The organism is Microbulbifer mixtoriginis (SeqCode) (assembly GCF_052466765.1).
Window position 1 is genome coordinate 4,058,015 of sequence record NZ_CP174289.1, and the last position, 115,343, is coordinate 4,173,357.

Annotated in this window: 95 protein-coding genes, 4 tRNA genes and 2 pseudogenes; 58 read left to right on the forward strand and 43 right to left on the reverse strand. The window is 49.0% G+C overall.

Annotated elements, in window-relative coordinates; translation table 11 throughout:
* Nucleotides 1-819 precede the first annotated feature (819 nt).
* Nucleotides 820-1,578 (forward strand): thiaminase II/PqqC family protein, encoded by a 759-nt coding sequence (locus tag ACJJIV_RS17700; RefSeq protein WP_444889785.1) that lies wholly within the window; start codon nt 820-822, stop codon nt 1,576-1,578.
* Between the two features lie 421 nt (nt 1,579-1,999).
* Nucleotides 2,000-2,965 (forward strand): DUF2279 domain-containing protein, encoded by a 966-nt coding sequence (locus tag ACJJIV_RS17705; RefSeq protein WP_444889786.1) that lies wholly within the window; start codon nt 2,000-2,002, stop codon nt 2,963-2,965.
* Between the two features lie 91 nt (nt 2,966-3,056).
* On the opposite strand, the gene ACJJIV_RS17710 is transcribed toward ACJJIV_RS17705, so the two are convergent.
* From ACJJIV_RS17710 to ACJJIV_RS17720, 3 genes are read right to left on the reverse strand one after another with little or no spacing between them, the layout of a single operon-like run.
* The gene (locus ACJJIV_RS17710; protein ID WP_444889787.1) at nt 3,057-3,992 is read right to left on the reverse strand and encodes a TauD/TfdA family dioxygenase; all 936 of its coding nucleotides are present in this window, start codon (nt 3,990-3,992) and stop codon (nt 3,057-3,059) included.
* Nucleotides 3,985-4,755, reverse strand: coding sequence for a class I SAM-dependent methyltransferase (locus ACJJIV_RS17715; protein ID WP_252082512.1), 771 nt, complete (start codon nt 4,753-4,755; stop codon nt 3,985-3,987). The genes ACJJIV_RS17710 and ACJJIV_RS17715 overlap by 8 nt, the downstream gene beginning before the upstream one ends.
* Nucleotides 4,733-5,431: an iron-containing redox enzyme family protein gene (locus tag ACJJIV_RS17720; RefSeq protein WP_444889788.1), complete on the reverse strand. Its 699-nt coding sequence runs from the start codon at nt 5,429-5,431 to the stop codon at nt 4,733-4,735. The genes ACJJIV_RS17715 and ACJJIV_RS17720 overlap by 23 nt, the downstream gene beginning before the upstream one ends.
* A gap of 1,067 nt (nt 5,432-6,498) precedes the next feature.
* Here ACJJIV_RS17720 and ACJJIV_RS17725 point away from each other — a divergent pair.
* From ACJJIV_RS17725 to ACJJIV_RS17735, 3 genes are all read left to right on the forward strand, one after another.
* A complete protein-coding gene (locus ACJJIV_RS17725; RefSeq protein WP_444889789.1) occupies nt 6,499-6,741 on the forward strand; it encodes a hypothetical protein in 243 nt (80 codons plus the stop codon).
* 235 nt (nt 6,742-6,976) lie between these two features.
* The gene (gene pcaB, locus ACJJIV_RS17730) at nt 6,977-8,326 is read left to right on the forward strand and encodes a 3-carboxy-cis,cis-muconate cycloisomerase (RefSeq protein ID WP_444889790.1); all 1,350 of its coding nucleotides are present in this window, start codon (nt 6,977-6,979) and stop codon (nt 8,324-8,326) included.
* Nucleotides 8,323-8,739, forward strand: a complete 417-nt coding sequence (locus tag ACJJIV_RS17735) for a nuclear transport factor 2 family protein (RefSeq protein ID WP_444889791.1) — start codon at nt 8,323-8,325, stop codon at nt 8,737-8,739. The genes pcaB and ACJJIV_RS17735 overlap by 4 nt, the downstream gene beginning before the upstream one ends.
* A gap of 63 nt (nt 8,740-8,802) precedes the next feature.
* Here the strand turns inward: ACJJIV_RS17735 and ACJJIV_RS17740 are convergent, their stop codons facing one another.
* Together ACJJIV_RS17740 and ACJJIV_RS17745 are read right to left on the reverse strand one after the other, a co-directional pair.
* The gene (locus ACJJIV_RS17740; RefSeq protein WP_444889792.1) at nt 8,803-11,919 is read right to left on the reverse strand and encodes a cellulose binding domain-containing protein; all 3,117 of its coding nucleotides are present in this window, start codon (nt 11,917-11,919) and stop codon (nt 8,803-8,805) included.
* Nucleotides 11,909-12,085, reverse strand: a complete 177-nt coding sequence (locus tag ACJJIV_RS17745; protein ID WP_444889793.1) for a hypothetical protein — start codon at nt 12,083-12,085, stop codon at nt 11,909-11,911. Before ACJJIV_RS17745 ends, ACJJIV_RS17740 begins: the two co-directional genes overlap by 11 nt.
* Nucleotides 12,086-12,683: 598 nt before the next feature.
* Here ACJJIV_RS17745 and ACJJIV_RS17750 point away from each other — a divergent pair.
* The gene (locus tag ACJJIV_RS17750; protein WP_444889794.1) at nt 12,684-14,768 is read left to right on the forward strand and encodes a neutral/alkaline ceramidase; all 2,085 of its coding nucleotides are present in this window, start codon (nt 12,684-12,686) and stop codon (nt 14,766-14,768) included.
* A gap of 89 nt (nt 14,769-14,857) precedes the next feature.
* Here the strand turns inward: ACJJIV_RS17750 and ACJJIV_RS17755 are convergent, their stop codons facing one another.
* A complete protein-coding gene (locus tag ACJJIV_RS17755) occupies nt 14,858-15,775 on the reverse strand; it encodes a haloalkane dehalogenase (RefSeq protein WP_444889795.1) in 918 nt (305 codons plus the stop codon).
* A 493-nt stretch (nt 15,776-16,268) separates the two neighbouring features.
* Here ACJJIV_RS17755 and ACJJIV_RS17760 point away from each other — a divergent pair, with 493 nt between their 5' ends.
* Both ACJJIV_RS17760 and ACJJIV_RS17765 read left to right on the forward strand, forming a co-directional pair.
* Entirely contained in the window at nt 16,269-16,754 is a 486-nt protein-coding gene (locus ACJJIV_RS17760; protein WP_444889796.1) for a hotdog fold domain-containing protein, read from the forward strand.
* 242 nt (nt 16,755-16,996) lie between these two features.
* Nucleotides 16,997-17,479: a hypothetical protein gene (locus ACJJIV_RS17765; RefSeq protein ID WP_444889797.1), complete on the forward strand. Its 483-nt coding sequence runs from the start codon at nt 16,997-16,999 to the stop codon at nt 17,477-17,479.
* A 123-nt stretch (nt 17,480-17,602) separates the two neighbouring features.
* Here the strand turns inward: ACJJIV_RS17765 and ACJJIV_RS17770 are convergent, their stop codons facing one another.
* The 6 genes from ACJJIV_RS17770 to ACJJIV_RS17795 all read right to left on the reverse strand — a co-directional run bounded on the left by ACJJIV_RS17770 (nt 17,603) and on the right by ACJJIV_RS17795 (nt 22,908).
* Nucleotides 17,603-18,112, reverse strand: a complete 510-nt coding sequence (locus ACJJIV_RS17770; RefSeq protein WP_444889798.1) for a 6-carboxytetrahydropterin synthase — start codon at nt 18,110-18,112, stop codon at nt 17,603-17,605.
* Nucleotides 18,113-18,387: 275 nt separating this feature from the next.
* Entirely contained in the window at nt 18,388-18,837 is a 450-nt protein-coding gene (locus ACJJIV_RS17775; RefSeq protein ID WP_444889799.1) for an endonuclease dU, read from the reverse strand.
* A 140-nt stretch (nt 18,838-18,977) separates the two neighbouring features.
* Nucleotides 18,978-19,535: a DUF1415 domain-containing protein gene (locus ACJJIV_RS17780; RefSeq protein WP_444889800.1), complete on the reverse strand. Its 558-nt coding sequence runs from the start codon at nt 19,533-19,535 to the stop codon at nt 18,978-18,980.
* 8 nt (nt 19,536-19,543) lie between these two features.
* Nucleotides 19,544-20,077: a DUF2058 domain-containing protein gene (locus ACJJIV_RS17785; RefSeq protein ID WP_444889801.1), complete on the reverse strand. Its 534-nt coding sequence runs from the start codon at nt 20,075-20,077 to the stop codon at nt 19,544-19,546.
* A 144-nt stretch (nt 20,078-20,221) separates the two neighbouring features.
* On the reverse strand, nt 20,222-21,316 hold the full coding sequence (locus ACJJIV_RS17790) for a PaaI family thioesterase (protein WP_252082487.1): 1,095 nt from the start codon (nt 21,314-21,316) through the stop codon (nt 20,222-20,224).
* A 119-nt stretch (nt 21,317-21,435) separates the two neighbouring features.
* A complete protein-coding gene (locus tag ACJJIV_RS17795; RefSeq protein WP_444889802.1) occupies nt 21,436-22,908 on the reverse strand; it encodes an alpha/beta hydrolase in 1,473 nt (490 codons plus the stop codon).
* A gap of 787 nt (nt 22,909-23,695) precedes the next feature.
* Between ACJJIV_RS17795 and ACJJIV_RS17800 the strand changes: the two genes are divergently transcribed.
* Both ACJJIV_RS17800 and ACJJIV_RS17805 read left to right on the forward strand, forming a co-directional pair.
* Entirely contained in the window at nt 23,696-24,211 is a 516-nt protein-coding gene (locus tag ACJJIV_RS17800) for an RNA polymerase sigma factor (RefSeq protein WP_444886774.1), read from the forward strand.
* A gap of 609 nt (nt 24,212-24,820) precedes the next feature.
* Nucleotides 24,821-27,832 carry a TonB-dependent receptor gene (locus ACJJIV_RS17805; RefSeq protein ID WP_444889803.1) on the forward strand — a complete coding sequence of 1,004 codons (3,012 nt, stop codon included), beginning with the start codon at nt 24,821-24,823 and terminating at the stop codon, nt 27,830-27,832.
* Nucleotides 27,833-28,149: 317 nt separating this feature from the next.
* On the opposite strand, the gene ACJJIV_RS17810 is transcribed toward ACJJIV_RS17805, so the two are convergent.
* On the reverse strand, nt 28,150-28,632 hold the full coding sequence (locus ACJJIV_RS17810) for a PraA/PraB family alkane oxidation protein activator (RefSeq protein WP_252082480.1): 483 nt from the start codon (nt 28,630-28,632) through the stop codon (nt 28,150-28,152).
* A 1,138-nt stretch (nt 28,633-29,770) separates the two neighbouring features.
* Between ACJJIV_RS17810 and gnd the strand changes: the two genes are divergently transcribed.
* Complete coding sequence (gnd, locus tag ACJJIV_RS17815) at nt 29,771-31,291, forward strand: NADP-dependent phosphogluconate dehydrogenase (RefSeq protein ID WP_444889804.1); 1,521 nt, start codon at nt 29,771-29,773, stop codon at nt 31,289-31,291.
* A gap of 104 nt (nt 31,292-31,395) precedes the next feature.
* On the opposite strand, the gene rdgC is transcribed toward gnd, so the two are convergent.
* The 5 genes from rdgC to ACJJIV_RS17840 all read right to left on the reverse strand — a co-directional run bounded on the left by rdgC (nt 31,396) and on the right by ACJJIV_RS17840 (nt 35,949).
* The gene (rdgC, locus tag ACJJIV_RS17820; RefSeq protein WP_252082475.1) at nt 31,396-32,388 is read right to left on the reverse strand and encodes a recombination-associated protein RdgC; all 993 of its coding nucleotides are present in this window, start codon (nt 32,386-32,388) and stop codon (nt 31,396-31,398) included.
* A gap of 695 nt (nt 32,389-33,083) precedes the next feature.
* Nucleotides 33,084-33,422, reverse strand: coding sequence for a hypothetical protein (locus tag ACJJIV_RS17825; protein ID WP_252082473.1), 339 nt, complete (start codon nt 33,420-33,422; stop codon nt 33,084-33,086).
* A 10-nt stretch (nt 33,423-33,432) separates the two neighbouring features.
* Nucleotides 33,433-33,936, reverse strand: a complete 504-nt coding sequence (locus ACJJIV_RS17830) for a hypothetical protein (RefSeq protein WP_444889805.1) — start codon at nt 33,934-33,936, stop codon at nt 33,433-33,435.
* A gap of 90 nt (nt 33,937-34,026) precedes the next feature.
* Nucleotides 34,027-35,127 carry an alpha/beta hydrolase family protein gene (locus ACJJIV_RS17835; RefSeq protein ID WP_444889806.1) on the reverse strand — a complete coding sequence of 367 codons (1,101 nt, stop codon included), beginning with the start codon at nt 35,125-35,127 and terminating at the stop codon, nt 34,027-34,029.
* A gap of 423 nt (nt 35,128-35,550) precedes the next feature.
* The gene (locus tag ACJJIV_RS17840) at nt 35,551-35,949 is read right to left on the reverse strand and encodes a VOC family protein (protein ID WP_444889807.1); all 399 of its coding nucleotides are present in this window, start codon (nt 35,947-35,949) and stop codon (nt 35,551-35,553) included.
* 443 nt (nt 35,950-36,392) lie between these two features.
* Here ACJJIV_RS17840 and ACJJIV_RS17845 point away from each other — a divergent pair, with 443 nt between their 5' ends.
* The 3 genes from ACJJIV_RS17845 (at nt 36,393) to ACJJIV_RS17855 (ending at nt 39,327) form a co-directional block, all read left to right on the forward strand.
* Entirely contained in the window at nt 36,393-37,475 is a 1,083-nt protein-coding gene (locus ACJJIV_RS17845; protein WP_444889808.1) for a bile salt hydrolase, read from the forward strand.
* Nucleotides 37,476-37,549: 74 nt separating this feature from the next.
* Nucleotides 37,550-38,422 carry a GNAT family N-acetyltransferase gene (locus ACJJIV_RS17850; RefSeq protein WP_444889809.1) on the forward strand — a complete coding sequence of 291 codons (873 nt, stop codon included), beginning with the start codon at nt 37,550-37,552 and terminating at the stop codon, nt 38,420-38,422.
* A 5-nt stretch (nt 38,423-38,427) separates the two neighbouring features.
* Entirely contained in the window at nt 38,428-39,327 is a 900-nt protein-coding gene (locus tag ACJJIV_RS17855; protein WP_444889810.1) for a polysaccharide deacetylase family protein, read from the forward strand.
* Between the two features lie 151 nt (nt 39,328-39,478).
* Here the strand turns inward: ACJJIV_RS17855 and ACJJIV_RS17860 are convergent, their stop codons facing one another.
* From ACJJIV_RS17860 to ACJJIV_RS17875, 4 genes are all read right to left on the reverse strand, one after another.
* Nucleotides 39,479-39,805 (reverse strand): YceK/YidQ family lipoprotein, encoded by a 327-nt coding sequence (locus ACJJIV_RS17860; protein ID WP_444884263.1) that lies wholly within the window; start codon nt 39,803-39,805, stop codon nt 39,479-39,481.
* A 22-nt stretch (nt 39,806-39,827) separates the two neighbouring features.
* On the reverse strand, nt 39,828-40,130 hold the full coding sequence (locus tag ACJJIV_RS17865; RefSeq protein ID WP_444889811.1) for a hypothetical protein: 303 nt from the start codon (nt 40,128-40,130) through the stop codon (nt 39,828-39,830).
* 505 nt (nt 40,131-40,635) lie between these two features.
* Entirely contained in the window at nt 40,636-42,108 is a 1,473-nt protein-coding gene (locus tag ACJJIV_RS17870; RefSeq protein ID WP_444889812.1) for an aminoacyl-histidine dipeptidase, read from the reverse strand.
* 116 nt (nt 42,109-42,224) lie between these two features.
* A complete protein-coding gene (locus ACJJIV_RS17875; RefSeq protein WP_444889813.1) occupies nt 42,225-44,192 on the reverse strand; it encodes a VacB/RNase II family 3'-5' exoribonuclease in 1,968 nt (655 codons plus the stop codon).
* Nucleotides 44,193-44,542: 350 nt separating this feature from the next.
* Here ACJJIV_RS17875 and ACJJIV_RS17880 point away from each other — a divergent pair, with 350 nt between their 5' ends.
* The gene (locus ACJJIV_RS17880) at nt 44,543-45,631 is read left to right on the forward strand and encodes a Glu/Leu/Phe/Val dehydrogenase dimerization domain-containing protein (RefSeq protein ID WP_252082454.1); all 1,089 of its coding nucleotides are present in this window, start codon (nt 44,543-44,545) and stop codon (nt 45,629-45,631) included.
* A gap of 250 nt (nt 45,632-45,881) precedes the next feature.
* Nucleotides 45,882-48,701: a M16 family metallopeptidase gene (locus ACJJIV_RS17885; RefSeq protein ID WP_444889814.1), complete on the forward strand. Its 2,820-nt coding sequence runs from the start codon at nt 45,882-45,884 to the stop codon at nt 48,699-48,701.
* A 137-nt stretch (nt 48,702-48,838) separates the two neighbouring features.
* Here the strand turns inward: ACJJIV_RS17885 and ACJJIV_RS17890 are convergent, their stop codons facing one another.
* The gene (locus tag ACJJIV_RS17890; RefSeq protein ID WP_444889815.1) at nt 48,839-49,450 is read right to left on the reverse strand and encodes a glutathione S-transferase family protein; all 612 of its coding nucleotides are present in this window, start codon (nt 49,448-49,450) and stop codon (nt 48,839-48,841) included.
* 90 nt (nt 49,451-49,540) lie between these two features.
* Here ACJJIV_RS17890 and ACJJIV_RS17895 point away from each other — a divergent pair, with 90 nt between their 5' ends.
* Nucleotides 49,541-50,902, forward strand: coding sequence for a metal-dependent hydrolase family protein (locus ACJJIV_RS17895; RefSeq protein WP_444889816.1), 1,362 nt, complete (start codon nt 49,541-49,543; stop codon nt 50,900-50,902).
* Nucleotides 50,903-50,962: 60 nt separating this feature from the next.
* Here the strand turns inward: ACJJIV_RS17895 and ACJJIV_RS17900 are convergent, their stop codons facing one another.
* The gene (locus tag ACJJIV_RS17900; protein WP_444884270.1) at nt 50,963-51,673 is read right to left on the reverse strand and encodes an SIMPL domain-containing protein; all 711 of its coding nucleotides are present in this window, start codon (nt 51,671-51,673) and stop codon (nt 50,963-50,965) included.
* Here ACJJIV_RS17900 and ACJJIV_RS17905 point away from each other — a divergent pair.
* Nucleotides 51,645-51,941 (forward strand): hypothetical protein, encoded by a 297-nt coding sequence (locus ACJJIV_RS17905; protein WP_444889817.1) that lies wholly within the window; start codon nt 51,645-51,647, stop codon nt 51,939-51,941. The two genes, ACJJIV_RS17900 and ACJJIV_RS17905, sit on opposite strands and share 29 nt — an antisense overlap.
* A 132-nt stretch (nt 51,942-52,073) precedes the next feature.
* Here ACJJIV_RS17905 and ACJJIV_RS17910 read toward each other — a convergent pair whose 3' ends face one another.
* A complete protein-coding gene (locus ACJJIV_RS17910; protein WP_444889818.1) occupies nt 52,074-52,820 on the reverse strand; it encodes an aspartate/glutamate racemase family protein in 747 nt (248 codons plus the stop codon).
* Nucleotides 52,821-52,920: 100 nt separating this feature from the next.
* Complete coding sequence (locus ACJJIV_RS17915; RefSeq protein WP_444889819.1) at nt 52,921-54,117, reverse strand: hypothetical protein; 1,197 nt, start codon at nt 54,115-54,117, stop codon at nt 52,921-52,923.
* Nucleotides 54,118-54,192: 75 nt separating this feature from the next.
* Between ACJJIV_RS17915 and gloA the strand changes: the two genes are divergently transcribed.
* The 8 genes from gloA (at nt 54,193) to ACJJIV_RS17955 (ending at nt 63,524) form a co-directional block, all read left to right on the forward strand.
* A complete protein-coding gene (gloA, locus tag ACJJIV_RS17920) occupies nt 54,193-54,633 on the forward strand; it encodes a lactoylglutathione lyase (RefSeq protein WP_252082423.1) in 441 nt (146 codons plus the stop codon).
* Between the two features lie 60 nt (nt 54,634-54,693).
* On the forward strand, nt 54,694-55,800 hold the full coding sequence (locus ACJJIV_RS17925; RefSeq protein WP_444889820.1) for a hypothetical protein: 1,107 nt from the start codon (nt 54,694-54,696) through the stop codon (nt 55,798-55,800).
* Nucleotides 55,797-56,468, forward strand: coding sequence for a GntR family transcriptional regulator (locus ACJJIV_RS17930; protein WP_444889821.1), 672 nt, complete (start codon nt 55,797-55,799; stop codon nt 56,466-56,468). Before ACJJIV_RS17925 ends, ACJJIV_RS17930 begins: the two co-directional genes overlap by 4 nt.
* Before the next feature lie 335 nt (nt 56,469-56,803).
* Nucleotides 56,804-58,210: an aspartate aminotransferase family protein gene (locus ACJJIV_RS17935; RefSeq protein ID WP_444889822.1), complete on the forward strand. Its 1,407-nt coding sequence runs from the start codon at nt 56,804-56,806 to the stop codon at nt 58,208-58,210.
* A 123-nt stretch (nt 58,211-58,333) separates the two neighbouring features.
* Nucleotides 58,334-59,719, forward strand: a complete 1,386-nt coding sequence (locus ACJJIV_RS17940) for a glutamine synthetase family protein (RefSeq protein WP_444889823.1) — start codon at nt 58,334-58,336, stop codon at nt 59,717-59,719.
* 603 nt (nt 59,720-60,322) lie between these two features.
* On the forward strand, nt 60,323-61,666 hold the full coding sequence (locus ACJJIV_RS17945; protein WP_444889824.1) for a glycosyltransferase family 4 protein: 1,344 nt from the start codon (nt 60,323-60,325) through the stop codon (nt 61,664-61,666).
* Nucleotides 61,666-62,418, forward strand: a complete 753-nt coding sequence (locus ACJJIV_RS17950) for a class I SAM-dependent methyltransferase (RefSeq protein WP_444889825.1) — start codon at nt 61,666-61,668, stop codon at nt 62,416-62,418. The genes ACJJIV_RS17945 and ACJJIV_RS17950 overlap by 1 nt, the downstream gene beginning before the upstream one ends.
* Entirely contained in the window at nt 62,415-63,524 is a 1,110-nt protein-coding gene (locus tag ACJJIV_RS17955; protein WP_252082410.1) for a prenyltransferase/squalene oxidase repeat-containing protein, read from the forward strand. Before ACJJIV_RS17950 ends, ACJJIV_RS17955 begins: the two co-directional genes overlap by 4 nt.
* Here ACJJIV_RS17955 and ACJJIV_RS17960 read toward each other — a convergent pair.
* Nucleotides 63,459-64,076, reverse strand: coding sequence for a class I SAM-dependent methyltransferase (locus tag ACJJIV_RS17960; protein ID WP_252082408.1), 618 nt, complete (start codon nt 64,074-64,076; stop codon nt 63,459-63,461). The two genes, ACJJIV_RS17955 and ACJJIV_RS17960, sit on opposite strands and share 66 nt — an antisense overlap.
* A gap of 107 nt (nt 64,077-64,183) precedes the next feature.
* Between ACJJIV_RS17960 and ACJJIV_RS17965 the strand changes: the two genes are divergently transcribed.
* Together ACJJIV_RS17965 and ACJJIV_RS17970 are read left to right on the forward strand one after the other, a co-directional pair.
* The gene (locus tag ACJJIV_RS17965) at nt 64,184-64,906 is read left to right on the forward strand and encodes an acyltransferase (RefSeq protein ID WP_444889826.1); all 723 of its coding nucleotides are present in this window, start codon (nt 64,184-64,186) and stop codon (nt 64,904-64,906) included.
* A 44-nt stretch (nt 64,907-64,950) separates the two neighbouring features.
* Nucleotides 64,951-65,463, forward strand: coding sequence for a shikimate kinase (locus ACJJIV_RS17970; RefSeq protein ID WP_444889827.1), 513 nt, complete (start codon nt 64,951-64,953; stop codon nt 65,461-65,463).
* A 72-nt stretch (nt 65,464-65,535) separates the two neighbouring features.
* On the opposite strand, the gene ACJJIV_RS17975 is transcribed toward ACJJIV_RS17970, so the two are convergent.
* Nucleotides 65,536-66,006, reverse strand: coding sequence for an Lrp/AsnC family transcriptional regulator (locus ACJJIV_RS17975; RefSeq protein ID WP_152452743.1), 471 nt, complete (start codon nt 66,004-66,006; stop codon nt 65,536-65,538).
* Between the two features lie 277 nt (nt 66,007-66,283).
* Between ACJJIV_RS17975 and ACJJIV_RS17980 the strand changes: the two genes are divergently transcribed.
* Complete coding sequence (locus tag ACJJIV_RS17980) at nt 66,284-69,841, forward strand: indolepyruvate ferredoxin oxidoreductase family protein (protein WP_444889828.1); 3,558 nt, start codon at nt 66,284-66,286, stop codon at nt 69,839-69,841.
* Between the two features lie 50 nt (nt 69,842-69,891).
* Here ACJJIV_RS17980 and ACJJIV_RS17985 read toward each other — a convergent pair whose 3' ends face one another.
* Together ACJJIV_RS17985 and ACJJIV_RS17990 are read right to left on the reverse strand one after the other, a co-directional pair.
* Nucleotides 69,892-71,202 carry an OprO/OprP family phosphate-selective porin gene (locus ACJJIV_RS17985; RefSeq protein WP_444889829.1) on the reverse strand — a complete coding sequence of 437 codons (1,311 nt, stop codon included), beginning with the start codon at nt 71,200-71,202 and terminating at the stop codon, nt 69,892-69,894.
* A gap of 250 nt (nt 71,203-71,452) precedes the next feature.
* Complete coding sequence (locus tag ACJJIV_RS17990) at nt 71,453-72,343, reverse strand: TraB/GumN family protein (protein WP_444889830.1); 891 nt, start codon at nt 72,341-72,343, stop codon at nt 71,453-71,455.
* Nucleotides 72,344-72,529: 186 nt separating this feature from the next.
* On the opposite strand from ACJJIV_RS17990, the gene ACJJIV_RS17995 reads away from it, so the two are divergent.
* Nucleotides 72,530-73,636, forward strand: a complete 1,107-nt coding sequence (locus tag ACJJIV_RS17995) for a glycosyltransferase family 4 protein (RefSeq protein WP_444889831.1) — start codon at nt 72,530-72,532, stop codon at nt 73,634-73,636.
* Between the two features lie 11 nt (nt 73,637-73,647).
* On the opposite strand, the gene ACJJIV_RS18000 is transcribed toward ACJJIV_RS17995, so the two are convergent.
* The 3 genes from ACJJIV_RS18000 to ACJJIV_RS18010 form a co-directional block, all read right to left on the reverse strand.
* Nucleotides 73,648-74,232 carry an acyloxyacyl hydrolase gene (locus ACJJIV_RS18000; protein WP_444889832.1) on the reverse strand — a complete coding sequence of 195 codons (585 nt, stop codon included), beginning with the start codon at nt 74,230-74,232 and terminating at the stop codon, nt 73,648-73,650.
* Nucleotides 74,233-74,379: 147 nt separating this feature from the next.
* Entirely contained in the window at nt 74,380-75,528 is a 1,149-nt protein-coding gene (locus ACJJIV_RS18005) for a sigma-70 family RNA polymerase sigma factor (RefSeq protein WP_444889833.1), read from the reverse strand.
* A 181-nt stretch (nt 75,529-75,709) separates the two neighbouring features.
* A complete protein-coding gene (locus ACJJIV_RS18010) occupies nt 75,710-76,129 on the reverse strand; it encodes a hypothetical protein (protein WP_444889834.1) in 420 nt (139 codons plus the stop codon).
* A 259-nt stretch (nt 76,130-76,388) separates the two neighbouring features.
* Between ACJJIV_RS18010 and ACJJIV_RS18015 the strand changes: the two genes are divergently transcribed.
* Nucleotides 76,389-76,694, forward strand: a complete 306-nt coding sequence (locus ACJJIV_RS18015; RefSeq protein ID WP_444889835.1) for a hypothetical protein — start codon at nt 76,389-76,391, stop codon at nt 76,692-76,694.
* A gap of 63 nt (nt 76,695-76,757) precedes the next feature.
* On the opposite strand, the gene ACJJIV_RS18020 is transcribed toward ACJJIV_RS18015, so the two are convergent.
* From ACJJIV_RS18020 to ACJJIV_RS18035, 4 genes are all read right to left on the reverse strand, one after another.
* Nucleotides 76,758-77,516 (reverse strand): YciK family oxidoreductase, encoded by a 759-nt coding sequence (locus ACJJIV_RS18020; RefSeq protein ID WP_444889836.1) that lies wholly within the window; start codon nt 77,514-77,516, stop codon nt 76,758-76,760.
* Nucleotides 77,517-77,567: 51 nt separating this feature from the next.
* Nucleotides 77,568-78,227, reverse strand: coding sequence for an HAD family hydrolase (locus tag ACJJIV_RS18025; RefSeq protein ID WP_444889837.1), 660 nt, complete (start codon nt 78,225-78,227; stop codon nt 77,568-77,570).
* 12 nt (nt 78,228-78,239) lie between these two features.
* Nucleotides 78,240-78,941, reverse strand: coding sequence for a bifunctional 2-polyprenyl-6-hydroxyphenol methylase/3-demethylubiquinol 3-O-methyltransferase UbiG (gene ubiG, locus ACJJIV_RS18030; protein ID WP_444889838.1), 702 nt, complete (start codon nt 78,939-78,941; stop codon nt 78,240-78,242).
* A gap of 240 nt (nt 78,942-79,181) precedes the next feature.
* Complete coding sequence (locus ACJJIV_RS18035) at nt 79,182-80,507, reverse strand: TRZ/ATZ family hydrolase (protein ID WP_444891725.1); 1,326 nt, start codon at nt 80,505-80,507, stop codon at nt 79,182-79,184.
* A gap of 187 nt (nt 80,508-80,694) precedes the next feature.
* On the opposite strand from ACJJIV_RS18035, the gene gyrA reads away from it, so the two are divergent.
* The 13 genes from gyrA to ACJJIV_RS18100 all read left to right on the forward strand — a co-directional run bounded on the left by gyrA (nt 80,695) and on the right by ACJJIV_RS18100 (nt 96,852).
* Nucleotides 80,695-83,256 carry a DNA gyrase subunit A gene (gene gyrA, locus ACJJIV_RS18040; RefSeq protein ID WP_252082387.1) on the forward strand — a complete coding sequence of 854 codons (2,562 nt, stop codon included), beginning with the start codon at nt 80,695-80,697 and terminating at the stop codon, nt 83,254-83,256.
* Between the two features lie 166 nt (nt 83,257-83,422).
* Nucleotides 83,423-84,502 (forward strand): 3-phosphoserine/phosphohydroxythreonine transaminase, encoded by a 1,080-nt coding sequence (gene serC / locus ACJJIV_RS18045; RefSeq protein ID WP_252082385.1) that lies wholly within the window; start codon nt 83,423-83,425, stop codon nt 84,500-84,502.
* Between the two features lie 41 nt (nt 84,503-84,543).
* On the forward strand, nt 84,544-85,647 hold the full coding sequence (pheA, locus tag ACJJIV_RS18050; protein WP_252082383.1) for a prephenate dehydratase: 1,104 nt from the start codon (nt 84,544-84,546) through the stop codon (nt 85,645-85,647).
* Entirely contained in the window at nt 85,647-87,878 is a 2,232-nt protein-coding gene (locus tag ACJJIV_RS18055) for a bifunctional prephenate dehydrogenase/3-phosphoshikimate 1-carboxyvinyltransferase (protein ID WP_444889839.1), read from the forward strand. The genes pheA and ACJJIV_RS18055 overlap by 1 nt, the downstream gene beginning before the upstream one ends.
* Before the next feature lie 66 nt (nt 87,879-87,944).
* Nucleotides 87,945-88,634 carry a (d)CMP kinase gene (cmk, locus tag ACJJIV_RS18060; protein WP_444884295.1) on the forward strand — a complete coding sequence of 230 codons (690 nt, stop codon included), beginning with the start codon at nt 87,945-87,947 and terminating at the stop codon, nt 88,632-88,634.
* 173 nt (nt 88,635-88,807) lie between these two features.
* Complete coding sequence (gene rpsA / locus ACJJIV_RS18065) at nt 88,808-90,487, forward strand: 30S ribosomal protein S1 (RefSeq protein ID WP_252082377.1); 1,680 nt, start codon at nt 88,808-88,810, stop codon at nt 90,485-90,487.
* Nucleotides 90,488-90,627: 140 nt separating this feature from the next.
* Complete coding sequence (gene ihfB / locus ACJJIV_RS18070; protein WP_444889840.1) at nt 90,628-90,936, forward strand: integration host factor subunit beta; 309 nt, start codon at nt 90,628-90,630, stop codon at nt 90,934-90,936.
* 115 nt (nt 90,937-91,051) lie between these two features.
* The gene (locus tag ACJJIV_RS18075) at nt 91,052-91,360 is read left to right on the forward strand and encodes a lipopolysaccharide assembly protein LapA domain-containing protein (protein WP_252082373.1); all 309 of its coding nucleotides are present in this window, start codon (nt 91,052-91,054) and stop codon (nt 91,358-91,360) included.
* Between the two features lies 1 nt (nt 91,361).
* Nucleotides 91,362-92,552: a lipopolysaccharide assembly protein LapB gene (lapB, locus tag ACJJIV_RS18080; protein WP_444889841.1), complete on the forward strand. Its 1,191-nt coding sequence runs from the start codon at nt 91,362-91,364 to the stop codon at nt 92,550-92,552.
* 47 nt (nt 92,553-92,599) lie between these two features.
* Nucleotides 92,600-93,310, forward strand: coding sequence for an orotidine-5'-phosphate decarboxylase (pyrF, locus tag ACJJIV_RS18085; RefSeq protein ID WP_252082369.1), 711 nt, complete (start codon nt 92,600-92,602; stop codon nt 93,308-93,310).
* A 141-nt stretch (nt 93,311-93,451) separates the two neighbouring features.
* On the forward strand, nt 93,452-93,754 hold the full coding sequence (locus tag ACJJIV_RS18090) for a ComEA family DNA-binding protein (RefSeq protein WP_252082368.1): 303 nt from the start codon (nt 93,452-93,454) through the stop codon (nt 93,752-93,754).
* 204 nt (nt 93,755-93,958) lie between these two features.
* A complete protein-coding gene (locus ACJJIV_RS18095; RefSeq protein WP_444891726.1) occupies nt 93,959-94,837 on the forward strand; it encodes an MraY family glycosyltransferase in 879 nt (292 codons plus the stop codon).
* Nucleotides 94,838-94,902: 65 nt separating this feature from the next.
* Complete coding sequence (locus ACJJIV_RS18100) at nt 94,903-96,852, forward strand: polysaccharide biosynthesis protein (protein ID WP_444889842.1); 1,950 nt, start codon at nt 94,903-94,905, stop codon at nt 96,850-96,852.
* Between the two features lie 167 nt (nt 96,853-97,019).
* Here ACJJIV_RS18100 and ACJJIV_RS18105 read toward each other — a convergent pair.
* Together ACJJIV_RS18105 and ACJJIV_RS18110 are read right to left on the reverse strand one after the other, a co-directional pair.
* Nucleotides 97,020-97,095 (reverse strand) — tRNA-Asn (locus ACJJIV_RS18105).
* A gap of 46 nt (nt 97,096-97,141) precedes the next feature.
* A tRNA-Asn gene (locus tag ACJJIV_RS18110) sits at nt 97,142-97,217 on the reverse strand.
* Nucleotides 97,218-97,458: 241 nt separating this feature from the next.
* Here ACJJIV_RS18110 and uvrB point away from each other — a divergent pair.
* From uvrB to ACJJIV_RS18175, 13 genes and pseudogenes are all read left to right on the forward strand, one after another.
* Entirely contained in the window at nt 97,459-99,465 is a 2,007-nt protein-coding gene (gene uvrB / locus ACJJIV_RS18115) for an excinuclease ABC subunit UvrB (RefSeq protein ID WP_444889843.1), read from the forward strand.
* 150 nt (nt 99,466-99,615) lie between these two features.
* Nucleotides 99,616-99,692 (forward strand) — tRNA-Val (locus ACJJIV_RS18120).
* A gap of 107 nt (nt 99,693-99,799) precedes the next feature.
* Nucleotides 99,800-101,728 carry a threonine--tRNA ligase gene (gene thrS / locus ACJJIV_RS18125; protein WP_444886740.1) on the forward strand — a complete coding sequence of 643 codons (1,929 nt, stop codon included), beginning with the start codon at nt 99,800-99,802 and terminating at the stop codon, nt 101,726-101,728.
* Between the two features lie 27 nt (nt 101,729-101,755).
* Nucleotides 101,756-102,295 carry a translation initiation factor IF-3 gene (infC, locus tag ACJJIV_RS18130; RefSeq protein WP_252086004.1) on the forward strand — a complete coding sequence of 180 codons (540 nt, stop codon included), beginning with the start codon at nt 101,756-101,758 and terminating at the stop codon, nt 102,293-102,295.
* 146 nt (nt 102,296-102,441) lie between these two features.
* Nucleotides 102,442-102,636 (forward strand): 50S ribosomal protein L35, encoded by a 195-nt coding sequence (gene rpmI / locus ACJJIV_RS18135; RefSeq protein WP_020413351.1) that lies wholly within the window; start codon nt 102,442-102,444, stop codon nt 102,634-102,636.
* Nucleotides 102,637-102,672: 36 nt separating this feature from the next.
* A complete protein-coding gene (gene rplT, locus ACJJIV_RS18140) occupies nt 102,673-103,032 on the forward strand; it encodes a 50S ribosomal protein L20 (protein ID WP_252082363.1) in 360 nt (119 codons plus the stop codon).
* A gap of 204 nt (nt 103,033-103,236) precedes the next feature.
* Entirely contained in the window at nt 103,237-104,250 is a 1,014-nt protein-coding gene (pheS, locus tag ACJJIV_RS18145; protein ID WP_252082361.1) for a phenylalanine--tRNA ligase subunit alpha, read from the forward strand.
* A 131-nt stretch (nt 104,251-104,381) separates the two neighbouring features.
* On the forward strand, nt 104,382-106,757 hold the full coding sequence (pheT, locus tag ACJJIV_RS18150) for a phenylalanine--tRNA ligase subunit beta (RefSeq protein WP_444889844.1): 2,376 nt from the start codon (nt 104,382-104,384) through the stop codon (nt 106,755-106,757).
* A 130-nt stretch (nt 106,758-106,887) separates the two neighbouring features.
* The gene (gene ihfA / locus ACJJIV_RS18155) at nt 106,888-107,193 is read left to right on the forward strand and encodes an integration host factor subunit alpha (protein ID WP_108733837.1); all 306 of its coding nucleotides are present in this window, start codon (nt 106,888-106,890) and stop codon (nt 107,191-107,193) included.
* Nucleotides 107,174-107,542, forward strand: a complete 369-nt coding sequence (locus ACJJIV_RS18160; RefSeq protein WP_152452791.1) for a MerR family transcriptional regulator — start codon at nt 107,174-107,176, stop codon at nt 107,540-107,542. The genes ihfA and ACJJIV_RS18160 overlap by 20 nt, the downstream gene beginning before the upstream one ends.
* 114 nt (nt 107,543-107,656) lie before the next feature.
* A tRNA-Pro gene (locus ACJJIV_RS18165) sits at nt 107,657-107,733 on the forward strand.
* A 492-nt stretch (nt 107,734-108,225) separates the two neighbouring features.
* Nucleotides 108,226-108,624: a hypothetical protein gene (locus ACJJIV_RS18170; RefSeq protein WP_444889845.1), complete on the forward strand. Its 399-nt coding sequence runs from the start codon at nt 108,226-108,228 to the stop codon at nt 108,622-108,624.
* 854 nt (nt 108,625-109,478) lie between these two features.
* Nucleotides 109,479-109,634, forward strand: a pseudogene (locus ACJJIV_RS18175) (hypothetical protein); the annotation flags it as partial.
* A 57-nt stretch (nt 109,635-109,691) separates the two neighbouring features.
* Here the strand turns inward: ACJJIV_RS18175 and ACJJIV_RS18180 are convergent.
* The 4 genes and pseudogenes from ACJJIV_RS18180 to ACJJIV_RS18195 form a co-directional block, all read right to left on the reverse strand.
* Nucleotides 109,692-109,863 (reverse strand): annotated as a pseudogene (locus tag ACJJIV_RS18180) (YtoQ family protein); the annotation flags it as partial.
* 368 nt (nt 109,864-110,231) lie between these two features.
* A complete protein-coding gene (locus ACJJIV_RS18185; RefSeq protein WP_444889846.1) occupies nt 110,232-110,687 on the reverse strand; it encodes a nuclear transport factor 2 family protein in 456 nt (151 codons plus the stop codon).
* A gap of 197 nt (nt 110,688-110,884) precedes the next feature.
* The gene (locus tag ACJJIV_RS18190; RefSeq protein ID WP_444889847.1) at nt 110,885-111,121 is read right to left on the reverse strand and encodes a phosphotransferase family protein; all 237 of its coding nucleotides are present in this window, start codon (nt 111,119-111,121) and stop codon (nt 110,885-110,887) included.
* A gap of 985 nt (nt 111,122-112,106) precedes the next feature.
* A complete protein-coding gene (locus ACJJIV_RS18195; RefSeq protein ID WP_252082349.1) occupies nt 112,107-112,694 on the reverse strand; it encodes a hypothetical protein in 588 nt (195 codons plus the stop codon).
* Nucleotides 112,695-113,909: 1,215 nt separating this feature from the next.
* Here ACJJIV_RS18195 and ACJJIV_RS18200 point away from each other — a divergent pair.
* Nucleotides 113,910-114,959 carry a manganese-dependent inorganic pyrophosphatase gene (locus ACJJIV_RS18200; protein ID WP_444889848.1) on the forward strand — a complete coding sequence of 350 codons (1,050 nt, stop codon included), beginning with the start codon at nt 113,910-113,912 and terminating at the stop codon, nt 114,957-114,959.
* The last annotated feature ends 384 nt before the right edge of the window (nt 114,960-115,343 follow it).

Here is a 115,343-nt window from a genome sequence, read left to right on the forward strand (position 1 = left end):
TAGCTTCTGTTATATTATCATAGTGAAATATTTTTATATACCATTTCAAATGGCTTTCTTTTTTGTTTCACAAGTTTTTATTGTATGAGTGACGAGGCTTGAGATAAATATTTTGAGGGTGAGGGAGGGTTAAGTAGCTTTTAACTGATAGTCCAGTGATAGAGTGTGGTTATTAAACTGTGTCCAAATAGAAAGGCTCAGATGCCGTTAGGGCTGGTGATTAAATTTACTTAATGATTATGATAACGGTTAGAGAAATTTTTGTAATTGATTAATTTTTTCTGTATTACAACTTACTTCATTAAGAGTTTGGTGTTGGATAAGAGAAAGTGAGGCAATGTTAACTTTTCTTTATGAATGTGGGAAATCATCTGTGGGTTCTGACCCTTCCGTACAAGTTTTTATTCTGGTGAAGCTAGTTTCCAATTAAACTCCAATGGTAATTTTCGCGGCTTGACCTAGTTGAGGTTGAGATCACCGATCCCTTTATCCTGTGATCGGTAAATTAAAGTTAAATTCAAGGTTCAGTAGAGGGTTTTCTTGCGCACTTAATATAAACTGTGTTGTTTATTGAGGTGAATATGTGGGGCCGGCTAAATGTCAGTTTTGAAAGTTTTTATGCAAGGAAAATTTATTCATTTTTAATGAAAGCAGTTTCGTCTTGCTGGTAGCGATTTATGTCTATTGTTAATTTTAAATGAATGATATCTCCTCTGGTGGTAATTTATCTACATTATCTTTTGAGGTTTCTTGAGGCGGCTTAATTAAACCTCCTAAAGGGTGCTACACTTAATGTTTTAATTGCGGGGATGCCATAAGGTGACTTTAGGATTTTTTGCCAGGATGGTGGTTATTGTGACTTTCTTTGTAATGGCTATGGCGGATTCTGTAGCTGAGGCTGTTAAGGAAGAGCGAAATAAGGCCGAGGAGTTAATTCAGCGGCTTGAAAAGAAATATCTTAGTAATGAAGTTCCTGTCATTCTCCAGAAGCTAGAGAAGAATGAGTTGTCAATGTCAGTTATAAACGCTTTTGCACTGGAACAGCGTTTGATTATTCAATCTGACCTTCGCAATAACGCACTCTCATTGCATCGATTCGGTGATTCTTCAAGTAAAGTGACTAACAAATTCTTTTATCGTTTAGTGGTTAATGAAATGTCAGCCAGTGAGCAATTACCGGCTCTCATTCAGGCGCTTAATATCTCGGAAAGTAAAATTACTAAGTATCGTCCACTAGCTGGAGCGCAAGCGTATCCAGCTTATACAACATGGCTGGCAAATTATGCGCAACCTGCAGAGATTGCGGCAGCTCTTTTAATCAACTTTCAAAGTTTTGGTAAAAATGTCGGCCGTATGGCAAAAGCACTTAAACAATATAAGGGATTGTCTGACAGTCAGTTGGAGTTCTTAATCAATTTTAGCATTTTACCTTCTGGTTTTAGAGAGCAGGCTATAGCAATAGTGGCACAAGGCTTAGCTTCCGGAGTAAGTGAGTCGGATATTGAAACTCGCGTAAGGCTTATTCAAGCCTATGAGAGAAATTTTTGGAGTGCACTTTCAAGTATTGATAGGCAGTAAATTTATATGATGCAATGTTGTTGCACGCTGATCTTTACTAATCTTTAATTTGTAGCGTCAATGCTTGGCGGCTAGTCGATTATTCATATTAAATAAATTACATTACCTTTATAGAGGCTTTACCGATCATGGGGCGGTGTTTGTATTTTGATGTATTGTCTTGAAGTGAGTTGTTCCAGTATTAATATAAGTTGATTCAATATGCCCGCCCCCACTTTTTTGGCGTAATAATTTCCTTTAGGTCTGTTTCTGGACCTTGTCTATATTTATTCCTATGCTTAATGATTGGTATATGTAGAGCTAATAAGTAAGGTTGAGCTATCAAATTTGGCTTCACTGCTAAGATAGCTTGCTTTGTCATACAACACTTACCCTTGAATGTGATAACAGTTGAAGTCGGATTTTCCTATTAAAGGAATAAATGGAAATGATGAATCGTGTAATAGCTCAGATAATTTCTTTGGTCATGCTTTTTGCTATGTGGAGCTTTGAGGGGTTAGCTAAAGAGGTGGCCAGCCCTGTAGGCCGTAATTCAGTGTACTTCGAAGAATCACCAAGATTTGGTTGTGTACAGCAGTATCCGGTGGCTGATTCTAGATGGCATGGCTTTAAACTGCCTAAATTCAAGCAGCATCTTTCTACCATTCCATTTGAGGCTGCAGGAGTAGCTGTTTCCACTTTAGCGATTGGTTTAGTGGATTGGGACTGGGGATCTAGTAGTTTTGGTACAACTAGTGAGGGTTTCTTTGAGGATGATACTGCCAATGGTGGTATGGATAAGCTCGGTCATGTCTATGGGAGCTATCTTCTCAGTGAATTCTTTACAGATGCCATTCACTGCAAGGCTGATAATGCTGTGGGGGCGGAGGCTAGTGCAGTTACTCTAGCTTGGTTGAGTATGTTATTTGTGGAGTTAGGCGATGGTTACTCTAAGGAGCATGGCTTTGCCTGGGAGGACGTTGTTGCCAATACTGCAGGGGTAGGAATCTCTTACCTAAGACGGAATATCCCCGGGCTTAGGGAAAAGCTGGATTTTCGTCTAGAATATCTTCCGTCGGGTAATCGCTCTGGCTTTAAGCCACACTCAGATTACTCGGGGCAAAAATATCTACTGGCTATGAAGTTAAGTGGCTTTGGGTTATCACGGAGAAATCCTCTTAATTATTTGGAGTTTCATGGGGGGTACTTTGCTCGGGGTTTCACTTTGAAAGAAAAAGAACGAGACGACCCTTTGCGTAGAGAGTTCTATGTTGGGGTTGGAGTGAATATAGGGGAGCTGCTTTTTGGCAGGCCTGGAGTTAGAGAGAGTACTGGAGGCCGATTTGGACGGAAGTTTTTTGAATATATTCAGCTTCCTCATACTTATGTTGCTAGTGAGAATGATTAAATTGGATCCGACTTTATAATTACTTACCCAGTAGACTAATGCACCTAATTGCCAGGCCCCCGGAGAAGATTCTCCTGGAGCCTGTAAGCACTTAATCTATCCACACCCTTGTATATATTCGTTTTTGCTCGGGTGTGTCTATAAATTCATCGCGATCGTGCAAGACTCTAGTATTGTCAATAAAAATCATATCACCAGAATTCATATAAAAGCTAACAACATTTTCTTTGTTGTTTAGTTCTCCATCAAGAAGATCCAGTGCTTGAAGTACCTCTGCCGTTAAGGGATTATTGACTCGTTGATGGCCTTTCTCTATCCAGTAGCGCATATAGCGGATAGAAATTTTGCCATTGGCATAGCTGAAAATCGGGAAATGATTGTTCAGAATATTCTGAATATCTTTATCGCTCCCTGGTGTGACAAGATCTCGAATGTAATTCTTGTAGAGCAGCTCTAGTTTTTTAGGTGCCTGTTTCTTGAGATTTTGATGTACCTGGGCTGCAGAAACTACTTTAGATTTACCACCTTGAATCGCGGGGGTAATACAGCAGAGACCTAAAATATTTGGTTGTATGGCTCGTTGTGAGCTATCTGTATGTACACCAGTTGCTGCGTTAGTTTGTGAAACAGGAATGGCTTCGTCTTTATAGCTTTTGCCCGTATCTAAAATTCCGTAGAGTCTACCGTAGGTATCAATAGTCTGCCCCATTGCCAGGCTGATTTTGAGAAACAGAAGATTTAGTGTTGCTTGATCAAAGCCTTTTACTCCTCGAATCCATGTAACACCATTGCCATCATGGATTTCACTTTTGATTTTTTGGGCGAGCTGATCAAACTGAGGGGTGGCAACAGAATCTGCTTGCAAAGCCTGAATAGGGTTGTCCTGCGCTTTAGACCATTCTTGTAGGGCTTTGATTTCATTTGGCCAGTCACTAGGCCAATTAAATTTCCAGTTGGGTTTAGCTTCCAACTCTGCGGCTGTCCATGCCTGTGCACGGATAGTCTCGTCAGGCGCTATATCAATCATTTACCTTCACCTTAAATAACACATGCAGTGGATAGCCTTTTAGTGGACCAAAAAATTCAGGGTCAAATGCCAGATGTTCATCCGTTACAGCTAATTCTTTGACTTCGGGTAGGCTGTTAAAGCCGGCTTTAGCAAGGGCTTCGAAGTAGTGTGCAAAGGTTTTATGTACACAGCGAACAGAGACCGGGACACCATCTCTACGCCAGATTTTCCCCTCAAAGGTCTTATTTATACCGTCGAGATAAGATTTTTCACCATGTTCAAAGTAAAACGGTGGGCTTTCTTCCCTCATAAATGGGAGGCAGGGATGGGGTACGGTAAAGACAAAAGTACCACCTGCTACCAGCAAAGAGCGTACTTTACTCATTACCTGAGTCATTTCTTCGATAGTCAGGTAATTGAAAAGGAATACGGCAATGGCCTTGTCGAATCTGGTTTGTGGAAATTGATTAAATGAAACTGCATTGCCCACGGTATAAGTTGCATTAGATAGCTTGAGTTCCTTAGCCATCGATTGTGCTTGAGCTATCATTTCAGCAGAAGAGTCAACTCCAAAAATTGACTTGACACCAGCCTCTATCAGCATGCGTGATACATAGCCCTCTCCACAGCCAAAGTCTAGGATATCTTGGTCTTTGATTTTGCCCAGAGCCTCTAAAACACGAGGTCTTGCCGTGAAGTCGCTCAACAGTATTTTTTCTGATCTAAGCCAATTCGTGGCTTGTGCATTATAAATTGATTCAGTTGATATAGGTTGGTTCATCCTGAGCCACTCCTGATACTTGTGTGGTTGTCGAGTTATAATTTTTGTCGATGATTTTTGTATTGTTGTATGCTCGTGCAAGCATGCCATCCCAAAAAGCAGCTCTTAAATTCAGAGCCTTAGTTGCACCCTGGCGAAGACGCCTCCTTCCTTCCTCTGTCTCGGCAAAAGTTAATGCGATCTGGTTGAGGCTTTCAGCATGATCATCGTCGATTAGAGTGTGAACGGAAAAGAAGCAGTAGTCCTTGGGCTGAATTTCAGGTAAATGCTTCAACCCCTTTTCTATATATGGATAAATTGTACTTACTACATGCTCTGTTCCTATCCCTAAAGCTCCTATTGCTTCCTCGGTAGAGCCATAAAGTAATACCATTGAAAGCATGTCATACCAGATGATTGCATCATCTGAAAGAGGTGTTTCTTGTTTACCCTGTGTGACCTTTTCTTTAAAGCGGGTAAAAAGATCAGCATGGGGGATATTTTTTATCCACCTTGGATCTATTCCATGGTGATTTAGTATTCGGAGTTCATCTTCCTCATAATTACCAGATTCTTCGTTCAGGTTTTCCAAGAGTATATTTCGGTGCTCCGGAATGGTCAGCTTGGAGATGGCTGCACTTAATAAGTTAATAAATCGGGATGTGTATAGGCTGTATTGTTGTGCAAAATCAGCCACAACGTAAGGAAAATTTGGCAGGGATGCCTCGCTAAATTGTATTAAATAGCTATGATTTACAGCCCTATGGTTAAGTGCTTCCTCGGATAGATCTTCCAGCCAAACTCGGCTTGTGTTGCTCGTTTTAATGTTAAAATTCCTTTTCTAGATGTTGATGGTATAGCTTGTTTGCTTTTCAGGTTGTCAATGCACATCCTGTGCCCACTAGCTTTAAGTTTATTGTTTTTTGATAGAATTTCAGTATACGAAGTTGGATTTTTATTGGCAATTGTTAAATTGTAATTGATTTCCCGTGGGCGCTTCTTATTTTATGGTTTTTTGTTAGCTGTGATTCTTGGTGATTAGATTTCTATACCTATTTGGGGGTATTTGCTTTCTTTAAGAGAGAGTTGATGCAGGTTTAATATTTGTTTTGTTTTCTTTTGAATGGTGAATGATTTTTTGTGTGCTCAAAAATTTTTTAAAAAGCATGCTTTATATTTTGTGCTTTATAGTTTTTGATTGATGTAGCTGTAGGCTTTCTGGTTGTTAATGACTTCATTCTTGATATTTTTATGTTTTTTGATTTCCTGTCTTGAGGTGCGGGTGATTGATCTAAATCAATGATTTCAATATCTAACTGGGTTAAAGGGGGTTGCTCTTGTGTTGGTCGGTGTGTGAGAAGGGTATAGTTGTCGCACTTGTAAGTCTCACTGGTAATATTTTTGTGTGATCTAGGTGCTTTAAGGTTGCTGTCTTTAGGGTTTCCAAAGATGGCTTTTCCTGGTTAGTATGGGTTGATACTGATTTATTTTCGCCTGCTCGAGTTGACTTCTTTGTAGTTGCAAAAAAGGATTAAGTGGTGGCTTATTCTTGGTGGTTATAGAGTATATATTTTATTTTTTCAGTCAGTAACATTAACGATTGTTTAAGAATTTGTGGGTATTTGTAGTCAGGTTCTTGAGGGGATGTTCTTATAGAGCCAATTACACTAATAGGAATGGTTCGACATAACTATAGTAGGTTTCATGAATTTTCATGTTTTATATGCCAAAATTATAGTTCATTAAGCGGTAATTGGACCAATGATGAAATTGGAAGAAGATGTAGTTGATGCAATTGAAAGTGGCCAAATGATTCAAGCTATGAAGCTTCTGCGTGAATACAAGAATATTAATCTTAAAGAAGCAAGATTAATTGTTAACACCTATGTACGTGAAAAAAATATACAGTCATCACCTGCAGAATTACCTGGTCGGGCGGGATTAATTGGGCTTCTGCTCCTGTTGGCTATTACCGGATACTTAGCATTTGGCCTAGGTGCTGGTTAGCGCCGAATATCTCAACTTTGCTTCAATTTGATTACATAGTTTCTTAATTTGACCCGGTTAAGTTTACCAGCTATGGATCATACCAATGTCTCTGAAAGTTGGGACTATTGTCTACTCTTTAAAGAAAATGTGGCATATGTACTCTGATGCTTGTATTTGCCTCATTTTATGCTCTTCTTGATTATTACACTTTGCTTTAAAGCGTTGCTGTTACCTGTTATTTGGGAGGTTAACAATGGCTGCAACTCTTATAGACTCGCAGGTCTTTTCTGGTCTCTTTAGCACTCCTGCCATGAGTGAGATCTTTTCTGACCGGCAAAGAGTTCAGTACTACTTGGATGTAGAGGCTGCCTTGGCCAGGGTACAGGCGAGACTTGATATCATTCCCAAAGAGGCAGCAGATGAGATTTGCCAACATTGTCGTGCTGAAGAAATTGACCTTGAGCAGTTGAGATCCCAGACAGAGTTAATTGGCTATCCGGTATTTGGAGTTGTACAGCAGTTAGTTGAGCGTTGTAAGGGGGGGCTAGGGCAGTGGTGCCACTGGGGCACAACAACTCAGGACATTACCGACACCGCTACTATATTGCAGATTCGTGCAGCATTAAAGCTTGTGGAGACGGAAGTAGATGAAATCGCCGGTGCGCTGGCCGCTCTAGCCGAGGATTACCGGGATACGCCAATGGTTGCGAGAAGTAACCTTCAACAAGCTGTACCAATTACCTTTGGCTATAAAGCAGCTGTGTGGTTAGCGGGTTTTCATCGGCACCAGCAACGGCTTGCAGAAATTAAGAAACGAGTCCTAGTCGGGGAATTTGGTGGTGCTGCGGGAAACCTAGCCTCCTTGGGAGATCAAGGCCTAGCGGTGCAGGCTGGACTTATGAAGGAGCTTAATCTCGCTATACCTGTTATCGCCTGGCATACCATGCGTGATCGAATAGCTGAAGTCGCCTGTCTATTGGGGTTAATCACCGGCACTCTGAGTAAGATAGCCCTAGATATCAAACTGATGGCACAGACAGAAGTCGGGGAGGTCACGGAGCCCTTCACTGCGGGGCGCGGTGCTTCTAGCACTATGCCGCAAAAGCACAACCCAGTTTCCTCAGTATATATGAGTGGAATAGTGCCCATTGTGCGACAACAGGTGGCGGCGTTACTCAATGCTATGGAGGAAGATCACGAGCGTGCGACGGGAACCTGGGAGATTGAGTGGGTGGTTCTTCCTGAAATCTTTTGTTTATCCGCTGCGGCATTGGCACAGGCGAAGTTCGCGTTGCGGGGTCTCAATGTACACCCAGATAATATGATGCGAAATTTACAGATGACTGGAGGTTTGGTTTCTTCTGAAGCGGTGATGATGGGGCTAGGCCCAAAGATTGGCCGTGAGAAAGCTCACGATCTTGTTTACAAAATTTGCTGTCAAGCAATGGAAACTGATCGACCATTTGCGGATCTATTAAAGGAGAATAATGAGGTTTCTAAGGCCTTAACCGATAATGAAGTGGATAAGCTGCTTGATCCCAATAATTACCTTGGGCTTTGTGGTGAGATGGTGGATCGAACTTTGGCTAGGCAAGATAAATGATGAAGAAACCTGTAGATACTAAAGAGACCGAGCAGCTCTGTTACCAATATCTATCTGCCTTGGAGCGGGGGGACTTGGATACACTTCTTTCACTGTTTACAGAACATGCTTTGGTCTATTCGCCAATTTTTGGGAAATGCTCAGTAGAGAGTTTTTATTCCTATATTTTTCAGTCAATTAGTGATCGTGCTATGAAACTGAACAATATACTTTCGGGTGTGTTAAAGGCTAACCAAGTTGCATTACATCTTAGCTATACCCGGTCAGTAGAAGGAAGAGGTCCGGCCACAATTGATGTGGTAGACCTCTTCGATTTAACGGAAGATTTCAGTACTTTTATGGCTGTAACAATTATTTATGATACCGCACCAATTCATGGGGACTTTATATCTTGCAAAAATGCTCCGCAATAAATCACTTCTATTTTTTAATGGATACTAGAATTTTTAGAACTCCTTTCTAATAGCTAATAGGGGCTATTTTACTGATACAGCAGCAAAAGCTTGCAGTAATCCAGTTTTTGGTGTGCTATTAGGGGTAGGACAGTTAAAATTTTCTGAGTGCCCATAGTTATAGCCATACAGCAAGTTGCAGGCCATAACTTTATGTTCGGCTGTTGTTGGGTGTACAGAATCACCTGTCGGTACAATATTGCCCTGATCAACAAGAAGAATCTTTACCGGAGGAGTGATACTAGCAATAGTACTCTTGATTTTCGTGTTGTAATAGTCCGTACAATGGTTGGAAGGGTCCTGACCATCCAAGTTTGTTCTACGGGGAATGGTGGAAATTACAAAGGCAATTTTATTATCCGGTATACCCATTGCACTTAGGTGGCTGTATATTTTGCCCACCAACGTTGTTTTATCTCGAGCATTATTGCTAGAGATAATGCTTTCCACTACTTCGTCTAGGCGCTTAGCCGTTAGGCTCCCAGCCTTCGGAGCCGCACTACATTGGGTAGCGCCATTCCGATTGAGATGGGTGATATCGTTTGTGCCCAGTTGGATAGGCACAATAATAGCATCTGATGCCGCCAGATTTAGGTTTAATGGGCAGGCTTGGTTGTCTAACCACCCTGCGCTATTACCACTTTCACGACACATTTCAGTAACGACAGAATTAAAGTAGGCAATAGCATCTGCGCAGCTGGCAGAGCTATAACCTGCTGGGATTTGATGGCCTGTAGGATTAAGAAAGCACTGCATATCGCTCGTACTTGCTCCAGGAATTCCGGTATGCCAGTAATTTCCAGTCTTTTTCTCTACTCCATCGGGTCCGGTTGGGCCACTCACAGTACCAATAGTTTCTACGGGCTGACCATTATAGCTAATGGTCAGGCTGCCGTTACTATCGCTGCTGCTTAGTGGAAAGCTGGATTTCCCATCAGAGGCCTCGACGATTTGCTGCCAGATTTGTGAGCGGAACCCCATGGAGTTGTAGGGCAGGGTGGTCATACCATAAGTGATTGAATCCCCGATAAACCAAAGTTTGATTTTACCGGTACCATCCTGAGAGGAGCTTCCGCGATCGTCGGGTTGGTTTCCGGCTACGGGGGGAGTTGCTGGATTGCCGGTGCCAACCTGGGATGAACCGCTGGCTTGGCAGGTGGCAGTAAGAGTTGGCTGACTATTGGTTCCGCTATACTCGCCATTAAATCCAAAGGCACGTGCCTCTCCTGGTGGAATAACATCCTGGCCGCTAGCGGTTACCGAGCCAGAGTGGTCAACCACCTCAGCATTCCAAAAGTGGGTTACTTTTTGGTTGCTCGGCCATTGCCATTTTATTTGCCAAGCATCCAGTGGCTGATCCCCGGTATTGCGTATGACAACATTGGCCATAAATCCATTACCCCAGTCATTTTGAATGGCGTATTCCACCGTACATTGACCTGAGGCTTGGGGTTGCTCTGCGGGTGTTGTGGGTGTTGGCTCAGTTCCAGTATTAGTGCCGTTCCCAGTGTTCGTACCTGATGTGGGCTCAGTGGTATTGTCAGGTTTGGTAGCAGTAGAGGATTCAAACCATTTTAGGGCAAAAGCGCGGAATTCAGACTCTGAGGGCAGAGCCCCCTGCTTGGTGTGATAGTTATTTAGATAGCTCTTGGTATCAGTGTAAAAATTTTTGTGGGTTTGATAAATCTCCTTTTTATTGCCATTGTTATCAATCAACCAGTAACCGACAAATTCTTTAATCCAGCTATCGTATTCGTTCCCGTACATCTGCCAGTAGAGAATAAAGGGAGAGCCCCACTCAAGAGAGGTTTTAATTACATTGCGAGACAACATATCTTGCGCTTCACCAGAGCGGGGGCCCCAGTCTTTAAACCAAGATTCACCGTAACCGTATTCACCGATAAACACCCGCTTTTCGAAGGGCAGGCCAGTTTTTTGCGGCAGTTTTGACTCAATAAAGTCCAGTGCTTTGGTTAGCTCGGTGTGTAGGGTGGCGAAATCAGAATGTTTCTCTTTGGTAGTCAGATCATAGGCTGAGTAGGAAACGAGGTCGACATTGGTGTGTGGTAACACGGCGTTGGTGATGCGCTCTTTACCCTGCATTGCGGATTCAACCCGATTCACCTCTACATAGTGATACAAGTTGACGTTGGAGTGGGGAATATTGGCCTTGGCATCTTCAATGGCTTTTTGGCGAATATTGAGCCAGTCGATCAATCCCTGAATTCGCAGCGGGTCAATCTTCACTTGGTTGTCGTCCCGTGTTCCATCGGCTTTTTGCACGAGGTTCCAGTCGCCCTCCCAATGACCGATCATAAACGTTTTACCTGAGCCGCTGTATTTCGTTAACAGATACTCGGCCATCGCATAAATCTTATCGTACTGCCAGGTGAGCTCTTCCTGAGACATGCCTTTATTGTCCATCCAAGATCCGGAGTCCTCCACCCAGAACATATAGTGGGAGAAGTCCATATCGAGCACTTCTCGGTAAGCGGGTACTTCTTCCAGCATCCGTTTGAACTGGTAGTCAAGGCCCAAGCCATTAAGTTCATCGTACAAGCCGGTAGACAGGGCGATCTTAAGTAGGTTGGACCCCATTGCGCGGATGGCTTTAGCGGATTCCACTAGAGAGCCTTCGCCTGTGAAGCTGTACTTGGGGCTGATAGTCTGGGTGCCCAAAATATAGTTGTAGCTCTCTATTGCTGATAGGGGCGGGCTGGTTTTCGGTGGCTCTGATGTTGTCGGTGGAGGGGTTTGCTGATTCTGACAACTGGCATTGATTTTGGAGGGGACTTGTGTTCCTCCAGAGTAGACGATATTAAAGCCAAAAGAGCGAGCCTCACCCACGGGAATATTGGCAAAGTCACCTGTACCTTCCGCTGTTGCAGTATTGCCATTTTGGGAAATTTTGGCATTCCAGGAGCCGTCAATTATCTGGTCTCCGGGCCATTGCCAATTAAGGTTCCAGCCATTAATAGGCTCTGTGCCAGTATTGCGGACCACTACAGAGGCCATATAGCCCTTATCCCATTGACTTTGGACATCCATATTGACCTTACAGTTGGTTGCGGCCATGGAGAGAGATGTGATGCCGAGTAAGAATAGGGAGGTGAAACCCGCTTTGAGTAATTTAATACGCATTTGCTAACCACTGCTTATTCATTATTTGCAACTCATCATAGGGCCCTTTCTGGGCAATAAAGTTTCTTTCTGGAATATCGGGATTTTCATGACTAAATAGCCAAGGTATATTTTTCTCTATTTTCTCCCATTTGTAGGTCATTTTATCTGAAAAAGACTTGGCCATACTTTGATCCCCTTCCCAGCATTCCTCAGTGATTGTTTACTGGAAGCCTATGAGTTTTATCGGTCTTTTTTTCATTACGTCCTTTATCGCCATGGTAGATGAGCGGCTGATCAGGTGTTTGTTAGAACGCGCGAGTCATCTTTTTATTGTTGTGCTTTATAAGATGAATAGTGCTGTCAGTTGGCGCAAACAGAAATAATTAATTGTTATTTCTGTTTTTTATTGGGTTGGTATTACTTTGAAATTTATTATGTCAGATTTATTTTGGCGGCCGTTGAGTTCTATTAACCACACTGACTGGGATAATTAGAGTATGCTGGCACCCGCGTGCCTTTACAGAATAATAAACGCCTGGTGCGATCAAGGACATCGACCCTGCCGATCATTCTTCGCAGTTTCTAGAATGCTAAGGCAGCGGTATCAGGAAGAGAAACCGTTGTGAGTAGTTGGTAATTACTCACAGATATCCACTGGTTCGGCCAGTTTTTATCACACAATATCAAGCTGATTTTTTCGAAAGGGACTGGCTTCTTGGCGCCTTGAAATCAAGGATAGAGGGCCTTTGAAAGGACTTTCGTATAAAAATTATGGAGAAAAAATGAAGACAAAAATAATTCGATGGTATACCACATTTTTTATACTGCTTGGATTCTCCCCCCTGGCTCTTAGTGCAGAGTGGCTGTTAGGTACGGGTAAATACGATATCACTGGGCCAGCCGCCGATGTTGGTATGGTTGGTTATGGCGAAACCAGTCAGACAACCAAAGGAATTCATAGCCGCTTGTGGTCCCGTGCTTTTGTAATCGCCAATCCTCATGATAGTCAGCGTCTGGTATTTGTTTCCGCCGATTTACAGAGTATTACTCAAGGTGTTAAACAGGGTGTGGTTGCTAAGCTCAAGAGTAGGTATGGCAACGACCGCTTTACAGATGAAAATGTGATGCTCACGGCCACCCACACCCACGTAGGTCCTGGAGGTTATGATCACTATGTGATGCTCAATATGAGTGCACTGGGTTATGCGGAAGATAACTATAACGCGATCATAGAAGGTATCTACCAATCTATTGTTATGGCAAATAGCAGTTTGGCAGAGGGCGACATTTACCTGGAGCAAGGTACCTTGCTCAACACGAGTGTCAACCGCAACCCGGAGCCCTACGCGCAAAATCCGGATACGGGCAATTACCAATACGATACCAACAAAACTATGACGCAGCTCAAGCTGGTTAATGCGAATAATAAAGCATTGGGTATTATTAACTGGTTTGCGCTACACAATGTTTCACTCGGTACCAGTCAACGTCAGTTGAGTAGTGATCACAAGGGGGCTGCCAGTTATTTATTTGAGCAATGGGCTTCAAATCAGACAGACTCGACAGGAAATCTTGTTGCGGCCTTTGCCAATAGTAATCTAGGTGACGCTTCTCCCAATATTTGTGGCCCAGGGAATGGTTGTGGCTCCAGTGAATATGAGAGTCTTGAGTTGGCTGCAGAAAAACAGGCAAACAAAGCGAAGTCTCTTTACAGTACCTCGAACAATAAATTATTGAACAATCTTGATTATCGCCATCAATACATATATTTCCCCGGTTATACCGTAGCCGGGGAATATACTGGCGAAGGGCAGCAAAACATTTGCGAAGGTGCCGTGGGCTGGTCATTCACAGCTGGCTCTTCCTGGGATGGTCCCAGTGGGATTGATGGTATTTTCGAGGGGATGTCAGTTGAAAACGAAGGCACTGAGTGGGACCGCAGCGAAAGCCTATTCGAATCAGTGATCAGAGGTTTCCCGCTCTTTGGGTTAATGAACGCTTTCTCTGCGGCTGCAGTTTATAAGGATACACAGGATGATCCTTGCCAATATCCCAAACCCACTTTTGTTGAGCGTAAAGTAGTAGGGCAGCAGCTGTATACCCCTTATCTGCCATTTCAGATGTTTCGCATTGGGTCCCTGGTCCTAGTGGCAGCGCCGAGTGAAATGACCACTATGGCTGGTCGCCGCCTGGAGGAAAAGGTATTGGCCTCAATGCAGGGGCACGGTGTTGCCAGGGTAGTTATTGCCGGTTTGGCCAATGCTTATACCGGTTATGTGACCACTCATGAAGAATTTGACAGACAACACTATGAGGGGGGGCACACGATCTATGGGCCCAATACCTTGGCGGCTTATCAACAGATTTATACAGGTATGGCCAACGCCATGAATAATAATCTGGCGGTGGATGCAGGGCCGACACCAACAGATTTATCGAATGACCAAATTATTCATGTCATTGGTGTCGTCTACGATGATAAGCGCCTATGGGAATCCTTCGGCCAGGTTTGGAATGATGTACGTAGCAACTATTCTGTTGGTGATACTGTCTCCGCGAGTTTTCGCTCCGGTCATCCCCGTAACGATTTCAGAACGGGAGACACCTTTATAGAGATTCAACGTAAGGTAAATGGCAACTGGGAAACCTATCTTACTGACAATGACTTGGATACTCGCTTTATCTGGACACGGGATACTGCGGTAGACTGCCTGGCCTGCTCCTTTGCTGAAGGGCAGTGGGTAATTGGTGAGGATACTCCTGCGGGTACTTATCGCATAAAACACAAGGGAAACTGGAAAAGTGGCTGGACAGGGAAGGTTAGCAGCTACTCAGGCAAGTCGAGCAGTTTTACTGTCAATAACTGAGTTGTGTTGATTAAATTATTCGATTAGTAAATCAGGCCGTTAATTCGGCCTGATTTAGATGCAATGAACACTAATTTTTTAACTCTTATCTATTGGGCAGGTTTTTGTAGTTGAAAATGAGATAGGGCTTTTTCAGCAATTTCCTTGCCATATTCCTGTACGAAGTGACCAGCCTCTTCAATCTTGAGAGGCGGAGGACAATTTTTGATAATCCCCCTAAGCATTTCCATTACTTTTTCACCGAGTACGGCATCCCTCATTCCAATTGCCATATAGCTTTCGCCTTCCCAGGTCTTGGACCAGAAATTTCTGGCCTCTAGCCCCAGTTCTACCCCCTCCATGTCGGGATCAACGGGAACAATTGAGGGGAAGCGACGAACACCGGCCTTATAGCTGTTATCGGGAAAGGGAGCATCATAAGCCACTATATCAAATAGATTGATTTCCGATCTGGCATCAGTGGCAATTAAGCCGCCTACCGGTATCTCTGGAACACTGACAGAAAAATTTCTCCATTGATAAAAACCTTCCGAAGCGCCATCCCCCGCTGCAATCGCAGTATTCATTACCAGTAATCGTGTAAATCTTTCCGGCATATCCATTGGCAGAGTGAGGCCTAGAAGTCCACCCCAGTCCTGGCATACCAAAGTGATATTTTTTAGGTCTAGGTGTTCAATAAGTTGTATCAGGCTGTTGCGATGAAAATTAAAGGTGTAAGTATTGTCATCTGTTGGTTTATCGGAACGACCAAAACCAAAGAGATCAGGAGCAATAACCCGGTGCCCAGCTTCTATGAATACTGGAATCATTTTTCGGTACAGATAGCTCCAGGTTGGTTCCCCATGTAGGCAAAGAAATGTTGTTTCTGCATCAGAGGTGCCTTCATCAATGTAGGCCATACGCATTGAATCGTATCCATCCAGAGTATCGATGTATTTTGGTTGATAGGGAAAGCCTGGCAGAAGGGAAAAGCGCTCTTCGGGAGTTCTTAATCGCTCAATAGGCATTGGCAAGCCTCTTTTATTAAATGTTAGTATTTAGACTTTTATGATTTTAACTTACGAAATTGAACAATAACCAGCATACAAGTTAAAGATGGTTTTTAGGTTTTTTTGATTTTGCTGTAGATTCATAGGTAAAATTTCTTCAAGTATTACATGTTGTCGATAAGAAATGGTTCTCACAATTCACAAGCTATAGATAGATATTTAAGTTCCGGTGAATGTGTTTTTAGCTTTTCGACTTTTACTTTCTATTTAAATGCTAATTTCAGTGCAGGGTTGGCATGCATGGTTAAACTGTGGATGAGAGCCTACACAGGCTTGAGTACAGGTCATCTTCCGCTTCCTTTGTCTTTGGGCAACCCCTAGGCGCACTTGAGGGTCAATTACCCTGATAGTTCTGATTACCTGATTTAGAGAAGAGATGTTGTATAGTGCCCCCGTTAACAAGCCCCTTAGCAAAGGGCTTATCAGTAAACGGTTAAGGTAGTGAGACAAGATGGAGTATCAGTCCTCGAAGAGTGCAGTTTTGCAGCTTTGGAAGAAGTTTGGTGGTTCGGCGTTTGGGCGTTGGACAGTTTCGAAGGTGGTCGCTTTCAAAGCACCTTACTTTAGGTCTATTAAGCCCTGCTTTACTGAGGTATCACCGGGGCGTGTAGAAGTATTGCTGAAGAAACGTTGGGGAGTGACAAACCATATAGGCACAGTGCATGCGATTGCGATGTGTAATGCTGCCGAACTAGCCGGCGGGGTCTGCTTGGATGTTTCTCTGGATCGCCGCTTTCGTTGGATACCCGTGGGGATGGAAGTTAAGTACCTGAAAATGGCAAAAACCAACCTGCGTGCGGTTTGTGAGTATCCAGATTTTGCATCTATTCAGGTTGGTGATGTGGTTATGCCCGTGGGTGTCTTCGATGCTAACGGTGAGGAAGTGTTTCACGCGGACATCACCATGCGTGTATCTCAGCGCCCCACAAACAAGTAAAGGCTGCGGTTGGCAAATGGGGTTAGGTTTTTAGACTGTCACAAGTCGCGGAAATTGACCGAAATTGAGGGCAGGTAGTCCTCATAGTCCTTTTCTGAGTATCTGAAATATAACAGTCTTGGCCTAGATCACTGCTTATAATCTATACAGTCAATTGAACCTCGTAAGTGGATGTACGGAGGCCGTGAACGTCGTAAAATAGTTCACTTGTAAGAGTAATCGATCGACTGGCTGGAGGAGTTATGGGTTTAATTTGGGATATGAGTCATTCGATATCCGCCTTTGAAGCGGTAGAGGGGGATAATACTGAGTATAAAATATATAATGCGGAAAGTCAGGCATTAAGCAGTGAGGGTATTTATCAGGATCTTGCCGAAAGCCTTGAGTTGGCTATTTCCAAGCTAAGTAAAAATGTAAATGATAGTTCTCGTTACTTCTTTATTCAGTGGGAACCCATCAGCTCGCAATTAACCCTGACCGTCACGGATGACCAAAGAAAGAATGATGCCCAGGCTGTTGTTCGCTGTCACTTCACTGCGCTGGAAAAGCAATTTCAAGAATCTCAGTTTAAAACTGATGACGACAAACAATCCGCTATAGCTGCATTTTCTGAAGATTTACATTTTTGGTGCAAGGAGTTTCTTTCAACGGACCAAGGGTTTAGCCAGTTTTCTTTAGTCGCTCTTTTCACCTCTGGCTCGAGGGATAGCGCTGTTATTCTGTAGATTGCAGTACCTTTTAATATTCAGGGCTACTTTCATTAAAAACCAGTGAGAATAGCCTTGAAATGTACCCGAGTGGTCCACTCTAAGTGAAACTTGTTTTGCTATCACTATCCACTATTTTAATTACAGATCTACAGAGAACTCTGTATACCAATTGTTGGTTTCCCAGACTTTGATCTTTTCGAAATTAATATCTAGGTCTGAGCTATTGGCGGCAACTCTTTGATGAATGGCACCATGCCAAGCTTTAGCGAGGTTTTCGGAGCTTGGTTTAAAGGGTGTTATACACAATTTCCCAATTTTGGAGTTCGCTTGAATAAATTGTGCCTTTTTTTGTTGTTGATAGATTATGCCCATGTATTCTATGGAGTTAATAATTTCCTTTAAAAAGGGGTCTTGATAATCAATAATCGTAGCATGATCGCAGAGATCCTGAATCTCAGCTTTAAATATTTTTTTCAGGAATGACATGTCGGTGGGAGGATCTTGGTATTTTGCTCTGCATGTACATTCCACTCGATACCTGTAACCAACAAAGCCTTCTTCCAGCTTATTATCCTCTATATAGGCGTAATTTACTTTCTTGGTGATATTGAGGTCAAGGCAGTAGGTGATATTGAAGTATTGAGGCATTGGAGTGATCCTGATTTACTCAGATTACTATTGCTTGCTGCTGAGTATAATAGATATTTTGAGATATCTTGGGAGGGTTGATCAATATGGGGGAGAAGAGCTGAGCAGAAAGATCGATAAAAGAATTCCTAACAGCCTATTTTGAGATACAGGTCGCCGATAATAGTTTGGTATCCAATGAAAGATGTCCTCACTCTTAGCCTTAATTGGATTGTGGAAAGAATAAATTCAAAGGTGCCAAGGATAAGAAAATACATTAAAGAGATGGAGATGTTTCAGGCTCTGTTCCCACTTTGTCCAGTCATTACTGCTGCGCCTATCATATGCGCTAAACGCAGGGCTTCAGGCACATTGCCGTTATCAGTAGCTTGCTCAAGTATCTGGGCGGCAATGTTCGGGACACAGCCCTGTACCTGAAAGTAAAAATTACGGTGAGAATAAACCTTGCCTGCTTTAAGTAGAATCTCCCTGCGTAGTGAATAATCAGGGAAGTTTTTCAGGGCTTTATTAATGGCTGACATATCCGGTGGTTTACGCATTACCGCGATACAGGGGCGCTTCAAGGATTCAGCCAGTTTGGGGAGATCTATGATATTAAAGCCTCCAACGGCGACGCCATCAATCAGTACCACGTTAATCTGGGGGTAAAACTTGCTGCTTTGCAATATTTGCGTGATAACTTCAGTAGCATCCATGCCGTCTTTTTGTACCTCACCCCAGAGCATGCCTTCAAAGCGGGTATCGGTACATATTATCCCGCTGATGTTTAAGGTGAGCCCCGCTCTTTTTGGAAAGGGGCATCGTCAAAGCCAATAATGCGGAGTTTCTTCTTCAAGCGAAGAAGTTCTGCGATGGGCTTCATCGTTTATTTTTTCAGCTGCTGGAAAAGGTAAGGAAAGAGTTTTAGCTTCTCCTCCTGAGTAAGAGACTCTACCCGTTGGATATTATTTTCCGGAATAGCTTCCGGGTTTGGGTAAAGATCAATTATTTTGGCTAGGTTTTCTTCCCGCAGCAGGTGCAAAATCGGGTAGGGTGCCCGATTGGTGAGGTTCTCGGCATCCTCTGGGGCAGTACCTGCGAATTGATAGTCCGGGTGGAAGCTGGCCAGCTGATAGATACCTTCGTAATGGTTGCGCTTCAGTAGCCATTCGGCCTGATCGAGGAATTGATTGTAGTCAGCAAAATCCTTTAGGTAATTTGGAATAATCAGCAGGGTAGTCAGGAGTTCGTTTTCCGGCGTACTGTCGAGTCGTTGAAGCTCAGCAAGGAGGTCTGCTAGTAAAGCATCCTCGTTGTTTGCCTTACAGACCTTATAACGAATCTGGCCTGCGCGTAGTGGTTTGCGCGCAAAAGGGCAGAGGTTTAGGCCCACCACAACATCGGTGAGCCATTGTTCCACTGTCTGTGTAACTTGTTGCTCCATGTACCGGCTTACCACATCAGGTCGTCGGGGATCTGGAAGTCGGCGTAGGGGTCGTCTTCGTCCACCGAGGTCGAAGTTTCGGTAGGTTTGACAATGATTTCGGTATTGCGCTCGGCAATTTTGTCGGCGATCACTCTGGGTACCAGTTCAAACTGTTCACCCTGGGCGACAATCACCAACCGGCCGGCAATGAGATGATCCCGCAGGATTTCACTGACATAGATAGTTTTGATTTTTTTATCAAAGGTAAAGTTATAGGCGGTTTCACCTGAGTAGGGCTGGCGGTTGTTGTTCACCAGCTGCTTGATTTGTGCTGCGATGGCCTTCTGTTGAGCCGCAGCGTCACGTTCGGCATTCAGGGCGCGATCCCGTGCAGCCTTATCCGCACGCGCTTGCTGCGCGGCTAACTTTGTTTCATCTACCTGTGGTTGTGAAGATTTCTTTGCAACTTTCTGTTGCTTGCGCTTTTCCTTACCGATATGTTTGGCTTTTTTCTTGTCGACGAGTCCTGCTTGTAACAGCTGGTCTTGCAGTGAGGCCATAGTATGTTTCCTGCAATAGTAATTGGATTGTGCCGCCAGTAAGTTTGGTGGCTACTTGGTCAAAGTGTAATTGGGGACTTACCCCTTTCATAGATGTGGGGCATTTTACCTGAAGATAGCCGCGGTGCTGGCAGGGAATTTGATTTAAGGGGTCCAGGGCTTACCAGAGGTAGCGGTAGCAATGATCTCATCGGGCTCTTTACCATCGCTCAACATTTGTGCACCCCCTGGAATCATTAGTGCTGAGCCCGTGGCAATTGCCACGCGTTTGCCGCTGGGGGTATCGATATTACAAGAGGAAACCCGTAGCTGGCGGCCGCGGTGAAGAACTTGCGCCTCGAGGATCAGGTCCCCACTGTTGAGCTTGGCCGGTCTTGCAAAGCGGATATGCATATCTAAGGTGGCAAATATGCTCCCCGCCGGTAAGGTGGAATATACGGCCGCCCCCATAGTGAAGTCCGCCGCCCAGGCCAGCAGTCCTCCGTAGATAGACAGGGTGCCGTTAGAGAACCAGGGGGATGAGGGCATGGTAGAAATACAGCGGCCGTTCTCGATTTCGATGGCGCGGTAACCGGTGAGCAACCATACGGGGTGAATGCGGCCCTCATTGATGGTAGTTCGCTGAAGCTCAATAGGTACCTGTTCCGGCAGATGCCCCATATCACAGAAATAGGGTTTGGGTGGCGGTCTGAGATAGGGGTCTGGGGGATCGGTTGGTCCCAGGTCTGGCAGAGGTAGCTCCTGATCGGGATTGACTGGGAAGTCTGCAATTAGGCAGCGGGTACTTCCATAGGCGAGGGTTCTGCCATCTTGATCGTTGATCTGGATGCTGGAGAGCCCCACCTGGCTACCGGAATGTACAGTCGTGGCCCGGCCGACAATATTCTGGGTGTTGCTGGTAATTGGCCGGATAAAACACATATTCAACTCAGAGGTGCTGAGTACTTTACCGGCCGGGAGAGTCGTCCAAATGGCAGAGGCGAGGGGCGCGTCGGCGAACATCGCGTAAATACCACCCCAGTAGACCCCGGTGCCGTCTGCCAGCCAGGGAGTGATGGGCATTGAGTAGGTGGCTTTGCCCAACCCTGCTTCCGTTGGCTGCATACCTGTGAGCCGCCAAAAGGGCGGTCCCGGCAAGCTTCCACGAATATATCGTTTGAAAGTCTGTAGACCGGGTTGTTGCAACGCTCGCAGGTCGCAAATGGCACCACGATGAACTTCGTCGGTGATATTGGTCATCCCCCGCCTCCAATTTCATCTATTGAAAGATTAATGTGCAAGGGCTGGGTAAACGAGGGAATGTGGGCTGGATATGGCAGCAGGCACTATTGACCTGCCGCTATCTGGGTGGGCAAGCCTTATTGTGGTGAAAAATCTGGTAAATCCACCGTAAGAGTGGTTTTTTCGATTGGGCGCCCCTCCATGAACGAGTTGATGGTGTCTTGTATCGCTGGGGATGCCATAAATAAATTGTGACCGGCATTTTCTACTGTTACCAGTGTGGCATTACTAAGTCCTGCCATTGCCTCATGCTGGCTCTCTATGTAAGTTCTGCCATCAAGAGTGCCACTGAATAGCAAAATGGGAATATTGCTATGGGGGTTGCTGCGAAAAGCATCACCCAGGTCCAACTGCTCAGCCAAGCCATCGTAGTGATAGGAAAAGTTGAGATAGTCACTTAACAGGGCGGTTTTTGCTTGCTCCTTCACTTCAGACTTTCGCTGTGTGCTTATACCTGAGGCTATATCTATTGCCGTTGGCATGGCACTCAGGGAAATTGGAGAGCCTGGACTCAAGAATCCATCGGGGAAGTAGCGTCTGGGAACTCGATCGAAAGCCGGAACATGCCCCAAATCAAGAGCTCGATAGAAACCTAACAAGTGGGCGACACTTTTGGGGTCGGCAATAAAAGCGGAGGCAATTTGTTGCATGTCTCTACGCTGAAGCAGGTAATCCAGAGTGTGGCCTTCCCGCTGAGGGATCTGGATTTTGACTGGGGCTCGCTCCAGCTTTGTGTGCACTCTATCGATAAGAACCTTGATGTCAGGGTAGGCCGCTTTGGCTGTGGGTTGCTGGTCCAGGGCGAGTTGCAGTCGATCTAAATAAGAACCCGTTCGCGCGGGTAATTTAACAGTCTGATCCAAGCCCTCAGCACTGGAAAGGATCACTCTGTCTATAAAGCCTTCTATCTCCCTTATTGCCGCTAGAGCAAGATGGCTGCCGTAAGAAGTGCCCCATAACACAATCTTCTCTACCCCCAGATGTTGTTTCAGCGCCTCCAGGTCGCGAGCGTTTTCCAGGGTGTTGTAACCGGCTAGATCGACCCCCTTTTGATGCCAGAATGCTAGGCATTCACGCAGAGCTTCGCGATGATATTCGATGTATTGGCTATCAGTTGTTTTTTTCAGGGCGGGAACAACCTGCCGAGATTCACAGTGAGGCAGATCGTTGGAGCGGCCGGTGCCACGCTGGTCCAGGGCGATCACATCGCCGTACTCCCGCAAAGCCATAAACATATCAAAACGATAGTTGACGGCCATGATGCCCGATCCACCAGGGCCACCGGCAAGATAAATAATCGGCGGGCCCGACTTTTTTCCGGTTGCCGGAAAGCGTACATAGTGAAGTTTCAGCGAGCGGCTTTCTGGATTATTACGATTCTCTATTGCCTCAAAGAAGCCCTTATAGCCGTCTGCAGTCTGCTTATTCCAGGTCGTGAAAGTAAATGCCTCTTCATTAACAGGGGATTTGGCATGGGTGGTTGTTGTACCAACAAGGAAACTTAAAAGTAGAAAGACCTTTAAAAAATGGAGATTGAAAGTAAAACTCATTGACTACAATCCTTCCCTAGAGTGAATTTTTTGTATTTTTATACTTGAAAAATCTTGATTGAGCCAGCTGATGGTAAAAGAGGTGGGTCTCTTACCTTTGCTGAAATGATTGAAACCCTTTCATATTCGTAAGCTTGGAGCTTTCAGTCTTGAATGTTATTGAGATCATGAATTGTCATTCAATTCAACCTCTTGCTTCAAACGATAGTCCTATGGCTTGATTTCATAACTCTTTACTCTCCGAAGGGTATGCATTTGTACCATCTTGCGATTTGCTTGGTTGGCGCTATCTATATGTGAGGACGGCTTTGCATAGAATGATTGGCAATTCTGAGTTGATGAGCATTGGGAATCTCTCGTTGGAACAAGGTGGGGGCGGCACAGTTTGCTTGAAAGGTCCTCGATTGGTAGATTAACTTCGATTAATTTTGTTGATACTCAGGTTGAGGATGAGAAGTGGGAAAATAGTTCTGGAGATTATTTGATTTTTTGCTCTCAGTTATAAAAAGGCGTTTCATTTTGCTCAAATAGTCCTTTCAAGCATTTATCAAAAAATTTTGTGAGGTTATTCTGTTAACTCTCCTTAACGTGGTTGTTTTTAATCTTCTTTTGCTGTGACCAAGTAGTTTTTATGTTTTGCTTGGCCTGATTTTTAGGGGGGGAGTTGTTACAGATAAATAACAAGAATAAATTTCTGGATTTCGTGGATTTTGCATTGGTTGTTTGTCTAATCTTTTCTGTGTCTGGGGAGCACTAAATATCATTTGAATCACATGTGTGTTTCACTATGGATAATTTTCATCAAAAAGATATTTCAGCTTGGGTGGATAAGTATCGCCCAGGATTAAAACGATACTTTTCTTCTCGAGTAACTTCAGCTGATGTTGATGACTTAGTGCAAGAGGTTTTTGCTCAGTTACACTGGCATCTTAATCAGTCCGATATAGAGATAGAAAATCCAAGAAACTATATCTATACGGTAGCTAAAAATCTGTTGGTTAGTCACAGTCGGTACCACAAGTCTCGATGTCGAGCCTTCCATGAGTCACTTTCCCTTGATTATGAAATTCCCGATGTTATTACACCGGAGCGTACAGTAATAGGTATGCAGGATTGTCGGTGCGTCTTAAAAGCAATTCTGGGGCTGCCACCACGTGCAGGGGCGGCATTTAAATTTCACCGTTTTGAGGGGTTGACTTATCAGGATATTGCCGAACGCATGGGGATCTCCAAGGAATCTGTAAAGGAACTTATCCAGCGCGCATTAATTAGGGTTAGGCGGGCAGTGGAGGAGGTTTCATAACCTGTTTTTCTTGGATATTTAATCAGGCTATCATCCAATTAAAGATTGGTTAAGTACAAGTATTTTAAATTGCAGGTTAAGTCTATCTGTGCAAATTTTAGAATCTAGTACTTGAATTTACGCCTAATCACCTAAGCATATTGATGTTTGCCTCTCAAATAGAAAACTTCTCTACTTTTATTGTCTCCTTCATCTTCAGATGGTTTTTGCAGATTTAAAGATTTTCTAAAAAGCTATATTTATCCCCAATTGTAATTCCGCTTGCACTTACTTGAACTACACTCGAAAAGACCTTTTGGAGGCTTGTCTTTTTTATTTATGAAAGGTGAGAGCTTCCTGCTTGAAATAAGTTGCCCTTTTTAGTGAGTGTAACGCTGAGAAGGCGGAGTTTGTAACTTTTGGTCACCGCTATTGTTTGGTTGTGTTAATTGTTGTTTTATTTAATCTCCTTGATTTCTGGGGGCGAATATTTAGTAAATGTGGATCTAAAAAATCTGGGGTTAGATCCCCCCGACAGTGCTGTAAATGCGTCTTAAACCTAGTTAGGCCTGAGATAAGGTGGTGTTTGGCTGACAGAAAAACAGAGAAAATATAATAGAGAGAATCAGAATGATGATGAGCCTGCGTAAGCAAAAAAATTTGATTGCACAAGCGATTCGTGCCACCAATCCGCTCAATCAAACAACGCCCTGGTACAGTGCTGCAATAGCCTGTCTGGTGATGTCAACCGTTTCCACTGCGGCCCTAGCCCAGGAGGAACAGGATACGGAAAGAAGTAGCCGCTCCAAACAGCCGATCGAGGAAGTGACGGTAACGGCCCAGAAAATTGAGGAGAGTATCCAAGATGTTCCTATTGCAGTTTCGGCACTCTCTGGGGATAGCATGGATGCCTTGAAGATCGAACGTGGTGAGGAACTACTACGGGCGATACCGAATGTAAACTTCTCCAAATCAAATTTTAGTACCTATAACTTTTCCATTCGCGGTGTTGGCACCAAGGCAGTTTCTGCCGCCACAGATCCTGCAGTGGCAGTGAGTTTTAATAATGCTCCATTGATTCGTAACAGGTTGTTTGAGCAGGAGTTTTTTGATGTTGAGCGGGTGGAAGTGCTACGCGGACCACAAGGCACATTGTATGGTCGTAATGCCACAGCTGGTGTGGTTAATATGTTGCCGGTTATGCCAGAGGATGAGTTTTCCTCTGAAATTAAAGCGGAGATAGGTAGTTATAATTCGAAGCGTACTAGCGGTATGTTTAATTTACCCATTGGGGAGACCATGGGGTTACGCCTCTCCGGTGCTATGACCAAGCGCGATGGATTTGATACTAATACCTATACAGACAATGACGTTAATGATCGTGATCTTTATTCCACTCGGGCAATTTTTGAGTGGGAGCCTTCAGAAACATTTAGCGCCAATCTAATTTGGCAGCATTTTGAGGAGGATGATAAGCGTTCACGTACAGGGAAGCAGCTCTGTACGACAGATCCAGGCGTTTCAATGATTGGAGATGTTGAAGTACCAGAAAATTTCACAGGTTTTTTTAGTCAAGGTTGTTTACCCGGCTCAATCTATAGTGATGAAGCATATGGTACAACCAATGCTAAGGGGCTTGCATTTGTTGTTGCTCCACAAGCACTTCTTCAAGGCTATTATCCGGTAATGAAGGAATTTCTTCCAAATCCTTATGCCAATGCTGAGCAGTCCAGGGATTTGCGTGAAATTGCTACCAGTTTTGATCCTGTGTTTCGCGCTGAGAATGACTTGGTACAGTTAAATTTTGCATGGGAAATGAGTGATACTCTTACATTTTATTCCCAGTCGACTTATGCCAAGGACGACTATTACTCTTCCCAAGATTACAACCGGTATGTGTCAGACTCGATTTTTAGTGATTCTACTGAATATGGATTGGATCCTGGTCCTACGCCTAATGGGATCTACACCGATCCACAGTTAGGTCCTTCGGATGGTGTCTTGGCAGTGGATATCAGCCGATCTGATAACAAACAGTGGAGTCAAGAATTCAGATTGCAAACATCCTTTGATGGCCCTTGGAATTTTGTTGTGGGAGCTAATTATTTAGATTTTAAAACTCAGGATGATTATTTTGTATTTAATAATATGTTCTCCTTGATTGCCGAGCATGTATACAATGGCGTTGATGATCCTGAGGCTGGCTTGGGTACAGAGAATTGCACGGATCCTCAGAATATTGAGGGTTTTCAAGATTGTATGTATGTGGATTACAACTCATTAAAGAATATTGATGAGGAAGGTCATAATTATTTCCTCAGTCGAAATCTAGTGGAAACACGATCCTGGGCTATTTTTGGTGAAACCTACTGGCAAATTAATAATGATGTAAAGCTTACCACTGGTCTACGCTACACGAATGATCGCAAGCGTTCCACACCGGTACCCAGTCAGTTATTACTGGGAACAGAAACTGATAATGATACCGGTGAGATCGTTCCTGGCCCTGCCTCTGGGGGGCTGGTTTATAAAGGGTATCCGGAGGGTGATGCCGTTACTCAAAGCTGGAAGGAGTACACTGGGCGCGCTGTACTAGACTGGCGTACAGATACGCCCTTTACCGATGAAACTATGCTTTATCTCTCCTTTGCCCACGGTTACAAAGGGGGCGGCACCAATCCCCCTCGCGCAGATATTGATCCCAACGTTGTGCAATACCAACCTTTAGATGAAACTTTTAAACCTGAATTTGTTAATGCAATTGAAATTGGAACAAAGAATGTTTTACTTGATGGCAGCTTAACTCTCAACGCTAATGCTTTTTACTATGACTATAGCGACTATCAAGTTTCCCAAATTGTTGACCGTATTTCGTTAAACGAAAACTTTGATGCAGAGAGTATGGGGATTGAGCTGGAACTAGCATGGCAGCTTACAGACAACACTCGGCTAGATATGAATATGGGTTACCTAAAGACCCGTATTGCAGATGGTGAAGAGTCTATTGATGTAATGAACCGTACTCAAGGACATGAGGATTGGTTAGTTGTTCGTCCAAGTCTTCAAGTTCCTTCTAACTGTGTTGCGCCGAAAGATGTAGTGGAGGCGACATTTGCAATACCATACCCATTAATGCTTTGGGCTTTATGTGATACTACGGGTAGATGGGGTTCTTTCACACCGGAAATAGAGTCTAGCCAGTATTTCCATGAGTGGCTAAATATCGACCCCTATAACCCGCTCACTGATGCACCGAATGGAGCGAGAGGCTTTGCCGCCGATTTAAGTGGCAATGAACTGCCAAATGCCCCACGGTTCACAGTAAATTTGGGAGTGGAGCATACAATTCCTATCGAAGATTGGGACCTAACTTTGCGAACTGACTATTATCGCCAATCAGAGAGTTACGCAAGGGTTTACAATACAGAGTATGACCGTTTAAAGGCCTGGAGTAACCTCAATGCTTCAGTCAGTTTGAGTCATCCTAACTCAGAATTGTATATGCAGCTCTATGTGAAGAATATATTTGATGATGCACCGATCACAGACATGTTTACTAATAGTGATGATTCAGGTCTCACCACAAATGTATTTACTTTAGAGCCTCGTATTGTTGGGTTCAGTATAAGTAAAGGGTTTTAAACTCTGCGATTATGGTTGATTGACAGATTTAAATGTTAATTGCCTCTTTAAGAGCACCTTGATCTGTTGGATAGGTTCTTCTGACAAATTGAGGTGCGTTTTTAAATGTAAACTTGCTATTTGTTAATTTGCCAGTTTTTTGAATATTTCTTTATGAATTTTTAGCCGATTGCTAAAGCTTAGGTTCTTTGGCTGGAGATGGGTGAGTTGAGGGTAGTTAGGTTAGGCGGGTGTTTTGTTATAGGTCAATTAATTGTATAAGGGGCACCATCATTATTGCTGATAGTACCCCGTGCGTCTAAATTATAGGGGGTTATCTAGGGTACAGTGAATGATGATTGTGGATTGGTAGATACAACGCCATTTATAACACAGGGAGATCCTGATCCAGTACTAGGTATTTGGGCATCATTAAAGGTAATTTTGCCTGTTGACTGGTCGAAACTTCCATTCAAATCTCCCGCGCAATTACCTGATACAGCTGCTACGTTTACATTTTTTAGGGTTACAGTATTGTTTGCATGTCCTACAAGGGCATATGGTAGCCCGCTAAAAGAAATAGTGCCGCAAATGTTAAGGAAACCTCCCGAGAGGGCCAGGCTTCCAACCGAGGCATCTGCTCCTGTAGAGTCGACACTTCCAGAAAGTTTACATTGAAGCAGGATACCTTTCTCTACTTCGAGGTTACCATCACTCGCTAGGGCGATTGCACCTGGGGGAGACCAGGTTTCTGCATTCGCCAGCCCGGCTATCCCAAAAGAGGCTAAACAGATAGAAGCAGCGGTAAGGATCTTTTTCATAATAATCGTGTTCCTAATATTTCTGTTAATTATTAATGCAGGCACATTACTTGATGCTTGGTCAATTTATATGCGCTACCTTTTGAAGCGTTCATCATCGCTGGAAAGTGATGAAACTTAGTTGACCTAAATAATAGGAGCCGACCCAGTTCCAACCCCTTCCATTTATAAAGACGAGTTGGGACGACCGTTGGGGGGATGTCTAGCCCAAATAGACGCAGATTTATTTGTGGGGCGTATTTCCTATCCTCAAACTCAATCTATTAATAGGTTGGTTTTATTTATGAATCGGGTGGGGGTAGGTTGGCGTACATAAGAAAAAGGTATTATATTGTTGATAGTGACATTCGCAGATTTATATTATTTTTGTTCTGTTGATCTTTATTAAGATTTTTGATGTGTTTTGAGTTGTGCAAAGATACAGGAATTTAGGATTTGTTCTCTTATTAAATTGAACGAGTTAAAAGTGCTTATATAGCTTTTGGTTTGTCAGTTTTCTTAACTTTATTTCAATTCTTATTTCATGTTTGTATATAAAATGGTTCCTGGTGGGGTGTTATGACTGCTAATAACAACACACTATCGGTGGCTGGGTTCCTGGTTATGGGAAGGTTTTGTTGATTGTAATTTTTCCATGGGGTCGATTTAATCTGTCGATGTATTCCCAGTCCTGAGCAGTTAAGAAAATATCGACTATTTATAGCCTTTCGTTAGTATGATTTTCACTTGAGTTGGGAATTAAAGGAAATATATTTGAAAATATCTAAATAGTTAGAAACCCGATGAAAAGCGTGAGGCTTCCAGTAAATGTCTTGTTGTGGATTGAATTAGCATCAACGGGCAGCGTGTAATTTTGCATAGGTCTTTTTGTCGTGCTTTAAATATCAAAATTAACTCGGGCAGGCTTTTGTGGGGCATACTGAGCGTGTATTTGGCATTAAAGGATAAAAGCTATCACGTTACTGGCTAATTTGAGGAAGTCCTTGGCGAAGGGATAACCTGTACCAGTTTCTACTTCACAAGCCGTTTTTACTGTGACTGGGGACGGTTTTGTTTGGTTTTTGCTCTCCCTGCCCTGGACTCATATTGTTATACTCCGCGCCCTTGAAAGCCCCCCTATCTTATGACGGAGAATTTGATGTCTGATTCACAGTGCGACATTGGCTTTATTGGCGCTGGTGTGATGGGTAAGAACCTGATCTTGAACTTGGCTGATAATGGCTATCGGGTCTGTGCCTTTGATTTGGATCACAACCGGCTCAATGCACTGCTAGAACAGGATAAAAAGGAACGTGGTGATCGGCCTGCGCGCGTGGAAACCTGTAACTCATACACTGAGTTGTTGGCTAAGGTCAGAGCACCGCACTTGATCATTCTTTCTGTACCTGCAGGGGCGCCAGTAGATGATGTTTGTTGCAAACTGTTGGATGCTGGCCTCAAGGCTGATGATATTGTTGTGGACACGGGTAACAGCCTTTGGACTGACTCCGTAGAGCGTGCCAAGCGCTATGAAGGTAAGCTGATCTTCTTTACAACGGCAGTATCCGGTGGTGAGGTTGGTGCGCGATTTGGGCCGTCTCTGATGCCCAGTGGCGATCGCTACGCCTGGAGCCGTATCGAGCCCGTTTGGCACGCGATTTCGGCCAAAGTGGACAAGACCAGTGGCCAGCCTATAGAGCGCTTTGAGCCGGGCAATCCGGTGAAAGAGGGTGAGCCCTGCGCGGCTTATATCGGCCCTATTGGTTCTGGGCACTATGTAAAAATGGTGCATAACGGCATCGAGTACGCGGATATGCAAATGATCTGCGAGGCTTACCATGTGATGCGCAGTGCCTTGGCGATGTCACCGACGGAGATTGCCGAAGTGTTCCGTGAGTGGAATCGAGGCCCGTTAAACAGCTACCTGATTAATATCAGTGCTGAAGTGCTTTCCACCCTGGATTCTGTTACCGAACAACCGCTGGTGGATGTGATTTTGGATCGTGCGGGTCAGAAGGGGACCGGCCTTTGGACGGCTATCAGCAGTCTTGAAGTAGGCTGCCCTGCGCCGAGCATTGCCGAAGCGGTTTACGCCCGTTCCCTATCTACTCGCAAAATTTTGCGCACCCGCGCCGCGCAGAAACTTAAGGGCCCAGTTCTCACCCAGGTAGCGGCAGAGCAGCGTGAGGAAGTGATCCAGCAGCTGCACGATGCCCTTTACTGCGCCAAGATCTGTGTTTACGCCCAAGGTTTTGACCTGATGAAACTGGCTGCGCGGGAGCAGGGCTGGCAGCTGAACTTCTCGGAAATTGCGAGAATCTGGCGTGCCGGCTGTATAATCCGTGCGGTATTCCTGCAATCGATTAGTGACGCCTACGATCGAGACTCCAAACTCTCTAATTTGTTATTAGATGACTTCTTTACCCAGCAGATCGCCGATCACCAGGCTAACTGGCGCCAGGCAGTGGCGAGTGCAACTCTCAATGGCATTCCGGTACCGGCGCTGTCTTCAGCTCTGAGCTATTACGACGCTTTCCGTTCAGAGTCCCTACCAGCCAACTTGCTGCAAGGGCAGCGGGACTTCTTTGGTGCGCACACCTTTTCACGGGTAGATCAGCCCGAGCAGCGCAAATACCATGTGTTGTGGGGTGAGCCGGGCCGACCAGTTGTGGAGATCTGAGCTTCAGAAAGCGACACTTTGACCTTGGGCGGGGCTTTCGTCCCGCTCAAGGTCAGGTTATTGTTCACTGCTCCATTCATTTCTTTTGCAGTAAAACAGGGCTATCAGAAGACCACTTCTTCTACTTCTCGCGCCAGCTCTTCAGCTTCAGAGCGGGAGGCTTTAGCGACCATCTCCTCTACGCTGGCAGATTCGGTATTAACGCCACCAAAGGCATTGAGTAGATCCTTGATTAGGGCTGAAATTTCCAGTGCCATTACTGCGAAATCTGCATCGAAGCGCAGCGCCGCACTTTCGGCATCGGTGTTATCTGCCTTTTCCAGCAGCTCATCGCTGAACTTTACCCGTTTCACGGAGAGTTGGTCGTCCACCAGGAAATCGACCCCGCCGCGCCAAACCAACCCTAATTTATGTACCTGCAGGCCAGCAACCAAGTGGTTGTGAATTTCCTCGGCGCATAGGTCTTGGTTTTTGCAGCGGATCACACTGCCGCTGTCCTTTGGGTCGCGCAGTTCGCATTCGTGTCCGAAATCAAATTGAGCGGGGGCCTCGGGAGCGGTGAGCCAGTGGGTCATTGTTTGTTGTGGCAGGTTTTTGGCTGATAGAGGGACTACCGCGAGGCTGCTAATGGCTTCGCGTAGATTTTCCAATAACTCTTCAGCGGCGGAGGCAGAGGAAGCATCAACCACTACCCAGCCTTCCTGCGGGGCGATATAGGCGAAGTGCAAGCGGGACCGTGCAAAAGCCTTGGGCCGCATTTCCAGCAGTACCTCATCTTTGAGGTTTTGACGTTCCTTGCGGCCCACCTGTCGGGCCTCTTTTTCTGAAATGGCCTGGGCCATTTCTTCTACTTTCTCATTGATAACGGTTGCTGGTAGAACTTTTTCTTGCTTCTTGGCGCAGACCATCAGGTAGCCATTGGTGGCATGTACCAATTGATTGCCGTGTCTGCCCAGGGGAGAGACCCAACCGTAGCGGACACTGTCCTGGCTACCGCAAGGCACAAATGCCTGGGCTTCCAGTAGCTCGTTTAGTTTTTCGGCATCCAGAGAGAATTCTTTGGTTAAGCGGTAAATACGAAGGTTCTTAAACCACATACATCAGGCCATTTGGTGTTCAGTTGCGTGTGCGGACGTTAATTATGCGGAAACTGGGGCGCGGCAGCTAGTGAGCTGTTTCCAAATGACGAATTGGTTGTTTTTTGTCCGAAAATTTGGCGGGGCAGGATAGAATGTTCAGCATCAATGCCTGCAGAGATTGTAGGTTATTGTTCTTTCAGCAGGATGGTCGTAACGGGGCCGCCTTTTCTGTGAAAGCCTTTGTGGCTGAGCTGCAATAGTTTGAGTGCAGTCGCAGACACCTGGTTCTGTTAAAGGGTAGGGTCATCGGAGAACTCCCCTAACCGTTTAAAAGTAGGGGTCAGGGTTGCTGGCCAGATTTATCTGAGCCAGCCACTCCACGCCAGTAGTCCAACCTTAACCCCATATTTCAGCAAGGCCAATTATTATTCTCTGTTTGCTAATGTGTCTTTAAGCCGCTGGGCGCTTATCGATATTAACCTTGAAGAGGAAGAAGTAAGCGGATTGACTTATCTTTAGCAAAGGATTACTTCGATATTTCCCGGATGGCTACTTGAATTGTTCACGGAGTCTGAAGCTGATTTAGAGGGGCAGTGTGGCGGTAATGAAGAATGCTATTTCCGTAAAACTGCTTGAAATATAAAAACAATTACATCATGGCATTCCCCACAGTCAGTCCGTGACATTTGTGGGGCTATATAATTACTGAATGCTCAGGAAGCAATTTTTAATGAAATACCTGTGCAGGCTTCCAATGCGGTCCAAATTACTCCCACGACGGCATTCCAGATTTTTTCTATGGTTACAGCGAGAAGGCCGCGGAGGGTTCTGGCAAAATTCAAAGCCATATCCTCGATAGAATCAAGAAAGTAATCTCTCAAGTCCTCACCAATTTCGTTTTCCGCGATGGCTTTGGCAATCAATTTTGCCTGAAGGGCTAGAGCGGATAACTGGCGCTCTGAGAAACCACGGATTTCTGTGATGTCATGCTCAATAACGGTAGAGGCGGCATCTTTAATATCTGAGATCAATTGGGTTACGTCCAGTGACATGGCAAAGTCCTCAGCGGTTTAAGAAGGATTCGTAAGTTAAAGCCTGGTCCATAGAGATTACAACTTCATTCTTGAAAAGCACCACAATGGTAGAGCGAAGCCCCTTGTCTTCGTCTTCTTTGCGCATTCGATTAAGACTGCTAGAGATTTTTTTAAGTGAATTGACACTGGGTGGCTGCTCATTGAAAACGATATCTGCTCCTCTAGAACTCAAATAGTTGTTGATTTTCTTGAGTGTATCTTTATTGGGCATTGGTCGGGTGTTGGATTGCATCGCCAAGGCGTCAATCCTGCCAATTAATGCATGGTAGTTTTGGTCTCTTTTAGCATAGGAGTCTTTATCTGTACCATGAGAAACTGAGGAAAAGAACTGCATGAGTTCTGCATTTACCTCAGTGAGATCTGAATAGAGTTCCGCATCATATCTTGGAGCTAGCTGGGAGCAACTGCTGATGGCTAGAGCCAGAACTATGTATAACAGAGCGGATGCTACCTTGGGTGGGGTGGACAACATCTGTACTCTCCTTGCTGTTGACGTTTATGGATATTCTGATTGTTACTTCAACTAAGCGATAGATGGATAGCTACTATCTCTCAACTTTCATTAAGCTGGTTCTAAGGCTTCTTCATTTTTACAAACTTTAGCTGAATCCTGCCGTTCAAAATATGACAATAGAAATCTGACTGCTTCCTGATTGTCGAAATAGCGGGAATGTACTTTGGCCGCGATTTTATCTGGAAAAGTGCCATAAGAACCGATTACCCTCTCATAGCAATTATGAGCTTCAGGTACGGCTGAGCCGCTGGCAAACCAGTCGGAGTGGGATTTGATATCAATCCATTCAATCAGATCATCGCGCTGGGATAACTCTAGAACTTCGTTTTGTAGCCATGGGGCCTGTTTACCCAGAACTTCGATTAATGAACCCATGGTTAGAATACGCACTGGCGTGTCAAAGGAGGGAAGGTCTGCAAAGAGATCCACAGTAACTACGCTACCAAAGCTATGCCCGACTATTGTAACTGATTCGTAGTTTTCTAAGGCTAGGCTGCTTTGCAGTTGCTCGCGCACACGTCTGATAATCTCAAAGCGCACAGCGGGTTTACCTCTGGCCGCGGGCTCATTGGTTAGGTAGCGCTTACAAAAATCTGAGATATCAACCAGTAGTGATACGGGCATGAGAGTGACAATCGCTGTTGCCACTGCCCAAATACGCCAGCCACCAATATATTCAACAGATCTTTTCAATTCCTCTACTAGAGGGAAGAATGGATTATCAGTAGCAGGTTCAATAGCTTCAACAAATAGTATAATGGTACCTAGGTACCAAACTATAAAGGCTAGTGCCGACAGGGTTAGCCCAAAGGTGAGGTATTTGCGCCGCAGTACCCCTTTCCAAATATGTAAATTAGCGAGCCAGAACCAAATAAGTGAAAAGCCCCTCGCGAGGCGGCTTTTTAATGTCTGTTGGGTAATACTGGGTACCAGGTCGTTCCAATAAGCTTCAACCAGGTCCAGTTCCATCTCTTGCCCTGCGGAGGTGGCTCGTAAACGCTGAACGCCCGGGGGAATAGTGGGCGCCGCTATGGGGGTGAGTGGTATACGTTCACTCGCGGCAATAAGCCCCTCTGTAAACTCGGACAATTGTGCAGTACTGGTGACACGGGTAAGTCCTGGTACCAGCATTATCAAGTTTCTTTTCATGGTACTTCCAAATGATAGTGTTGAGCCTTGGGCTGCTTCATTCTTTGAGTTAGTGCCCGTAGTTCAATGGCCTGCAGGGCCCTATATGTTTTGAGTGTTATTATGTTAAGAAACAAACTTCCTTTTATTCTTTGGTGTACCAGTTTTGGACTGGTTATGCACACCCCGATGCTGAAAATTTGACCTGTAATTAGCTCGGGTTAGATCAAGAGGTATAAAAGTATGGGGCTTGGTACATGTAGAACGAGTCTTGCCCGATTTATATGTGATAGAGAAAGAGAAGTAAACAGTAAGTTTTGCAATAGTATGGCTTCTATACTAACGAATGAATGAGGCGCAGATAGTGAGTTCGGAGAGATTTAAATTGAACCCCTGCCACCGTAGTTGAGTGCTAGCAGTGGCAAGTTTGGTAGAAAAAGCAGTTTAATCAACGACTTCTGTTTGCAGCTGGACAAGTATAAACTCATTGCCATACAGGTCTTCAAAATGGGCAAACTCGGCGTTGGAGTCTGAGGCTCTTGGCTTAGTAAATTTTACTCCATTGTTTATTAGGCGCTTATATTCATTATCAAAATTCTCTGTATAAATAACTGCACAGGGTTGACCCGCCGTCTGCCTGCCAACCTGATCCAATTGACTATTGGAGGAGGCTTGTAAGAGCCAAATACCCATGTCTTTCTGTTCGGGTAGGCGAAGGTGAACGAATCTTAATGGCGGAGCCTCTGAATCAATAAATACTTCAAAACCAAGTTTGTCACGGTAAAAAGTAATAGCTTCTTCGTAGTCACGAACAAGAATAACCAATCTTCCTATAGTGTTCATAAAATCCCGTCTTTGCTGATTGAATGTTGATAGAAGGGCTTGATATTAACTGGCTTTATTGTACTGAATACTACTGCAGTCAGAATTTGATTAAATCATAACGTAGAATTATATGACAGAAATGCTCCTGTCGTGCCTAATCACAAGGGATTCTAATTAGATGTATCAAACGGTTGTGGTTCACGTTATCAGATAGTGAGATTCAGGATCGCTTTAAGGCTTGTGGACGATCTTCATAATGAATGTTTAAGCGTCTTTTTATGAGGTCAGGGTTAGGTGGAAATATTCAGTTAAATCGCTTTCGCCTCTTTCTTTATGTTGTCGTTTATTGCTGGTAGCTAAAGCTAGACTTGGCCATTAAAGATGACCTGATTGTTATTAAAATAGGGTTGATTAGTGGTTGGTCAGTGTGACTTTAAAAAATTTAAAAGGAAATTAATGGCATGGATATCAGGGAAAAGATGATGGACAATAAATTTGTTCGCGGTTTAGTTGGTACAGCTCTGATCTTGTTTGTTGGGTTGAGCCAAAGCAATGCCGGTGCCTGCACTAGAATTTTTTATGAGGCTGGTGATGGTTCTTATATTACAGGGAGAAGTATGGACTGGAGTGATACCACAGCTGCAATGGACTTTTGGTTGTTCCCAAAAGGGATGCAGAGAAATGGAGGTGTTGGCCAACAGTCGATAACTTGGACTTCGAAGTACGGTTCGGTAGTAATAAGTATTTATGAGGCGGCAACTTCTGATGGCCTTAATGAGGCGGGTTTGGCTGGGAATCTACTTTATCTGGCTGAGGCTGAATATGGGAACCCTCAAAAACGTGGAAAACCGACCATTTCAGTTGGAGCCTGGCTTCAATATATGCTGGACAATTATGCAACTGTTGATGAAGTGGTTACTGCGATGGAGGCAGATCCATTTACTGTGATAGGAGCTGATTTGCCCGATGGTAAGCCCGCTACTGCGCATATTTCGATCTCCGATCCCAGTGGGGATTCTGCGATATTCGAATATATCAATGGAGCACTACAGGTTCATCATGGCAAGCAATACAAGGTCATGACCAATTCTCCGATATATAGCCAACAGCTGGCGATTAATGCTTATTGGAGCCAGATAGGTGGTGAGAATTTTCTGCCAGGTACCATAACTGCAGCAGATCGTTTTGTCCGTGCTAGCTTTGCCCTTGAGTCATCACCAAATTTTAAAGATCATCGAAAGGCAATTGCCTCAGTCTTCTCACAAATACGCGCTGTGAGTGTGCCCCTTGGGATGAGTGATCCTGAGAAACCTAATATTGCTTCGACCTTGTGGCGTTCAGTGATAGATCAAAAGAGAATGCGATATTACTTTGACTCAGTGATAAATCCTTCGGTAGTGTGGTTGGATTTTAGTAGTTTAGATTTTAAAAACGGGGCGAAGGTTTTATCCATGAAGCTGGATACCCCGAGTGATATTGGTGGTGAAATATCTTCGCAGTTTAAGCCGGCAACTCCCTTTAAATTTCTTGCACCAAAAAGTTAACCAGAGTTAAAAAGTCACATTTAACTAGATTGTTAATGGAGTTGATCTCAGTCTCTTTATAAATAGGGGTGGATATGAAAGATACAATGACTATACGTAATATGCAGCGCCCTGAAGTCGATGTCTTGGTAAATTGGGCAGCTCAAGAGGGCTGGAATCCAGGGTTGCATGATGCTGAAACTTTTTGGCAAACGGACTCTAAAGCATTTATCGCTGCACTGGTTCAGGACAAAATGATAGGCGGTGGTGCTATTACCTCGTATGAGGGAATATATGGCTTTATGGGCTTCTTTATTGTGAAGCCAGAGTACAGAGGATTGGGGCTTGGTCGTAAACTTTGGTATTTCCGTCGTCAACGAATGCTTGAAAGGTTAAGCCCAGGAGCTTCAGTGGGGCTGGATGCTGCATTCCAGATGCAGGATTTCTATGGGGAAGGCGGCTTTAAATTCTCTCATCGCAACTTGCGTTTTAGTATGGCCGTGCCTTTAAAAGTGGCTTCAAATGGTAGTGGAAATTTTGAAATATTACCTCTTGCAGAGATTCCTTTCGATCAGCTTCTTCAATATGACATGACCTGCTTCCCTGCAGGAAGGGAAAAATTTTTGCGTACTTGGCTGAATCAAGAAGGGGCTCAGGCTTTGGGGGTATTGCAATCGGGAACGTTGAAAGGTTATGGGGTAATTCGCCGCTGTGGTGAAGGTTGTAAAGTGGGCCCTTTATTTGCCAATAACGGTCAGTTGGCTGAAGCGCTATTGATTGAATTGACAAAGTTTTCTTCAGGAGGGGCTGTATTTTTGGATGTGCCGGAAAATAATCAAGAAGCCATGGCTTTAGTTAAAAAATATAATATGAAAGAGGTATTTGGTTGTGCGCGTATGTACCTAGGCTCTAAGCCCAATATTGCTCATGAGCGTATTTTTGGTGTAACAACCTTTGAGCTGGGTTGATGATTGTGCGTGACTTAGAAGGCTATGCAGGGCAGCCTCCGGATCCAAAATGGCCGAATGGGGCCAGGATAGCCGTTCAATTTGTACTGAATATAGAGGAAGGCGCTGAATCTTGTGTTTTAAACGGGGATGATCAATCGGAAGCTTACTTACATGAACTCTTTGGTAGGGAGCCGCGTTTAGGGGAAAGAGACCTCAGTGTTGAGAGTATGTATGAGTATGGTAGCCGGGCTGGCGTGTGGCGTATCCTCAATATCTTCAACTCGAACCAACTCCCACTAACGGCCTTCGCCTGTGGGTTGGCACTGGAATTGAACCCAAGTGTGGCACAGGCATTGGTAGCCGCAGGTCATGAAATAGCAGGGCATGGATATCGCTGGTTAGATTATCGCCATATTGATGAAGCCGTTGAGCGAGAGCATATACGAACAACCCATAAATGCATTGAAAGACTAACTGGAGAGAGAGAAGTTGGTTGGTATATTGGTCGCACTAGTGCTAATACCCGCAAACTTCTAGGGGAAGTTTCCCAGGTCCTCTATAGTTCTGACTCCTACAGCGATGACTTGCCATACTGGAGTTACACCCCAAAGCCTAGGCTAATCATTCCCTATAGCCTTGTGAATAATGATGTTCGATATCTTTTCCCAAATGGCTGCGCTTCGGCAGAAGATTTTTTTCAAATTTTAAAAGATGCTTTTGATCTTCTCTGGCTAGAAGGGGAGAGTCAGGCGAAAATGTTAACGGTTGGCTTACATGGCCGAATCAGTGGCCACCCCGCTCGTGCAATGGCTTTACTCCAATTTATTGACTATATCCAAAATCATGAAAAAGTTTGGATTTGTAGAAGGTCAGATATTGCCAAACATTGGATTTCTCAGCACCCTTCAGCGGGGGGGGAGTAGTTAACCTTATTAAGCTCTTTGTGTTGTCGAGGTCAATAGGGTTTTTCAACTGTCATAGGAAATGTTGTTAATTTATAAGAGGCTGGCAGCAATTGATACTTCATAGATCTGCCAGCGGCTTTTATTCTCTGTTTTTACTTAAATACCGTTGTTAATACTGACTGCTGGAGACTGAAATATTTCCGTTCTTCCTCTGCTCAATCATGGTAAATGGAAGCACTATTGTGTCAGTTGCGGTGGAAAAGAGGCTGTCTACGAGGTACACGCCGAGAAGTAAGTCGACATTTATTGATTCACTGTCTGAATGCATTTTACATATATTGTAGGAAAGACCGCTGTAGACTCTCGGGATGGATTCACAGTTGGATTTTTGCCGTTTTAAATTTGCAGAAATTTCACGGTCTGTGCTGGAGAGGGTGGTGAAAGTCCCACAGCCCGTTAACATAAGAGAGCAAATTGCTAGACTGATAGTTTTCATTAATATCGTTCCCTGTGAATGTTTAGAATTGATAGCCGAAATGTAGTTTTAGCTCGGTCCCATCTCTGAATGAGCCATCTTTATTAGTTTTTAGGTAGGATTTTCCCAAACTGATACCACCTAAGAGGCTGGCCTCGTCAAATCTATTGAAGAAGTAAGTGTAAGATCCTGCGATATAGCTTTCATAACGTCCTTTATATTTGAATTCAGATAATGACTTATCGTTCGGCGATGCGCTGAGAAGGTTTGAATTTTCATAAATATAATGTTCCCAATCTAGCTCTTTTGTTCTTATAAGCAAGCCGAGGGAGTGTTTCGGGTTCAAGCTTCTTTCCCATCCAAGGGTTATTCCATACTCTACATCAAGGTTGTCGGCCAGCCCTCCTCCGATATAAAAAGTGTCGGCCCCATAGGTGTTTGAGTACTAGATACCTAAAAGGCCTCCATATTGTGTACCTACACCAAAGCTAAGGTGGTTATTCAGATTTGCAGAGGCGAATGCGAAGGATGGGAAAAGAATACAGGTAAAAATCACACTTTTCATAGTTCTTCCATGTTGTGTTAAAGCGATTCTATTGACCTAAGGCATTCAAGGGAAGTTCCGTAGTGGTTTCTAGAGTAAGAATTTTTATAAAGGCGCTGAGCACTCTTTGGAAAATAAAAAATATTTTATTAATTGATGAGACAAAAAAGTAAATCAGATTGAGAAAGAAGACTGTTGACTTGATTTTTACTTGTTGGGGGTCGCCTGCCCACTCAGATGATTTGTAGTGGGCAGGCAATAAAAAGGATGATACTGCTAGAGATAGCTCTATAGGTTGATCATTAAGCTAGCTACGGGCAGGAATGGCCTGCACAACTTTAATAAAATAATCCCAGAAGTTAGCCACACTCTGAATATGCACTCGCTCTTCGGGTGAGTGGGCGCGTCGGATAGTGGGGCCGAATGAGACCATGTCCCAGTTGGGGTATGGCTTGGCTAAAAGACCGCATTCCAGGCCGGCGTGGATGACTTTTACTTCTGCATGTTCTCCAGCCATTTCCTTGTACACTTCCCGCATCATGGCAAGAAGTGGTGATGTAGGGTTTGGCGTCCAGCCGGGATAGGCATTGCCCAGCTTGGTTTTTGCACCGGTTAGCTCGAATATGGCGGCTACGTCGAGTCCATGGTGGTCTCGGGCGCTGTCGGAGAGGCTGCGTACCAGGCATTGCATCTTTACTTGATGTTGGCCGTTTTCTTCAACAGTTACCACACGAGCCAAGTTGTTGGATGTATCGGCAATACCATCCAGCGCGGTGCTCATGCGTTCTACACCGTTGGGGCAGGCGCGAATAGCACGGATTAATTTCAGCTGGCTCGCTTCATCCATAACGCTGCTCGGTGCTTCGGCTGCTTCCAAGCAAATCTCCAGCGCTGCTTCATTGTCGAATTCACGTGCAATTTGCGCGCTCTCTTGCTCAACAATTTCCTGTAACTGTTTCTGTGCGTTATTCGGTACAACCAGAGTGCTGAAAGATTCCCGAGGGATGGCATTGCGCAAGCTGCCACCATCGAGGCTGGCAATGCGCAATTGGGGAATGCTTCGCTGAGCGGTATCGATAACACGATTGGCAATTTTATTGGCGTTACCGCGACCTTTGTCAATGTCCAGGCCGGAGTGCCCACCGCGTAGACCGCGTACAGTGAGTTTGAAAGCCTGAAGGTCAGCCATCAGAGGCTCGGCGGTGTAGGGTAGGGCGGCATTAACGTCCACTCCACCGGCACAGCCGATGTAGAGTTCTCCCTCATCTTCGGTATCGAGATTTAACAGCAGGTCTGCTTCAAAATAACCTGGCTTAAGATTTTTCGCTCCGGTCATACCCGCTTCTTCATCAATAGTCAGCAGTGCTTCTAGGGCTGGATGCGGGATATCTGTAGATTCCATTAGAGCGAGGATGGCAGCTACACCGATGCCGTTATCAGCCCCCAGGGTGGTGCCTTCTGCGGTTACCCACTCACCATCGATATAGGGTTTGATGGAGTCCGTCAGAAAATCGTGATCGGTATCGGCATTTTTCTGCGGCACCATATCCACATGGCTTTGCAGTGCCAGTGTTTGGCGGTTTTCCATGCCGGGGGTAGCCGGCTTCTTGATAATGACATTGCCAATTTCGTCGAGCTGAACTTCTAAGCCGCGATTCTTGGCAAATTCCACAATGTGTTCGACAACGCGGTCTTCATGCTTGGATGGGCGGGGAATTTCACAGAGTTTGGCGAAGTGTTGCCATAGCGGTTTAGGGTTCAGCTCAGCAATATTGCTCATTGGTGGCCTCGGGCATTGTTATGGGTTGGTTTTATGCTCTGCGTTTAAATTGGCGCAGCTAGGGCATAACAGTAAAGAGCCCGGCGGGTGCCGGGCTCTTTGGGGTTCTGCTTGGCTTAATTCTCTATAGCCATTTCGTTTGCTGAAGTTTCAGGTAAGAGCTCCAGGGAGATGCGGCGTTTATCGACATCTACAGAGGAAACTTTAACGCTGATAGTTTGTTCCAGCTGGTAGCTCTGTTCGTTGTAGGTAAGGGTAAGGTGCTTGCCGTCAAAATTCGGCAGATTCTTTTTATCCCCATTTAGGCGAACAAATCCATCAATACCAAATTCGTCCAGGCGCACACCGAGACCGGCGCCATTGACCAGGGTGACCTTGCCGCTGAACGCCTGTCCAACCTTGTCCTGCATAAATTGGGCATAAAGCCATTGCTCGAGCGCACGATTGGCCTGGCGGCCGCGGGTCAGGCTGTCCTGTAGGGCTTCGATCTGTTCGTCACTAAGCGCTGCAGCAGGGCCGTCTTGTTGGGTGGCACGCAGTACCCGGTGGTTATGCAGGTCGTTGTATTTGCGAATGGGGGAGGTCGCAGTGGCGTAGGCTTCAAGGCCTAGACCTAGGTGCGCTCCCGCTTTGTTGTCGAGTTGGCCGGGGCGCAGCATGCGCTTCAGAACCGACAACAGGTTTTGCATCTGTGCATCGCCATGGCTTTCCAGATACTTAACCAGGGCTAGGTAATGTGGCAATTCGCCGAGGTCTTGCTCTGCATGCTCCGGTAGTAACTCTTTGAGTAGGCTGCGTACCTCACCCATGCGCTCCTCGCGAAAACCCAGGTGTACCGAGAAGCAGCCCTGTTGCAGCTCAGCCAGTTTGCCGCCAATGCTGATATTTGTGGCGAGCATGGCTTCTTCCACCATGCGCTGTGCAATATTGCGCTCCTGCTTTTCGATACGAGCGATCTTGCGCTTGTCGTCGAGGTGAATCTCGTAATCGGGGCGGTCTTCCATCGCCAGGGAGTGATTTGCACGATAGGCAGAGCGAGCTTCAAAAACGGCAGCCAGGTTGTGCAGACTTTGTTTTTGCTCTTCTGGTACGGCGGATTCGTCGCCCTCAATGAACTGGCTCACTTGGATGTAGCTCAGCTTGTGCTGGGAGCGAATCGCAGCAAATTCATAGCGGCTTTCGCCCAGGCTGCCATCAGTGTTGATATCAATATGAACCACCAGGGCCGGGCGCAGTTCTCCGGGTACCAGGGAGAACAGGTTTTCACACAGGTTACGCGGCAGCATGGGTAGGGTTTCACCGGGCAGGTATTGGCTGTGAGCGCGCTCGAACGCCTCTTTGTCCAGGGGGCTGCCGGTTTCTATCACACTGGAGGGGTCGGCGATGGCGATATGCAGGGTCCAGCCTTCGTTGCGGGTGGTGACGGCGAGGGCGTCGTCCATATCGCGGGTACTTTCCGCATCAATTGTGGCAAAGCCCAGTTCAGACAGATCCTGGCGCTCGGAGATCACTTCGGCGAGTTGAGCGCTGATTTCTTGCGCCTGGGCCTCCGCAGGTTGGCCAAACTGCTCAGGCAATTTGAATTGCGCTACTACATAAGCATGCTCAATACCGGGGATATCGGGCTTGCCAATGACCGTCTCCACTTTTGCCTGGGCGCGGCCATCTTTGAATGGGTGTCGATTGATTTTACAGGCGATAAACTCTCCCGGCTGTGCTTTACCGCGGGCCTTGGGAGGCAGGAAAATCCAGCGCGACAAGCCGTTCTGGCTGGGCTGGATAAAATGCCCCTGGCCCCGTTGGACATATTGCCCAACCAGATAGTCGAGTTGGCTTTCGATCAGTGTATCCAGCTCAGCGCTGAGCTTGCCTTTTTTCTCTTCCGTGAGGCTGACGCGGACACGATCACCTGGGAAAACCCGTTCCATCTCATTGGGAGGTAAAAAAGCCTCGCGTCCATCTTCTAGCTCCACAAAGCCAAATTTGCCGTTGCTGCCGCGAACCCGGCCCTCGGCAAACTCCTTACTGGAGCGAATATCTGTTTTCAGTTGTGAAAGTTGTTTCAGAGCGTCGGCATTCAGCATCGAGTTGATCTCTCGGGGGTCGATTTAGGCGCGGATTCTACCAGACCAGAATGAAGCGGGTAACAGGTGGCTAAAGAAGGAGAAATCATATCCGTTTGATTAAGCGCAAAGATGCCGGGTTGAAGGGGCAGTCAAGATCGATGACTGTATGGCCCAGTATATTTCCGTAGGGGTCGCTGTCCTAAAAAAAAATAATTCGTGTGAGGATTTAGCTATTACAGCGCTGTTCTGTGCAAAATATGCAAACTTTATCTGCCGAAGCTAGATATAATCTTACCCCTAAATAAAAACAGATAAGGGCTGTGGTTGTTCCCCAGCTGTAGAACCGGCCTTCCGGAGAGGAACAGTTAATGAGTATTTTTTCCCATTCCGCCTACGATAAGCACGAACAAGTGGCGTTTTACCAAGATGCTAAGAGTGGTCTCAAGGCAATTATCGCGGTACACAATACGAATTTAGGTCCCTCCCTGGGTGGCTGCCGCATGTGGCCATACGCCGATGACGGCGAGGCTCTGAATGATGTTCTGCGCCTTTCACGAGGCATGACCTACAAGTCTGCTATGGCTGGCTTGAAACTGGGTGGCGGAAAATCCGTCATTATTGGCGATCCGCGTAAGGAAAAGACTCCCGAGCTGCTGCGCGCCATGGGTGAGTTCATCAATACCCTGGGCGGCCGCTATATTACCGCAGAGGATTCCGGCACCAGTGTTGCCGACATGAGCGTAATTGGCGAGACTACCGAGTATGTGTCCGGTCTGTTCGCGGGTTCTGAATTCGGCGGTGACCCCTCTCCCTCCACTGCATATGGAGTGTTTGTCGGCCTTAAGGCTGCTGTCGAACACCGCTGGGGCAAAACCGACCTTACGGGTCTAAAGGTCTCTATCCAGGGGGTGGGCAACGTGGGCTTCCGCCTGGGTAAACTACTGAAAGATGCTGGTGCAGAACTGTTTGTGACCGATATCTTCCAGGACAATATCGACCGTGCGGTAACTGAGCTGGGTGCTATTGCCGTGACCGCAGATGAGATCTTTGATCTGGATGTTGATCTGTTTGCTCCCTGCGCTATGGGTGCCATTCTTAATGATGACACCATTTCCCGCCTGAAGGTGGGTGCTGTGGCCGGTGCAGCCAATAACCAGCTGGCCGAGGAGCGCCATGCGGCGGCTCTGCGCGAGAAAGGCATTCTGTATGCGCCAGACTATGTGATCAACGCCGGCGGCATTATTGATGTTTACTACCAGCAAAAAGGTGACTACGACGCCGCAGAGGTGAAGGCCCATATCGAAGAAATCGGCAGCACCATGAAAGAAGTGTTTGTGCGTGCAGACGAGACTGGCGAGACTACAGCGCATGTGGCCGACCGTATTGCTGAAGAACGCTTCGGACACCACTCTGTGACTGGTGATACGGAGAACAAATCCGGCACCGTGGCAGCATAACCTAATTCGGCACGGGAGATGTGCCGATGACCTGATCCCTGGCGATTGGCATCATCGCTTCTCTCTGTGATGTATTTATTTGGGCACTTTAGTGCCCATTTTTTTGTCTCAAGATTGATGTAGTGACCTGGTGCCTCATTCTGGTGTCAGGTTTTTGGTTCGTTACTGCGGAGGGCGAGCCGGTAAATGGATTGGATACTGGCCTAAACTTGCCATCCTGAATCCGCGGTTATTACTAGGGAGTGACAATATGGACTTGCGTCCAGTGTTCTTCAGTGTCGTTATCGCTACTGCTGGTCTTGCCGGCTGTAATCAGTCTACCGATGATACCCCCCACGCTCTTTCCGTGGACAAGGAAGCCGCAGCCAGCAGTAAAGATGCGGCTACGGATCAGAAAGCATTCGTACCGCCTCCTCAACTGGATATTCCCTTTCACAAGGAAGTTTTGCCTAACGGACTGACCGTTATTGTGCACGAGGATCGCAAGGCCCCGGTTGTCTCTACCAACATCTGGTACAAGGTGGGCTCCAAGGATGAGCCGAAGGGTAAAACCGGCTTTGCGCACTTATTTGAACACCTTATGTTCAATGGCAGTGAGAACTTTCCCGGCGAATACTTTGAACCCTTTCAGCGCTCCGGTGCTACCGATATGAACGGCACCACGAGTAACGATCGCACCAATTACTTTGCCACAGTTCCCAAGGGAGCTCTGGATATGGCTCTGTGGATGGAGTCTGACCGGATGGGCCACTTCCAAGGCGCTATTACCCAGGAGGTGCTGGATGAGCAGCGCGGGGTGGTTAAAAACGAGAAACGCCAGGGAGAGAATGCGCCCTACGGTAAAGCTTTTGACATTATTGCCAAAAGTACCTTCCCTGCGGATCACCCCTATTCATGGACACCTATAGGTTCCATGGAAGACCTGGATAATGCCAGCCTTGAAGATGTAAAGAAGTGGTTTGCAGATCACTATCAACCGGCCAACGCCACCCTGGTTATTGCCGGTGATATCAGTGTTGATGAGGCGATGGCCAAGGCGCGCAAATATTTTGCTGATATTCCCAGTACTAAAGTGCAACCTCGAATCAAAAACTGGGAGTTACCCACCCAGGTGAAAAAGCGCGAAGTTGTTCACGACCAGGTACCGCAAACCCGTATTTACAAGGTTTGGAATGTCCCCGCCATTGGTAGTGAGGAAGAGCATGCCCTGGAGCTGATGACTTCGCTGCTGGCAAATCGTAAAAACTCCCTTTTATATCGTCGATTGGTCCGGGATGAAAAAGTAGCGACCAGTGTGAGTGCTTTTTATTACGGTCGCCAGTTGGCAGGTCAGCTGATTATTGTGGTGGATGTAAAGCCGGGGCAGCCTGTCGATAAAGTGGAAAAACTCTTAGATAAGGAGTTGCAGCAGTTTGCTAAAAACGGCGTCAGCGCAGAAGAGTTGCGCCGGGTTAAGCAGGGTGAATTCGCCAGCCTGGTAAAAGGATTGGAAAAAACCGGTGGCTTTGGTGGTAAGAGCGATATCCTTGCCCGTTCGGAATTTTACTATGACGATCCCGGCGCACTTCTGAAAGGTGTTGAAGAGTATGCCAAGGTTTCCGCTCGTGAGGTGCAGGATGTAGCAGAGCAGTGGCTGAAAGATGACTCTTACACTTTGATTATCCAACCTCAGCAGCAGTTCACCGCAGCCACCGAGGGGGCAGACCGCAGTAAGCTGCCGGAGGTGGATAAAAATGTAGAGCTGGAATTACCTAAGCAGCAGAACTTTACCCTGAAAAATGGTCTTCGGGTTGTTTTGGCTGAGCGCCACGATACGCCGGTTGTGTTGATGAATCTGCAATTTCGCAGTGGCGCCTCAGCAGACAAAAGTAAACCCGGGCTCGCTTCAGTCGCGGCACAAATGTTGAATGAGGGCGCCGGCAATCTCGATAGCCTGGAGTTTAGCGCCAGATCCGAGGAGCTAGGGGTGAGTATTGGTGGTGGCAGTGGTTTGGATTACAACTCCATCAGCATGAGTGCCCTTAAGTCACAGTTGAAACCCTCACTGGAGTTATTTTCCAAGGTGGTTACCGAGCCCCGTTTCCCCGAGTCCGATCTCGAGCGGGTAAAGTCCAATCGCCTGGATGCTATCGCCCAGGAAAAGGCACAACCCCAGGGATTGGCACTGCGTGAGTTGCCGCCACTGCTCTTTGGTAACGAGCATCCCTATGGCGCCCCCTTGACCGGCTCTGGCACACCTGAAGGCATTAAGTCGATCACTCGCGAAGATCTGGTGAACTTCCAGAATACCTGGGTGCGTCCCGATAACGCCACTCTCACCATTGTTGGTGATGTAACAGAAAAAGAGATCGAACCGCTGCTGAATGAAACTCTGGGTGGCTGGAAAGCGCCTAAAGAGGAGTTGCCACAAATTGATGTGGCCAAGGTGGCGCGTCCGGAAAAGGCCAGGGTTTACCTCCTGGATCGTCCAGGCGCCCAGCAAAGTTTCATCATGGCTGGATTGGTGATGCCGCCTTGGCAGCCGCAGGGTGCTGAAGCTTTTGATGCGATGGCCAATACGATCGCTGGTAAGTTTACCTCGCGGGTTAATATGAACCTGCGTGAAGACAAGCATTGGTCCTACGGCGCCCGAGCGGTTTCCATGGATACGGAAGGTCAGCGGCCTTACATTCTGTTTGCCCCAGTGCAGACCGATAAAACAGCCCCGGCCATCAAGGAATTAATCAAAGAGTATCATGAGTATTTGACTAACCGCCCAATTACCGAGAAGGAGTTGGAGGACTATCGAAATGATGAGGTGCTAAAACAGAGTGCACGCTTCCAAACCAAAGGCCAGTTATTGTCCAGTATCAACTGGCAGGTGGAAAAAGGCTTACCGGAAGATTACATTGCTGATTATCCTCAAAGGGTGGCCGAGTTGAATAAGGAGCAGGTAGAGTCCTCTGCGCAAGAGTTTCTTGCCCCAGATCAATTTACTTGGGTCATTGTTGGCGATCTGGAAAAAATTAAGGGAGAGGTTGAGGCCCTGGATATTGGTCCTGTAGAGGTACTACCCGCAAAAGATCAATAAAAAAATTGATTTCATACTAAAAGCGCCCCGGTTTCTTATAAACCAGGGCGTTTTTTTATGAGCATTTAGTGGTTTTTTTCAAAACCTGATGACCTCCGCTGGGCAGTCTATTCCGAATAGTGTTTCAGAAATTTACCTTAGACCTTGAAGCTTGGGCGCTGCTTGAGCTGCTCGCGCCAGCGGATCAGGTGGGGGTGTTTTTCGCCATCCGGGCGCAGATTCTGTACTTTGCCAAAATCGAGACTGCACACCATGCTGATATCGGCTACTGAGAAATAATTTCCAACCAGAAATTCATGATCAGAGAGGTGGTCGTTTAGAGCCCCCATAAATTTTATCGCTCGTTTACCCGAATCCTCGCCGAATTCAGGATAGACATTCATGCGGTCCTTGAAAAAGCCAGAAACGTGTTGGAAGCACATTCCTACTGGAAACATTAAGTTGAAATCGGCACGGCGATTCCACATTTCCACTAGGGCTTTTTCTTTTGCATCGCGGCCAAAGAGTGCCGGCTCCGGGTGTAGTTCTTCGAAGTATCGTTGAATCGCTACGGACTCAGAGATATAAGCGCCATCATCCAGTTCCAATACGGGAACTTTCTTGTTGATATCTTTACTGCGATATTCGGGGCTGAGGTTTTCGCCCTTGGTAATATCTACATGGGTAAATTCAACTTCGATGCCTTTTTCCGCAAGATACATGCGAACTCGACGACAATTGGGGGCGCTTGCAAACTCATAGATCTTCATAGGGCTTCCTCTCGCCTCGGCGATTGCGTTAAATTGAGCAGCTGTCCATAAAAACATTACAAATCTAAAAGAGATTTACTGGTGACGACAATGACCACAAGTTCCAATAGAGGCTGCTTCTTTCGCCGCACAGTCACGGCGCTGGCTATTTTTGCCGGTCTGTTTTGCCAGCAGGCTACTGCTGAAGAACTCGCTATTTATGCGGGGAAACTCTTCAATAGCAGCAATGGAAAACTGTTAGAGAATCGCACGATTCATATTGTGGATGGCCGTATTGAGTCGGTACAAAAAGGGTTTGCCAAGCGGGAGCGGGAAATTCTTGTCGACTTGCGCAATTACACTGTGCTTCCAGGATTGATGGATATGCACAGCCACCTCACTTATGAGTTTGGTCCTCGTGCTTATACGGAATCTTATACCTGGAATCCGGCAGACTTCACTCTGCGCGGTGTCGATGCGGCCAGCCGTACCTTGCAGGCGGGCTTTACCACCATCCGCAATCTGGGTGATCACGATAATGTCACCGTCAGTCTGCGGCGAGCGATTGAAGCAGGCACTATTGAGGGACCGAGGATTTACACTGCGGGAAAATCTATCGCAACCACCGGTGGTCACGCCGACCCCACGAATGGTCGCCGCCATGACTTAGTAGGGAATCCCAGCCCGGCCGATGGTGTTGTGGATGGGCCTATTTCCGCGCGCAAGGCGATTCGTCAGCGCTATAAGGATGGTGCAGACCTCATCAAAATCACTGCTACTGGCGGGGTGCTAAGTGTTGCCAAAAGTGGGCAAAATCCACAATTTATGCAGGATGAGTTGGAGGCAATTGTTGCCACTGCCAAAGATTATGGCTTTACCGTGGCGGTACATGCCCATGGTAAGGAAGGCATGATTCGAGCTATTCGCGCCGGTGTGAACTCCATTGAGCACGGCACTTACATGGATGAAGAGGTGATGGATCTCATGCGTAGGAACAATACTTGGTTTGTTCCGACTTTGATGGCAGGAGAGTGGGTAACTGAGAAATCTGCGATTGATGGCTTTTTACCCGAAATTGTTCGTCCCAAGGCCGCCACTATGGGGCCTCTAATGCAAGAGACTTTTTCCAAGGCTTATAAACGTGGAGTTAAAATTGCCTTCGGGACCGATACCGGTGTGACCCGGCATGGAGAGAATGCGCGGGAATTTGTCTTGATGGTACAGGGGGGAATGACTCCTGCCGACGCCATCCGCTCTGCAACCTGGAATGCCGCACAATTACTGCAGATTCAAGACGAGCTTGGCAGTATCAGCGAGGGCAAACTCGCGGACATCATTGCGGTTGCAGGAAATCCTCTGGAGGATATCTCCGAATTGCAACGGGTGCAGTTTGTCATGAAGGAAGGCAAGGTTTTCAAATACCCCAGCGAGCCGGCAGTGGAGGTATTTCTGGAGCATGAGGGGGATGGTTGACAGCTGTGAGTAGAATACCGGCACCGCATAGAGTTGCGGGGCCGGTATAGAAGTAATTGATTATTTCAGCTCGAAGACCAGGTCCAAATTGACAGCTACGGTAGTCTCACCGGGGGCAATAGGGGTTGAAGCACTGTCTTTCATTGACTCCATCTGGCCCCTTAACATCATAGGTCGGGGCATACCGCCGCTACCCTGTTCAGAAATACTCACGATTCGACGAACCTTCATACCCAGTGCTTTAGCGTAAATAGTCGCGCGCTCCTGGGCATCCAATAGGGCTTTTTCGCGGGCCTCAGCTTTTACTGGTTCTGGCTCGCCAATCTCAAAGCTGGGACCGTTAATTTGGTTGGCCCCGGCGGCGGTGAGGTCGTCCAGTACACCTCCCAGCTCACCCAATTTGCGCACTTTGATGTTGAGGGTATTTCGCGCAGTATAGCCGACGATTTTGGGCTTCTGATCTCTCTGATAATGGTAGCGGGGAGAAAGACTGACGCCGCTGGTTTGAATATCTTTCTTGGCAATACCGGCTTTCTTAATCGCTTTCATTAGCGTAGCCATTTGTTCGGCATTATCTTGCATGGCTTGCTTGCTGTCGTCTGCCTCAGTTACCACGCCTACAGACAAATTGGCAACATCGGGAGCCTGTCTTGCCTCACCTTGAGCCGCAATAGAGACCAGGGTTCCCCGTTCGGAGGGAGCCTGCCCATTTCCGCAAGCGGCGATAAGCAGAGTAAGTACTGTGATTGTCGAGAATTTTACTAACTTCATGATTTTTCCTTATCAATCGCTATGGATTTGGCATCACTCCGATGCATTAGGCGCCAAATACTATCAGTGCCTTTCTGAACCGCAGCTGAGCAAGAAGGTCAGCATAACGGATCATCGGGGAGCTGTAGACAAGCTGCTTGGCAATATTGGCTTGCCACTTGGCCGGGAAAGTGCTGCCAACTTAATCAGAGCTAAATTTCTTCTGATAAGTTTCATCTTTCTTGGTAGAAAACAAAACTCAGGAGAAGAAGGTATCGACGTCTGTTAGAAACACGTGGCTGCATTCGTTTTTAGGATGCTTAATCGCAGGCTGTATCTGGCTGGCTAAATCCAACCTCCGTAATTCTTTGAGCCAGAGCTATCGGGAGAGTAGAGATTATAAGGAAGTCTTGGAAGAAGCTCAGTCAGTGTGCTCTATTCGCCTGGAAAGGCCATCGGGGAGGCCCAATGTGTCTTTCGCGGGCGGTCGGGCGAAACCACCTGCGCGGGCAATACCTGGGTTGAGCCGTACAAGACCCTCTGCCTGCACGACAGCGGCAGGGACTGGATCGACCACAGGAATCGGCAGTCTGCCAGAAATCTTTGTGGCAAGACCGGCGAGCGGTCCTCCAGCGAGGATGGCGACATCTGCCCGGTCAGTATATGCAGCTTCTTCTACGAGCTGAACCAAGCTCTCGCTAAGCTCTTCCTGTACAGTTTCGATTGATTGGAAACGCTCGCTAGGTAGGCGAATGCCGGTGAAGCGATTTTCGAGACCGGCACGCAGCACACCATCACGAAACCAGTCCGCCAAACTATCGCTAAATGTGACTATCGAGAAGCGCTGGCCAAGTGCACAAGCGGTCAGCATTGCCGCCTCGGCAACGCCGATCACGGGAATGTCGAATAACTGGCGCGCACCAATGAGACCTGGGTCCCCGAATGCAGAGATGATGACTGCGTCTACCTGTGTGTGGTGTTCAGCAATTGTCTCGAGGATATCACTAGCGATAATTTCGGCCTCAACCCGGCTCGAAATATAAGGAAAGCCGATCTTGGCGGTGGTCGCTACGATTTTGGTGCGCGGAGATGCAACCCTTTGTGCGGCGCCCGCCATTAGTGACGTCATAGATTCTGTGGTATTTGGGTTGAGGAGAAGCAGCTTCATGATTAGGTCCGGACTCTCCCGTTTTTAAGATTACATCGTCCGCAAAAGTATGGATCAAAGTATTGATCAATAGAGGCTGCCGGCTGGCTTAGCCTGTTAATCAGCATAACAGCGCCTCCGAATTTATTTGGGGAGAGTCAAAAACCTGCTGATAAGTTTCATTTTCATCATGGTAGATAGCAAAGCCCAGGCGCAGCAGATGTTGGCGCCTGTCGCAAAGGACTGCTCGGGCTTTCAGCTCTTTTTGTAGCTTTTCTGAGTTTTCTGTTGTGCCGCAATCGAACGTGAAAAAGTGGCCATGGCCCTCCTTCAGGTCGTGGTGAATTAGGCGCTTCCGGTTGAGTAGCGGGTGGCTGTTTTTGTCCATTGTGTTCAGGAAGCGGCTTTGGGCATTGAGGACATAGCGGTGGATTTTATCTACGGTGATACCTTCGCGTCGGAATAAATCGAAAATGGAAAGACCCTTGTACAGGCAGGAATAATCCATAGTTGCCCCGGCAAATCTCAGCCAGTTGTCCGCATAGCTGACATGGCCACGGCGATTTTCAGGCTCCGCAATCTCGGCAAACCAGCCGGTATTTAGTGGTCGTAGGGAGCAGCCGCGAGGAATGCTCATAAAACACAGCCCTTCGCCGGCACCCAGGTACTTATACGAGCCGGCAGTAAAAAAAGCTTTGTCAGCAATACCGCTTAGGTCGATTGGGCGGGCAAAAAACCCATGGTAACCGTCGACTACAAACTGGGTTTGGGTTGGCTTCTGCTCGACGATTCGCAATAGGTCGGGGAATACCACGCCAGAATCGAAAAACACCAGGCTGGCATAAGCCAGTTGGTAGTCCCCGGTATGCAGTTCCTGCTCAAAGCGCTCTGCCAGGGTGGAGAAGGGGTGTTTGGGCATACGGGTTACTTGTATGTTGGGCAATTCTTCCAGCCGCTGCAGCTGGCGGGTGAAGCTGTAAAATTCTCCATCTGTAGTGAGGATATGCAGGGGTTCAGTGATGGGAAAGGCACTAAGTAGCCGGTAGACAAGCTCGTGGGTATTGGGGGCAATAGCTATTTGAGAAGCGTCGGGGAGGTTTAGTGTTCGCGCGACGGCACTTTGCCAGGCGGGTATTTTTTCCTGGAAAATAGGTCCCCACTTGTCATCGGCGAGCAGTGCCGCATCCTGCCAGTATTGTTGGACTGCCTCCAAGGTCACATCGGGCCAGTAATGATGAGAGTGACAGGCCATGTGCAGCATGGAGGATGGGCTGCCGCTGGGTGCTTGAGAAAATGCACGATAGAATTTTTTATACATTTGCTTTTCGCCAGGCGAAGCTGAATTATTTATTATTCCGCGATTGTAGATCCTGGCAACAGGAAGGAGTAGAGGGTGAGATACCTGCACACAATGGTCCGTGTGGCCAACCTGGAAGAATCCTTAAAGTTTTACTGTGAGAAGTTGGGCTTGCAGTTGGTGCATCGCAAAGATTATGACAAAGGGCGTTTCACCCTGGTATATCTTGCGGCCCCTGAGGATGTCGATAGTGCTCGCCAGCATAAAGCGCCCACGCTGGAACTCACTTACAACTGGGATTCGGAGTCCTATAGTGGCGGGCGAAACTTCGGCCACCTGGCTTATGGAGTGAATGATATCTACGCCGTCTGCCAGAGAATGATGGATGCGGGGGTTACGATCAATCGTCCCCCTCGCGATGGCCATATGGCCTTTTTCCGTTCGCCGGACGGTATCTCAATTGAACTGTTACAAAATGGCGAGCCCCTGGAACCGAGGGAACCCTGGAAGTCGATGGAGAACAGCGGCGAGTGGTAATTGGCCCTGGCAAGGCTCTCATTTGACTTTGGCTTTTAGGTAAATTGATAAGGAATTTATGTGAAGAACCGCAGTTGCATTTTACTGGCCGGCGCCAAAGCGGCGCGTAGGGTTCGCGAGGAGGGATTACATCAAGGGCAGTTCTCAACCTTGGTGGGAGCTTCTGGGGGCCCCAAGTGGCTGGTTATCAGTCAGCTGGATCGGGTTCTTATGGGGGCTTTTTTCAAAGGTCGCAGTGAGCCTATTGCGACGCTGGGTTCATCAATCGGCAGTTTTCGTAATATGTGTTACGCCATGGAGAATCCTTTGGCGGCGCTGGAACGTCTGGAATATGGATATATTCACCAGAGCTACGGCGATACCAAGCCTACCCCGGCTGAGATTACGGCGACGGGTGGCGCGATTCTACAGGAAGTGTTAGGGGAAAGTGGTGCGCGCGAGGTGGTGGAGAATCCCTTGTGGCAGAGTCACTTCGTGACAGCGCGTGGGCGTGGCCCCCTGGCAAGTGAAAAGCGAGCCATTCTGGCCCCGGCGCTCTTTACGTCTGCGTTGGTCAATGCGGTTTCCAGACATAGCCTTAAAGCCTTCTGGGAGCGCGTAGTGTTTCACTCCCGGGCCCAGGCCACTGTGAAGTTTGGCAATCTGAGTACGGCGAATGCCCCCCTCACTCCGGAGAATGTCCGTGAGGTGGTGCTCGCCAGTGGTTCTATACCACTGGTAATGGCGGGTGTGCGCAACCCGGCTGGCGCACCCTTGGGAAATTATCGCGATGGCGGGATTACAGACTACCACTTTGATTTGCGCTTCAGTCATCCACGTGGATTAGTGCTCTACCCGCATTTCTTCCCGTTTATGGTGCCCGGTTGGTTCGACAAGGGGTTGTCCTGGCGACGTGTGCGTGGCGATGCCATGATGTCGACACTACTGATCGCACCGTCGCCGGGGTTTGTGGAGCGGTTACCATTTGGCAAGATCCCGGATCGCAACGACTTTTATAAGATGCCCTCGGATGAGCGTGTGCGCTATTGGAAAAAAGTGGTGGAAATGAGCCGGCAGGTGGCAGACGACTTTTATGAAATCTGGCAGACCGGCCGGGTAGCAGATCATCTTATCGAAGTGGGTTCCGATGATTTGCCCCACAAGTTGCAACAGGTTGGGGCCGCATGAAGATGGCACCGGAATTTAGCCCTCCGCAGGAGGAGTTTCGCACTACCCAGGAGCGTGTGTATTTTCAGGTGCGAGATGCCATTCTGCGTGGCAAGTTTTTGCCGGGGCACCCGGTCACTATCCGGGGTTTGGCGGCGGACTTGAATTGCAGCCCGATGCCTGTTCGTGAGGCCTTGCGGCGCCTGACCTCGGAGCGAGCGCTAGAGCTGTCTGATACCCGCCGTGTCACTGTGCCCACTATGACGCCAGAAAAGCTCGTAGAGATTTGTGCGGCACGGGTTGCGCTGGAGTGTCAGGCCGCAGAACAGGCACTGCCCTTTGTAGGTAAGGGGGCTCTTGAGCGGTTACGACAGCTAGATGCTCGAGTCACTAAAGCGCTCAGAGAGAAGGATATCGAGGAGTATGTGACGGCCAATCTCGATTTCCACTTTACCCTCTATCGCCTGGGGCATCCCCATATCATCCTCTCGCTGATAGAGAGCCTATGGCTGCAAACAGCTCCCCTGCAGCACCTGGTGTTCCAGCGCTTCGGTGTACAAGAGTTGCCGGACCGTCACGAGGACCTGCTTGGTGCGATTGCCGATGGCGATGTGGCGCGAGTGCGCCTTGCTATTCGTCAGGATATTGAGGAGGGGCTCGGCTCAATTCCCGCCGAAGAATTACTCTAGGGCTTGGGTCGGCGCTTTTACAGTCATATTTATAGAAGCCCAGGCCAACAAGCCCGACCTCTTTACTCCTCCTGATAGGTCACTGTGAGAGTCTTCACGTATCCCTGTTGTAAAGGTTCTTGTTGCCGCAATTTCAGTTCAGGGTTTTCTCCTAACTAAGGGTAACTGCGGTTCTGGACCCTATTGTTACTCTGAGGCATAGATAGATCTTGCGCTTCCGTCAGTCTCGCCACTAGAATGTGATCACAAATTTTGGAAGCAATACCCTGTCCGGCAAAGCACGTTAATGGGCTCCGGAGGGTAGGTGATCAATTGCGGGATGACTCATTCGATGCATGCGGGCTCTCGTCCGGTGCTGTGGAGAGCCCCCAGAGCAAAGCCAGGAGCGAAATATGAACAAAAGTGAGCTGCAACAACACGACCGCGAGCACCTGCTGCACCCCTTTACTGACTTCAATGACTTGGGGCAACAGGGCACCCGGGTGATCACCAGTGCTGAAGGCGCTTATATCACCGATATCGATGGTAATCGTCTACTGGATGGCATGTCTGGTTTGTGGTGCTGCAACCTGGGTTATAGCCGCAAGGAAATTAGCGATGCAATCTATGAGCAGCTGAATACCCTGCCGTTCTATAACAGTTTCTTCCAGTGCACTACCGTGCCATCTATCGAGCTGGCAGATGCCCTGGCAGAAGTAACTCCCGCCAGTATGAGCAATGTGTTCTTCACCGGCTCCGGTTCTGAGGCGAATGACACTAATTTGCGCCTGATTCGCCGTTTCTGGGATCTGCAGGACAAGCCCGAGAAGCGCATTGTGATTTCCCGCAAAAATGGTTATCACGGCTCCACCATCGCCGGTGCCAGCCTAGGTGGCATGAGCGGTATGCACAAACAGTTCCAGCCGCTGGATTACATTGAACACGTACAGCAGCCTTACTGGTTTGCCGAGGGCGGGGAAATGTCCCCAGAGGAGTTCGGAATTCAAGCCGCGCGCAGCCTCGACGAAAAAATCCAGGAGCTGGGCCCTGAGAAAGTGGCCGCCTTTATTGCCGAACCTATCCAGGGTGCAGGTGGTGTGGTCATTCCGCCGGAAACCTACTGGCCAGAAGTGAAGAAAGTATTGGATCAATACGACATTCTGTTGGTGATGGATGAGGTGATATTCGGCTTCGGGCGCACTGGTGAATGGTTTGGTGCAGATTATTACGGCCTCAAGCCGGACCTGATGACTTTCGCCAAAGCGGTGACCAATGGTTATTTCCCTCTCGGCGGTACCATGGTAGGTGATCGCGTTGCTGATGTGATCAAGAGCAAGGGCGGGGAATTTACTCACGGCTACACCTACTCTGCGCACCCCGCGGCCTGTATGGCAGGCCTGGCCACTATTAATATCCTGCGCAATGAGAAGATTATCGAGAATGTGCGCGATGAGACTGGCCCTTATCTTGCCAAACGTTGGGCAGAGTTGGCAGAGCACTCCATCGTTGGTGAGGCGCGCAGTCTGGGTATGGTCGGCGCTTTGGAGCTGGTGAAAGACAAGGCCAGCCGCGCCCGATTTGATGATGACTGTACTGCCGGTGGCGTATGTCGTGATCTGAGTATCAAGCACGGTTTGGTTATGCGTGCCGTGGGTGATGCCATGGTGATTGCGCCGCCACTGATTATTACCACTGAGCAGGTGGATGAGCTTGTGGAAAAAGCGCATCGCGCACTTGACGACACCGCTAAAGCTCTAGCGTAAACTCGGGGTCTAGCCCCTTTTTTGGAAGCGGCGCAAGGCTGTCACCCACTATCCGTCAACGGAGAATGCAGGTGACCGCTCTGGGCCGCTTCTGCGGTTTGACAGGATTACCTCAGGCAACTTATGTCACAAGAAAAAGAATTTACTGCCCAACCAGAACTGTTGGAGCAGTCGCGCAAATTCCTGGCAGAACACACGGACCTAAAGTGGATTGAAGGCTTTATGTTCGATATCAATGGTGTCCCCCGCGGCAAATGGCTACCAGCAGAAGCGGCGGAGAAGCTGCTGAAGGGAAGCCTGCAAATGCCGCGTAGCGCTGTCAGCCTGGATATCTGGGGGCGGGATATTGAAGATAGCCCTCTGGTGTTTGCCAGTGGTGACAGTGATGGCGTTTGTCTGCCGGTATCGCCGATCAGTCTGGCGCCCTGGCACCGGGAGGTAACAGCACAGCTGCATATGCAGTTGCACGAGGCGGATGGCTCTTCGCTCTATGCCGATCCACGTGCCCAGCTGCAGCGGGTGGTGGATCGCCTGCAGAAGCTCGGTTATACCGCAGTCTGTGCCACCGAATTGGAATTCTATTTGTTGCGCGATGACGTTGATCACTTGGCGCGCCCGCGCCCAGTCAGCGATAACGATGCCGAACTGGTGCCCTCTACCGATGTATATGATTTGTCTGAGCTGAACGCGCAGCGTCACTTTTTTGCCGATGTGCGTGCCGCTTGTGAGGAGCAGGGTATTCCAGCTGATTCAGTGCTCTCAGAGTGCGCGCCCGGTCAGTTTGAAATCAATCTGTTGCACAGTGCCGATCCTGTCAAGGTGGCGGATCAAACTCTGTTATTCAAGCGCTTGCTGAAAGGCGTGGCGCGCAGCCATGGCTTCCGTGTAAGCACTATGGCTAAACCCTTTGGGGATCAGGCTGGCAACGGTATGCACGTGCATATGAGTTTGGTTGATAGCCATGGTAAAAATGTTTTTGATGATGGCAGTGAAGAGGGCTCCGAGCTGCTGCGTCAGGCAGCGGCAGGTATGTTGGCAACCGCCAATGATGCGATGGCTTTCTTTGCGCCACACAGCAATTCCTACCGCCGCTTCCAAGAGAGTTCTCACGCGCCGCTGAATCTGTGCTGGGGCTACGACAACCGCACCACCACTTTGCGAGTACCAGCCAGTAATCCCGAGGCTCGTCGTATCGAACACCGCATTGCCGGTGCTGATGTGAATCCCTACTTGGTCTTGGCGGGTATTTTGGCCGGTGTCTGCCACGGAATTGAGAACCAGTTACAGGCTCCCGATCCAGTTGAAGGCGATGCCTATCAGGTGCAAAGCGAGCAACTGATTAATACCTGGAGTGGGGCATTGAAGCGCTTTGATAAGAGTGCGTTGTGGAGAGAATATCTCGATCCTCGGTTTGTCGAACTTTTCCTTATGCTGAAGCGTCAGGAGATGGCGGAGATTGGCGCTCGAGTTACCGATGTGGAATATCAAAGTTATTTGCATCGGGTTTAATCACGGTTTCTCGTGTACCGGCGGCATAAATACTGAACGGCTTTTACGACAGGAATGCAGGCAGGAATACAGGAGAGAACGATACTCTGCTATACCTAAATTTAAGTGCGTAACGTACTTGAAACTCTCCTCCTGAAAGTGTGTTCGAGAAACCTGGCCCGCCTTTTGGCGGGCATTTTTTTTTGCAGGTCAAAAATAAATACATAGGCTATTTTCTCAGCTCTTTTGCTAAAAAACTCTTGTCACACTTTTCTTTCTATTCATCCTGCCTCTGATGACTGGGCTGAGAGTAAACCTGGCGCAGGCAAAAATATTTTTAAATGGGGGATGTGCAGCGCAGAGATCTGGTGTAGATCATCGGCTGATAATGTATTTGATAGAAGTTCGCTGCGTACTTTATTTGGCTTCAGAAGCCACGCGGAAGGGCAGACTGGCCAAGAGAGTGGATTACTTCTGCCTAGCAGTCATTTCCCCGCCAGTGTATTCTTCCGCTTTATCAGCGTAGGGCCCCGGATTGGTCGATTGCTTTAGCCAGGCTTCACAGCAGGGCGCTGCCTTTTTGATTAATGAGTGTGGGTCTCAGAACAAGCAGATGGGGAATCTATGACCGCCTTGGGAAATTGTGCAGACGGTCCAATGGCTAGCGAGACACGGCCACTAAAAATATGTCTACTGGGATATCGCAGTCATCCGCACAGTGGTGGCCAGGGAATTTATCTCCGTTACTTGAGTAAGGCTCTGGTTGATGCCGGCCATTCGGTCGATGTGATATCCGGCCAGCCCTACCCAGAGCTGGATGAGCGGGTGAACTTGATCAAGATGCCCGGACTCAATCTCTATGAAGTAGAAAAGCCCAGCCGTGCCCTTAGACCAAAACATCTGCTCTCTTGGGCAGACTTCTTTGAATGGCTGAGTAAACTGACCGGCGGTTTTGCCGAGCCATATACTTTTGGTCGTCGCGTGCGTAAATACTTACGTCAGCATGGTCCCCAATACGACATAGTTCACGATAACCAATCGCTTTGCTATGGGCTGTTGGATATCGAGCGCAGCGGCCTCCCAGTTGTTGCCACTATTCACCATCCCATTACCCGCGATCGCCAGCTAGCCCTAGATGCGGCGCCGGACTGGCGCTTTCGTTTGTTGGTGCGACGCTGGCACAACTTCCTGAATATGCAAATCAAGGTTTCGAGGAAGTTGCGCCATATTGTCACGGTATCGCGCCAGTCAGAGCGAGACATCATCGAACAATTCGGGGTGGCGCCGGAGCAAATACACCTGATCTATAACGGTATCGACACAGAGATCTTCAGCCCCGATAACAAGGTGGATCGCCAACCCTTGCGTATTATGACGACCTCTTCGGCGGACCAGCCGCTCAAAGGGCTTGGAGTCTTACTGCAGGCCATGGCCGGATTGCGTGAGCGCTTTCCTGAGCTGGAGCTATTGGTGGTTGGCCGTTTGCGCAAAGGCGGCGCTACCGAAAAGCTGTTGCAGAAGTTGAAACTGCAAGATGCTGTGCAGTTTGTTTCTGGGATTTCCAATGAAGAACTGGTGAACCACTACCGCAGTGCAACAGTAGTGGCCTGCCCATCACTGTATGAAGGGTTTGGCTTGCCTGCGGGTGAGGCGATGGCCTGTGGGGCCCCGGTGGTTTCCAGTGATGGAGGCGCGCTGCCAGAAGTTGTCGGCGACGCCGGCATCGTCGTCCCGGCCGGTGACAGTAATGCGCTGGCGGAGGCCCTTGGTCGTGTTCTGGCGGATAAATCTTTGCAAGCGGATATGGGCGCTCAAGGCAGGGCGCGTATTGAAAACAAGTTCTGTTGGAGTTTGGCGGCATCGAACCTGGTGGCTTACTACCGGGAAATACTTGGCGAGTCTGTCGTGCAACAGCAGAATGAAACGGGCTTAGTCGATACAGATGTTAGTGGTGCGGAGGCTGCTTAATGATTACTGTAGATCCGCAACACCTGAACCTTCGCCCGGGACAAAAAGTTTTGGACCTGGGCTGTGGCGAGGGGCGTCACTCCATTCATTTGATGATCACTGATGAGGTGGATGTATACGGCATTGATCTGTGCCTAGATGATGTGTGTACCGCCAATGAGCGGGCAGAGCCTTTTAATAATTCTGAACACGCCAAAGGGCGCCTGTTACTTGGGGTTGCCAATGGTTTGCAGCTGCCGTTTGCCGACGCCACATTCGATGTAGTGATCTGCTCCGAGGTATTGGAGCACATTCATGAGTACAAAGCGGTTCTCGCAGAAATTGACCGTGTATTGAAGCCCTCAGGTATCTTTGCCGCTACTGTGCCGGCGTATTTTCCCGAGTGGATCTGCTGGCAGCTTAGCGATGCGTATCATCAGGTGGAGGGGGGGCATATCCGTATTTTCCGTGAGCGGGAGCTGCGTCAGAGTATTGAAGCCCTGGGACATCGCCATTTCGCTCGGCACAAGGCGCACGCACTGCACGCGCCCTATTGGTGGTTGAAGTGTCTGTTTTGGGATAAGCCAGATAACCGCTTGGTGAAAGCTTACCATCGCTTGTTAGTGTGGGACTTGATGAAGCGGCCCACACTCACACGTGTGGCTGAAAAGCTGTTGAACCCTCTTTTCGGGAAAAGTGTCGCGCTCTATTTTGTGAAAGCGGAGCAGCGGGCGCCTGAGCCCCTGGGTTTGGCTGGGGAGGTGAACCCATGAGTGAAACGGTATTGCCCCCCAAAAAGAGTACAAGCCTTTTCCCCGTAGGTTTTGTGCGTGATAGCGCAGCCTATATCCTTTCCCAGCAATTACCCGATGGCTCAATCCCCTGGTTTAAAGGGCACTATGCCGATCCTTGGGATCATGTTGAGGCGGCCATGGGATTGGCTATCGCCGGAGAATTTGGTGCCGCGGAGAAAGCCTATCGCTGGTTGGCGGATATTCAATTGCCGGATGGCAGCTGGTGGGCGGCTTATAAAGATGGAGCGATCGATAACGGTGAGCGCCGGGAGACTAATTTTGTCGCCTACGTAGCCACTGGGGTCTGGCACTATTTCCTGATCAGTGGCGACAAAGGATTTCTACAGCAGTACTGGTCGATGGTTGAGCGCGCTATCGATTTTGTCCTGGGTCTTCAGACTGAATACGGTGAAATTCACTGGGCCGTGGATGCCGGGGGACAGCCCAAAGAGGACGCCCTGATTACCGGCTGTGCTTCAGTTTTTAAAAGCCTTGAGTGCGCGATCAATATTGCCAGTGTGTTGGGGGTGGCTCGACCGGAATGGGTGCGGGGGCGCACGGCATTAGGTGTGGCTCTACAAAGTAAACCCGAGCGTTTTGATCGTACCTGGGAGAGCAAGGCGCGTTTTTCCATGGATTGGTTTTACCCTGTGCTCACTGGTGCATTTACAGGCGAAGCTGCGCGTGCACGACTACAGCAGCGCTGGGATGAGTTTGTGGTGGCCGGTTTGGGTTGCCGTTGTGTCAATGATGAGCCCTGGGTGACCGTGGCGGAATCCTGCGAGTTGACTATGGCCCTATTGGCCTCGGGGCAGCGGGCACGTGCGGAGATCATTTATCGCGGCCTGCACCGCTGGCAGGACAGCGATGGTGGCTACTGGACTGGATATGTCTATCGAGACCAGGCGGTTTGGCCTGAGGAGAAAACCACCTGGACCGTGGGTGCGATGCTGCTTGCGGCAGATGCACTCGCCGACCTGACGCCGGCGAGCGGTTTGTTTACCTCGGTATGCCTGCCTTCAGATACGGCGAAGGATGCCCAGGGTGTCGACAGTTTCGACCAGCTCGAATTGAGCGGAAGCTAGAGCGAGCTTGTAAATGTCATAGGGGGCTTGGCCTCCATCGGCGGGGTCGGGGAATATATCGTGAATGGCCAAGTAGCCGCCTGGCACGATATGCCTGGACCAGCTGCGATAGTCGGTCAGTGCCGCTTCAAGGGAGTGGCCTCCGTCGATAAATACCAGACCCAGTGGGGTATTCCAGTGGCGCGCGGCCACCGAGGAGGGAGCTACCACGGGAACAACCCAGTCTTCCAGTTCGGCCGCTCTCATATTGGCTCGAAAGGTTCGGAAGCTGTCCATTAGGTTGGCTTTTTGGTCAAACAAATCGGGATCGTGGTATTCCTCACCCGGTTGATGCTCCTCGGAGCCGCGGTGGTGGTCCACGGCAAACACGACACTGTCGGTCAGTTTGCAGGCTGAAGCTAAGTAGATTGTGGACTTACCGCAGTAGCTGCCTACTTCGAGACAGGGGCCGAGGCTGCTGGTCTCAGCGGCAAGATGATAGAGCGCTTCGCCCTCGTGGGCAGCGAGGAATCCCTTGATGGCTCGGATATCGATGGGCAAATGAATGGACATATTTTACTGCTTGCTATTTTACTTGGCTCAAACACTAAACCGGCGCTTGCACAAAAGCAATTGCGATTTTTTGTGGGCAGTTCGCCCCATCAAGTAGATATTTTATTATGCGCAAGGATCATAGGCCTTACTGGTTAAAGCGCCTGCAGTTGCATTGGCGCAATTGGCGCACGCACTATTTTTTACTTCCTCAATTTGATGCGGTAGGTGTTGATCCCGAGGTGATGGACCCTTCTTCAGTACATGTTTTTGGAGGGAATGTTCGCCTGGGTAATTATCCCCATTTAATTTCTAATGCGGAAAAGTGCGTTCGCTTTACTACCTTTGGGCACAAGGGGCGCGAGGCTTTTATTACCATTGGGGACTATGTGCTGATTTCTCCCGGAGTGAGGATATCGGCTGCGCAGTCCATAGAAATTGGCGATGCCTGTATGATCGCCGCTAATGTTTATATTTCTGATTCCGATTGGCATGGCCTCTATAATCGTACCAGGCCTTTTCGTTGCACTGCACCGGTGCGCCTTGGGAATAATGTTTGGATTGGCGATAGTGCGACTATTTGTAAAGGCGTAAGCATTGGTGATAATTCCGTTGTCGGCGCGGGTAGTGTGGTCACCAAGGATGTGCCAGCCAATACAGTTGTAGCAGGGAATCCAGCCAAGCCGATAAAAACCATTAACCCCAAACGAAGAATGATTACCCGCGAGGCGCTTTTTGCCGATGCTTTCCGCCAGGCTCACAATATGGATGAGCTGGATAAATTTATGCTGCAAGGTAATAGCCTATTTGGCTGGCTGCGCGCTGTATTTTTCCCTCGCCGCGGCGATTAACGTTGATTACTGCTTCGCTCTGATTTTTGCGAACAGGTAAAAAGATGAAAAAAAGAAAAAGTATTGTTCTGATTGGCATGCCCGGTGCAGGTAAAAGTACTTTGGGTGTGTTGTTGGCCAAAGAGCTGGCTCTGGATTTTGTTGATACAGATGTTTTGATTCAGGCGCGGGAGGGGAAAACACTGCAGGAAATTATGGCGGAGAGTGACTACCTCAATTTGCGGGCTATAGAGGGGGAGGTCATTGCCGCAGCGCAGCTGCCCAAGCATGTGGTTTCCACTGGGGGCAGCGCGGTCTACAGTGCTGAGGGAATGGCTAATCTGCGTGCGCAGGGCACAGTCGTGTTTTTGGAATGTTCCGCAGATGAACTTCGCCGGAGAATCCACAATTATGAAAGTCGTGGGATAGCCAAAGCACCGGAGCAAAGTTTTGACAGTTTATTTGAGGAGCGCCAGATCCTCTACCGCAAATATGCGGATATTACTTTGCGCTGTGATGGTTTGAATCTGCAACAGGCATTGGATCGATTAATACAAAAGCTGCGGGCGTTGGCTTGATAGGTTTTTTGAGCCCCACAAACTATGGGGCTCATTCATGAGGCTCTGGTATTGCCTCAGCCTCTTATTCTGCTAGAGCGGCAACTGAGTGGTATATTTCACTTGTTTAAGGGCGAAGGTGGAATTCACCGAGGCTACATTGGGCAGGTGCACCAGTGAGCGTTTTAACAGTTGCTCGTAATGTTCAACACTGTCCACTACTACACGCAGAACATAGTCCTTGTCGCCACTGGTTGAATAGCATTCGACCACTTCCTGAACATCCTGTACCGCAGTCTCGAAATTATTCAGGGACTCTTCATCGTGGTTGTGGATGGTCACGTAACAATATACTGTGACTCCCAGGTCCAATTTACGCGGGTCCAGCAGGGTGACTCGGCCGCGAATAATACCCTCCGCCTCCAGCCTTTTGATACGGCGCCAGCAGGGGGTGTGGGAAAGACCCACTTTGTCTCCGAGCTCCGCCATGGAATAATCGGCGTTCTCCTGCAGCGCTCGCAGAATCTTGCGGTCGAAATCATCCAGGTCTGTCGAACGCTTCATAAAGACTCCTATCCTATAAAAAATTGCTCGATCGAGATTTTCATCACAAATTTACGCACATTTACGTAAATAAAGCAATGCTCTGTTGCGCTTAACGCACTAGTATGACCTGACCAATCCGTTTCAGCCTGAGCGCTTTTTGTGATTACCCGCCAGAGAGTTTTGCAGGGTGCCGAAAAATTGATCAGCTAACTACCGAGACGGAGCAATTCGGAAGAATAATGACTTATAGCTCGAACTGGGTTTCGAGAAGAATAAATGACCGGAAACTAGGTGTATGACTGAAAAAGTAGCCAGTCCCCAGCGCGCGGTGGACTCCCAGGGGAAAAAACAAATCTCACTGGATGATCGCTTTACCACCCTCAAAGGCCGTGTGCTTCTTTCGGGGATCCAGGCGCTGGTGCGTCTGCCCATTGACCAGATGCGGATGGACCAAGCTCGCGGTTTAAATACTGCAACTTTTATCTCCGGTTACCGCGGCTCCCCCCTCGGTGGTTATGATTTGCAGCTCTCGAGGGCCAAAAAATTACTGGATCAGCACAATATTCGATTCCAGCCGGGCGTGAATGAGGAGCTGGCCGCGACGGCCGTGTGGGGCTCCCAGCAGGTTGGCCTATTCGATGGCGCTCAAGTCGATGGCGTTTGTGGTATCTGGTATGGCAAGACTCCGGGCGTGGATCGCTCATGTGATGCCTTCCGTCACGCCAATGCTGCGGGTTCCTCGCCAAAGGGTGGTGCTCTTATTGTCGCTGGGGATGACCACGGCTGTAAGTCCTCTTCCTACCCGGGGCAGTCGGAATTTGCTTTCGTGGATATGCATCTTCCAGTCTTGAATCCTGCAACTGTGCAGGAGGTCTTGGATTACGGCCACTATGGCCTGGAGCTGTCCCGTTTTAGTGGCTGCTGGGTGGCAATGATCACTCTGGCAGAGAATATGGATAGTTCCGCTACCGTGGAAGTCGATCCCCAGCGGGTACAGTTCAATTATCCTGAGATCGAGCGCCCCGCAGGTGGCCTGAATATCCGCAAGCAGGATAACCCCCTCGAACAGGAAGAGCGTCTGTGGCGCTATAAGCGCCCGGCGGCTCTGGCATTTGCTAGGGCGAACAAGCTGAACAAGGTTGTGCTGGAAAACTCCAATGCCACTCTTGGAATCGTCACTACCGGTAAGGCTCACCTGGACTTGATGCAGGCCTTCGAGGACATGGGGATTAATGAGGAAAAAGCCCGGCAATTGGGCATTCGTATCCTCAAAGTGGGGATGACCTACCCCCTCGATGTACCTGGAATTCAGGAGTTTGCCCGCGGCTTAGATACTTTGCTGGTGCTGGAGGAAAAGCGTAGTCTGATGGAGGTGCAGCTGAAAGAGGAGCTGTACAATGTTCACCTCAAAGACCCTAATTTCCCGCGTATTCTCGGGAAAGTAGATGAACACGATCAACCGCTGATGCCTGCCTATGGTGAGCTATCCCCGGCTATTATTTCCCAGGTGCTTGGTCTGATTTTGGATCAGGATAAGCTGGGTGAGCGCGGGCGACATCGCTTGATGCGCCTTAATGCCCTGGCCCAGCGCATCGCGCAACAAGCGGGTTCCAATGTTTCTCGCCTACCCATGTTTTGTGCCGGCTGCCCGCATAACCGTTCCACCAAAGTGCCAGAAGGCAGTCGCGCCCTTGCCGGAATCGGCTGCCACTATATGGCCCAGTGGCTGGACCGCGAGACGTTCACCTTTACCCAAATGGGCGCCGAAGGAGTCAACTGGGTGGGGCAGGCGCCTTTCACTGATGAAAAGCATGTATTTGTGAACCTGGGGGATGGTACTTATTTCCACTCGGGGGTCCTTGCAATTCGCGCTTCTGTCGCCGCTAAGGTAAATATCACCTACAAAATCCTGTTCAACGATGCCGTCGCCATGACAGGTGGCCAGCCCCATGATGGAGAGTTGGCGCCGGATATGATTTGCCGCCAAGTGCTGGCCGAGGGTGTGCAGAAGGTTGTTCTGGTGATGGACAACCCAGACAAATATCAGGGTGCCCTGAGCTTCCCTTCCGAGGTAGAGATTCGCCATCGGGATTATATGCCGGCGGTAATGGAGGAGTTGCGTGAGGTGGAAGGGTGTACGGTCATTATTTACGACCAGACCTGTGCTACTGAATTGCGCCGTAAGCGCAAGCGCGGCTTACTACCCCAGGCTGAGGGGCGCCCCTTTATTAATGAGTTGGTGTGTGAAGGCTGTGGCGACTGTGTGCAGCAATCCAGCTGTATTGCCGTGGAAAAGGTTTCTACAGCTTTGGGGGACAAGCGCCGTGTTAACCAGACCGGTTGTAATCAGGATCTCTCCTGTATCAATGGCTTCTGTCCCTCGTTTGTGACGGTAAAAGGTGGGCGCTTGGCCAAAGGTGCGGGCGTTGGCGATATCTTGCGCACAGAAGCAGAAAAGCTGCCTGCACCACAACTGCCGGGTCTGGATGAACCCTTTAACTTCCTGGTGACAGGAGTGGGTGGTACCGGGGTGGTGACTATTGGTGCTCTGTTGGCAATGGCGGCCCATATAGAAGGCAAAGCCTGCAGTACCCTGGATCAGACCGGTCTCGCGCAAAAAGGCGGCGCGGTGTATTCCCATATTCGTTTTGCAGCTCACCCAGAAGCATTGCAAGCAGTGCGAATCTCCGATGGTCGCGCCGATGCACTGATGGCTTGTGATTTGATCGCTGCGGGAAATCTCGCCGCCTGTTTGGCCAAGCTGGATGAAACCCACAGTCGTGCGGTGGTGAATACCCACCTGAGCCCCACCGCTGCCACCGTTTTGGGGCGTGAGGATGCTCACTCTCCACAAGCGGTTCTCGATACCCTAAGTAACGCGGTTAACGCGCTGGATTCTGTTGAGGCTCACCGTCTGACCAAATCTGCACTTGGAGATACTCTGGCGGCCAATATATTTATGTTGGGCTTTGCTTGGCAAAAAGGCCTATTGCCACTTTCCCAAGCGTCGCTGTTACAGGCAATTGAGCTGAATGGTGTGGCAGTGGAGGGCAATCTGCAGGGCTTTGCTGCCGGGCGCCTTGCTGCCGCAGACCGCAAAGCTCTAAACCGGTTGCTTGCTCACGATCGAGCGCCTGTACAGCTACCCAAAGGTCTGGATGAAATTGTTGCTCACCGGGTTGAGCATTTGACTGGCTATCAAAATGTAGAGTTGGCTAAGCGCTACCAAGTTTTGGTGGATAAAGTTAAAGCGGCGGAAACCCTTAAGGTACCCGGGCGCCAAATGGTCGCCGAAGTGGTTGCGCAAAATTATGCCAAGTTGCTCGCTTACAAGGATGAGTATGAGGTTGCGCGCCTCTACACTGACGGGCGCTTTACTCAATCTTTGCGGGAGAATTTTAGCGGAGACTTTGACCTCGAATTCAACTTGGCACCGCCATTACTGGCCCGTTTCGACAAAGTGTTGGGGCGTCCTCGCAAAATGAAGTTTGGTGGTTGGATGCACAAAGCATTCGGAGCCTTGGCCAAATTAAAGTTCCTGCGCGGTACTGCTCTGGATATTTTCGGCTATACCGCTGAGCGACGTATGGAGCGGTCTTTAATCGCTGAGTATGAGCAGCTGGTTGAGAAAGTGGTGGGGCAGTTGAACGAACAAAACCACCAGGCGGCTATTGAATTGCTCAGTTATCCCGAGGTTATTAAAGGTTACGGGCACATCAAAAAGGCTAATGTATTGGAGGCGCAACGCCAGAGAGAGCAGGCGCTAAGTCGTTTTGAAAATCCTGTTGGTAAAACCGGCCAAGCTAGAGAGGTTGAAATTTTCGACCCCACTAAAGCTCAGCAAGTGGGCTAACGCTCCGCTCCTAATAAAGCCCCGGTGGGTTTTCACCGGGGTTGTTCTGCTTACCAGAATCCCTGCATGCGAATAGCAAGCTGCTTGGTTTGATCGCCGGTAAATTTATCATCCCCGAGAGTCACGTTTAGCATCAGGCGCACTTTGGGATTAAAATAATAATTAAACCCAAAAACAAAATTGCTCACCTTCATGCCGGGAATATCCCGGTTTTCGATGGTATCGTAGCGTGCGGTAATCTCGAAGGCGCTCTCTGGTGGAGTAGGTTTGATAGATCTGAAAACTCCACTTTTCTCATCATAGGGTTTGTGCTGACCAGTGATCGCCCAACTTCCCACGATATACCAAGTGCGTACATCTTGGTCTCCGATAAAACAACCGGTATATGGGTCACAAAAAAAACGAGGCGGCGCACCAAAGAACTCGAAAAATGTAAATTCGGACAAATAGAAATCTCCGGAAAAACTCCCAAAAGCGTATTCAGACTGGGCGTAAAAAGGCCCATAGGCGCCAGCGAGTTCTAATCCCAGAATCCACACATCTCCACCAGGGTCGCCCTGATAAAATTCATCATCGCCAAAATCACCGAAGAAAAATTCACCACCACCGGGGCTCAGTGCAACCAGTTGTTCTGGGCCGCGACGCCCTGCGTATTCGACTAGTGCCTCGCGCGGTGGCGTGTCTTCATTGGCGTCTTCATAGCTGAATGAAGCGCCCAGATGTACAGTACTGTCGAAGTTACTGATTGGGGCCCAGGTAAATCGGGTGGCGGCACCAATACCCTCGTTGCGTGGATCACCGGGGTTGCGCAGATTAAAAAGGGTGACCCCATAGGTATGACAGCACCAATGGGTATGCCAGCCAATTCCCTGTTGCCTGCCGCGGTTGTCATAAATACCAGCGGATGAGGCAAAGGATCTCTCCATCATGGTGATTTGATTGGAGGAAGTGAGTTGGTTCATCGAGCGGCTGGGTTTAAAATTTCCTATGCGGAGGCTTCCATCAAAGACTTTAGTGCCCAGGTATACAGTCCTTAATCCTCCAGTTCCAGAGGAGGCAAAGTCTCTTTCCAGTTCGTATTCCCATTTCCACAATTTTCCCCGCATTTTTAGTCGTACTCGACGAAAATCTGTAGTGTTTACGGGTTCTTCAAGTTCTGTATCAAACAAGATGGTGTCATAGTAGTTTTTATCTTTGTCAAAAAAATATGTGTCAAAGTGAATGCGGCCGCCGAGTTCTGCAGAAAAATTATCATCCTTGGACGTAATTTTTAGTCCCCCTTCAGTTTTGGCCTTATCAGCAGTGGCGAAGGGAGATAAAAGTACACAGGTTAGGGCGAAATACAGGGCGTAGTATTTCATGCAGTGTCCTTAGAGGCGGCTGTATCTTTAGCTGCGTATTGTTGCAGTTTAGCAAGTAGGTTTGATGATTTTTCGGTTTTCTGGGGTAGGGTTTACTTATAAAGAGAAGGTCTTGGGGTATGGCCGAGTAAGGGATGGGTGTTATTAAGTAAGCCCGTGAAACACCTGCAGCTGTGTATACTTCTACAAGTGTTTCTTGGGTGGAAATGAAGCGGGTTGTAGCTCAATTGTTTTTCTGATAAGTGAAAGTTTAGATACGCTCCAGCTTATAGCCTTTTTGCTTCATCAGTTCAGCAATGCTGCCTTGGCCGACTAAATGGCCGGCGCCGACAACCACAAAGAGTTTGCGATACTTCGGCGCTTTTAAGATTATTTTGTTCGCCATTTTCTCGTTGCGCTGAAAAAACAATTTTTCATAAAGCGGCTGATACTCGGGACTTTCTTCAAGGCCATCGAGAATAATCAGGTGATTGAGAGCTTTGTCGTCTCCGGCTTTCCATGCACTGGTGAGCTTTGGCAAAAAGGTAGAGATATCTTCCAGCTGCTCAAGCGTCTGCTGGAGTAAAAGGGCGGGATTATCCAGGCCATTTAATAGCTGGAATTGCTGCAGGACCCCCTCCAGCTCCAATACCGGTTTGCCGTCCTTTTTAGCCTTACTTAGGAAGTGGCGATCGATACCCAGTTCCGGGTTGAGACCCTGGGCCTGCATTTCGATCATACTCATGGAAATCATGGCGATGGCTGGGCGCTGGCGAATAAACATCGCCTCCGGCATGTTGCGTTTGTGCATCCAGGCTTGTAATTTCTTGTACAAATCTGCGGGGAGGTCATCACGCAGGCTGCGTTCTCCCTGATAAACAGACTCCATCCTAATTTTCTGCTGTATCAACATATCGCTTTCGGCGGCGAGGATATCAGCTTCAACAGCAACGGCATCACTTTGGGCATAGGCACGCTCTATCTGGGAGCGCATTGGGTAATAGTCTTCTGTGGCCAGGTGGATAGATCCCAGCAGGTAGACAGTTTTATCCTCCTTGGTGGCTTTCCAGAAAATACCTTGATCTGTTTCGGCTGCAGAGACTGTGCCAACAAATAATATAAGAACAAGAGCGATTGACCGTGTGAAGTAGCGTTGGAACATTGCTTTTCCCTGAATGTGTTGAGGCGAATCATGTTAGCACTCGAGAAGCCCGCCTGATACCAAGTGACTGCGCAGGTAAATTGGCCTTGCCAGAGGGGTTTGTTGCAAATCTGTGTGGAATCTACTGGGAAATTACTTCTGTGAGGGTCAAAATACTCTCTTTGTTCCACTTTTGCGGTAGATGTTTTGAGAATTGTACAAATCTGGCCTGAATTGGAGCCTGGAGATAGAGGTAAGGCTGCGCTGGATTTCATTCAGGAGTTGGCTCGGCAGGACGCAAAACCAATTGTGATCTCAGCCGGGGGGGGCTTGGTGGCGCGCCTCGAACTGCATGATGTCCAACATATCCCATTGCCTTTGAACAAGAAGCCTTTTTGGGCTATGGCCCTTGTGCGCCGCTTACGCAGTGTCCTACAGAATTTAAATGCCGATGTGGTCCATGTCCATGGGCGTTTAACCGCCCAGGTGGTCTGGCGAGCTTGGGATGGTATGGATGTCAATACACGCCCCAGTTTGGTCACTCATGTCGATGGTTATTATTCGCCCAGTCGAAGGGATGTAGGGTTGGTTTCCGGGCCATGTGTGATCGCATCATCCGATGGAATTGCCAGCCACCTGAAAGCGCATCTTGGGGAAAAATTGGCTAATCCTACCCATATCGTGCACTGGGGCATTAGCTCTCGGGAGTTCGATCGCAGTAAACCTGTATCAGGCCAATGGCATCTGCGTTTCCTGAATAGCTATCCGCAACTGGAGGGAAAAAATTGGTGGCTGTATTCGGGCCCCTTGTCTGAAAAGGGTGAGCTGAAGGTGTTTTTGCACGCTCTGGCGCGGGCCGTAACTAGCCGGGAGGATTTATTGGGGTTGGTGGTAGGGGCATCAAAGGGTGGTGATTTACACCATATCCGCAAGTTGGAGCAACTGGCTCAAGAGTTGGGGCTGGAAGGGAAAGTACTTTTTCTGGGAGAGAGAAAGGATTTACGGGAGCTCTATGCCTCCTCGCAATTGACTTTCAGTTTGGCCAGCCCTGGTGAGCCTAGCGGCCAAAGTGCTATGCAGGCTTTGGCGATGGGGTGCTCTGTGGTTGCCTATAAAGATACTTGTGCTGGAGAGGTGCTGGAGGGCTGTTTCCCCAGGGGAGTCGTTGAGCGGGGAGATTCACAAGCTTTATGTGATGTGGGGCTGGCTTTAATGGAGCGGCGGGATAAGGTGGAGTTAAATGGTTTTTTTCATGAAGAAATCGTTAAAAAGACCATAAATATCTATCGGGATTTAGTTGGCTCTTCCAGCTAGGCAGAGGCTGATTAAAAATTAAAGTGCCCATTAAATGAGGCAAAATCGAAACCGGGATTGGGGATATTCGTATAGGCATTGGAAAAGTGGCTATAGCGCAGCGATAGTGTATGGCCGCTACTGAAGCGATAGCCCAGAGCAAAATGTAAGGCAAAATTTACCTTGGTGCTGAGTCGAATATCGCCAAATTCCTGCTGGCTTAAATAAGAAGCCCCGACACCCGCCTCACCAAAGCTACCGAGGGGTTTACTGCGCGGATACCAACGCAGCACCGGTTTGATTTCTAGAATATTTTGCTGCTGGGTTTTATTGAGGTGTTCCAGGCGGATATAGGAATAACTGCCTTGTCCCCACCACTGCCAGGAATTATTGGCATTGTTGAAAGAGGTGAACAGGTAGGAATAGTTGATACCGCCTACTTTGGCGGCTGAAATCGAGTCTCTCTGCATTAGGACATTTCCTAGCCCCTTTCCTGCGCTGATAATAATTTCCTGCTCGGCGATAGTGGCAGGGGCTCCGGGGAGAATCCAGGCGAGCAAAAGTGTACAGCCCAATGCTGTGTTGCCGCTTACACCATTTTTGGAATATTTACGCATGGGTTGTGAGGATCATAGTTGCAAGAGCTGTAATTAAGACTAGTGGGAAAGTGATTGAAGGCAAGCACGCTACCTATCGACCGCCACCGGCTTCCTCAAGTTTGGCTGGGGCTGAGATCAGCCCCTGGCCGCGGAGTTTTTGGACGGTTATCGCCACTGACGTTTCAGTTGACGAATGGCATCGGAGTGCAGTTGGCGGGCGCGTTCCTGACTGAGCCCAAGCTGTTCGCCGATAACTCTGAAAGAGCAATCCTTGTCTGAAATAAGTCCATAGCGCAGGTTCAATACCGTCCTTTGCCTAGCTGGCAGGCGGTCGACAGCTTCGCGTAGTCGCTCTGCCAGCTCTTGGTTGGTGACCAATTCATCGGTATTGTAAAGTTCGTCGGCGGGAGCGTAATCCAAGCGGGTACTGCTCTGGTCGTCTGCGACAGGGTCGTCCAGTGAGCCTGTTGGGCCGGGTAGCTTGAGCAAGCTTTGAATTCGTTCCAGGTCAAGTCCCGTGTGCCTGGCTAGATTTTCATCGGATGCGGGCTGGCCTAATGCGCGTACCTCGCCGATGGCACGGTAAATTGTGCGTAAGTCATCCTGCACATTGGCTGGCTGGCGAACCAAATCTTCATTGCGCCGCATAGCCAGTTGTATTTCCTGCTGAATCCACCAGTAGGCGTAGGTTGAAAATCGGTAGCCCATTTGCGGCTTGAAGCGCTCTATGGCCTTCATTAAGCCGACGTTCCCCTCCTGAATCAGATCAATAAAAGGGACCGAGGGATTGCGAAAGCGCTTGGCAATAGCGATTACCAGGCGTAAATTGCACTGAATCAGCTTTTTTCTTTGCTCCTGAAAGCGTCTCAGAAGCCCACCGAGTTTGCTTCTTTCTCGTCGGGTGAGTTCTTCGAGTGACAGTAACATCTCCGTGCGAGCAATTATCAGGCCGTGGTCATAGGCACCGGTACTGCCCCGCTGCTCCACGCCTTCACTACGCAATTGCACAAGCTCGGTTCCGCACTGCTGTAATTTCTCAATCAGGGTATCTTCGAGATCCCGCAGTAGGCAGGTGGTACTGTGTTCCTCCTCTGGGGTAAGCAGCTCAAGTCTGTATAGGTGCTTGAGATAGCTTTGCATTGGGGTGCTGCCACTTTCGCTGAGCGATTCCCCAACTGAATGGATCTCTTCGATATCGGGTTCGGCATCTTCTGCCTGACCGCGATTTTCCGCATTGGAGCAGGAATCGGAGAGGGCGTTGTCTGCATCCTTCAGCCAGTCTTCATCCCTTGAGTAAAAGTTTTCTCGGGACAAGTGCTTAAACCTTCTGTTGACTGCGTGAACGATATGCTTTGTTCAGTCTCTCCAGGCGCTCTTGGCGCCCTTTTCACCTTAACGATAGATGAAAGTTGAATTTTGCGTCCATTAAAGGTTGACTGATGAGTTTTTGTGGAAGGGGCTGGGCGCAGCAAACGCCCAGTTAATAAAAGATAAATTATTTTAGGCGCTTAACTCGCATTTTCTTTCCGCCATTGGCGGGTTTCATAAAGAAGGAGCCAAACATTGCACGCTCTACGATAATGAGATCGCCGGCCTTCCAGAAAATGCGTCCTGTATCATTCTGCTTCCAAATCTGACCATTCTCCAGAGTGACAATCTTTTTATTGTGAGTGCTCTCTTGAATCTCAGTGATTCTTGCCTCAATAGACTCAGGTGTCTCTACAGTTTGCTTATACTCTTGACCAAAATTTTGTTCGGCTCGCCTTTCAATGGAGTTACTGAGCTTATCGTAGCAGGCCAATCGGTCTGTATTGGATGTCACTTTAGAGCAGTGTTTGAGCTGCTTTCCAAGTGAATCTGCATAAACACTGGAGGTAAGGATCGCTAGAAGGGAGATTATAAAAATTCGAGTCATGACTATTTATTACGCTTTTGCCGGTTGTTGGTTTTATTTTGCCGGAGCAGTTGGTGATGGACAATTGGATTTGTGCGTCTCAGCACGCTTTTAGTGGAACCTACATGGAAAAATAGCTTCCATAAAAATGGGTCACCCTGCCACTCTTTATTGTTCAGGCCGGCTCATTTGTAAGAGCAGCGCTTACATTAGGAGGTTGTCGAGCGCTTAGCTATTGGTTGGGTTAAAAATATAGGCAAAAACTATCCAGGGGCGGAAAATGAAAGGTCTTATTACTCCCGCAGTTCTATTGGCCACGCTAGGTTACCTTAGTTTTGAGGGGTTGCGACTCTCTTTTGCAGGGGAGGCCTTTGCCGCTACGAGCATGGTTAGCCTGTCTCAGAGCCAGCAGGGGAAAAACATAGAGCAGGACTTTTCTGGAAATGGTGCTCAGAAGGAAATGCTTGATGGCAGTGAGATGATGGAATTTGAAGGGGACATCTTTGCGGATGTGCCTGAGCATGCGGCAACCGATAAGGGTGCCGGGCAGAGAGATTCATTGGGAGAGAAATCCCCAAGTAAGTAATGCAAGGGTATCCTTCTTAGTAAAAAACCGGGTTTTACCCGGTTTTTTACTGTTTACATAGGCTCAGCGTTTTTGAGCGCTAAAGTGTTTGCCGCTTTGACTACGGCTGTCATCGCCCATTAAGTAGAGGTAGGTGGGCATAATTTCTTCTGGTGCCGCCACAGACTTGGGGTTTTCTGCCGGATAGGCTGTTGCGCGCATTGGGGTGCGAGTTGCGCCTGGGTTGAGGCTATTCACCCGTACATTGGATACGCCATCCAACTCATCGGCCAACACCTGCATAAGGCCTTCCGTTGCGAACTTTGATACAGAGTAGGCACCCCAATAAGCCCTTCCCTTTAGGCCTACGCTGGAACTGGTGAATACCACTGATCCGGCTTCGGATTTTTCTAGTAATGGCAGTAGTGTTTTGGTGAGTCCAAATACGGCATTAACATTGACCTGCATAACCTGTTGCCAGGCGGAGAAATTGTAATTTGCCAGAGGGGTGCGCTGCCCGAGGAGGCTGGCATTGTGAAGTAGCCCATCGAGACGGCCAAACTCCTGTTCAATGGCCTCGGCAAAACTTTCAAAGTGCTCTATTTTGGCTTCATTGAGGTCCATTGGGAAAATGGCCGGCTGCGGTCCTCCTGCGGCCTCAATCTCGTCATAGACCATTTCGAGTTTTGGAGTGGTGCGTCCCAGTAAGATTACAGTGGCTCCGTGTGCGGCGAAAGTCTTTGCTGCAACCTTGCCAATACCGTCACCAGCGCCGGTAACAAGTATGATTTTATCTTTTAGTAGGTTTGATGGAGCGACATAGTCGCCGGCATATTCAGACATGAAACATCCTGATGCTGGCGCCCAGCATCGGGCCGGGCATGGTTTCGAAGGTTAAATATAATGTTGCTGGAGTAGAGGCCAGATTTCATCCACTGAGCTGACCAGGTGATCGGCACCCCAGTTAGCGGGATCGTCGGATGCATCAATATATCCGTATGCGCAAGCAATGGTGGGCATGCCCGCACGCTGGCCGGCAATGATATCTCGCTGATGATCCCCTATATAAACGGCATCCGCTGGAGTGCAGCCTATTTTGCTGCAGGCGAGCAGTATGGCTTCAGGGTCTGGCTTGGACTTGCTCACATGATCCGGGCAAATCACAGTGGAGGCTGGCGGCAGGTATTCGAATGCTCGCATAAGGGGCGCAGTAAACGCTTCGGGCTTGTTGGTAACGATACCCCAGGGGATTTCATTTTGTGCCAGCGTATCAAGTAATGGCTCTATGCCGGGAAAAGGTACGGTCTGCTCTGCGAGGTGTGCCAGGTAAAGATCCAGTAGGCGCTGCAAAAGGCTGGAAAATTCAGGATCGCCTTCCTGCTTGCCAAACCCCAGGGTGACCAGTGCTCGCGAGCCGCTAGAGACGGTGCCACGGATAACCTGATCGGGCAGGGGAGGGAGTTGCTCCTGGTGGCGCAACTGATTGAGCACGACAATAAAGTCTGGTGCGGTGTCGAGGAGTGTGCCATCCAGATCAAATAAAACTGCTTTCATTCTATGGTTCGCTTATTCGGGTTTGCTGGCATACATCAGGTAATTGACGTCGACGTCGCGGGGGTTCAGTTTATAGGTGCGGGTTACCGGGTTATAGGTCATGCCGGTGATGTCGCGTAACTCCAGATCCGCCTCGCGCAGCCAGGCACCCATTTCCGAAGGTCGGATAAATTTGCTGTATTCGTGGGTGCCTTTGGGTAGTAAGCGTAGGATATATTCCGCTCCCACCACCCCGAAAAGCCAGCCTTTAGGGGTGCGGTTGATCGTCGAAAAAAACAGGTGCCCGCCGGGTTTGATCAAGTTGGCACAGGCGCGGATTACCGAGGCAGGATCGGGTACATGCTCGAGCATTTCCAGGCAGGTGACAACGTCGTAACTTTCAGGGGCTTCCTCGGCAAGTGCTTCCACTGTAATACGTCGATAATCTACCGATACGCCACTTTCCAAGGCGTGTAGCTTGGCGACATTGAGAGGGGCTTCGCCCATATCAATACCGGTTACCGTCGCGCCTCGCTGAGCCATTGCCTCGGCTAGAATGCCACCGCCACAACCGACATCCAACAGTTTTTTACCAGCCACCGAGGCGTATCTATCGATATAATTAGCACGCAATGGGTTAATTTCGTGAAGGGGTTTAAATTCGCCTTCTTTGTCCCACCAGCGGCTGGCGAGTTGTTCGAATTTGGCGATTTCCGCGGGATCTACATTACTCATGAAATTCTCTGCATACTCCGTCGCTATCAACCCGTAAATAAATTTGTGCCGGGTTAGTTCAGCACTGAGGTGCTGTCGCCGGCTATAAGCCGGTCCTAGTCCGCGAATACGAGGAGGGTCGAATGACTACTTCCGTACTTCACGGGCGGCAATAAATGACGAAGAGAGTCAATTTAATTGCCCGGTTAATCGTCAATTGCTGGCTGCTTATTGCAGTTGAATTACCGTAACCAATAACGCCTAGCGTGAATGGCCGGCGATTCTATCACGCCATAATTGCGCCCGCTGGATTACCTCTGCCTCATTCAAGGTTAACAGCTGGCGATCCTCCAGCAGTTGTTTGCCGGCAACCCAGACATCGCTGACATTGTGTCCACCGCTGGCATAAATTAACTGTGATACAGGGTCATGCACTGGTTGCTGTTCGAGGCCGGATAGATCGATCGCGGCAATATCGGCGCTCTTGCCGATTTCCAGGCTGCCAGTCTTCTCTTCAATTCCCAGGGCGCGGGCACCATTGATGGTGGCCATCGCCAGTGCCTGGTGAGCGGGAAGCGCAGTGGCCTTGCCGCTTACGGCTTTGGCGAGCAGGGCGGCGGTACTGGCCTCGGCAAAAAGGTCCTGACTATTGTTACTCGCGGCTCCATCGGTGCCCAGGGATACATTGATACCGGCGTCGAGCATCTCGACCGTGGGGCAGAAGCCGGAGGCCAGTTTGAGGTTGGAGGATGGGCAATGGGCCACATGCGCACCACTGGTTTTTAACAACTCTATGTCCCGTTCATTGGTTGCTACCATGTGCACACAGAGCGTTTGTGGGCTCATCAGGCCTAGCCGCTGTAGTCGTTCGGTGGGGCGTTCACCATTTTGTTTCAACGCAGTTTCCACTTCTTGGTAAGTCTCATGCAGATGGATCTGCACGGGAATTTGCGCCTCGGCGGAACACACGGCGATTTTTTCCAGGGTCTGATCGCCAACTGTATAAGGGGCGTGTGGTGCAAACATCACCTCAATGCGTTCATGGGCGCGGTAGTCGTCGCGCAGTGCCAAGCCTTTGTGCAAGGCCTCTTCGGCGTGGCGGCTCCAGGGGGTGGGTACGTCTAATATCGGGAAGGCGATGTGAGCGCGGATGCCGGTTTCCCGAGCGGCGATTGCTACGGCTTCTGGGTAGAAGTACTGATCTGAGAAGGTGGTAGTGCCCGAGCGCAACATTTCAGCAATAGCGTGGCGGCTGCCATCTGCGACAAACTCCGGCCCCACCCAGCGTTGTTCCGCTGGCCAGATATGTTTCTCCAGCCACTCCTTGAGGGGGCGGTCATCAGCATAACCCCGCAATAGTGTCATGGGCGCGTGATTGTGAGTATTGATCAGTCCGGGAATCAGGGCGTGATGTCCAAGTTCTACTTCCCGCTTTGCTTTAAAGCGTATCTTGGCTTCTGCCGATGGCAGCAGAGCGGTAATTTGTCCGCCTTCAACAGCGAGTGAGCAGTTCTCGTACACTTTTTGTTCGGGGACTACCGGAATAATCCAGCGCGCATGAATCAGGGTATCTATTGCTTGGGGCATGGGAGGTAAGTGGCGACGGTTAAGATAGGGATTTACTTTAGCGGCAGAGTCTGCCCACAGCAACAGCTGTAGGTGAGGCTCGGAAGTGCGTGGGGACTGCCATCCAAAGGCGTCAAACTGTGCTAGAATCGCCCGCTTATCCGGGCTCAGTATCCATGCCCGCGCTATAAAAGGAACGCCGTAAGCCATGGGCGAATTAGCCAAAGAAATCTCTCCGATTAATATCGAAGAAGAACTAAAGCAGTCTTATCTCGACTACGCCATGAGCGTGATCGTCGGGCGCGCACTGCCGGATGTACGCGATGGCCTCAAGCCGGTACACCGTCGTGTGCTCTTCGCTATGAGCGAGCTTAAAAACGACTGGAACAAACCTTATAAAAAGTCAGCGCGTGTCGTTGGCGATGTGATTGGTAAATATCACCCGCATGGAGATACCGCGGTCTACGACACCATTGTGCGTATGGCTCAGCCGTTCTCTATGCGCTACACACTGGTGGATGGCCAGGGTAACTTCGGTTCTATCGACGGTGATAGCCCGGCCGCCATGCGTTATACCGAAATTCGCATGGATAAGCTTGCCCACGAGCTGCTATCCGACCTCGATAAAGAAACGGTCAATTTTGTCGACAACTACGATGGCTCCGAGCAGATGCCGGAGGTACTGCCTTCCCGAGTACCGAACCTGCTGGTAAACGGTTCCTCCGGTATTGCTGTGGGCATGGCCACCAATATTCCTCCTCACAATTTGGGGGAAGTTGTTAATGCCTGCCTGGCGCTGATTGCTAACCCCGAGCTGTCTGTCGACGACTTGATGGAGCATATTCCCGGGCCGGACTTCCCCACTGGCGCAACCATTAACGGCCGTGCCGGTATCTTGCTAGCCTACCGCACTGGTCGCGGACGCATCTATGTGCGCGCCAAGGCAGACGTCGTTCGCGATGATAAGAGCAATCGCGAAACGATCATCATTACTGAGATTCCCTTCCAGCTGAATAAAGCGCGCCTGATTGAGCGAATTGCCGAGTTGGTGAAAGAGAAGAAGATTGAGGGTATCTCTGAGCTGCGCGATGAATCCGATAAAGACGGCTTGCGTGTAGTGATTGAGCTTAAGCGCGGTGAGCTGGGTGATGTGGTCCTGAATAACCTCTATTCCCAGACCCAGCTGGAGAGCGTGTTCGGCATCAATATGGTAGCTCTGGTTGATGGCCAGCCCAAGGTGCTGAACCTGAAAGAGTTGCTTGAGCACTTTGTACGTCACCGCCAGGAAGTGGTTACCCGCCGTACCGTTTACCTGCTGCGTAAAGCACGCGAGCGCGGCCACATTCTAGAAGGCCTGGCTATTGCTATTGCCAATATTGATCCGGTCATTGAACTGATTAAATCCTCCGCAACGCCGGCGGAAGCCCGTGAGGCGCTGCTAGCCAAGGGTTGGCCGGTGGGTAACGTACAGCAGTTCCTGGAGCGCGCTGGCGCCGATGCCTGCCGCCCAGATGACCTGCCTAAAGAATTTGGCCTGCGCGATAACGCTTACTATCTGTCCCCAGCTCAGGCACAGGCCATTCTCGAACTGCGCCTGCACCGCCTCACTGGTATGGAGCACGACAAACTGCTGGCGGAATACCAGGACCGATTGGAGCAGATCGCCGAGTATCTGCATATCCTCGGCAGTTTTGAGCGCTTGATGGAAGTGATTCGCGAGGAGCTGGAGCAGCTGTCAAAAGACTTTGGTGATGAGCGTCGCACCGATATTGTTGCCTCCCGTCAGGATTTGACCGTAGAAGATCTGATCACCCCGGAAGACAAGGTGGTGACCATTTCCCACGGTGGCTATGCCAAGAGTCAGCCTCTGACCGATTACCAAGCTCAGCGTCGTGGTGGTATGGGTAAGTCGGCCACCCAGGTGAAAGATGAGGACTTCGTCGAGCACCTGCTGATCGCCAACTCCCATGACACTATTTTGTGCTTCTCTAACAAGGGCAAGGTGTATTGGCTCAAAGTCTATGAAGTGCCGACTGCTGGCCGCGCCTCCCGTGGCCGCCCGGTGGTCAATATGCTGCCCCTCGAAGAGGGTGAGCGCATTAGTAGTCTGATGCCAGTGTCTGAATACGATGAGGATCACTTTATTTTCTTCACCACCGCCAATGGCACCGTGAAGAAGACTCCACTGACGGCCTTTGCCCGTCCGCGCAGCGTTGGTTTGCGCGCAATTGAGCTGGAGGAGGGCGATCGTCTCGTCGCTACAGCGGTAACCGATGGTGAGCGCGATGTGTTGCTGCTCACCAGTGCTGGTAAAGCAGCCCGCTTCTCCGAAGCCAATGTGCGCTCTATGGGGCGCGTGTCTCGCGGTGTGCGTGGTATCCGCATGCAGGAGGGGCAGGAAGTGATCGCCATGGTAATCCCTGAAGAGGGAGGCTCCGTGATGATGGCGACTGAAAACGGCTACGGTAAGCGCACCGCGATCAGCGAGTTCCCCACGAAAGGTCGAGGTACCCAGGGGGTTATCGCAATCGCCGAAAGCGAGCGTAACGGCGCTCTGGTCGGAGCTTGTCAGGTCCACCCGGGTGAGGAAATGATGTTAATTTCCGATCAGGGTACTCTGGTGCGCACCCGAGTCGATGAGGTTTCGGTGCTGGGGCGCAATACCCAGGGTGTCCGTGTCATTCGACTCAAGAGCGGTGAAAAACTCGTGGGCCTCGGGCGCATCGAGGAGACGGAAGAAGAGGGTGAAGATAACGGTGGGGCCGAGTGACCCACCCCAAACTACCAACAGAAAGGCTGCGATTATCGCGGCCTTTCTTGCCTCTGGCACCCTAAGAAATGCTTAAAAGCGTGATATCCATCTCCCAAGATGGTGTTTTGTGCGTCGGCATATCTAGTTGAATTTGAAACCATTTTTAGTTTGTGGAAATCAGGTCATGAGGAAATACAATTTCTGCGCTGGTCCAGCGGCTCTGCCGGAACCGGTCTTACAGCAAGCACAGTTGGAGCTGATGGACTGGCGCGGTCTGGGTTGTTCAGTGATGGAGGTTAGCCACCGGTCGCCGGAATTTGTTGAGGTGGCTGAGCGCGCGGAGCAGGACTTGCGCGATCTGCTCAAGGTGCCGGATAACTATAAGGTGCTGTTTCTGCAGGGGGGGGCTACCGGGCAATTTAGCGCGATACCCTGGAACTTGTTTGGCGCCGGCTCTAAGCAGGCAGATTTTATCCACTCGGGACAATGGGCCGCAAAAGCGATTAAAGAGGCCCGGCGCTATGGTGATGTGAATGTGGTCGCCACTAGCGAGGACCGCAATTTTAGTTATGTGCCAGCGCAGAATAGCTGGCAGCAGAGCGAGGGTGCGGCCTATCTTCATTACACGCCCAACGAGACTATTGGCGGTATCGAGTTTGATTATGTTCCAGAAGTGGACTGCCCTCTGGTTGCGGACATGTCATCAAATATCCTTTCCTGCCCGATCGACGTGGAGAAGTTCGGTGTAATTTATGCCGGCGCGCAAAAAAATATTGGACCTTCGGGAATTGCGGTCGCCTTAGTGCGCGATGATCTCCTGGATCGGGCGATGAAAGATATTCCGCGCAGTTTGAGCTGGAAAGTGGCAGCCGATGCCGGTTCAATGGATAACACCCCGCCCACATTTGCCTGGTACCTTTCCGGCCTGGTTTTCCAGTGGCTTAAGGCGCAGGGCGGGGTTGAAGCTATGGCCCAACAGGCCGCTAAAAAATCCTCGTTACTCTATGAGTTTCTCGATGGCAGCGATTTCTTTTCCAGTCCGGTAGAAAAGTCCAGTCGCTCGCGGATGAATGTCCCATTTGTGCTGGCCGATGAGCGCCTCGATAAACCGTTTTTACAAGAGGCTGAAGCAGCTGGGCTGCTGAGTTTGAAGGGGCATCGCTCTGTGGGTGGCATGCGCGCATCCCTTTACAACGCGGTGCCTTTTGAGGCGGTGAAGGCGTTAGTGGCCTTTATGGCAGACTTTGAAGCCCGCAAAGGCTAGAGAGTAGACAATTATTAACTTCAGGAGAAAGTAGAAAGCGGATGACAGAGGAAACCGTGGGAGGCGACCAGCGCCTGCTGGAGCTGCGCAATCGTATTGATAGTATTGATTCAGAGATCGCGCGATTAATCAGCGAGCGAGCCAGTTGTGCACTGGAAGTGGCTGAAGTAAAGAAAGCGACAGGTGAGGATGCGCTCTACTATCGTCCTGAGCGTGAGGCGCAGGTACTGCGTCGCGCCATGGAGCGCAATGACGGCCCCCTGACGGATGAAGAAATGGCACGGCTGTTTCGTGAGATTATGTCTGCCTGCCTTGCTTTGGAGGAGCCGGTCAAAGTGGCTTATCTCGGGCCAGAAGGTACCTTTACCCAGCAGGCGGCCCTGAAGCATTTTGGTAATTCTGCGCAGAGTCGTCCGCTGGCGGCCATTGATGAGGTCTTTCGCGAGGTGGAAGCCGGCGCTGTAAATTACGGTGTAGTGCCCGTGGAAAATTCTACCGAGGGTGTGATTAATCATACCCTGGACAACTTTATGAACTCCAACCTCAGTATCTGTGGTGAGGTGGAGCTGCGAATTCACCATCATCTAATGATTTCTGACGTGACCCGCCCTGAATCGATCACGCGGATTTACTCCCATGCCCAGAGTTTGGCCCAGTGCCGAAAATGGCTGGATGCACATTACCCCAACGTGGAGAGGGTGGCGGTTTCCAGTAATGCGGATGCGGCCAGGCGTGTTAAAGGGGAGTGGAACGCTGCAGCAATCGCTGGCGATATGGCTGCCGAATTATATGGTCTCAAAGTGCTTTCTGAGAAAATCGAGGACCGACCGGATAACTCAACGCGCTTCTTGATCATTGGTACCCAGCGGGTGCCCGCCAGCGGTGATGACAAAACCTCCCTGATGGTCTCTATGCGCAATGAGCCGGGTGCGCTGCACGATTTGCTGGAGCCATTTCGCCGTTATGGAATCGATCTCACCAGGGTGGAAACCCGCCCATCCCAGTCTGGAAATTGGACCTATGTATTTTTCGTAGATTTCAAAGGGCACCGGAATACAGATGATATTGCAGAGGCACTCAAAGAGGTTGGCGCCTGTGCCTCGGACCTGAAAGTGCTCGGGTCCTACCCGCGCGGTGTTCTGTGATGGAGAAGTCTCATATAGGTCGCTTATTGGTGGTTGGTGTCGGCCTTATAGGTGGTAGCTTCGCATTGTCCCTAAAGGCGGCGGGTGCCTGCCGTGAGGTGATCGGTGTCGCACTCCAAGAGGAAGTCTGTGAAGAGGCAAAGAAGCTGGGCGTGGTCGATCGTGCCTATACCAGTCTGCCGGAAGCGCTCGACTTGTTGGAGGAGGGAGACCTGGTTTTTATCGCTGTGCCAACCTTGGCGGTGGAGTCGGTGTTTGCGCAGTTGAAGGACAATCTGCCCGAAGGTGTAACGGTTACCGATGCTGCCAGTGTTAAGGGAAGTGTGCAACGCTCGGCGGAAAAGGTCTGGGGCAGGGTGCCGAACTTCCTGGTGCTGGGGCACCCGATTGCTGGCTCTGAGAAGAGCGGGGTTAGTGCCGCACGAGATGACCTTTATCGCGATCACCGTGTCATCCTCACTCCAGTTCCTGATACCGATGTCGATCGCCTGCGCTTGGTGGCTCAGGCTTGGCAGGCTGCAGGATCTGAGGTGCTGACAATGTCGGTAGAAGAGCATGATGAGGTGCTGGCTGCAACCAGCCATCTACCTCATGTAATCGCCTTCAGCCTAGTGGATACCTTGGCCCACGACGCCGAGAATGAAAATATCTTTCGCTATGCTGCTGGAGGTTTTCGCGATTTTACCCGTATTGCCTCCAGCGACCCGGTGATGTGGCGGGACATTATGTTGGCCAACCGGGATGCCATTTTACAGTCGATCGATCTCTACAGTCTCAACCTCTCCTCCCTGCGCAGTGCCATTGCCTCCGGTGATAGCTCGGCGTTGATGGGAGTTTTTACCCGCGCTAAAGCGGCGCGGGATCACTTTACAAAAATGTTGGCAAAACAAGCGTATTCAGAACCTATGCAAGCTAAGGAAGTAACTTTTATTGCCCAGCCGGGTGGCGCAGTGAGTGGCAAACTCCGTGTTCCTGGAGATAAATCCATGTCTCACCGCTCAATTATGCTGGGCTCCCTGGCTGAAGGTGTGACAGAGGTGGAGGGATTCCTCGAGGGGGAAGATGCCCTTGCTACTCTGCAGGCTTTCCGCGATATGGGGGTGGTGATTGAGGGGCCGGACAAGGGCCGAGTGACAATACACGGGGTGGGACTTCATGGCTTACAGGCACCGCCCGGCCCCCTATATCTGGGCAATTCCGGAACCTCCATGCGCCTGCTTGCTGGTTTGCTGGCGGGGCAAGGCTTCGACGTTACCCTGACCGGCGATGAGTCCCTCTCTAAGCGCCCTATGAATCGAGTTGCCAACCCATTGCGAGAGATGGGCGCGGCTATTGAGACTGGCCCTGAGGGGCGTCCGCCGTTATTGATCAAAGGCGGCAAGCCTCTGTCAGGAATCAATTACCGGTTGCCAATGGCAAGTGCCCAGGTGAAGTCTGCGGTACTACTTGCAGGCCTTTATGCAGAAGGTGAGACCAGTACCGAAGAACCGGCCCCCACTCGAGATCATACCGAGCGTATGCTGCAGGGCTTTGGTTATGCGGTGGAGCGAAATGGCGCCTGTGCGACCTTGCGTGGTAGTGGGAGGCTTAAGGCTTGCCGTATTGATGTGCCGGCGGATATTTCCTCTGCGGCTTTCTTTATGGTGGCTGCGGCTATTTCCCCGGGAGCCGATGTGATGCTGGAACATGTGGGCATCAATCCCACCCGCGACGGGGTTATCAATATCCTGCGGGCCATGGGTGGCGATATAGAGCTTTTAAATAAGCGTACTGTAGGGGGGGAGCCGGTTGCGGATATTCGGGTTCGCTATGCACCTTTAAAGGGGATTGCCATTCCAGAGGATCAGGTGCCACTGGCTATCGATGAATTTCCCGCACTTTTTATTGCTGCCGCTTGTGCCCAGGGGCAGACGGTATTGACCGGCGCCGAAGAGTTGCGTGTGAAGGAGAGTGATCGCATTCAGGCGATGGCTAACGGCCTTTCTGCCTTGGGTGTGAGCGCGGAGCCTACCGCGGATGGAATTGTAATCGATGGTTCTCCTGAAGATGCTGTATTTTCAGGCGGCACTGTGGATAGTTTGGGGGATCATCGTATTGCGATGGCTTTTGCGGTGGCATCGTTGCGCGCTAAGGATACAATTCGCATCCTCCACTGCGCTAATGTGGCGACCTCCTTTCCAAATTTTGCTGAGCTGGCCGTCGGTGCAGGTCTAAAGCTGCAGTTGGCATGACCTAAGGTATGAGTTAAGGAGGGGCCGGTTTGCGCGGCTTACAATGAAGTTGAGTTGTACAAAAATATGAATGAAACGAACAAGCTGCCACCGGTCGTCACAATTGATGGCCCCAGTGGTTCTGGTAAGGGGACTATCGCAAAGTTGCTGGCGGATAGGCTGGGCTTTGTTCTTTTGGATTCTGGTGCTCTCTATCGGGCTGCAGCTTTGGCGGCCTTGGAAAAAGAGGTGGATCTGGCCGATGAGGATTCGCTGACCCAGGTTGCCAGAGATCTGGATGTTCGCTTTCTGATCAGTGATGGTTGTCTGCAGGTCCTGCTGGAGGGGCGCGAAGTCAGCCATGAAATTCGTATGGAGCGGGTGAGTATGGCGGCCTCTACTGTCGCTGCCATTCCTGGGGTGCGCGCCGCCCTGTTGCAACGCCAGCGTGATTTTCGACTACAGCCTGGATTGGTTGCTGATGGCCGAGATATGGGTACGACCGTATTTCCCGATGCTCCAGTCAAAGTCTATTTGACCGCCAGTGCAGAAGAGCGCGCCAGAAGGCGCGAGGCTCAGTTGCGGGAGAAGGGGGTTTCTGTTAGCCTCCGCGACCTGCTGGAGGACATCCGTGCCCGTGATGCACAGGATATGAACCGAAAAGCGTCCCCCCTGGCTCCTGCGAAAGATGCGGTAGAGCTCGATAGTACTGGGGTGACGATTGAAGAGGTTCTCAACGAAGTGCTGGCACTGGTGCAGAAGCGAATCGCGCCCTGAACCACAGAAGTCAGTAGCAGAGAGTTTTTAACGATAACGGCCGGGTTTTGCCAGAATTGCCCGGCCGTTGTTGTAATCCGACCCGCGTTCTGGCATCGCGGTTGGGGTCTTGGCTGGCGGTTGACTAAACTCAACAGTTACCAACGGCTGGACCCAGCACTATAGGTAATGTAATGAGCGAGAGCTTTGCTGATCTATTTGAAGAGAGCCTGAAAAGCGTTGAAATGGCACCGGGCGCTATTGTTACTGGTGTTGTAATTGACGTAGACAAAGACTGGGTAACCGTTCACGCGGGCCTGAAGTCTGAAGGCGTTATCCCTGCTGCTCAGTTCGCCAACGATAAAGGCGAAGTTGAGCTGCAGGTGGGCGACGAAGTACAGGTTGCCCTGGAAGCTGTAGAAGACGGTTTCGGTGAAACCCGTCTGTCCCGTGAAAAAGCCAAGCGTGCTGAAGCCTGGAAAATCCTCGACGCAGCTCACGCAGCTGACGAAGTGGTTAAAGGTGTTATCAGCGGCAAGGTTAAGGGTGGCTTTACTGTAGACGTTGCCAATATCCGCGCATTCCTGCCCGGCTCTCTGGTTGATGTTCGCCCGGTTCGCGACACCGCGCACCTGGAAGGTAAAGAGCTCGAGTTCAAGGTTATCAAGCTGGATGCCAAGCGTAACAACGTAGTGGTTTCCCGTCGCGCTGTAATGGAAGCTGCAACCTCTGAAGAGCGTGAAGCGCTGCTGGAAAGCCTGCAAGAAGGCATGAGCATTAAGGGTATCGTTAAGAACCTGACCGACTACGGTGCTTTCGTAGATCTGGGCGGTATCGACGGCCTGCTGCACATCACCGATATGGCTTGGAAGCGCATCAAGCACCCAAGCGAGATCGTGAACGTTGGCGACGAGATCGAAGTAAAAGTACTGAAGTTCGACCGCGAGCGCAGCCGTGTATCCCTGGGCCTGAAGCAACTGGGCGAAGATCCTTGGGTATCCATCAAGCAGCGTTACCCAGAGAACAGCCGCGTGAAGGCGGTTGTAACCAACCTGACCGACTACGGCTGCTTCGCCGAGCTGGAAGAAGGTGTCGAGGGTCTGGTACACGTTTCCGAAATGGATTGGACCAACAAGAACATCCACCCGTCCAAAGTTGTCCAGGTTGGCGACGAGGTAGAGGTGATGATCCTGGATATCGACGAAGAACGTCGTCGTATCTCCCTGGGTATCAAGCAGTGCCAGGAAAATCCGTGGGATGCCTTCGCGCGTAAATTCGCTAAGGGCGACAAGATCTCCGGTAAGATCAAGTCCATCACTGACTTCGGTATCTTCATCGGTCTCGACGGCAGCATCGACGGTCTGGTTCACCTGTCCGATATCTCCTGGAACGAAGCTGGCGAAGAAGCTGTTCGCAAGTTCAAGAAAGGCGACGAAATCGAGACTGTTATCCTGGGCATCGATTCCGAGCGCGAGCGCATCTCCCTGGGTATCAAGCAACTGGAGTCCGATCCGTTCTCCGACTACGTATCCACTAGCGATCGCGGCAGCATCGTCAATGGTATCGTGAAGGAAGTAGACGCTAAGCAAGCGGTAATCACCCTGGCGGATGAAGTTGAAGGCATTCTGCGTGCTTCTGAAATCAGCCGCGACAAGGTTGAAGACGCTCGCAACGTTCTGAAAGAAGGCGAAGAAGTAGAAGCTAAGATCACCAGCGTGGATCGCAAGAACCGCGTGATCAGCCTGTCTATCAAAGCCAAAGATCAGGACGACGAGAAGCAAGCCATCAAGGATCACAGCAAGAAGCAGTCTGAGCAGGTTCAGCCCGCTACTATCGGTGACCTGATCAAGGCACAGATGAGCAACAAAGATTAATAGTCTTTAAGTGTTCATTGCTCCAAGTTTAGTGCTTGGAGTGACCCGAAAGCCGGACTGGGGTTGCCCAGTCCGGCTTTCTATTAGATGATTGGCGCTCTACTCCAGAAAATCAATGACTTACAAAGGTTGCGGAGCGCATGACCAAGTCCGAACTGATCGAAAGGATTGCGTTGAGGTTGGATCAGCTGCCAGTTAAGGATGTAGAGCTGGCGGTGAAGGTGATGTTGGATGCTATGTCTGACTCCCTGTCGCAGGGTGAGCGTATTGAGATACGTGGTTTTGGTAGTTTTTCCCTACACTACCGAGCGCCGCGCACTGGGCGTAACCCCAAGACGGGGGATGCTGTGGCGTTAGCGGGTAAGTATGTACCCCATTTCAAACCGGGGAAAGAGTTGCGCGACAGAGTCAATCGCAGTATGCATGATGTGGTTGGGATCGAAGTATGATTGCATCTTAGGGCTTGCGGGATCAGAGGGGTAGGGCTCCTCGAGTGGCAGTACCGTTCGCCAGAAAATTCTATTGGCTGTTAGAGTCACCCTTTAGTGGAACGTGGAGGTTCCCTTGTCATTTCTGCGCTGGCTGATGCACTTTATTTTCGGTCTTCTGGCCCTGGTATGCGTTGCTCTCGGAATCTATTTCGCGGTGGAAAACTCCCAGGTAATCTCCCCGGTTATTGCAGGCTACTCATTGCAGTCAGGCAGCGTTGGTGTTTGGCTTATCTGCATGTTGCTGCTGGGTGTCCTGCTCGGATTTCTCGCCAGCCTTTTGCCAATTTTTTCCCAGCGTCGCCGCGTGCGAGGTCTTAACAAGCAGCTGAAAAAGATGGAGCGCGAACTCCAGGCTGTTCATCATAAGGCTACCGGAGACTGACTTGCTGGACTTAGCCTATTTCTTCTTTTTACTGGCTGCCGTTGCAATCGGTTGGGTGCTGGGTCGAGGCAGTACCAGGAAAAAGCCTGACTTTAGTGAGCAGGAGCAATCCCTCGCCCGCTCCTATGCTCAGGGGCTCAACTATTTGCTCAGCGAGCATCCCGATGACACTATTGAGAAGTTTATTGATTCTCTTGAGGTAAGCCCGGTCACTTTCGATACACACCTGGCCTTGGGGAACCTCTTGCGTAGGCGAGGGGAGTACGACCAGGCTATTAGAGTGCATCAAAACCTGCTGGCGCGCCCTAGTCTATCAAGGCAGAGCCAGCACAAGGCCCAATTTGAGCTGGCTTGCGACTATATTGCTGCAGGTTGGTTGGATAGAGCCGAGCGACTATTACAAGAGCTGGTTGAGACTTCACAGGAGCTGCGTGCAACCAGCCTCGAGCACTTGATAGAAGTCTATAGGGATGAGAGAGAGTGGGCTAAGGCTATTCATGCTGTAAATCTACTGCATGGCCGCCGCTTTAAGCGACTGTCAGCGGACTGGGCTCCTGTGCAGGCACACTTTTGCTGTGAGTTGGCTGAGGAGGCTATTACCGGTAAAGACTACTTGAGTGCGCGAAAGCATCTCGACGCGGCTTTAGGGTATGATCGAAGTTCGGTCAGGGCTTGCCTGTTGTGGGCGCGACTCGAATATTTGCTCGGCAAGCAGCGAGATGCCATTAAAGTATTGCAGCGGATCCCCAAGCAAAGTCCAGACTATATCCCAGAGATTCTAGAGTTGTTAGTCACCTGCTACGTGGAACTTAATGATGGGGAGGGGTTGGACCGCTATCTTGAGTCGCTTCTCAAGGAGCATCCTTCAAATAGTGTGCTGATTGCCCTGACTAGCAGGATTCAGGAGCAAGATAGCGAAGCTGCCGCTGCAGCTTTTATGGGAAAGCAGCTTGCTCTGCGTCCTTCTTTGCGAGGGCTTGGCCGCTTTCTGGACTTATATATAGGTACTGCGCAGGGTAGATCGAGGGAAAATCTCTCCCTACTGAAAGCGCTTATCGATCAGTTGATCGCTAACCGCCCACACTACCGGTGTAGCAACTGTGGTTTTTCTGGTAACCAGTTGCATTGGTTGTGCCCCAGTTGTAAGCACTGGGATTCTGTCCGGTCAGTCAAAGGGATCGAGGGTGAGTGATCAGCTCCCTCGGCCACCGTATAACCTAATCCTTAAGAGGTATTTCTTTGCAGTCTCAAGTCTCCTCCCCAGTTATTGTTGCTCTTGACTATGACAGCGCTGATGCCGCGCTCTCCATGGCTGACCAGTTAGACCCGTTGCTTTGTCGGGTAAAAGTTGGCAAGGAGCTTTTCACTATTGCTGGGCCCGACCTGGTTCGTGCCCTTGTGGACCGTGGGTTTGAGGTGTTTCTAGACCTGAAATTTCATGATATTCCCAACACTGTCGCTGCGGCGGTTAAGGCGGCTGCGCGCATGGGGGTCTGGATGGTGAATGTGCATGCTAGTGGTGGAGAGCGCATGATGAGGGCGGCTGTAGATGCTCTGAGTGAATTTGGTGCTCGCAAGCCATTGTTGATTGGAGTTACTGTATTGACCAGTACCACCCCGGAAGAGCTGGCTGCCACTGGGGTTGCTAAACCGCTTCAGGAGCAGGTGCTAAATCTGGCTACACAAGCACAGTCTTGTGGTCTCGATGGCGTGGTCTGCTCTGCCCGTGAGGCTGAAGCGTTAAAAGCGGCTTGCGGCCCCGACTTTGAGCTGGTGACTCCGGGAATTCGTCCTGCGGGCAGTGATGCCGGCGATCAGCGACGGACTCTCACCCCTTCTGAGGCGCTGGATCAAGGTGCTGACCTCTTGGTGATAGGTCGACCTATTACTGCAGCAAAGAATCCCATGGTCGCCCTTCAAGATATATTGACTGAAATTGCAGGAAATTAAGGTTTGTTTGCCTAGACCGGGTGTGATGTAGTGTAATAGCCCTCGGGCAAAGTGTTGTTTGACCTGTTGGTATCATGTCCCGGCTTGGGGAGGTAGAGCTGTCCCAATGTGAAACTAGAACACTTTCACTGGGAGTCGAACATGATTAAAACTCATTCATTACTTTCTTTGCTGTTAGCTATTGCACTTTCATTTCTTTCCTCATCAGTAGTATTTGCCGATGGGGCTGAGAGTGAGCAGCAAGTTGCCTTTGAGGTCAATGTAAACAGTGCATCTGCTGAGGAGCTTGCTGGCAAGCTTCTTGGAGTTGGTGAGGCTAAGGCGCAGTTGATTATCGAGTATCGGGAACAATATGGACCCTTTACATCCTTGGATCAGCTTCTAAATGTCAAAGGGATTGGGGCGGCCACCCTGGATAAGAATCGTGAGCGCATTCGGTTGTAGCTGCTTCTGACTAGCGGTGGATTAAGGTCTTCTTTGCTGAGTGGGTAAGGGGTCTATGTCTACCTATTTGCTTAATCGGGTTAGAGAGAGGGTTCAATCACCCCCTCTGCTGTGAATTTGGCGTCAGCACTTATTTGAGTTTTTAGTGTTGGCGCTATCTCACGCCAATCGTAGAGCATTGAGGAGAGAGGTTTAGTGGATCCGATGTCAGCTTGGTGGCTTCCCTTGCTAGTTGGAGGGGCTCTGAGTTATGGCGTGACGCTTGTCTTGCTGTTGCGCATGCGAAATTTGGCTTTAGATGTTCCTAATCACCGTTCAATGCACAGCGCTCCAATTCCGCGCACAGGCGGATGGGCACTGTTGGCGGGCTGCGGACTGGGCATAGCTGTAGGGCCTGCTTCCCTCCCGTTACCTGTTTATATGTCTTTTGTGTTGCTCCTTGCCGTATCTGCCATGGATGATATTAGGCATGTGGCGGCGAAGGTACGTTTGGCTTTCCAGTTGATTGCTGCTTTGATGGTTGTTCTTGTGCTACCTGTAGGGCTGGAGTGGTGGTGGCTTCCCCTTTTTGTGTTGGGCGGGGCCTGGATGATCAATCTATACAACTTTATGGATGGTATAGATGGATTTGCTGGCAGTATGACCGTGATTGGCTTCTCATCTCTTTGTCTGGCATTCCTCTTGGTGGAAGACTGGGAGTTGGCAGGGGTGTGTGTCTTATTCGTTGTGTGCGCATTAATTTTCTTGCGCTTTAACTGGCCTCCTGCGCAAATTTTCTTGGGAGATGCAGGGTCGACGTGCATTGGCTTGGCGGCGTTTACCTTAAGCTTATTTGGATGGCAGAGAGGGGCCTTTGAGTTATGGTTTCCAATCATTGTTTTTAGCCCTTTTTGGGTGGATGCCAGCATTACATTGTTGCGGCGAATGGCTAGCGGGCAGCGTTGGTGGGAGGCGCATCGAGAACATTTTTATCAACGCTTGGCTATTCGTATCGGGGTGGCAAAAGCGCTTTACCTGCAGCTGATTCTGATGATCGCAGCCTCTGTCCTGGCGTTCACTTTTTCTGCTTTCGCGGCAACTTGATTTCAACGGTCGCTTTTAATTGGCGCCACGGATTGGTTGATTTTTATGTATGGGGTAATCCTGTGATGGGAATTTGGCGAAAGCTGGAGAGGGCTAGGAAGCCGGTTTTGATGTTGCTGTTTGACTTGGCAATGCTGAGTGCTGCCTTTTTTATGGCGATGGCAATTCGATTGAATGGATTAGCTGAAGCCGTAACACTCCCAATGCTGGGTTGCTTGATTATTACGATCTGCTCTAGCAGTTTAATATTTTTAAAGCTTGGCCTTTACCGCACAGTTATCCGCTATATGGGGCAGAAAGCGGTTATTGCTGTGCTCCAGGGAGTTACCGCATCCTCAATTCTGCTTGCGGTTGCCTCTTATTTGACGACCGCAGGTGTCCCTCGCTCGGTTCCCGTAATTTACTGGTGTTTCGCGTTGATAGCAGTAGGGGGGGCTCGGTGGCTCGTCCGAATTTACTATCAAATGGCGTTGGAAATTCATAAAACGCGAGTGGCAATTTATGGGGCTGGTACTGCTGGCCTGCAAGTTTACAAGGCCCTGCTTCACGGTGAGGTCTACAAGCCGGTTGCCTTTTTTGATGATAACACCTCAAAGCAAAAGACCTTGATTGATGGTGTTATGGTCTACTCCCCTTCAAGCATACTTGATGTGGTCGCTGAGCTTGATATTGCTGAGGTGTTGCTGGCGATGCCTGGTGTCCCTAAGCGCCGGCGTCGAGAGATAGCGAGAGGGCTTCGTGATCAGGGGCTGGTAGTCAAGGCTATTCCTGGTGTGGAGGAGCTGGTTGATGCGGCAGGTCGAACCGAGGACATGTCCCAAACCTATGAAAATATTTTAGGTAGAGCTCCGGTGGAGCCTGAGAAGGCTTTGATAGCCGGCTCTATCAGCGGCAAAGTAGTGCTGGTAACGGGCGCTGGCGGCTCTATTGGGGCGGAGCTTTGCCGACAGATTGCCCAGTGGGGCCCGGCTCATTTGGTGTTGGTGGAATCTTCAGAGTATGCGCTTTATCAAATCGAGCGCGAGCTTCGTCAGCAGCAACTGGATGAGGGTTATCAGCTCCGCGTCACAGCCTTGCTTGGTGATGTTCGGGATGGGGTTCGGATGGCCGATATCATTAAAGGCTTTTCGGTTAATACCATTTATCACGCTGCCGCTTACAAGCATGTTCCCCTGGTTGAGCAAAATGTTGTTCTGGGGGCGGACAATAATGTGCTGGGCACGTTGTCGGTTCTGGAGGCCACGGAGGGTTCTAAAGTGGAGCAGTTTGTGCTGATCTCCACCGATAAGGCTGTACGCCCTACGAACGTAATGGGGGCTACCAAGCGTTTCGCGGAGTTGGTGTGCCAGGATTATGGGCGTCGCTCTACTCAAATGCGGGTTTGCATGGTGCGCTTTGGCAATGTGTTGGGGTCTTCGGGTTCGGTGATACCCCTGTTTACGGATCAGATTAATGCGGGCGGTCCTGTCACTGTAACCCATCCAAAAGTAACGCGTTACTTTATGACTATCCCCGAAGCGGCTCAGCTTGTATTGCAGGCAGGCAATATGGGGCGCAATGGCGATGTATTCGTTCTGGATATGGGGGAGCCAGTCCTTATATATGACCTTGCTGAGCGGCTAATTCGGGTTATGGGACACTCTGTGAAGGATGATAAAAATCCTGATGGGGATATTGAGATTCAAGTGTCAGGTTTACGTCCTGGGGAAAAACTCTATGAAGAGCTACTACTCGGTGACAATGTGTTGGGCACTGACCACTCGATGATAATGCGTGCGGAAGAAGAGTTCTTGGAACCTGGGGTCTTGCGGCGATTGATTGCGGGGTTGAGGCAGGCTTGCTTAGAGCATCATTGTGAAAGGGTTCATCAGATTTTGTCTGAGGCGGTAAGTGGTTACACCTCAAAGCAAGGTTTGGTCGATGCTGTTTGGTCCCGGTCTCGCACTGTGAAGCCCCAGATAAAAATGGCCACGGTGGAGCGTCTTCTTGTTACCAGTGAGGGCGGCTTGCACTAGCTTGCCAGGTAAGCTGTTAGGTGAGCTCCTGATTTTGGGGGCTTGTAAGCCCTAGGGTGGAATATAGGTAAAAGCCATTCTGCCCATGGGGTGAGGGAAGTGCGGTGAAGTATGAAGAAGGTGAATAAGAAAAAACCCCGCATAGCATGCTATGCGGGGTCTTTGTTTGGCTCCGCCTGCTGGGCTCGAACCAGCGACCCAATGATTAACAGTCATTTGCTCTACCAACTGAGCTAAGGCGGAATTTAATCTAACTTATAGAGCGCAAATTAAGCTGCGCTTTGAAATTTGGCTCCGCCTGCTGGGCTCGAACCAGCGACCCAATGATTAACAGTCATTTGCTCTACCAACTGAGCTAAGGCGGAATATCTTTTCGGCTGTGCCGTTGAGATGGCGCGTATATTATAGAGCACTCCTGGCGAGGTCAACCCCTTTTTTGATCTTTAACTAATTGATTTGTCAGGAAATTATTTATTTGGCCTGTGCGCAAAATGCCTCAGGTCTGGGTGGGGCGGGGTAGGACGCTATTCTCTTGTATTTGAGGGTGGTATGACGACAGCCTACAATCCGCTGTTGCATGAACGATTGAGTGGTTGAGGGAAGTGTATGGAGTCGCGACCTTTTAAGGTGGAATCTAAGTATCAGCCGGCCGGGGATCAGCCGCTGGCGATCGAGCAGTTATCCGAGGGCATAGATGACGGCTTGAGTCATCAAACACTGCTAGGGGTTACCGGCTCAGGTAAGACCTTCACGATGGCGAATATTATCGAGCGCTTGCAGCGTCCGGCGATAGTGATGGCTCACAACAAAACGTTGGCAGCCCAGCTCTATGGAGAGTTCAAAGAGTTTTTCCCCAAGAATGCCGTCGAATACTTTGTTTCCTATTATGACTACTATCAGCCCGAGGCCTATGTTCCCTCCTCGGATACTTTTATTGAGAAAGATGCATCGGTAAATGAGCACATTGAACAGATGCGCCTTTCTGCCACCAAGGCACTGATAGAGCGGCGTGATGTTGTGGTCGTTGCCACGGTATCGGCTATTTACGGTCTGGGTGATCCCGATAAATACTTAAAAATGGTATTGCACCTGGATCGCGGCGACCTGGTGGATCAGCGCACAATTTTACGCAGGTTGGCGGAGTTGCAATACACGCGCAATGATGCGGATTTCCGCCGTGCAACCTATCGTGTGCGCGGCGATATTATTGATATCTACCCGGCCGACTCCGATTTGGAGGCGGTACGCCTGTCTCTGTTTGATGAAGAGATTGAAGAGATCACCCTGTTTGACCCGCTTACCGGCGAGCAGTTTAAGAAAGTTCCCCGGGTTACCATTTTCCCCAAGAGTCACTACGTTACCCCACGTGAGACCATTGTCAGCGCCATTGATGAAATCAAAGATGAGCTGCGAGTGCGTCTGGAGCAGTTGCGAGGTAATAACAAGTTATTGGAGGCGCAAAGGTTGGAGCAGCGCACCCGCTACGACCTGGAAATGATGCAGGAGTTAGGATACTGCAATGGTGTGGAGAACTATTCCCGCTACCTCTCCGGCCGCAATACTGGCCAGCCGCCCCCCACGCTATTCGACTACCTGCCAAACGATGCACTGCTATTTATCGATGAAAGCCACGTAACCGTGCCACAAATCGGCGGCATGTATCGCGGGGATAGATCGCGCAAAGAAACTTTGGTGGAGTATGGTTTTCGCCTGCCTTCTGCCCTGGACAATCGCCCCCTGAAATTTGAGGAGTGGGAGCACCTGGCCCCGCAAACAGTATTCGTTTCGGCAACACCGGGGCCCTACGAGGGCGACCATGCAGGGCAGGTGGTCGAGCAGGTGGTGCGGCCCACAGGGCTTGTTGACCCGGAAGTGGAAATACGCCCGGCCCAGACCCAGGTTGATGATGCGCTCTCTGAAATTCACCGCTGCGCGGAAGCGGATCAGCGAGTGCTGATTACCGTGCTGACAAAGCGGATGGCAGAGGATCTGACTGAATACTTGGCGGAGAATGGCGTGCGGGTACGCTACCTCCACTCCGATATCGATACTGTCGAGCGGGTGGAGATTATTCGCGATCTTCGCATCGGCGAGTTTGACGTGCTAGTTGGTATTAACTTGCTGCGAGAAGGGCTGGATATGCCAGAGGTTGCCCTGGTGGCCATCTTCGATGCCGATAAGGAAGGCTTCCTGCGCTCTGATCGCTCTCTGATCCAGACTATTGGGCGTGCGGCGCGCAACCTTGAGGGGCGGGCTATTTTGTATGCGGACAAAGTAACCGGCTCCATGGAGCGTGCGCTTGAAGAGACCCGTCGCCGCCGGGAAAAACAGATTGCTTTCAATAAAGAGCACGGCATTACACCGAAAGGGATTCGCAAAAGCGTTGCGGATATTCTTGAAGGTGCTGTGGCGCCCGGTGTACCCAAAAGTAAGCGCAAGGTGGCAGAAGGGAAAGGTGCCTATAAGGTTGACGACAAACCGATGTCCGATAAGCAGCGCTGGGCGCGAGTTGCTGAGCTGGAGAACCAGATGTATGAGCACGCCAAAAATCTGGAGTTTGAATCTGCAGCGAAGCTGCGAGATGAGATTGCCCACCTGAAGGAGGCGGAATAGTTTAGTTGAGGGCGGCTTTTTCGGCTGCCCTCACCGCCATGATAACTTAAAAAAACTCTGCAAAAAGTTCAGTAAGTTGTTGAAAACACTGAAAAGCGGTGCTAAAGTTCGCGCTCTTCGCAGCACTGGGTTCCCCCGCTGCAGAGTTCTAGACCCGTAGCTCAGTTGGTTAGAGCGCTGCCTTGACATGGCAGAGGTCAGCGGTTCAAATCCGCTCGGGTCTACCATCTTCAAAAGGATGGTTGCCCATCTGAATCAATAGTTCCATGAACCACTTCATGGATAGTTTCATGCGGTCTTTGGTAGGGATCGCCACTGAGAGAAAGGACAAACAATGCTCGTTGTTACTCTCCCCGATGGTTCTCGTCGAGAATTTTCCGCTCCGGTTTCCGTGCATGACGTAGCCGCAGATATCGGTCCTGGCTTGGCCAAGGCTGCACTTGCAGGCGTAGTCGACGGCAAAGAGGTTGATACCAGCTATGTCATCGATCGCGATGTCAATCTGGCCATCATCACCGACCGTCAGCCCGAAGGCCTGGAAGTCATTCGCCACTCCGCTGCACACTTACTGGCGCAAGCCGTTAAGCAGCTGTACCCGACGGCCCAGGTCACTATTGGCCCGGTTATCGAAGATGGCTTCTATTATGACTTTGCCTACGAGCGCCAATTTACGCCGGAAGACCTGGAAAAGATCGAAGAGCGTATGGAGGTGCTGGCCAAGGAAGATATTACAGTCAGCCGCCGGCTAATGCCCCGTAAAGAAGCGGTGCAATACTTCCGCGATATGGGCGAAGAGTACAAGGCCGAGATTATCGACAGCATCCCCAGCGACGAAGATATTTCTTTGTACCGCCAGGGCGATTTCGAAGATCTGTGTCGCGGCCCCCACGTGCCCTCCACTGGCAGACTGAAAGCGTTCAAGCTGACCAAGGTAGCTGGTGCTTACTGGCGCGGCGATTCAAACAACGAGATGCTAACCCGTGTTTACGGCACTGCCTGGGCCAACAAGAAAGAATTAAAAGCTTACCTGCGCCGTATTGAAGAGGCAGAGAAGCGTGACCACCGCAAGCTGGCCAAGAAATACGACCTCTTTCATATCCAGGAAGAGGCGCCCGGCATGGTGTTCTGGCACCCAAATGGCTGGACTATTTACAGTACTGTCGAGCAGTACATGCGCCGTCGTCAGCGCGAGTTTGGTTACAAAGAAATCAAAACCCCGCAGCTGGTGGATTTCAGCTTGTGGCAGAAGTCTGGTCATGCGGATAAGTTTGCCGATGACATGTTTACGCTCACCAGTGAAGAGCGCCAGTTTGCCATCAAACCCATGAACTGCCCCTGTCACGTGCAGGTGTTCAATCAAGGTTTGCGCAGTTATCGCGACCTGCCACTGCGTTTGGCGGAGTTTGGCTCCTGTCACCGCAGTGAGCCCTCCGGTTCCCTGCACGGTCTGATGCGCGTGCGCGGCTTCGTACAGGATGATGGCCATATCTTCTGTAGTGAAGATCAGATCCAGTCAGAGGTTTCTGACTTTATGGATCTGCTGCACTCCGTGTACAAAGACTTCGGCTTTAATGATGTTATTTACCGTCTCTCCACTCGCCCGGAGAAGCGTGTAGGTTCCGATGAGAGCTGGGATAAGGCAGAGAAAGCCCTGGCCGATGCGCTGGATGCCGCGGGCCTGCCGTGGGAAGAGCTGCCAGGTGAAGGCGCCTTCTACGGACCCAAGATCGAATTCTCCCTGAAAGACTGTCTCGGCCGGGTATGGCAGTGCGGTACCATTCAGGTGGACTTCTCTATGCCGGGCCGTCTGGATGCGCAATATGTTGCCGAAGATGGTTCGCGTCAGTCCCCGGTGATGTTGCACCGTGCAGCCCTGGGTTCCTTCGAGCGCTTTATCGGAATCCTGATCGAGCATTACGAAGGCGCGTTCCCCACCTGGCTGGCACCACAGCAGGTGGCGATCATGAATATTACCGATCGTCAGGCCGATTACTGTCGTGACTTGGAGGCCCGCCTTGGTTCGCTGCAATACCGCGCCAGTGCTGACTTGAGAAACGAGAAGATCGGCTTTAAAATCCGCGAGCACACGCTCCAGCGTGTCCCTTATCTGCTGGTCATTGGCGATAAGGAAGTAGAGAGCCAGACGGTTGCCGTGCGCACCCGCAGCGGTGAGGATCTGGGAAGCATGACTTATGAGTCTTTCCTTGAGATTCTCGAGCAGGACGTCAGTCGCCGCGGCCGTTTGTCCGAAGATAATGCATAACAACTTGGCAACTGGGAGACCATAGCTATTAAACGAGACACTAAGGGACGGTCCAAAAAGGCCCGCATAAACGATCAGATTGAAGCGTCAGAAATCCGCCTGATTGGCGCTGATGGCGAACAGGTAGGCATTGTCTCCCTGAATGAAGCGCTGGAAGCTGCACAGCAGGCTAGCTTGGATCTCGTTGAAATTGCCCCGGACTCCACGCCGATAGTCTGTAAGATCATGGACTACGGCAAGCACGTATTCGAAGCTAAGAAAGCTAAGAATGCCGCCAAGAAGAAGCAGAAGCAGCAGCAGATCAAGGAAATGAAATTCCGCCCGGGCACCGATATCGGTGACTACCAGATCAAGCTGCGCAACCTCATCCGCTTCCTGGAGGCGGGTGACAAGGCCAAAGTATCCCTGCGCTTCCGTGGTCGTGAAATGGCTCACCAGGAGCTGGGTATGGAAATGATGCAGCGCATCGAAAAAGACCTGGAAGAGCTGGCTATTGTAGAGCAGCGACCCAAAATGGAAGGTCGCCAGATGCTGATGGTTCTCGCTCCCAGCAAAAAGAAAAAGTGAGGTTTGGGGAAGCGATTCCCGGAACCTCCTTTGAGAAGTGGTTGGGCGACGGCTGCCTCCTCACTCTCACAGTGCCGATGGCTCAGGCTGTTGGCAGATACTAAAGGTGCCTGTTATGCAGGCGAATATTCACTTTGGAGTACAAAATGCCGAAAGCAAAGACTCACAGTGGCGCTGCCAAGCGCTTCAAGAAGACGGCTGCGGGCTATAAGCACAAGCACGCTAACAAGAGCCACATCCTCACCAAGATGACCACCAAGCGTAAGCGTCAGCTGCGTGGCACCCAGACTATGAACAAGTCTGATGCCGGTCTGGTCGATCGTATGCTGCGCGCCAAGTAATTGGCCCAAATCGCAAAGGTTTAAGAGGATAGAGTTATGGCCCGTGTAAAACGTGGTGTAGAGGCGCGTCGTCGTCACAAGAAGATTCTGAAGCAGGCTAAAGGTTACTACGGTGCGCGTTCGCGCGTATTCCGCGTTGCCAAGCAGGCAGTTATTAAAGCTGGTCAGTACGCATACCGTGACCGTCGCGTTAAGAAGCGTAACTTCCGCGCTCTGTGGATTACCCGTATTAACGCCCAGTCCCGTGCAGAAGGCCTGAGCTACAGCCGCCTGATCGCAGGTCTTAAGAAAGCGGAAATCGCACTGGATCGCCGTGTACTGGCTGATCTGGCTGTTTACGATAAAGCCGCTTTTGCTGCCGTAGTTGAAAAAGCTAAGGCAGCCCTGGCAGCGTAAGCTGTCACTTCAGTTGTAAAACTGAATACTTAAAATAGGGAAGGGCTGTAGCGGCCCTTCCCTATTTTTTTATGGGGTTTCCGCTATTTTTTACCGGTGGCGGTGCCAGGGGAGCCCCCGCGGTGCAAATGCACCGGCAAAAACAAGCACAAAACTAGGGCCAATCGGCCTCAATCGAAGTTGGATTCAAACGGGAACAGTTCGATGCAAGATTTGCAGTCCCTCACCGAGCAGGCAATGGAGCTGGTGGAGAAGGCCGATGGCCTCGCCGCACTGGATCAGGTGCGTGTTGATTACCTGGGCAAAAAGGGCCAGCTGACGGCACTGCTGAAAGGCCTGGGCAAGCTGTCTGCTGAGGAGCGCCCGGCTGCGGGTGCCAAGATCAATGAAGCCAAGCAGCAGGTGCAGGAAAAAATTAATGCGCGCCGCACTATGCTGGAGCAGGCAGCCATCAATGCCAAGCTGGCTGAAGAGACCATTGATGTCACCCTGCCAGGGCGTGGTGAAGAGCAGGGCAATGCTCACCCCATCACCCGCACCTTAAAGCGTGTAGAAGATTTCTTTGCGGGCATCGGATTTACAGTTGAGAACGGCCCGGAAGTCGAACAGGACTACTACAACTTCGAAGCCCTGAATATTCCCGCGCACCACCCAGCGCGCGCGATGCACGACACTTTCTACGTGGACCCCACCACAGTACTGAGAACACACACCTCTTCCGTGCAGATCCGCACCATGGAGAAAAAGTCTCCGCCGCTGCGCATTATCTGCCCGGGCCGCGTATATCGTTGCGACTCCGATGTGACCCACTCGCCCATGTTCCACCAGGTAGAAGGCCTGGTAATCGGCGAGAACATCAGCTTCGCCCACCTGAAAGGCACCATCGACCAATTCCTGCGTGCTTTCTTCGAAGCGGAAGTGCCAGTGCGTTTCCGTCCGTCTTATTTCCCATTCACCGAGCCGTCTGCTGAAGCGGATATCCAGTGCACCGCCTGTGGTGGTGAAGGTTGCCGCGTATGTTCCGGTACCGGCTGGCTGGAAATTCTCGGTTGCGGCATGGTGCACCCGAACGTGTTTGCCGCCTGCGATATCGACAGTGAAAAATACTCCGGCTTTGCCTTCGGTATTGGTATCGAGCGCCTCGCCATGCTGCGTTACGGCGTTAACGATCTGCGCTTGTTCTTCGATAACGATCTGCGCTTCTTGAAACAGTTCTAGCCCAGTGAGAGCGCGAATGGCTGAGGCGGTTCGCAGTAGCAATCGAATTGTGGAGGCCCGGGTGGCGAAATAAATACCCCGGGCGAAACGCGCACAGAGCTGCGCTGACGGAATACAGAAAGAGATCAACTATGAAAATCAGCAACTCCTGGTTGCGGGAATGGGTAAACCCGAAACTCACCACACAGGAACTGGCCGATCAAATCACCATGGCCGGTCTGGAAGTGGATGGCATAGAAAAAGTAGCGGGTGAATTTTCCGGAGTGGTTGTGGGTGAGATTGTCGCCTGTGAACAGCACCCGGATGCCGACAAACTGCGTGTGTGTAAAGTGGCCGGCCACCCCGACGGTGAAATGCAAGTGGTGTGCGGTGCTCCCAACGCGCGCATCGGAATCAAAATTCCTTTTGCCCTGGTAGGCGCCAAATTGCCGGGCGATTTTAAAATCAAAAAAGCCAAGCTCCGTGGTGTAGAGAGCTTCGGTATGCTCTGCGCACAGACCGAATTGGAACTGGGCGAAGACAATGACGGTATCTGGGAACTGCCAGAAGACGCACCCACCGGTACCGATCTGCGCGAATACTTGCAGCTCAATGACGAAACCATCGAAGTAGATCTCACCCCGAACCGTTCCGACTGCCTCGGTGTTGCCGGTATCGCTCGCGAAGTGGGCGTACTGAATCGTTGCGCCGTTCAGGGCCCGGAAGTTGCCTCGGTACCCCAGCAAATCGAGGAGAGCTTGCCCGTATCCCTGCTGGCGGAAGCGGCCTGCCCGCGCTACGTAGGTCGTGTCATTCGCAATATCGATATCAAAGCCCTAACACCTCTGTGGATGCAAGAGCGTCTGCGTCGCAGCGGCCTGCGCAGTATCGATCCGGTAGTAGACGTGACCAACTACGTCCTATTGGAGCTGGGCCAACCCATGCATGCCTTCGACCTGGAGAAACTCTCCGGCGGTATCAAGGTGCGTATGGCAGAAGCCGGTGAAGAGCTGACCCTGCTGGACGGCCAGGCAGTGAAGCTACAGGAAGGCACCCTGGTGATTGCCGACGAAGAAAAGCCTCTGGCCATGGCCGGTATTATGGGTGGCCTGGATTCTTCCGTTACCGAAGGCACCCAACATATCTTCCTGGAGAGCGCCTTCTTCAGCCCGCTGGCGATAGCCGGTAAAGCCCGATCCTACGGCCTTCACACCGATTCCTCTCACCGCTTTGAGCGCGGCGTAGACTACCACCTGCAAGAGAAAGCGGTTGAGCGTGCTACTCAACTGCTGCTGGATATCGTTGGCGGTGAGCCAGGCCCGGTACACGTGCGCGAGCTGACTGAAACCATGCCCGCTGAGCGCCATATTACCCTGCGCCGTGCCAAGGTAGAGTTGGGCCTGGGTATCAAGCTGGCCGATGACGAAATCGTCGATATTCTTACCCGCCTGGGTCTGGAAAAAATCGACCAGAATGACGAAGGCTGGACCTTCCTGGCCCCCAGCTTCCGTTTCGATATCGCCATCGAAGCCGATCTGCTGGAAGAGCTGGCCCGTGTTTACGGTTACAACCGTATCCCTAGCGAAAGCTTTACCGCCGAGCTGGAAATTGCCCCGCGCCCGGAGAGCACCATTGCCCAGGACAATCTGGAGCAGACCCTACTGAGCCGCGGCTACTACGAAGCGATCACTTTCAGCTTTATTGATAGTGACAGCGCTGCCCTGTTTGACCCGGAAGCCGACCCGGTGGCTCTGCAAAACCCGATCAGCGCAGAGCTGGCGGTGATGCGTACCACATTATTGCCGGGCCTGTGTAAAGCCTTGCAGTACAACCTCAATCGCCAACAAAACCGCGTGCGCCTGTTTGAGACTGGCCTGCGCTTTGTACCTGGCGCGGAGCTGCACCAGGAGCAGATGATCGCTGGTCTCGCCTACGGTAACCGCTTTGCGGAAAACTGGACGGGCAGCAAAGACAGCGTGGATTTCTACGACGTGAAAGCCGACGTGGAAGCCCTGCTGGCTCGCACCGGTGTCGCCGATGAATTCCGCTTTGTTGCCGGCCAACACTCCGCACTGCACCCCGGCCAAACCGCCAAGATTATGCGCGGTGACCGCGAAGTTGGTGTTATCGGTGCCCTGCACCCGCAGCTGCAGAAGAAGCTGGATCTGGCCAAGCCGGCCTTCGTATTCGAGCTCAGCCTGGAAGCGATCGGTCAGGGTAAAGCCCCGGCATTCCGCCCGCTGTCCAAGTTCCCGGAAGTGCGCCGCGATCTGGCCCTGCTGATCGACGCGGATGTTCCCGCCGCCAGTTTGGTGGAAGCTGCCACCGAGGCCGCCGGTGAAACCTTGACGGACCTCAAGATATTTGACGTCTACCAGGGCAAAGGTATTGATTTAAATAGAAAAAGTGTCGCTTTGGGGTTGACGTTTCAGCATTCGTCGCGCACCCTTAATGACGAAGAAATCAATGCCGCTGTAGATGCGGTGGTCGGTAAATTAGAAGAAAAATATAACGCTAGTCTGCGCTAACAGGGCATGATGCTCTCGGTGTGCAGACTGAATTGCACCCCGAGAGCGTCTGCTTCCGGGTTGAAAGCCGCCGCGGTTTGGGCCGCTTCCGATCTGGAGTCGACGCCTCTGAATCAATTGGTAGGATCCAATGACAGAGGCACTGACCAAGGCCGGGCTCGCCGAGAAGTTGTACGAGGAGCTGGGCTTTAATAAGCGCGAAGCAAAAGAGATCGTCGAGTATTTCTTCGAGGAAATCCGCAATGCGCTGGAAAGCAACGAGCAGGTCAAGCTCTCGGGCTTTGGCAATTTCGACTTGCGCGACAAAAGCCAGCGCCCCGGTCGCAACCCCAAGACCGGCGAGGAAATCCCCATCTCAGCCCGCAGGGTAGTCACCTTCAAACCAGGGCAAAAACTCAAGACACGAGTAGAGGAACATGCTGGAACCGAGCAATAATGCTCAGCTACCTGCAATCCCCGGTAAGCGCTATTTCACCATTGGTGAAGTGAGCGAGCTGTGTGCCGTGAAGCCCCATGTACTGCGCTACTGGGAGCAGGAATTCCCACAGCTGAAGCCCGTTAAACGCCGCGGCAACCGCCGTTACTACCAGCACCAGGACGTTATTATGGTGCGCCAGATTCGTGCGCTACTCTATGAAGAGGGCTATACCATTGGAGGAGCCCGCCAGCAGATAGAGACCGGTAGTGAAAGGGCAGAAGTGGTGCAGTTACAGCAGGTGCTGCCGGAAGTGATAGCGGAACTCAAAGATGTGGTGGCCCTGCTGGATGGGAGAAAGAATTTCTAAAAAACTGTAAACCTGGGCTTGCAATCCAGCCGCACTCAGGTATGATTCACGCCACATCGAGACACGATGTCTTTAAAAATCAATCACTTAGCGAAGTGAGCGATTTTTCAAAATCGGAGCGTAGCGCAGCCTGGTAGCGCACCACACTGGGGGTGTGGTGGTCGTCGGTTCAAATCCGGCCGCTCCGACCATATATATCGTTGTATAACAACGGCCAAAAAACCCGCTTTTTAGCGGGTTTTTTTGTGGGTGGAATTTTCAGTAATTTAGCTGGAGGGAATGTCAGTTGCTACCCATACGGCGCATCTCTTTAAAAAACTGAGAAGAGAAAAAAACAATATTTATCCGCAAGGCTTGATAGTCATCAATCTCGACAGGTTGAGCTAGATCTAGAGGCCGAGTTGTTTCTAGTCGCTAATGGCCTCAGCCTTGGCCCATCAATATTTTCTGCAGGTGTCCAGAAATTATCCGGTAAATGGCGTTAGAAGCTATTAAATAGTAGCTGTTGGAAAGCTTCCGCTCCCTCAATGTTACAAATTATCTGCAGTGCTGGGCGTTCCACTAAAGTATTCAAAAAAATAGAGAGTTATAAAAATATGTACGTAAAGAGTTTCGTTTTGGTCGCAATAGCCATATTTACTTCTGCCTGTGCTAGCCGGTACCTAGAGCCGCAGGAGGGTGAGTTGGCCGCTTTGGAGATGCCAGTAAAACACGTAAAGGTAGGTATCGGAGCAAATTCATCAATTTATCTTTTTGCAATTAAGGAAGAAGGAGCCAGCTGTGGGAAAGTTTTCAAACCGCTGGAACCTAAAAATCGGGGAGATAAAACAGTTACCGTTAATATTCCAGCTGATCGTGAAATATTTGTAGCCAATTCTTCAAGCATAGGGAGCTATTCGTTTTGTAATGTTGCTGGTTCATTTAAGTCAGCTCAAAATAAGAATTACAAGCTTACTTCAGCGCCAATTTTTGGTGGCTGTGGTATCGTGTTGTTTGAATTGGATGGTGACAAAGTTAAAGCCGTAGAATTGGATGATGCAAAACTTGATAATTTAACTGGAACAAAAATTTGTGCTGGATAAAGACCTGAAAAAATATGCTAAGAGAGGCACTTTTTCGCCGCAAATTTTGTGTCGGATACTTCAAAAACCACTATACCTAAAGAGCCTTTTAGATAAGCGTCATGGCCAAGAAAGTAGTTGAGTCAGGTGTTAAATAAGAAGATGACCGAAAATAGAAAGAAACCCAAAATCTGAAAACATAGGAAAGTTTATGGGGTGTGTCGATTGCTGCGTTAATTGGAATTTTTCTAACTTTGGAGGTTTCCTGTGCCACTTCAGAAATATTTTTCCTATTTTGGATTGAGTTATTCTAGGGATAGTTCTTGGTAGTTTTGTTAGCCTGGCAATAAGCGCATTCAGCGTTAAGCAAATTCAGGGCATCCAAAGATAAAGAAAGGCATTAAAATAAGTACAATAATTAGATTTCTGCCTGATCATGGTTATTAAAGGGTAGGAAAAGCGCGGTTATGCTAGAATATCTAGGCCATCTTGGAAATACTGAGCTTCAGTACGCGGGAGGAATGGGAATCGGTGTGTGAATTTAGAATACTTAACCTTGTTGAAATCAGGGGGAGGCTACTGGCAATCACGCATATCCTTTGTCTTCAAAAAATCGCAGACATATCGAACCATCTCATCTGACCCTAAGAAGCCTCTAAAGCGACTCTCAAAATTTCGGTTGAGATAGAGCCAGTGCTTGGGAGAGATACCAAGCCGATCTAGGATAGGAGACGTATTTCCGGCAACACAGCCTCATTTTCTGGGACCTAAATGCCGACCACTCCAGTCCATCAACTCCAAATAGTGATCCAGCCGAAAGGGGAAGCCCTTTAGGCATATTCAAGCGCTAACCGCCCAATCAAAACTACAACCAGTTCCTCTATTGGTACCGCAAGCTATCTGAACAAACTTCGGTGCCTAATACCCCTGACTTTGTTCCCATGGGTATCAAGTCCCCCACAGCCACTACGGGAAATCTGGGTATATTGGATTTCTCTAATGGGATAAAGCTGAAGTTGATACCCGTGTAGTGAGTCAACCTGGTCAGGTGTTTGTGCCCAAGCTTCAGCGACACCATCAACCACTTTTTACGCATGTACCAGTGATTGATTATGCAGAGTAATATAGGGTTTACCAAGCGCTGTGCAGTATCCAGCATCGAACGCTGCATTCCATTTTTATATTTTTACCAAAGCGAATAATAGGCAGGCCACAATTTTCAATGTGGTGTTTAATCCGTATTGCGTTGACCTTGGCAGACTTATGATCTCGTCAGAAGGAGTTAGCTTCCACGCCAGGACCATCGCCAGCGGTATCACTGGTATCGTGATTGGTCACGGCAGAGAAGAAAGCGATTTCCAGTCACTGCTTATTGCAGCCTTCGATTATCTGGGCTCTCCAGTCAGAGTGGATTTGCCCAGAGAGATATACTTTCAGTTTTATAGTTGAGTTACTTAATAGTGGTAAACAATAGAGTTTGATACTTAGGAAATGACTTACAGTACGATTTTGACTTGAGAGGAGGGGACTATTGATTGAGTCAATTAGGATATTTGAATGCGTCATTAGCGCTGAAGTATAAGACCAAAATCCCTTTTGGCTCTTACTTATTGGTGGTTAAGATAGCCCTATGGTTTAAACACTACATTTTCTGGCACATTTCCAGATGGAAGTCTCGTAGAGTGCAATTGTGAGATGAGCCACTTTCCTTTCACTTTCTTTAGAATAGCGCTTTCGAGCCAATAAACATCCTGGCTCTCATTCTTTTTAGCAAAATTGGCCTTATTCCAATAGTTGATTGTGACTAGGTCTGGCATCTCATCAAAGTCAATAATACTAAAGTAATTGGTTCTAACAGTATCTGATGGCTTTGCTACCTTAATTAGATCTTCAATCGTCCATACTTCACCATGTTCGAGCAAGAGAAAAGATTCAGTTACGGTGCCTCTCATACGCTCATGGTCTACATCGGATAGGTAATTTAGAAGGTTCTCGATAGTTTTGAATGCTTCAGGCTTCTCTTGCGCCTGTGCGTTACCGATTGTCAAAACAAACAACATCAATGTAAAAAAAATATTTCGCATAAGTTATTTTCCTAGTTTTTAGAGGTTAATTATTAGTAACGGAAGTGTTGATTTTACAACATTTACTTCATCAAGTGTCTAAACTCCTTAAGGTGAGGGAGGCTATAAATGTTAGGCGAGTTCCGGTCGGAGCAGGTTTTCGTTGATGCTGTCTATTTTTTAAGCAAAAAATTTGTTTTTGGGATCTCAGAGCCCCATTATACGGCATACCAGAGTAGGTTTAGATATTTGTACACTCTGCGCCAATGTTCTCCGGCCGGATTACGCCTAAGATACAGCTCGAGCAAGGATTGTTGCTGAATTCTGTTGAGCTGATGTTCCTCAATGATTACGGCGAGATCATAGAAGCGATCGCCCATAGCCGCGTATTCCCAATCAATGGCATAAAGCCGCCCGGTCTTTTCAGTGATGAGATTTCCAGTGCTTAAAATCATTATGGCAAAGAAAGAACCTACTACTTAGCTGTTCCGCGGCAGCAATATGGGAAGAAATTGTTTGGTAAAGCTGTACTAGTGTGGGGTAGAAATTTGCTTGTTCATTAATCGAGCTCCAATAATGATCAGTTTTAAAGGATATATCCAAGTGGGCATCAATTTCGGGGAGGTAGTGGATTTCATTAAGTAAATTGGCAACCTATTCCGGAGCATTGGCATCACTTCCATTCCAAGGTGCGCTTCACAAAGCGGGTAACTTGGTATTGATATGCTGGGGCACTGTAAACTAAAGGAGCGTATAGCCCGGTACTGTTTGAACTCACAAGGAGGTAGGTCTCTGTTTGTCGGTTTAAATCTAGAGCACAGCTGTATTGTGAATTGATACGTAGAAGTAATAGCTCTTGGTTTGCCTTGAGTGGGAATGTTTGGTTCGTTTGCCCCTGTAAGCCGTCTGACCACAATGTATTTGGATGGGCTCCATAGGGCCAGTCCTGGGGAAGCATAACGTAGAACTAATATCTTTGCCGGTTGATTAATTAATTGAAGCTGAATCTTATCAAATATTGTAGGCCATTCTAGAGGCACGTAATAGTGATGAACTTAATTTCAAAAATAAAATTTGGGTGAGTAGTGTGTTTTAAATTGCGAGTCTTGATTGAAAATAGGGCTGGAGGTTTATTCTTGTGATAAGCAATATTCTTCAAAGTATGATTCTTTTAGGGAGAATTTGATTCATGAAATTAGTAATTGTGGTCCGCATTACAGCTCTCAATTAAAATAAGGTGTGTCAGATTTGTCCTGAATTAATACAACTAAAACTGCCTAATGCTAGGCGTGCCCAATTCAAAACCGGAATCCGGCACTATTACAGCTGGCGATCTGTTCTCCAGATCGCCGAGAGAAATAATCTGCCTATAGCTGACTAGCTCACGCAGAATTTTGAACATCCTTGCAGATGCCCACTTCACCTTTTAGTCGATAACGATTAAGAAAAGGTGACTGCACGCTCATTCAGATCATAATACTGAGTATTAACCTTAATCTTTACAGAGCTACCGGTAGCATCAAACCAGCCGAGGTACCCGGTAACCTCTAGGCTTTTATGGGTAGTGGCCATCGCCTCACGTAAACGCTGGGCCCAGGGCCTTAACTTCTCACCATCATAACCTGACCCGCAAGCGCAGAGATGCAGATCGACAAAATTGCCAGGCAAACCCTCTTTAACCAGCGTGCCCGCTAGCTGCGTGGGAGTATAGGTTTTCCATACTCCGCCCTGCCACGACTCTACCCCTCTATCGAAAACTTTTGCTTGTTTATTCTTACCACTATTGCGTTGCGCACCAATTTGCTTGCCATCGCCACCGCCGGTACCATGAGCAACAATATAAAGAGTGTCACCAGATTTGAGGCTACTGAGACACTTGTCTATCCAGCGGTACATAGACTTACCAATACCAGATGTTACCTTGTTGGCAAGAATTTGATTCTTCGGAATATCCCATGCACTCGCCATATTCTCAGCAAACTCTAGCATTTCATCACTGTTTACCGGGAGGTAAATGTACTTTGCCATTTTTTACACTTTGTTATTATTACAATGTCAAAATTATAACACCAAGCCTTGCAGGGTGAATTATTCAGGGCACCCAAAAATTGGAGAAAAGTCTCAGTTTTGCGACAAGCATCGGTTCTGGTGGCTATTCATATCTGAATTGGAAGGATAGGTGAAATTTTAAGAACTTGTATTTAGGCTTTAGAAAACTTCACTTTGTGGTAATAAGTCAGAAATCGTAGTGTTGATAGATTGGAGCAGGGTTAAATTAGCAAAGAGGAAACTCCGATAGTGGATCAAACCATGTCCCCTATGTTTATTGAGCTTGCTGCACGAATGCATAGTTGAATCAAAGTGTAATCAGGGTGTTTAGGCGTATTTGTGGTATTGGCCCTGATTGTGTTTAGGTCTACATAGCCCATGCTGGCCGCGATAACGCTTTGTAGCCTTAGCGATTCACAGTGATCGAGTATGCTGCCCTGGGTTATCGTTGTGCCAAGTTCGAGGCCTTAAATAGCTCCAGATAGCGAAGAATCACTTCGATATCTGGTCAGGTCAGCCTTTTTGTCGATATAAAGTACGATATGGTAATGATTACTCATTACGGTATAGGCTACGTTACTAAGTGTAAAATCTGATGCCAACCTATTCATAGGCGTTTCAATTCACTGGTATTAGGCGTAGGGGTAAATGCACTATAAGAGAGTGTTACACCAAGAAATATTTGGATGATTCTGGGCCGAGTCCTTGGTTATTCTCATATTGGTATGGATAAATAGCAGGTGTTTTATTAAATTTTGTCAGTAGGGTTGGCGGTTTAGGCTTTATATTTGGTGAGTGTTGAGAAGTGTCCTTAGGTTATTTGGTGTCAATACTGAAAGTGGGTGAAGTAGCTAGAATTTCGAGGGAATACGTTTATTTGTATCCACATGCGACAAATAGAGCCAGTAAAGTTAAGCTGTAGTTGGTTTGTCCGCTAAGTGACTATACCTTGTCTATAGTACGAACTGCTTACCTCTTTACTCAGAGGGCTTCGATAGTTTATCGATCCGCTTAAGATATAATGAGTGAATGAATGTGATGGACGGATGTTAGTCATGCCATCAGTTAATTTAAGGTTTCTATTAATCTGTTAGCAAATGACTGTGGAGGATGCCGGTGAGATTTCTAATCTCATGCCTGTCAATACTAGGTGATCACCGCCCAATAGACTTCCCTGGTCTGCTTTCGAGAGCCTTGTTTTTTTCACTCAGTTGGGTTGTTGGCGCTTCATTAGGTGCGCAGGAAATCAGTTCCTCAGACCTGGGGCAAGATACGCCTACTACAGATGTTGCTGCTGATTATCTGAGGAAGGAGTTAAAAGGCACCCAGAATTTGGTTTGGACCGGACATAAAATACCCGATACTGATTCCGTTAGCGGGAGCTTGCTCTCAGCCTTCATTTATGGTGGTAAGCCAGCAATTCCCAGTAAAATCAATCCGGAGACTCGCTTCGCCATTAAACAATGTGGTGCTGAGGAGCCCGAAATAATTGAGAATTTCTCAGGAAAGACCGTTGGATTGGTGGATTTTAACCAAGGCACTCAATTGCCAACTGGCATTGATCCAGACTTAATCGTAGCAATAATCGACCATCATGCGATTGGTGGATCGCCAATTAATATTCCAAATGTAATCAGTATAGAGACTAGGCCATGGGGATCGAGCGCGACAATTTTAACTGATCATGCCCAGAAGTTTGCTATTGAATTACCAGTTCATCTGGCGTGTATGGGGTTGGCTGCAATTCTTTCGGATACGGTTAACCTGACATCACCTACCACAACCGAGTACGACAAAGTCTATGTAAAAAAATTGGCAAAGAGAGCTGGTATAGATGATGTAGATAAGTTTGCAGAGCGGATGTTGCTAGAGAAATCAGATCTGGGTGGGTTTTCCGCCAAGGATATTATTTTACTTGATTTTAAAGATTTTGAGTTCGGAGGAAAAAAAGTTGGCATTGGTGTTGCTGAAACGCTGACAGCTCAGCAGTTAATCAACAGAAGGTATGAACTGAAGTCTGCCATGGGCGAGATAAAAAAAGAGAAAGGTATCGATCACTTGATCTTCGCAATTGTCGACACTCGTGAAAATAAATCTTATCTACTTTGGAGTGACACCTCAGACAAAGATCTTATTATCTCCGCTTTTGGGGACCAGGTAGTAGATGACATGGTTGTTGCTAAAGGGGTGATCTCGCGAAAACGCCAAATTGGCCCAGCAATTCAAAGAGCTTTAGAGAATTGAAAGATTGACTGATTTATTGAGTTCTCTGAAAAGATTATATTCCTGCGATGCCCATTTTGGGCGAGGATCAAATTAGGTGTAATCATTATCAAGAAAAAAAATACCAAGAAAGTTGGAATAAAGCTGGCCTATACCAGATGTGAGGCTTTACTACGATTCAAATAATGGAACGCCTTTGATTTCACTGACGAAACGATGATCGTGATTGAAATAGTTACAGACTGGCGAACACAGCGAGAGTCTTTTGAGTCGTACTCAACTAGATAAAATAAGCTGTGTGAGAGATGATACTTTATCTGTTACAGCCGATAAAATATTGCAATAAATTTTTACTTGCCTCAGGATAATCATCCCCATTGCGTCATTAAGAACTTGTTTTATAAA

Coding starts and splice junctions, on each gene's coding strand:
- ACJJIV_RS17705 (WP_444889786.1), top strand. CDS start 2,000: ATGGAAATGATGAATCGTGTAATAGCTCAGATAATTTCTTTGGTCATG.
- ACJJIV_RS17710 (WP_444889787.1), bottom strand. CDS start 3,992: ATGATTGATATAGCGCCTGACGAGACTATCCGTGCACAGGCATGGACA.
- ACJJIV_RS17715 (WP_252082512.1), bottom strand. CDS start 4,755: ATGAACCAACCTATATCAACTGAATCAATTTATAATGCACAAGCCACG.
- ACJJIV_RS17725 (WP_444889789.1), top strand. CDS start 6,499: ATGAAATTGGAAGAAGATGTAGTTGATGCAATTGAAAGTGGCCAAATG.
- pcaB (WP_444889790.1), top strand. CDS start 6,977: ATGGCTGCAACTCTTATAGACTCGCAGGTCTTTTCTGGTCTCTTTAGC.
- ACJJIV_RS17735 (WP_444889791.1), top strand. CDS start 8,323: ATGATGAAGAAACCTGTAGATACTAAAGAGACCGAGCAGCTCTGTTAC.
- ACJJIV_RS17740 (WP_444889792.1), bottom strand. CDS start 11,919: ATGCGTATTAAATTACTCAAAGCGGGTTTCACCTCCCTATTCTTACTC.
- ACJJIV_RS17745 (WP_444889793.1), bottom strand. CDS start 12,085: ATGGCCAAGTCTTTTTCAGATAAAATGACCTACAAATGGGAGAAAATA.
- ACJJIV_RS17750 (WP_444889794.1), top strand. CDS start 12,684: ATGAAGACAAAAATAATTCGATGGTATACCACATTTTTTATACTGCTT.
- ACJJIV_RS17755 (WP_444889795.1), bottom strand. CDS start 15,775: ATGCCTATTGAGCGATTAAGAACTCCCGAAGAGCGCTTTTCCCTTCTG.
- ACJJIV_RS17760 (WP_444889796.1), top strand. CDS start 16,269: ATGGAGTATCAGTCCTCGAAGAGTGCAGTTTTGCAGCTTTGGAAGAAG.
- ACJJIV_RS17765 (WP_444889797.1), top strand. CDS start 16,997: ATGGGTTTAATTTGGGATATGAGTCATTCGATATCCGCCTTTGAAGCG.
- ACJJIV_RS17770 (WP_444889798.1), bottom strand. CDS start 18,112: ATGCCTCAATACTTCAATATCACCTACTGCCTTGACCTCAATATCACC.
- ACJJIV_RS17775 (WP_444889799.1), bottom strand. CDS start 18,837: ATGCTCTGGGGTGAGGTACAAAAAGACGGCATGGATGCTACTGAAGTT.
- ACJJIV_RS17780 (WP_444889800.1), bottom strand. CDS start 19,535: ATGGAGCAACAAGTTACACAGACAGTGGAACAATGGCTCACCGATGTT.
- ACJJIV_RS17785 (WP_444889801.1), bottom strand. CDS start 20,077: ATGGCCTCACTGCAAGACCAGCTGTTACAAGCAGGACTCGTCGACAAG.
- ACJJIV_RS17790 (WP_252082487.1), bottom strand. CDS start 21,316: ATGACCAATATCACCGACGAAGTTCATCGTGGTGCCATTTGCGACCTG.
- ACJJIV_RS17795 (WP_444889802.1), bottom strand. CDS start 22,908: ATGAGTTTTACTTTCAATCTCCATTTTTTAAAGGTCTTTCTACTTTTA.
- ACJJIV_RS17800 (WP_444886774.1), top strand. CDS start 23,696: ATGGATAATTTTCATCAAAAAGATATTTCAGCTTGGGTGGATAAGTAT.
- ACJJIV_RS17805 (WP_444889803.1), top strand. CDS start 24,821: ATGATGATGAGCCTGCGTAAGCAAAAAAATTTGATTGCACAAGCGATT.
- ACJJIV_RS17810 (WP_252082480.1), bottom strand. CDS start 28,632: ATGAAAAAGATCCTTACCGCTGCTTCTATCTGTTTAGCCTCTTTTGGG.
- gnd (WP_444889804.1), top strand. CDS start 29,771: ATGTCTGATTCACAGTGCGACATTGGCTTTATTGGCGCTGGTGTGATG.
- rdgC (WP_252082475.1), bottom strand. CDS start 32,388: ATGTGGTTTAAGAACCTTCGTATTTACCGCTTAACCAAAGAATTCTCT.
- ACJJIV_RS17825 (WP_252082473.1), bottom strand. CDS start 33,422: ATGTCACTGGACGTAACCCAATTGATCTCAGATATTAAAGATGCCGCC.
- ACJJIV_RS17830 (WP_444889805.1), bottom strand. CDS start 33,936: ATGTTGTCCACCCCACCCAAGGTAGCATCCGCTCTGTTATACATAGTT.
- ACJJIV_RS17835 (WP_444889806.1), bottom strand. CDS start 35,127: ATGAAAAGAAACTTGATAATGCTGGTACCAGGACTTACCCGTGTCACC.
- ACJJIV_RS17840 (WP_444889807.1), bottom strand. CDS start 35,949: ATGAACACTATAGGAAGATTGGTTATTCTTGTTCGTGACTACGAAGAA.
- ACJJIV_RS17845 (WP_444889808.1), top strand. CDS start 36,393: ATGGATATCAGGGAAAAGATGATGGACAATAAATTTGTTCGCGGTTTA.
- ACJJIV_RS17850 (WP_444889809.1), top strand. CDS start 37,550: ATGAAAGATACAATGACTATACGTAATATGCAGCGCCCTGAAGTCGAT.
- ACJJIV_RS17860 (WP_444884263.1), bottom strand. CDS start 39,805: ATGAAAACTATCAGTCTAGCAATTTGCTCTCTTATGTTAACGGGCTGT.
- ACJJIV_RS17870 (WP_444889812.1), bottom strand. CDS start 42,108: ATGAGCAATATTGCTGAGCTGAACCCTAAACCGCTATGGCAACACTTC.
- ACJJIV_RS17875 (WP_444889813.1), bottom strand. CDS start 44,192: ATGCTGAATGCCGACGCTCTGAAACAACTTTCACAACTGAAAACAGAT.
- ACJJIV_RS17880 (WP_252082454.1), top strand. CDS start 44,543: ATGAGTATTTTTTCCCATTCCGCCTACGATAAGCACGAACAAGTGGCG.
- ACJJIV_RS17885 (WP_444889814.1), top strand. CDS start 45,882: ATGGACTTGCGTCCAGTGTTCTTCAGTGTCGTTATCGCTACTGCTGGT.
- ACJJIV_RS17890 (WP_444889815.1), bottom strand. CDS start 49,450: ATGAAGATCTATGAGTTTGCAAGCGCCCCCAATTGTCGTCGAGTTCGC.
- ACJJIV_RS17895 (WP_444889816.1), top strand. CDS start 49,541: ATGACCACAAGTTCCAATAGAGGCTGCTTCTTTCGCCGCACAGTCACG.
- ACJJIV_RS17900 (WP_444884270.1), bottom strand. CDS start 51,673: ATGAAGTTAGTAAAATTCTCGACAATCACAGTACTTACTCTGCTTATC.
- ACJJIV_RS17910 (WP_444889818.1), bottom strand. CDS start 52,820: ATGAAGCTGCTTCTCCTCAACCCAAATACCACAGAATCTATGACGTCA.
- ACJJIV_RS17915 (WP_444889819.1), bottom strand. CDS start 54,117: ATGTATAAAAAATTCTATCGTGCATTTTCTCAAGCACCCAGCGGCAGC.
- ACJJIV_RS17930 (WP_444889821.1), top strand. CDS start 55,797: ATGAAGATGGCACCGGAATTTAGCCCTCCGCAGGAGGAGTTTCGCACT.
- ACJJIV_RS17935 (WP_444889822.1), top strand. CDS start 56,804: ATGCGGGCTCTCGTCCGGTGCTGTGGAGAGCCCCCAGAGCAAAGCCAG.
- ACJJIV_RS17940 (WP_444889823.1), top strand. CDS start 58,334: ATGTCACAAGAAAAAGAATTTACTGCCCAACCAGAACTGTTGGAGCAG.
- ACJJIV_RS17945 (WP_444889824.1), top strand. CDS start 60,323: ATGACCGCCTTGGGAAATTGTGCAGACGGTCCAATGGCTAGCGAGACA.
- ACJJIV_RS17950 (WP_444889825.1), top strand. CDS start 61,666: ATGATTACTGTAGATCCGCAACACCTGAACCTTCGCCCGGGACAAAAA.
- ACJJIV_RS17955 (WP_252082410.1), top strand. CDS start 62,415: ATGAGTGAAACGGTATTGCCCCCCAAAAAGAGTACAAGCCTTTTCCCC.
- ACJJIV_RS17960 (WP_252082408.1), bottom strand. CDS start 64,076: ATGTCCATTCATTTGCCCATCGATATCCGAGCCATCAAGGGATTCCTC.
- ACJJIV_RS17965 (WP_444889826.1), top strand. CDS start 64,184: ATGCGCAAGGATCATAGGCCTTACTGGTTAAAGCGCCTGCAGTTGCAT.
- ACJJIV_RS17970 (WP_444889827.1), top strand. CDS start 64,951: ATGAAAAAAAGAAAAAGTATTGTTCTGATTGGCATGCCCGGTGCAGGT.
- ACJJIV_RS17975 (WP_152452743.1), bottom strand. CDS start 66,006: ATGAAGCGTTCGACAGACCTGGATGATTTCGACCGCAAGATTCTGCGA.
- ACJJIV_RS17980 (WP_444889828.1), top strand. CDS start 66,284: ATGACTGAAAAAGTAGCCAGTCCCCAGCGCGCGGTGGACTCCCAGGGG.
- ACJJIV_RS17985 (WP_444889829.1), bottom strand. CDS start 71,202: ATGAAATACTACGCCCTGTATTTCGCCCTAACCTGTGTACTTTTATCT.
- ACJJIV_RS17990 (WP_444889830.1), bottom strand. CDS start 72,343: ATGTTCCAACGCTACTTCACACGGTCAATCGCTCTTGTTCTTATATTA.
- ACJJIV_RS18000 (WP_444889832.1), bottom strand. CDS start 74,232: ATGCGTAAATATTCCAAAAATGGTGTAAGCGGCAACACAGCATTGGGC.
- ACJJIV_RS18010 (WP_444889834.1), bottom strand. CDS start 76,129: ATGACTCGAATTTTTATAATCTCCCTTCTAGCGATCCTTACCTCCAGT.
- ACJJIV_RS18015 (WP_444889835.1), top strand. CDS start 76,389: ATGAAAGGTCTTATTACTCCCGCAGTTCTATTGGCCACGCTAGGTTAC.
- ACJJIV_RS18020 (WP_444889836.1), bottom strand. CDS start 77,516: ATGTCTGAATATGCCGGCGACTATGTCGCTCCATCAAACCTACTAAAA.
- ACJJIV_RS18025 (WP_444889837.1), bottom strand. CDS start 78,227: ATGAAAGCAGTTTTATTTGATCTGGATGGCACACTCCTCGACACCGCA.
- ubiG (WP_444889838.1), bottom strand. CDS start 78,941: ATGAGTAATGTAGATCCCGCGGAAATCGCCAAATTCGAACAACTCGCC.
- ACJJIV_RS18035 (WP_444891725.1), bottom strand. CDS start 80,507: ATGCCCCAAGCAATAGATACCCTGATTCATGCGCGCTGGATTATTCCG.
- gyrA (WP_252082387.1), top strand. CDS start 80,695: ATGGGCGAATTAGCCAAAGAAATCTCTCCGATTAATATCGAAGAAGAA.
- serC (WP_252082385.1), top strand. CDS start 83,423: ATGAGGAAATACAATTTCTGCGCTGGTCCAGCGGCTCTGCCGGAACCG.
- pheA (WP_252082383.1), top strand. CDS start 84,544: ATGACAGAGGAAACCGTGGGAGGCGACCAGCGCCTGCTGGAGCTGCGC.
- ACJJIV_RS18055 (WP_444889839.1), top strand. CDS start 85,647: ATGGAGAAGTCTCATATAGGTCGCTTATTGGTGGTTGGTGTCGGCCTT.
- cmk (WP_444884295.1), top strand. CDS start 87,945: ATGAATGAAACGAACAAGCTGCCACCGGTCGTCACAATTGATGGCCCC.
- rpsA (WP_252082377.1), top strand. CDS start 88,808: ATGAGCGAGAGCTTTGCTGATCTATTTGAAGAGAGCCTGAAAAGCGTT.
- ihfB (WP_444889840.1), top strand. CDS start 90,628: ATGACCAAGTCCGAACTGATCGAAAGGATTGCGTTGAGGTTGGATCAG.
- ACJJIV_RS18090 (WP_252082368.1), top strand. CDS start 93,452: ATGATTAAAACTCATTCATTACTTTCTTTGCTGTTAGCTATTGCACTT.
- ACJJIV_RS18095 (WP_444891726.1), top strand. CDS start 93,959: ATGTCAGCTTGGTGGCTTCCCTTGCTAGTTGGAGGGGCTCTGAGTTAT.
- ACJJIV_RS18100 (WP_444889842.1), top strand. CDS start 94,903: ATGGGAATTTGGCGAAAGCTGGAGAGGGCTAGGAAGCCGGTTTTGATG.
- uvrB (WP_444889843.1), top strand. CDS start 97,459: ATGGAGTCGCGACCTTTTAAGGTGGAATCTAAGTATCAGCCGGCCGGG.
- thrS (WP_444886740.1), top strand. CDS start 99,800: ATGCTCGTTGTTACTCTCCCCGATGGTTCTCGTCGAGAATTTTCCGCT.
- rpmI (WP_020413351.1), top strand. CDS start 102,442: ATGCCGAAAGCAAAGACTCACAGTGGCGCTGCCAAGCGCTTCAAGAAG.
- rplT (WP_252082363.1), top strand. CDS start 102,673: ATGGCCCGTGTAAAACGTGGTGTAGAGGCGCGTCGTCGTCACAAGAAG.
- pheS (WP_252082361.1), top strand. CDS start 103,237: ATGCAAGATTTGCAGTCCCTCACCGAGCAGGCAATGGAGCTGGTGGAG.
- pheT (WP_444889844.1), top strand. CDS start 104,382: ATGAAAATCAGCAACTCCTGGTTGCGGGAATGGGTAAACCCGAAACTC.
- ihfA (WP_108733837.1), top strand. CDS start 106,888: ATGACAGAGGCACTGACCAAGGCCGGGCTCGCCGAGAAGTTGTACGAG.
- ACJJIV_RS18160 (WP_152452791.1), top strand. CDS start 107,174: ATGCTGGAACCGAGCAATAATGCTCAGCTACCTGCAATCCCCGGTAAG.
- ACJJIV_RS18185 (WP_444889846.1), bottom strand. CDS start 110,687: ATGCGAAATATTTTTTTTACATTGATGTTGTTTGTTTTGACAATCGGT.
- ACJJIV_RS18190 (WP_444889847.1), bottom strand. CDS start 111,121: ATGATTTTAAGCACTGGAAATCTCATCACTGAAAAGACCGGGCGGCTT.
- ACJJIV_RS18195 (WP_252082349.1), bottom strand. CDS start 112,694: ATGGCAAAGTACATTTACCTCCCGGTAAACAGTGATGAAATGCTAGAG.